The 114,481-nt window shown below is 60.7% G+C and carries 102 protein-coding genes, 3 pseudogenes and 1 riboswitch (1 of these 106 cut by a window edge); of the genes and pseudogenes, 48 read left to right on the top strand and 57 right to left on the bottom strand.

The window, feature by feature from the left end:
- The 4 genes and pseudogenes from AC2YI2_RS17055 to AC2YI2_RS17040 all read right to left on the bottom strand — a co-directional run.
- On the bottom strand, position 1 holds a 1-nt sliver of the coding sequence (locus AC2YI2_RS17055) for a cadherin domain-containing protein (RefSeq protein WP_487387688.1). It extends 7,823 nt beyond the left edge of the window; just 1 of its 7,824 coding nucleotides falls inside the window; the start codon is cut by the window's left edge — 1 of its three bases falls inside, at position 1; the stop codon falls past the left edge of the window.
- Between the two features lie 143 nt (positions 2-144).
- Positions 145-1,098, bottom strand: coding sequence for a calcium-binding protein (locus tag AC2YI2_RS17050; protein WP_487387687.1), 954 nt, complete (start codon positions 1,096-1,098; stop codon positions 145-147).
- Positions 1,095-1,271, bottom strand: a complete 177-nt coding sequence (locus AC2YI2_RS17045; RefSeq protein WP_487387686.1) for a hypothetical protein — start codon at positions 1,269-1,271, stop codon at positions 1,095-1,097. The genes AC2YI2_RS17050 and AC2YI2_RS17045 overlap by 4 nt, the downstream gene beginning before the upstream one ends.
- Positions 1,272-1,748: 477 nt before the next feature.
- Positions 1,749-1,838, bottom strand: a pseudogene (locus tag AC2YI2_RS17040) (IS6 family transposase); the annotation flags it as partial.
- Between the two features lie 202 nt (positions 1,839-2,040).
- On the opposite strand from AC2YI2_RS17040, the gene AC2YI2_RS17035 reads away from it, so the two are divergent.
- The 7 genes from AC2YI2_RS17035 to AC2YI2_RS17005 all read left to right on the top strand — a co-directional run bounded on the left by AC2YI2_RS17035 (position 2,041) and on the right by AC2YI2_RS17005 (position 7,707).
- Positions 2,041-2,322 (top strand): hypothetical protein, encoded by a 282-nt coding sequence (locus AC2YI2_RS17035; protein ID WP_487387685.1) that lies wholly within the window; start codon positions 2,041-2,043, stop codon positions 2,320-2,322.
- Between the two features lie 66 nt (positions 2,323-2,388).
- Positions 2,389-3,282, top strand: coding sequence for a hypothetical protein (locus AC2YI2_RS17030; RefSeq protein WP_487387684.1), 894 nt, complete (start codon positions 2,389-2,391; stop codon positions 3,280-3,282).
- Entirely contained in the window at positions 3,269-3,550 is a 282-nt protein-coding gene (locus AC2YI2_RS17025) for a PqqD family protein (protein ID WP_487387683.1), read from the top strand. Before AC2YI2_RS17030 ends, AC2YI2_RS17025 begins: the two co-directional genes overlap by 14 nt.
- A gap of 106 nt (positions 3,551-3,656) precedes the next feature.
- On the top strand, positions 3,657-3,821 hold the full coding sequence (locus AC2YI2_RS17020; protein WP_487387682.1) for a hypothetical protein: 165 nt from the start codon (positions 3,657-3,659) through the stop codon (positions 3,819-3,821).
- Positions 3,822-4,284: 463 nt separating this feature from the next.
- Entirely contained in the window at positions 4,285-5,886 is a 1,602-nt protein-coding gene (locus tag AC2YI2_RS17015) for a sensor histidine kinase (RefSeq protein WP_487387681.1), read from the top strand.
- 114 nt (positions 5,887-6,000) lie between these two features.
- On the top strand, positions 6,001-6,675 hold the full coding sequence (locus AC2YI2_RS17010) for a response regulator transcription factor (protein ID WP_487387680.1): 675 nt from the start codon (positions 6,001-6,003) through the stop codon (positions 6,673-6,675).
- A gap of 504 nt (positions 6,676-7,179) precedes the next feature.
- Positions 7,180-7,707: an RNA polymerase sigma factor gene (locus tag AC2YI2_RS17005; protein ID WP_487387854.1), complete on the top strand. Its 528-nt coding sequence runs from the start codon at positions 7,180-7,182 to the stop codon at positions 7,705-7,707.
- Positions 7,708-7,972: 265 nt separating this feature from the next.
- Here the strand turns inward: AC2YI2_RS17005 and AC2YI2_RS17000 are convergent, their stop codons facing one another.
- On the bottom strand, positions 7,973-8,992 hold the full coding sequence (locus tag AC2YI2_RS17000; protein ID WP_487387679.1) for a LacI family DNA-binding transcriptional regulator: 1,020 nt from the start codon (positions 8,990-8,992) through the stop codon (positions 7,973-7,975).
- 187 nt (positions 8,993-9,179) lie between these two features.
- Between AC2YI2_RS17000 and AC2YI2_RS16995 the strand changes: the two genes are divergently transcribed.
- Genes AC2YI2_RS16995 through AC2YI2_RS16975 form a run of 5 tightly spaced genes read left to right on the top strand, consistent with a single transcriptional unit; the run spans position 9,180 to position 13,854 of the window.
- Positions 9,180-10,223: an ABC transporter substrate-binding protein gene (locus AC2YI2_RS16995; protein WP_487387678.1), complete on the top strand. Its 1,044-nt coding sequence runs from the start codon at positions 9,180-9,182 to the stop codon at positions 10,221-10,223.
- Positions 10,224-10,240: 17 nt separating this feature from the next.
- Complete coding sequence (locus AC2YI2_RS16990; RefSeq protein ID WP_487387677.1) at positions 10,241-11,290, top strand: ABC transporter ATP-binding protein; 1,050 nt, start codon at positions 10,241-10,243, stop codon at positions 11,288-11,290.
- A complete protein-coding gene (locus AC2YI2_RS16985; protein WP_487387676.1) occupies positions 11,287-12,156 on the top strand; it encodes an ABC transporter permease in 870 nt (289 codons plus the stop codon). Before AC2YI2_RS16990 ends, AC2YI2_RS16985 begins: the two co-directional genes overlap by 4 nt.
- Positions 12,149-12,949 carry an ABC transporter permease gene (locus AC2YI2_RS16980; RefSeq protein WP_487387675.1) on the top strand — a complete coding sequence of 267 codons (801 nt, stop codon included), beginning with the start codon at positions 12,149-12,151 and terminating at the stop codon, positions 12,947-12,949. The genes AC2YI2_RS16985 and AC2YI2_RS16980 overlap by 8 nt, the downstream gene beginning before the upstream one ends.
- An 8-nt stretch (positions 12,950-12,957) precedes the next feature.
- Positions 12,958-13,854 carry a phosphorylase family protein gene (locus tag AC2YI2_RS16975; RefSeq protein WP_487387674.1) on the top strand — a complete coding sequence of 299 codons (897 nt, stop codon included), beginning with the start codon at positions 12,958-12,960 and terminating at the stop codon, positions 13,852-13,854.
- A 459-nt stretch (positions 13,855-14,313) separates the two neighbouring features.
- Here the strand turns inward: AC2YI2_RS16975 and AC2YI2_RS16970 are convergent, their stop codons facing one another.
- Both AC2YI2_RS16970 and AC2YI2_RS16965 read right to left on the bottom strand, forming a co-directional pair.
- Positions 14,314-15,237: an NADP-dependent oxidoreductase gene (locus AC2YI2_RS16970; protein WP_487387673.1), complete on the bottom strand. Its 924-nt coding sequence runs from the start codon at positions 15,235-15,237 to the stop codon at positions 14,314-14,316.
- The gene (locus AC2YI2_RS16965; protein WP_487387672.1) at positions 15,234-15,701 is read right to left on the bottom strand and encodes an ester cyclase; all 468 of its coding nucleotides are present in this window, start codon (positions 15,699-15,701) and stop codon (positions 15,234-15,236) included. Before AC2YI2_RS16965 ends, AC2YI2_RS16970 begins: the two co-directional genes overlap by 4 nt.
- A gap of 97 nt (positions 15,702-15,798) precedes the next feature.
- On the opposite strand from AC2YI2_RS16965, the gene AC2YI2_RS16960 reads away from it, so the two are divergent.
- Positions 15,799-16,725, top strand: coding sequence for a LysR family transcriptional regulator (locus AC2YI2_RS16960; RefSeq protein WP_487387671.1), 927 nt, complete (start codon positions 15,799-15,801; stop codon positions 16,723-16,725).
- Between the two features lie 148 nt (positions 16,726-16,873).
- On the opposite strand, the gene AC2YI2_RS16955 is transcribed toward AC2YI2_RS16960, so the two are convergent.
- The 4 genes from AC2YI2_RS16955 to AC2YI2_RS16940 form a co-directional block, all read right to left on the bottom strand.
- The gene (locus AC2YI2_RS16955) at positions 16,874-17,317 is read right to left on the bottom strand and encodes a hypothetical protein (protein WP_487387670.1); all 444 of its coding nucleotides are present in this window, start codon (positions 17,315-17,317) and stop codon (positions 16,874-16,876) included.
- A gap of 360 nt (positions 17,318-17,677) precedes the next feature.
- The gene (locus AC2YI2_RS16950) at positions 17,678-20,875 is read right to left on the bottom strand and encodes an efflux RND transporter permease subunit (protein WP_487387669.1); all 3,198 of its coding nucleotides are present in this window, start codon (positions 20,873-20,875) and stop codon (positions 17,678-17,680) included.
- Positions 20,876-21,006: 131 nt separating this feature from the next.
- Positions 21,007-22,194, bottom strand: a complete 1,188-nt coding sequence (locus tag AC2YI2_RS16945; protein ID WP_487387668.1) for an efflux RND transporter periplasmic adaptor subunit — start codon at positions 22,192-22,194, stop codon at positions 21,007-21,009.
- 60 nt (positions 22,195-22,254) lie between these two features.
- On the bottom strand, positions 22,255-23,052 hold the full coding sequence (locus AC2YI2_RS16940; RefSeq protein ID WP_487387667.1) for an alpha/beta hydrolase fold domain-containing protein: 798 nt from the start codon (positions 23,050-23,052) through the stop codon (positions 22,255-22,257).
- Between the two features lie 167 nt (positions 23,053-23,219).
- Here AC2YI2_RS16940 and AC2YI2_RS16935 point away from each other — a divergent pair, with 167 nt between their 5' ends.
- Positions 23,220-24,131, top strand: a complete 912-nt coding sequence (locus tag AC2YI2_RS16935; RefSeq protein ID WP_487387666.1) for a LysR family transcriptional regulator — start codon at positions 23,220-23,222, stop codon at positions 24,129-24,131.
- Positions 24,132-24,178: 47 nt separating this feature from the next.
- On the opposite strand, the pseudogene AC2YI2_RS16930 reads toward AC2YI2_RS16935, so the two are convergent.
- The 9 genes and pseudogenes from AC2YI2_RS16930 to AC2YI2_RS16890 form a co-directional block, all read right to left on the bottom strand.
- Positions 24,179-24,417: pseudogene (locus tag AC2YI2_RS16930) on the bottom strand (hypothetical protein); the annotation flags it as partial.
- Between the two features lie 42 nt (positions 24,418-24,459).
- On the bottom strand, positions 24,460-27,108 hold the full coding sequence (gene ligD, locus AC2YI2_RS16925) for a DNA ligase D (RefSeq protein WP_487387665.1): 2,649 nt from the start codon (positions 27,106-27,108) through the stop codon (positions 24,460-24,462).
- Positions 27,109-27,387: 279 nt separating this feature from the next.
- Positions 27,388-28,161 (bottom strand): cyclase family protein, encoded by a 774-nt coding sequence (locus tag AC2YI2_RS16920; RefSeq protein WP_487387664.1) that lies wholly within the window; start codon positions 28,159-28,161, stop codon positions 27,388-27,390.
- A gap of 30 nt (positions 28,162-28,191) precedes the next feature.
- On the bottom strand, positions 28,192-29,169 hold the full coding sequence (locus AC2YI2_RS16915; protein ID WP_487387663.1) for a fumarylacetoacetate hydrolase family protein: 978 nt from the start codon (positions 29,167-29,169) through the stop codon (positions 28,192-28,194).
- A gap of 10 nt (positions 29,170-29,179) precedes the next feature.
- The gene (locus AC2YI2_RS16910; RefSeq protein ID WP_487387662.1) at positions 29,180-30,322 is read right to left on the bottom strand and encodes an MFS transporter; all 1,143 of its coding nucleotides are present in this window, start codon (positions 30,320-30,322) and stop codon (positions 29,180-29,182) included.
- A gap of 59 nt (positions 30,323-30,381) precedes the next feature.
- The gene (locus AC2YI2_RS16905) at positions 30,382-31,509 is read right to left on the bottom strand and encodes an FAD-dependent oxidoreductase (protein WP_487387661.1); all 1,128 of its coding nucleotides are present in this window, start codon (positions 31,507-31,509) and stop codon (positions 30,382-30,384) included.
- A gap of 24 nt (positions 31,510-31,533) precedes the next feature.
- Positions 31,534-31,896, bottom strand: a complete 363-nt coding sequence (locus AC2YI2_RS16900; RefSeq protein WP_487387660.1) for a Rieske (2Fe-2S) protein — start codon at positions 31,894-31,896, stop codon at positions 31,534-31,536.
- Positions 31,896-32,849: a VOC family protein gene (locus AC2YI2_RS16895; RefSeq protein ID WP_487387659.1), complete on the bottom strand. Its 954-nt coding sequence runs from the start codon at positions 32,847-32,849 to the stop codon at positions 31,896-31,898. Before AC2YI2_RS16895 ends, AC2YI2_RS16900 begins: the two co-directional genes overlap by 1 nt.
- Positions 32,846-34,030, bottom strand: a complete 1,185-nt coding sequence (locus tag AC2YI2_RS16890; RefSeq protein WP_487387658.1) for an alpha/beta hydrolase family protein — start codon at positions 34,028-34,030, stop codon at positions 32,846-32,848. Before AC2YI2_RS16890 ends, AC2YI2_RS16895 begins: the two co-directional genes overlap by 4 nt.
- Before the next feature lie 166 nt (positions 34,031-34,196).
- Between AC2YI2_RS16890 and AC2YI2_RS16885 the strand changes: the two genes are divergently transcribed.
- Positions 34,197-35,159, top strand: a complete 963-nt coding sequence (locus AC2YI2_RS16885) for a LysR substrate-binding domain-containing protein (RefSeq protein WP_487387657.1) — start codon at positions 34,197-34,199, stop codon at positions 35,157-35,159.
- 126 nt (positions 35,160-35,285) lie between these two features.
- Here the strand turns inward: AC2YI2_RS16885 and AC2YI2_RS16880 are convergent, their stop codons facing one another.
- From AC2YI2_RS16880 to AC2YI2_RS16860, 5 genes are all read right to left on the bottom strand, one after another.
- Complete coding sequence (locus AC2YI2_RS16880; protein ID WP_487387656.1) at positions 35,286-35,891, bottom strand: biliverdin-producing heme oxygenase; 606 nt, start codon at positions 35,889-35,891, stop codon at positions 35,286-35,288.
- Between the two features lie 34 nt (positions 35,892-35,925).
- On the bottom strand, positions 35,926-36,291 hold the full coding sequence (locus AC2YI2_RS16875) for a response regulator (RefSeq protein WP_487387655.1): 366 nt from the start codon (positions 36,289-36,291) through the stop codon (positions 35,926-35,928).
- A 49-nt stretch (positions 36,292-36,340) separates the two neighbouring features.
- On the bottom strand, positions 36,341-38,929 hold the full coding sequence (locus AC2YI2_RS16870; protein ID WP_487387654.1) for an HWE histidine kinase domain-containing protein: 2,589 nt from the start codon (positions 38,927-38,929) through the stop codon (positions 36,341-36,343).
- A 227-nt stretch (positions 38,930-39,156) separates the two neighbouring features.
- Complete coding sequence (locus AC2YI2_RS16865; protein WP_487387653.1) at positions 39,157-40,296, bottom strand: sugar ABC transporter substrate-binding protein; 1,140 nt, start codon at positions 40,294-40,296, stop codon at positions 39,157-39,159.
- A gap of 59 nt (positions 40,297-40,355) precedes the next feature.
- Positions 40,356-41,714 (bottom strand): sensor histidine kinase, encoded by a 1,359-nt coding sequence (locus tag AC2YI2_RS16860; RefSeq protein ID WP_487387652.1) that lies wholly within the window; start codon positions 41,712-41,714, stop codon positions 40,356-40,358.
- A 562-nt stretch (positions 41,715-42,276) separates the two neighbouring features.
- Here AC2YI2_RS16860 and AC2YI2_RS16855 point away from each other — a divergent pair.
- A complete protein-coding gene (locus AC2YI2_RS16855; protein ID WP_487387853.1) occupies positions 42,277-43,137 on the top strand; it encodes a transglutaminase-like domain-containing protein in 861 nt (286 codons plus the stop codon).
- A 327-nt stretch (positions 43,138-43,464) separates the two neighbouring features.
- Here the strand turns inward: AC2YI2_RS16855 and AC2YI2_RS16850 are convergent, their stop codons facing one another.
- Positions 43,465-43,755 (bottom strand): hypothetical protein, encoded by a 291-nt coding sequence (locus tag AC2YI2_RS16850; protein WP_487387651.1) that lies wholly within the window; start codon positions 43,753-43,755, stop codon positions 43,465-43,467.
- Between the two features lie 83 nt (positions 43,756-43,838).
- Positions 43,839-44,111, bottom strand: a complete 273-nt coding sequence (locus AC2YI2_RS16845) for an usg protein (protein ID WP_487387650.1) — start codon at positions 44,109-44,111, stop codon at positions 43,839-43,841.
- A gap of 279 nt (positions 44,112-44,390) precedes the next feature.
- Between AC2YI2_RS16845 and groES the strand changes: the two genes are divergently transcribed.
- From groES to AC2YI2_RS16825, 4 genes are all read left to right on the top strand, one after another.
- Positions 44,391-44,705, top strand: a complete 315-nt coding sequence (gene groES / locus AC2YI2_RS16840; RefSeq protein WP_487387649.1) for a co-chaperone GroES — start codon at positions 44,391-44,393, stop codon at positions 44,703-44,705.
- A gap of 45 nt (positions 44,706-44,750) precedes the next feature.
- Entirely contained in the window at positions 44,751-46,379 is a 1,629-nt protein-coding gene (groL, locus tag AC2YI2_RS16835) for a chaperonin GroEL (RefSeq protein ID WP_487387648.1), read from the top strand.
- A gap of 118 nt (positions 46,380-46,497) precedes the next feature.
- Positions 46,498-46,968 carry an Hsp20 family protein gene (locus tag AC2YI2_RS16830; protein ID WP_487387647.1) on the top strand — a complete coding sequence of 157 codons (471 nt, stop codon included), beginning with the start codon at positions 46,498-46,500 and terminating at the stop codon, positions 46,966-46,968.
- Positions 46,969-47,063: 95 nt separating this feature from the next.
- Positions 47,064-47,303, top strand: coding sequence for a hypothetical protein (locus AC2YI2_RS16825; protein WP_487387646.1), 240 nt, complete (start codon positions 47,064-47,066; stop codon positions 47,301-47,303).
- 26 nt (positions 47,304-47,329) lie between these two features.
- Here AC2YI2_RS16825 and kduD read toward each other — a convergent pair whose 3' ends face one another.
- The 8 genes from kduD to bglB form a co-directional block, all read right to left on the bottom strand.
- The gene (gene kduD / locus AC2YI2_RS16820; protein ID WP_487387645.1) at positions 47,330-48,127 is read right to left on the bottom strand and encodes a 2-dehydro-3-deoxy-D-gluconate 5-dehydrogenase KduD; all 798 of its coding nucleotides are present in this window, start codon (positions 48,125-48,127) and stop codon (positions 47,330-47,332) included.
- A complete protein-coding gene (locus tag AC2YI2_RS16815) occupies positions 48,072-49,154 on the bottom strand; it encodes an ABC transporter ATP-binding protein (protein ID WP_487387644.1) in 1,083 nt (360 codons plus the stop codon). Before AC2YI2_RS16815 ends, kduD begins: the two co-directional genes overlap by 56 nt.
- Before the next feature lie 11 nt (positions 49,155-49,165).
- Complete coding sequence (locus AC2YI2_RS16810; RefSeq protein ID WP_487387643.1) at positions 49,166-50,218, bottom strand: carbohydrate ABC transporter permease; 1,053 nt, start codon at positions 50,216-50,218, stop codon at positions 49,166-49,168.
- Complete coding sequence (locus AC2YI2_RS16805) at positions 50,215-51,246, bottom strand: carbohydrate ABC transporter permease (RefSeq protein WP_487387642.1); 1,032 nt, start codon at positions 51,244-51,246, stop codon at positions 50,215-50,217. Before AC2YI2_RS16805 ends, AC2YI2_RS16810 begins: the two co-directional genes overlap by 4 nt.
- Before the next feature lie 75 nt (positions 51,247-51,321).
- Entirely contained in the window at positions 51,322-52,593 is a 1,272-nt protein-coding gene (locus tag AC2YI2_RS16800) for an ABC transporter substrate-binding protein (RefSeq protein WP_487387641.1), read from the bottom strand.
- 79 nt (positions 52,594-52,672) lie between these two features.
- Positions 52,673-55,153, bottom strand: a complete 2,481-nt coding sequence (locus AC2YI2_RS16795; protein WP_487387640.1) for a hypothetical protein — start codon at positions 55,151-55,153, stop codon at positions 52,673-52,675.
- Positions 55,150-55,986, bottom strand: coding sequence for a 5-dehydro-4-deoxy-D-glucuronate isomerase (gene kduI / locus AC2YI2_RS16790; RefSeq protein WP_487387639.1), 837 nt, complete (start codon positions 55,984-55,986; stop codon positions 55,150-55,152). The genes AC2YI2_RS16795 and kduI overlap by 4 nt, the downstream gene beginning before the upstream one ends.
- The gene (gene bglB / locus AC2YI2_RS16785; RefSeq protein ID WP_487387638.1) at positions 55,983-57,083 is read right to left on the bottom strand and encodes a beta-galactosidase BglB; all 1,101 of its coding nucleotides are present in this window, start codon (positions 57,081-57,083) and stop codon (positions 55,983-55,985) included. Before bglB ends, kduI begins: the two co-directional genes overlap by 4 nt.
- A gap of 105 nt (positions 57,084-57,188) precedes the next feature.
- Between bglB and AC2YI2_RS16780 the strand changes: the two genes are divergently transcribed.
- Positions 57,189-58,271 carry a LacI family DNA-binding transcriptional regulator gene (locus tag AC2YI2_RS16780; protein ID WP_487387852.1) on the top strand — a complete coding sequence of 361 codons (1,083 nt, stop codon included), beginning with the start codon at positions 57,189-57,191 and terminating at the stop codon, positions 58,269-58,271.
- Positions 58,272-58,306: 35 nt separating this feature from the next.
- Here AC2YI2_RS16780 and smoA read toward each other — a convergent pair whose 3' ends face one another.
- Positions 58,307-58,822: an NADH-dependent FMN reductase SmoA gene (gene smoA / locus AC2YI2_RS16775; protein WP_487387851.1), complete on the bottom strand. Its 516-nt coding sequence runs from the start codon at positions 58,820-58,822 to the stop codon at positions 58,307-58,309.
- Between the two features lie 11 nt (positions 58,823-58,833).
- The gene (locus AC2YI2_RS16770) at positions 58,834-59,991 is read right to left on the bottom strand and encodes an LLM class flavin-dependent oxidoreductase (protein WP_487387637.1); all 1,158 of its coding nucleotides are present in this window, start codon (positions 59,989-59,991) and stop codon (positions 58,834-58,836) included.
- Between the two features lie 98 nt (positions 59,992-60,089).
- Here AC2YI2_RS16770 and AC2YI2_RS16765 point away from each other — a divergent pair, with 98 nt between their 5' ends.
- From AC2YI2_RS16765 to ku (AC2YI2_RS16755), 3 genes are all read left to right on the top strand, one after another.
- Complete coding sequence (locus AC2YI2_RS16765) at positions 60,090-60,803, top strand: GntR family transcriptional regulator (protein ID WP_487387636.1); 714 nt, start codon at positions 60,090-60,092, stop codon at positions 60,801-60,803.
- A 13-nt stretch (positions 60,804-60,816) separates the two neighbouring features.
- The gene (locus AC2YI2_RS16760) at positions 60,817-61,998 is read left to right on the top strand and encodes a Gfo/Idh/MocA family protein (RefSeq protein WP_487387635.1); all 1,182 of its coding nucleotides are present in this window, start codon (positions 60,817-60,819) and stop codon (positions 61,996-61,998) included.
- A gap of 281 nt (positions 61,999-62,279) precedes the next feature.
- Positions 62,280-63,074: a non-homologous end joining protein Ku gene (ku, locus tag AC2YI2_RS16755; RefSeq protein WP_487387634.1), complete on the top strand. Its 795-nt coding sequence runs from the start codon at positions 62,280-62,282 to the stop codon at positions 63,072-63,074.
- Positions 63,075-63,077: 3 nt separating this feature from the next.
- Here the strand turns inward: ku (AC2YI2_RS16755) and AC2YI2_RS16750 are convergent, their stop codons facing one another.
- The gene (locus tag AC2YI2_RS16750; RefSeq protein ID WP_487387633.1) at positions 63,078-63,218 is read right to left on the bottom strand and encodes a hypothetical protein; all 141 of its coding nucleotides are present in this window, start codon (positions 63,216-63,218) and stop codon (positions 63,078-63,080) included.
- A gap of 3 nt (positions 63,219-63,221) precedes the next feature.
- Positions 63,222-64,067, bottom strand: a complete 846-nt coding sequence (ku, locus tag AC2YI2_RS16745; protein ID WP_487387632.1) for a non-homologous end joining protein Ku — start codon at positions 64,065-64,067, stop codon at positions 63,222-63,224.
- A gap of 296 nt (positions 64,068-64,363) precedes the next feature.
- On the opposite strand from ku (AC2YI2_RS16745), the gene AC2YI2_RS16740 reads away from it, so the two are divergent.
- The 7 genes from AC2YI2_RS16740 (at position 64,364) to AC2YI2_RS16710 (ending at position 71,855) form a co-directional block, all read left to right on the top strand.
- Complete coding sequence (locus AC2YI2_RS16740) at positions 64,364-65,107, top strand: FadR/GntR family transcriptional regulator (protein WP_487387631.1); 744 nt, start codon at positions 64,364-64,366, stop codon at positions 65,105-65,107.
- A 40-nt stretch (positions 65,108-65,147) separates the two neighbouring features.
- A complete protein-coding gene (locus tag AC2YI2_RS16735; protein WP_487387630.1) occupies positions 65,148-66,122 on the top strand; it encodes a sialic acid TRAP transporter substrate-binding protein SiaP in 975 nt (324 codons plus the stop codon).
- Positions 66,123-66,188: 66 nt separating this feature from the next.
- Complete coding sequence (locus tag AC2YI2_RS16730) at positions 66,189-66,761, top strand: TRAP transporter small permease (protein WP_487387629.1); 573 nt, start codon at positions 66,189-66,191, stop codon at positions 66,759-66,761.
- A 3-nt stretch (positions 66,762-66,764) separates the two neighbouring features.
- A complete protein-coding gene (locus tag AC2YI2_RS16725) occupies positions 66,765-68,171 on the top strand; it encodes a TRAP transporter large permease (protein WP_487387628.1) in 1,407 nt (468 codons plus the stop codon).
- 14 nt (positions 68,172-68,185) lie between these two features.
- Positions 68,186-69,229: an L-idonate 5-dehydrogenase gene (locus AC2YI2_RS16720; RefSeq protein ID WP_487387627.1), complete on the top strand. Its 1,044-nt coding sequence runs from the start codon at positions 68,186-68,188 to the stop codon at positions 69,227-69,229.
- A gap of 9 nt (positions 69,230-69,238) precedes the next feature.
- Positions 69,239-70,435, top strand: a complete 1,197-nt coding sequence (gene uxuA, locus AC2YI2_RS16715; RefSeq protein ID WP_487387626.1) for a mannonate dehydratase — start codon at positions 69,239-69,241, stop codon at positions 70,433-70,435.
- 1 nt (position 70,436) lies between these two features.
- On the top strand, positions 70,437-71,855 hold the full coding sequence (locus AC2YI2_RS16710) for a mannitol dehydrogenase family protein (RefSeq protein WP_487387625.1): 1,419 nt from the start codon (positions 70,437-70,439) through the stop codon (positions 71,853-71,855).
- A 360-nt stretch (positions 71,856-72,215) separates the two neighbouring features.
- On the opposite strand, the gene AC2YI2_RS16705 is transcribed toward AC2YI2_RS16710, so the two are convergent.
- Positions 72,216-73,469, bottom strand: a complete 1,254-nt coding sequence (locus AC2YI2_RS16705) for a type II toxin-antitoxin system HipA family toxin (protein WP_487387850.1) — start codon at positions 73,467-73,469, stop codon at positions 72,216-72,218.
- Positions 73,462-73,791, bottom strand: coding sequence for a helix-turn-helix domain-containing protein (locus AC2YI2_RS16700; RefSeq protein WP_487387624.1), 330 nt, complete (start codon positions 73,789-73,791; stop codon positions 73,462-73,464). The genes AC2YI2_RS16705 and AC2YI2_RS16700 overlap by 8 nt, the downstream gene beginning before the upstream one ends.
- Before the next feature lie 132 nt (positions 73,792-73,923).
- On the opposite strand from AC2YI2_RS16700, the gene AC2YI2_RS16695 reads away from it, so the two are divergent.
- The 3 genes from AC2YI2_RS16695 to AC2YI2_RS16685 all read left to right on the top strand — a co-directional run bounded on the left by AC2YI2_RS16695 (position 73,924) and on the right by AC2YI2_RS16685 (position 77,194).
- Positions 73,924-74,364, top strand: a complete 441-nt coding sequence (locus AC2YI2_RS16695; protein ID WP_487387849.1) for a DUF302 domain-containing protein — start codon at positions 73,924-73,926, stop codon at positions 74,362-74,364.
- 343 nt (positions 74,365-74,707) lie between these two features.
- Positions 74,708-76,477, top strand: a complete 1,770-nt coding sequence (locus AC2YI2_RS16690) for an SLC13 family permease (protein ID WP_487387623.1) — start codon at positions 74,708-74,710, stop codon at positions 76,475-76,477.
- A gap of 12 nt (positions 76,478-76,489) precedes the next feature.
- Positions 76,490-77,194 (top strand): DUF2270 domain-containing protein, encoded by a 705-nt coding sequence (locus tag AC2YI2_RS16685; RefSeq protein WP_487387622.1) that lies wholly within the window; start codon positions 76,490-76,492, stop codon positions 77,192-77,194.
- Between the two features lie 217 nt (positions 77,195-77,411).
- On the opposite strand, the gene AC2YI2_RS16680 is transcribed toward AC2YI2_RS16685, so the two are convergent.
- From AC2YI2_RS16680 to AC2YI2_RS16665, 4 genes are all read right to left on the bottom strand, one after another.
- A complete protein-coding gene (locus AC2YI2_RS16680; protein ID WP_487387621.1) occupies positions 77,412-77,693 on the bottom strand; it encodes a hypothetical protein in 282 nt (93 codons plus the stop codon).
- A 256-nt stretch (positions 77,694-77,949) separates the two neighbouring features.
- Positions 77,950-83,400 (bottom strand): trifunctional serine/threonine-protein kinase/ATP-binding protein/sensor histidine kinase, encoded by a 5,451-nt coding sequence (locus AC2YI2_RS16675; protein ID WP_487387620.1) that lies wholly within the window; start codon positions 83,398-83,400, stop codon positions 77,950-77,952.
- A gap of 767 nt (positions 83,401-84,167) precedes the next feature.
- Complete coding sequence (locus AC2YI2_RS16670; RefSeq protein WP_487387619.1) at positions 84,168-84,413, bottom strand: LuxR C-terminal-related transcriptional regulator; 246 nt, start codon at positions 84,411-84,413, stop codon at positions 84,168-84,170.
- A 163-nt stretch (positions 84,414-84,576) separates the two neighbouring features.
- Positions 84,577-85,215: a response regulator transcription factor gene (locus AC2YI2_RS16665; protein ID WP_487387618.1), complete on the bottom strand. Its 639-nt coding sequence runs from the start codon at positions 85,213-85,215 to the stop codon at positions 84,577-84,579.
- 272 nt (positions 85,216-85,487) lie between these two features.
- Between AC2YI2_RS16665 and AC2YI2_RS16660 the strand changes: the two genes are divergently transcribed.
- Positions 85,488-85,784: an aconitase family protein gene (locus AC2YI2_RS16660; RefSeq protein WP_487387848.1), complete on the top strand. Its 297-nt coding sequence runs from the start codon at positions 85,488-85,490 to the stop codon at positions 85,782-85,784.
- A gap of 62 nt (positions 85,785-85,846) precedes the next feature.
- Here AC2YI2_RS16660 and AC2YI2_RS16655 read toward each other — a convergent pair whose 3' ends face one another.
- Positions 85,847-86,845: a LacI family DNA-binding transcriptional regulator gene (locus AC2YI2_RS16655; protein WP_487387847.1), complete on the bottom strand. Its 999-nt coding sequence runs from the start codon at positions 86,843-86,845 to the stop codon at positions 85,847-85,849.
- Between the two features lie 187 nt (positions 86,846-87,032).
- Between AC2YI2_RS16655 and AC2YI2_RS16650 the strand changes: the two genes are divergently transcribed.
- The 9 genes from AC2YI2_RS16650 (at position 87,033) to AC2YI2_RS16610 (ending at position 98,457) form a co-directional block, all read left to right on the top strand.
- Entirely contained in the window at positions 87,033-88,061 is a 1,029-nt protein-coding gene (locus AC2YI2_RS16650) for an ABC transporter substrate-binding protein (protein WP_487387617.1), read from the top strand.
- Between the two features lie 68 nt (positions 88,062-88,129).
- Complete coding sequence (locus AC2YI2_RS16645; protein ID WP_487387616.1) at positions 88,130-90,358, top strand: ABC transporter permease; 2,229 nt, start codon at positions 88,130-88,132, stop codon at positions 90,356-90,358.
- Positions 90,355-91,416, top strand: a complete 1,062-nt coding sequence (locus tag AC2YI2_RS16640) for an ABC transporter ATP-binding protein (protein WP_487387615.1) — start codon at positions 90,355-90,357, stop codon at positions 91,414-91,416. Before AC2YI2_RS16645 ends, AC2YI2_RS16640 begins: the two co-directional genes overlap by 4 nt.
- A gap of 21 nt (positions 91,417-91,437) precedes the next feature.
- Positions 91,438-92,238: an inositol monophosphatase family protein gene (locus tag AC2YI2_RS16635; protein WP_487387614.1), complete on the top strand. Its 801-nt coding sequence runs from the start codon at positions 91,438-91,440 to the stop codon at positions 92,236-92,238.
- 771 nt (positions 92,239-93,009) lie between these two features.
- Positions 93,010-94,389, top strand: coding sequence for a two-component system sensor histidine kinase MctS (mctS, locus tag AC2YI2_RS16630; protein ID WP_487387613.1), 1,380 nt, complete (start codon positions 93,010-93,012; stop codon positions 94,387-94,389).
- Entirely contained in the window at positions 94,386-95,018 is a 633-nt protein-coding gene (gene mctR / locus AC2YI2_RS16625) for a two-component system response regulator MctR (RefSeq protein WP_487387612.1), read from the top strand. Before mctS ends, mctR begins: the two co-directional genes overlap by 4 nt.
- A gap of 130 nt (positions 95,019-95,148) precedes the next feature.
- Complete coding sequence (locus tag AC2YI2_RS16620; RefSeq protein WP_487387611.1) at positions 95,149-95,697, top strand: TRAP transporter small permease subunit; 549 nt, start codon at positions 95,149-95,151, stop codon at positions 95,695-95,697.
- 15 nt (positions 95,698-95,712) lie between these two features.
- Positions 95,713-97,263: a TRAP transporter large permease gene (locus AC2YI2_RS16615; RefSeq protein ID WP_487387610.1), complete on the top strand. Its 1,551-nt coding sequence runs from the start codon at positions 95,713-95,715 to the stop codon at positions 97,261-97,263.
- Between the two features lie 78 nt (positions 97,264-97,341).
- On the top strand, positions 97,342-98,457 hold the full coding sequence (locus AC2YI2_RS16610) for a TRAP transporter substrate-binding protein (protein WP_487387609.1): 1,116 nt from the start codon (positions 97,342-97,344) through the stop codon (positions 98,455-98,457).
- 356 nt (positions 98,458-98,813) lie between these two features.
- On the opposite strand, the gene thiD is transcribed toward AC2YI2_RS16610, so the two are convergent.
- The 7 genes from thiD to AC2YI2_RS16575 form a co-directional block, all read right to left on the bottom strand.
- A complete protein-coding gene (gene thiD, locus AC2YI2_RS16605; protein ID WP_487387608.1) occupies positions 98,814-99,602 on the bottom strand; it encodes a bifunctional hydroxymethylpyrimidine kinase/phosphomethylpyrimidine kinase in 789 nt (262 codons plus the stop codon).
- Positions 99,599-100,204 carry a thiamine phosphate synthase gene (locus tag AC2YI2_RS16600; RefSeq protein ID WP_487387607.1) on the bottom strand — a complete coding sequence of 202 codons (606 nt, stop codon included), beginning with the start codon at positions 100,202-100,204 and terminating at the stop codon, positions 99,599-99,601. The genes thiD and AC2YI2_RS16600 overlap by 4 nt, the downstream gene beginning before the upstream one ends.
- Positions 100,201-100,974: a thiazole synthase gene (locus AC2YI2_RS16595; RefSeq protein WP_487387606.1), complete on the bottom strand. Its 774-nt coding sequence runs from the start codon at positions 100,972-100,974 to the stop codon at positions 100,201-100,203. The genes AC2YI2_RS16600 and AC2YI2_RS16595 overlap by 4 nt, the downstream gene beginning before the upstream one ends.
- Position 100,975: 1 nt before the next feature.
- Positions 100,976-101,173: a sulfur carrier protein ThiS gene (gene thiS, locus AC2YI2_RS16590; RefSeq protein WP_487387605.1), complete on the bottom strand. Its 198-nt coding sequence runs from the start codon at positions 101,171-101,173 to the stop codon at positions 100,976-100,978.
- Positions 101,170-102,162 (bottom strand): glycine oxidase ThiO, encoded by a 993-nt coding sequence (gene thiO, locus AC2YI2_RS16585; protein ID WP_487387604.1) that lies wholly within the window; start codon positions 102,160-102,162, stop codon positions 101,170-101,172. Before thiO ends, thiS begins: the two co-directional genes overlap by 4 nt.
- 1 nt (position 102,163) lies before the next feature.
- The gene (thiC, locus tag AC2YI2_RS16580) at positions 102,164-103,972 is read right to left on the bottom strand and encodes a phosphomethylpyrimidine synthase ThiC (protein WP_487387603.1); all 1,809 of its coding nucleotides are present in this window, start codon (positions 103,970-103,972) and stop codon (positions 102,164-102,166) included.
- Between the two features lie 93 nt (positions 103,973-104,065).
- Positions 104,066-104,186, bottom strand: a riboswitch (TPP riboswitch).
- Positions 104,187-104,572: 386 nt separating this feature from the next.
- Positions 104,573-105,358 carry an alpha/beta fold hydrolase gene (locus AC2YI2_RS16575; protein WP_487387602.1) on the bottom strand — a complete coding sequence of 262 codons (786 nt, stop codon included), beginning with the start codon at positions 105,356-105,358 and terminating at the stop codon, positions 104,573-104,575.
- A gap of 144 nt (positions 105,359-105,502) precedes the next feature.
- Between AC2YI2_RS16575 and AC2YI2_RS16570 the strand changes: the two genes are divergently transcribed.
- Complete coding sequence (locus tag AC2YI2_RS16570; RefSeq protein WP_487387601.1) at positions 105,503-105,973, top strand: MarR family winged helix-turn-helix transcriptional regulator; 471 nt, start codon at positions 105,503-105,505, stop codon at positions 105,971-105,973.
- A 41-nt stretch (positions 105,974-106,014) separates the two neighbouring features.
- Here the strand turns inward: AC2YI2_RS16570 and AC2YI2_RS16565 are convergent, their stop codons facing one another.
- Both AC2YI2_RS16565 and AC2YI2_RS16560 read right to left on the bottom strand, forming a co-directional pair.
- The gene (locus AC2YI2_RS16565; RefSeq protein ID WP_487387600.1) at positions 106,015-108,399 is read right to left on the bottom strand and encodes a 1-deoxy-D-xylulose-5-phosphate synthase N-terminal domain-containing protein; all 2,385 of its coding nucleotides are present in this window, start codon (positions 108,397-108,399) and stop codon (positions 106,015-106,017) included.
- Between the two features lie 71 nt (positions 108,400-108,470).
- Positions 108,471-109,490 carry a 1-aminocyclopropane-1-carboxylate deaminase gene (locus tag AC2YI2_RS16560; protein WP_487387599.1) on the bottom strand — a complete coding sequence of 340 codons (1,020 nt, stop codon included), beginning with the start codon at positions 109,488-109,490 and terminating at the stop codon, positions 108,471-108,473.
- Positions 109,491-109,633: 143 nt separating this feature from the next.
- Here AC2YI2_RS16560 and AC2YI2_RS16555 point away from each other — a divergent pair, with 143 nt between their 5' ends.
- Both AC2YI2_RS16555 and AC2YI2_RS16550 read left to right on the top strand, forming a co-directional pair.
- Complete coding sequence (locus tag AC2YI2_RS16555; RefSeq protein WP_487387598.1) at positions 109,634-110,110, top strand: Lrp/AsnC family transcriptional regulator; 477 nt, start codon at positions 109,634-109,636, stop codon at positions 110,108-110,110.
- A 153-nt stretch (positions 110,111-110,263) separates the two neighbouring features.
- Positions 110,264-110,435 (top strand): annotated as a pseudogene (locus tag AC2YI2_RS16550) (IS6 family transposase); the annotation flags it as partial.
- A 14-nt stretch (positions 110,436-110,449) separates the two neighbouring features.
- Here the strand turns inward: AC2YI2_RS16550 and AC2YI2_RS16545 are convergent.
- Together AC2YI2_RS16545 and AC2YI2_RS16540 are read right to left on the bottom strand one after the other, a co-directional pair.
- Positions 110,450-111,703 carry an ATP-binding protein gene (locus AC2YI2_RS16545; protein WP_487387597.1) on the bottom strand — a complete coding sequence of 418 codons (1,254 nt, stop codon included), beginning with the start codon at positions 111,701-111,703 and terminating at the stop codon, positions 110,450-110,452.
- Positions 111,704-112,866: 1,163 nt separating this feature from the next.
- Complete coding sequence (locus AC2YI2_RS16540) at positions 112,867-113,088, bottom strand: hypothetical protein (protein ID WP_487387596.1); 222 nt, start codon at positions 113,086-113,088, stop codon at positions 112,867-112,869.
- A gap of 451 nt (positions 113,089-113,539) precedes the next feature.
- Here AC2YI2_RS16540 and AC2YI2_RS16535 point away from each other — a divergent pair, with 451 nt between their 5' ends.
- A complete protein-coding gene (locus AC2YI2_RS16535; RefSeq protein ID WP_487387595.1) occupies positions 113,540-113,941 on the top strand; it encodes a DUF1236 domain-containing protein in 402 nt (133 codons plus the stop codon).
- Positions 113,942-114,481: the final 540 nt, after the last annotated feature.

Genomic DNA, 114,481 nt, shown 5'->3' with positions numbered 1-114,481 from the left:
TGGGGGACACTCTCCTGGACTTGTGGCCGCGAGCAGTTCAGAACTAGCGGTCGGTCGTATGACCAAATTATTGAATGCAGTCGAAAGCGCTTGCTGCAGCGTTCCGCCCGGACGGTTCGTCCGGGCGGGCTCGATGGTGTTAAGTTAGACGAGATCAGCTTCGACCACGGTGCCGACCGCGATACTGAACTCGTTGTCGTTTTGGTCGCGACCATAGAGCCTGCCGTCATCGTAGAAGACGTCGCCGGCAACCTGGACATCGTCGGTCCAAACGAAGTCCCATCCAAGGTCGATCAAGTCCGTGCCGCTGACGAAATCGGTGATCGTGTCAAAGGTTGCGACGAGGCTATCTGTCGCCGAAGCGAACGCGAACGTGTCGGCATCGTCCCCACCGGTCAGGCTGTCGGTGCCTGCGCCGCCGGCCACGAGGTCCGTGCCCTTGCCGGCGTCGATCGAGTCGTTGCCGGCCTCGCCGAGAACGGTATCGTTGCCGTCGCCGCCGGAGATCGTGTCCGTTCCGCCGCCGCCGGCCAGGGTATCGTTGCCGGCATTGCCGTTGAGCGTGTCGGCCTGGCTGCCGGCCTGGTAGCCGTCATTGCCGCTGTTGCCCTGGAAGACGACCGATTGCGAGGCGAGATAGTTTTCAAGAAAGGACTCGTCACCGTTCATCAGGTTGTAGAGCACCTGATGGGTGTTGTCGGTCGCTGTCGTGCCGGTAATAGCCAGGCTGGTGATTGTGAAAGCTGCCGTGCCGATCGACATGGCACCGCTGGTGATCCCCGGCGTGGTCGTGCTGACCCCGTTGACATTGTCGCCGAAGGCGAGCGTGTCGATCGAGCCGGACAGAACGTTTGTGCCCAGGTTGTAGGTCATGTTGCCGCCGGCGATGAAACCGTTGCCATCGTCGATGATCGTGTCGGCGTCACTGTCATCGGTCGTAGCCAAGCCGTATTGCGAGGCGTTGGTGAATGAATTGTAGAAGTAACCGAAGCGGCCGGTCATCGGGTTGAAGTTGTCGTTGACCGTGTCGAGATAGTTGGTCGCGCCGTAGTTGATGTTGGCGCCGGCGGTGGAATTGACCGATATGGTAACCGTCATAACAATATCTCCTTGGGTTCATGGCGGCCGCACCCCCGGTTGAGGGTCGGACACAAGGAGAACAGGCGCGGTTTGGTCATTGAGGCAGTGGCGATGAAGGGGATCGCTTCATGTTCGAAGTCGTTGCCCATGATCCCGGTCGTCGTGGTGTTGGAATTGATGGCGACAGCCATTGCTGCATTCCTTCCGATGCGCCAGTCGCGCAGGAGTTGAAAGATCTTCTTCGAATGACCGGTCAGGGGCTTGACCGGAGGCGGCTGCCCGATCTCCCGAGATCAAGCAGTCCGACAGCACGCGCGATTCCGCGGCGCACCCAGATCCGATGGCGTTCCGAATTTCATGTCGACCTCTTAGGAAATATGCTCAAAACAAACTTCGTCCGCCATCGCTGGGACGTCGGTCAATTCTTCCGATTTAAGATGGCTTAATGAGAGGTCGGAACTTTGTGGGTCTAACCGCCCACACACGATCCGCTCAACGGCTGTCGATGCACGTTTAGATATCATGACTTTTAGAGTCAAGTATGGCGGGTGTATTTTTGTGCCAGTCACTTCATCGTATAATTGACGCGGCGCCGTAAGGCTAAATTGGGCTTTTCGTGGAGGTAGGCTAGACCTGCATCCCTCCCGTGAAAGCAGTGCATTTTACGCCTCGATCATTGGCGCGTAGGTTAAGACCCAGCGATTGATTGTGCTGTGGTCGACCTCGAAGCCGCACTTGCGGAACATCTCTTCCAAGTCGCCTAGAAGGACCGACTAACGGGAATAATTCCCTTGCGGTGGAATAAATCCGCACTCCCTTCGTTTTTCCACTCCGAAGCAGCATGGAAGCCACGACCATGTAGGTTTCGATGCCGCTTTCCTCACAGGCCGGCCGTCATGCCGGCTCCACACGACCACGAGGCGACGTCCTGTCGCTGCAATCGAATGGAAGGACGAGAAGATGACTGACAAGAAGAATCCGGACGGCACCCCTCCCGAGCGCGAGGAAATTTCGCTCGCGCGCCGCTCGGCCCTGCTGAAACTCGGGTTGGCGACCGTCGCAGTCTATGCGGCGCCGGCATTGCTGACGCTGAGCGAGGCCGAGGCCGGAGATCGCAGCAGCGGGCGCTCCGGCAGGAGTGGCCGGCGTTCCGGACGACGCTCGGGCCGCAGAACGGGACGGCGCACAGGGCGCCGGAGCCGCAGAACCCGGCGTTCGCGGCGCAGCCGTCGTAGCTCGTAGCGAAGAGACAAGGCCGATCGCGGCCGGAATTTCCGGCCGCGATCTTCCGTATTTGCAGGTGAGGCGATGACGACACATCGATTCGAGATTTATGGTGAGCCCGTCGATTTTGTCGATTGCCGCGAAGTGGCAGAGGGTTTCGCGTCCATTCTGCGCGGATGGGCGGTGCGCGAGGTTCCGCATGATCCCTCGCGACCGGCCTATGTCACCTTTCGCCGCGAGGGCGGCATCTATGACTGGAACACGCCCTGGCTCAAGGAACCGAATAGGCGCGAACATCATCCGAGTCGCAATGTCATGGAGGCGGTCTGCGATTTCCATTATGAGTTCATCGACTGGTATGCCGATCGCAACCCCACGCATTTTTGCGTTCACATGGCGGCGGTCGAATTCGCCGGCCGAGCCGTGCTTTTTCCCGCGATCCAGAAGACTGGCAAGAGCACTCTTGCACTCCACTGCGCCGAACGCGGCCATCGCCTTCTCGGCGACGATGTCGTCGCCGTGGACGGCGACATGTCCGAAGCGATCGCGCTCGGGCTATTGCCGCGCATGCGGCTGCCGCTGCATCCGTCTTTCAAACTTGAATTCGTCGATTTCACAAACCGCCATGCCGGACTTTCAGACAAGCGCTGGCAATATGTTTCGCTCCGCGAGGAAGAGATTCTGCCCTACGGCCATCGGCTGTCGATTTCTGGTGTTGTCATCCTCGACAGACGGAAGGACGTGAGGGCGGTGATGACCCGGGCTGCGCCGAGCGCGGCGCTCAAGGCGCTGATCGACCGGAACTTCGGTGTACTCGAGGATCCGGGTCGCATATTTGATTGCTTCCATGCGCTGGTGCGGCGGGCGGATTGCCATGTCCTGACCTATTCGGACCCGTACGAGGCAGCAACATTGCTCGGGCAGGCTTTCGGCGCTACCCGAGCTGAAGAGAGGACAATTGGACATGCGTTCGCCTAGAGGCCGGTTCGCCCGCTCCCGTCCCGTTCGAGAGGAGCAGATCGACGAGATACTCTTCCTCATAGATCAGGACGGAAAGGCTATCCATGCGCTGACATCGGTGGGCGCGGGCATCTGGTCGCTTCTCCGAGAGCCGGTCTCGATCGCGGAGACCAAACACATATTGAAACAGGCATTTCCGACGGTTCCACCGCGCAGAGTGGCCCGCGATGTCGAGGACATATTCGCCGAATTCGAGGAATACGGATTGATCCGCCACGCGCGCTAACAGTCATGGTCGGCATGGGCCGCGGAATGGGCGTCTGGCGCGTGAGCATAAAGGGGAAAGCGGCACGATGCAAAAGACGACGGTAAGATTCAGCGACGAAGAACTCATGGCCTATGTCGACGGAGAGGTCGGCGAGGAAAACAGGCGGGCGATCAAAGCCGCGGCGGCGGCCAATCCGGAGATAGCAAAAACGATTGGCATATTCGCGCAAACGAGAGCGATGGCACGGGCCGCATTCGCGTCCCTTCTGCAGGACGCGCCCCGCACCTAGTCACATCGGCTATCAGGCTTTGCAGCCGTCGTCGTAGCCGCGGCCTGCTTAGGGTACCTCTCGGAAGCCGGCGCCCGCATCGTCATCTCCGCCGGCGAAGAGCGCGTGCTGTTGAGCGGAAGTCGGACCAGCAAATACGAGACACGAACGACTCTTCCGGTGGCCGCCGAAAGGGCGGTTGAGGACAGGGAGGCTGTGCAGGCCGCAGTTCTCACCAAATTCTAACCTGATTCTCTCCCATCCTTAATTGCCGATCCGCTATTCTTAAGCGCATCATGGTACGATTACAGTTCGCCGATCCGCGGTTGCCCAGCACGTTTGCACGACGCCGTGGCAATGTGACTGAGGCACACGAAATTCATGCATCCGACCGGTTCGGGTTCTCAACACAAATTGGACATCGATGAGCATCAGGTCTCGCATCCTCCTCTTTCACCTTATCGTCATCGGATCAGTCCTGGTCATGGCGGCCATCGTCTATGTCACCATTCGCTCGACGACGCACTATATGGAGCGGGTTCAATGGGCCAACAACCAGCTGGAAGCCGTTACCGCGCTTACCGTCAACGCCAACCGCTATTCCGAGCAGATCGCGGAGTTCCTGCTGATCGGCGAACCGGAACGGGCCGACTATGACAGTGCTCGTGCCGAACTTGAGGCAGGCTTCGACAGACTCGAGAAACTGACCAGGGAAGAGGCCGAGTTCCTTGACGGCAGCAGCGCACAGGAGGACGGCGGAGACGAAATCTTTCGTGTCATGAGGATGCGAACGCTCTACGGGGAAATCAACAAGGCGACGACCACAGCCATAAACTTGCGCAGCCAAGGACGTCAGGAGGAAGCCATCAACGTCTTTCGTCGCGACATCGAAAACCGCTTTGATGCCGAGTTCGAAAACATCCTGGAGGCGGCAAGACGCGATGAAGCGGAGGAGGTGGCGCGCGCGGAGCTGCAGGCAGAAGAATTGTGGTGGCGTCTGACCTGGCTGACAGCGGCGCTGGCGCTGGCGGCCGTGGCCCTATGCTTTGTCGCTGCATACCTTCTGGCGCGGTCGCTGCTGCGCCCGATCGGTCTCCTGACCAAAGGCGCCGAGGCGATTGGCCGGGGCGAACTCGATCACCGGATTGTCTTTGAAAGCCGCGACGAACTCGGCGCCCTCGCCCAGCGCTTCAACACCATGGCCGCCAATCAGGAAGATCAACGCAATCGGCTGCTTGACGCGCAGACCGATCTCGAGCGGCAAGTCGATGCGCGTACGGAGGAACTTGCGACGGCGAACCAAAGACTGACAGATCTCGATCAGCAACGTGTCCAGTTCCTGGCCGACATCAGTCATGAACTTCGCACGCCCTTGACGGCGCTTCGCGGCGAAGCGGAGATTCCGCTGCGCCACGGTTCAAAGCCCGAGGCAATCTATCGCGATGCGCTCGAACGGATCGTCACTCTCAGCCTCGAGATGGGCCGGCTCGTAGACGATCTGGTTTTTCTTTCCCGTTCGGAAACGGACACAATTCGTTTCGAACCACGCCGCGCGGATCTCGTCACCATCATCGCAGATGCCGTCCACGAGGGTGAAATCCTTGCACGCGCCAAAGGCACCTCGGTCAAGGCGGATTGCCGTTCCGAACCGGTATGGATCAATGCCGACCCCCAAAGGCTCAAACAGGCGCTCCTGATTATTCTGGACAACGCCATCAAATATTCGCCACCCGGCCAATCCGTAACCGTACGCATGGCTGCTGCCGACGGACAGGCCGAAATCACAGTGCGCGACAGCGGAATGGGCATTCCGCCCGAGGAAGTCCCAATGGTGTTCGATCGCTTTTACCGCGGCCACAACTCGAAGGCGTCCCGACAGCTAGGCAGCGGGCTCGGCTTGGCGATCGCGAAATGGCTCGTGGAGAAGCACCGGGGCGCGATCGCGCTGACCAGCGAGGTCGGCTCCTTTACCGAGGTCCAGATTCGCATTCCCTGTGCCGAGCCAGGCCGGCCACAGGGCGTCGCTGAAGTCAATGACAATACGGCCCCGAAAAGGACAGCGCGGAAGACGATCAAAACCCATTAGGCAGTTGCGCCGCATCCGGCACTTGGAGGTCCATTGACAATAGCCCGCTACCTATACTGCGTTGAACAGTTCCCCGACTCCCGTGTCCGGACCAGGGGAGGGAGATAGTTCCTCATGTCGAAAATCTTACTGGTGGAGGATGACGAACGAATCGTAGGCTTCATCAAGCGCGGGCTGGAAGCCGAAGGTTATGTGGTTGACCTGGCAAACAGCGGTGAGGACGCGCTGGCGATGGTGCGGGAGATTCCTTATGCGCTGATCATTCTCGATCGAATGCTTCCGGGCATTGACGGCATCGAGGTGTGCCGAGTCCTGCAACGCGAGCGGCATGAGAATCTCATCCTCATGCTCACGGCCAAAGGCAGTCTCCAGGATAAGGTTGAGGGGCTGAAGGGCGGCGCCGACGACTATCTGACCAAGCCATTCGCCTTCGACGAATTGATCGCCCGCATGGAGGCTCTGCTACGTCGCCGCCCGAGCGCGGCTGCGGATCCCGTGCTGAAGGTTGGCGATCTGGCCCTCGATCCGGTCAGCAAGAAGGTCTGGCGCCGCGAGCGCGAGATTGCCCTGACGGCCAAGGAGTTCAAGCTTCTCGCCTATCTGATGTCGCACCCGGATGCTGTCATAAGCAGAGCCCGATTGCTCAACAATGTCTGGGACCTGAGCTTCGATCCGGAGACCAAGGTCGTCGATGTCTATATTCGCTACCTCCGTCGCAAGATCGACAGTGAGACGGAAAAGCCGCTCATCAAGACGGTGCGAGGCTTCGGCTATGTGATCTCGGCGTGAAGCGCTTATGTCGGGGCTCCTCGAAACTGATTGGCACCCTTTCCGGAGACCAAGCGGCGGCTGGCGTCAGACACGCTTGATGCGGCTCGCGAGATGGCGGCGAAGGAAGCACAAATCGCTTGTCTTAAGGTGCACGGATCGGAACGTCTGATGCGAATTGACAACAGCCCGCGCCGACAATTCGCGAACAACCTGGTGAGAAACCCGCGTGGGGAAGGTGCCGTTCTTACCAGACTGTAATCTGGCGCTTGCCGAAATCTAATTCTGGCCTCGCCCAAATGTAGCCATGCTCCCACGAGGCTTTCTCCAGCCTTGGTCATACTGGCGTTGACGATCACAACAGCCAGAGTTCGACAAGATGCGAGATCAGGACTTCTTCAAACGCTCGAGCGGCGCTACCACTGCCAAGCTCACTCGTAGCCGAGCCCCAATTCAAGCGATCTGGACAATCCTCCGAGGCGTGCAGCTTCCGGGAGTTGAATGATGCAGCTTCAATTGACCCAAATGCGGGCGGAAACCGCAGGTTTTGCCCTGCCCGTCGAGGCAGATCATATCAGCGACCTGCTTGTCAGCTTCATTCCGAACCTGCGACGCTTTGCAATTTCACTCTGCCGATCCCGCGACCTGGCCGACGATCTCGTTCAGATGGCTTGCGAGCGTGCGCTTGCCAATGCCGACCGCTTCACGGCCGGAACGCGATTCGATGCCTGGATGTTGCGCATAGTGCGCAATCTTTGGATCGATCACCTCAGAAAGCGGAAGGCGGCGGGTTGGGAGGAAGACATCGACCAACGCGGGGACAATGGCGGGGCTTCTGGCGAACGAGATGCCGAAGCGCGCCTCAGCCTAGCTGATGTCGTCCGGGCAATCGCAGATTTGCCACAGGACCATCGAGAAGTCATCCTCCTCGTCTGTGTCGAGGACCTTTCTTACAAGGAGGCGGCTGACACTTTGGCTGTCCCAATTGGCACGATAATGAGCCGGCTAGCTCGCGCGAGAAAACATCTCGCCAAGGCAACTGGGATCGAGTAGCCATCTGCCAACCCAGCTTCTCCGAACGTTATCTCGCGGCAATGGCTTCGATTTCGGCCAGCAACGCGGGCGAGGCAAGCGCCTTGACGTCGACGAGCGTGGTGGCCGGCGGCGGCGAGACCAGCGGCGCCCGGCTTTCGCAAAACCCTCGAAAGCGTGAAGGCAGGGTGGATCTCTGCTCGCCACGTCCTCTCGCCAGCTTCGTAACACGCCCTTCGGATGGTTCGTGGCGGCCCCGTCTTCAATTGAGAAGAGACATTGGCGGTCATTCGCCTCGGACTACGGACATTTCGCCCGCGAATATTTTCTGCTTTAGCGGCGCTTCCGGATGCTCGATCTGGTGAACGAGACCCTCGACCAAGGCGCGGCCGACGCTGACCATATCCACCGAATGGGCCACGAGCGGCGTCGAGAGATAACGTGCAATACGGGTGTTGTCGCGCGTCGCGATGCTGAAGTCGCGGCCGGGCGCGAGCCCGTGCTTACGCAGGGCGCTAAGCGCTCCCAGCAGCCCCAATTCGTTGGCGCAGACGAGCCCATTTGGTGGCTCGGCGCTGTCGAGCAGCCGCCCGATCCATCGCTCGCTGGCCTCGATGGTAAAATCCTCTTGCCCAACCAGGTCGGGATCGAAGGTTAGCCCGTGATCTTCGATCGCGGCACGATAGCCCGCCAGCCGCATGGCGCTGTACTGATCCTCCCGAGTCAGCAACTGCAGCGCGACGCGGCGGCATCCGCGCTCGAATAGAAGCGAGGTCGCTTCATAGGCGATACGTTCATTGTCGATGTCGACATAGGCGTAGTCTCGGTCGAGATTGCTGCGCCCGAATGCGATGAACGGAACGCCTCGCTCAAGCAAATAGGGAATTCGGGGGTCATCCGCCAGCATACGCGTAATGACGACACCGTCAGCAGCGCCGGAATGGAGAACCATGTCGAGGTTCTCCTGAGGGCTTTCCTCAGGAGTGGTGGAAAACACCGTAAGGCTATAGCCGAGTTCCCTCGCCGCCAGGGTCATCCCCTCCATGAGGGGAAGCTTGGCGATGTCAGAGAGATAGTCCCTCGTCTCCATGGGCAGGATCGCCGTCAGGTTGCGCGTCAAGCCAGTGCGCAATGCCCGTCCATGCAGGTTGGGTACATACCCCGCCGCGTCCGCTACCGCTTTTACGCGCCTGATCGTGTCGGGATGGACTTCCGGCCCATCCTTGAGCGCACGTGACACCGTAGTCACGGAGAGACCGAGCTCGTCTGCAAGCCGCCGGAGGTTCGGCCTTCCCTTTGCCGTCATGTCGCCTCTGATCTTTCCGATTTCCTTCCTTGTAGGTCGGCAGGTCCATCCTGGCAAGGAAAGCATCGACTGACGAACAAAACGCTTGACGATTTGTCGTTTAAGCGCAATCGTAACGTTACGATTTAACAGAATGAGGCGATAACGCCCAAAATCGTCATTCAGAGGTGAACAAGGAGATAGGCCAATGATGCAGTTTTTTCGCTATTCCGTCGGCGTGATCGCGTTTGTCGCCGCGATGCCCGCGCTTGCTCAGGACGTGACCATCACCACGGCTGGCGGCGACTATGGCGACGCCATCAAGAAGGCAATGTGGGAGCCTGCGGCAGCAGAGCTGAAATATTCTATCCGGGAGGAGTCCCAGAGCGATAGCTTTGCCGCGCTGAAGATGCAGGTCACATCCGGCGCGGTAACCACAGACATCATCCATCTCGGTTCCCCGGAGGGAGCGCAGGCCGCCGAGCAAGGCTTGCTGGAACCGCTCGACTACACGATCATCGACCCCAAATCGCTGCCGCCGGGGGCCGAGTCCAAATATTGCTATCCCTTCACTTCCTACGGCACTGTGATGGCCTGGAATACCAAGGCGATTGGTACCAATCCTCCGGCCAACTGGGCGGAATTCTGGAATGTCGAGAAATTTCCTGGCAAGCGCGCGCTTCGTGCCAATGCGCAGGACCTTATCGAAATCGCGCTTCTTTCCGAAGGTGTGGCGCCGGCCGACATCTACAAGCAGCTCAGCGCCCCTGGCGGTCTCGACCGCGCCATCGCGCGGCTTGAGACGCTTAAGCCCAGCATAGCTGTCTGGTGGACATCAGGCGCGCAGTCTGCCCAGATCCTGAAAGACGGGGAGGCCGATCTGGTCGTCACCTGGAACGGTCGTGCGGAAAGCGTGAAAGCCGATGGCGGGCCGGCGGATTTCAAGTTCCAGGGCTCAGTCATCGGAACCGATTGTCTCGCGGTGCCCAAGGGTGCGGCAAATCGCGAAGCGGCGATGAAGCTGATCGCGGCGATGACAAAGCCGGAACGCGAAGCCAAACTGACCGACTTTATCACTTACGGCCCCGTCAATCCGAAGGCTTACGAACTCAATCTCATCTCCGCTGACAAGATGGAGTTGCTCGCCACGGCGCCGGGCAATGTCGATGGGTCTGTCTTCTCCAATGCCGAATGGTGGGTGAAGAATGGCGAGGCAGCCCAGCGCGCGTTCGACGAGATGATGAGCCGCTGAGCCCGATAGGTGCGACAATGACGGGCACCTCGCTCTCGATCTCCATCGCAGGCCTCCGGAAGTCCTACGGACGCTATGTTGCTCTCGACGATGTCGAGCTTGATGTTGCAGCCGGAGAATTCCTCACATTGCTGGGCCCCTCGGGGTCCGGCAAGACGACACTGCTGATGGCGCTCGCGGGTTTCGTGCGGCCGGAATCGGGCGTGCTCACGGTCGGTGGGCAGGACATGACCCGCCTGCCGCCGAACCGACGGAACATCGGGGTCGTCTTCCAGAACTACGCTCTGTTTCCGCATATGAGCGTCTCAGGGAACGTTGAATACCCTCTGAGACTGCGTGGCATACCCAAAGCACAGGCCCGGGAGAGAGCGGAGGCAGCACTTGCAAGGGTCAAGCTCTCCGGCTTCGGAATGCGCGACATCGCCGCGCTCTCCGGCGGCCAGCGCCAGCGCGTTGCCCTGGCGCGCGCCATCGTCTTCGAACCACGCGTGATGCTGATGGACGAACCCCTTTCGGCGCTCGACAAGAACCTGCGCGAGCACATGCAGTTCGAGATCCGCAAATTGCATGACGACCTCGGCGTCACCACCATCTACGTAACGCACGACCAGCGCGAAGCGCTCACCATGTCCGACCGTATCGCGGTGATGGACGCCGGGCGCATCCAGCAGATCGGCGCGCCCCAGGACGTCTACCGTCGACCAAGAAACCGCTTCGTCGCGGAGTTCATGGGGGAAGCCAACATCGCCCCGGCCGGCAATTTCCAGGGACCGGGCGCAGCAGCCCTGCCACGCGAGCGCCTCGCGATGATCCGTGCTGAAAATTTCGCGCTCGATCCCGCTGGGCTCGGCGATGACCGGGTCGAGGTGATCGGCCACCTCGTCTCGAAAGCGTTCCGAGGCGAGAACTGGCTCCTTAACCTTGAGACCACCGCCGGAGATCAGTTCATGTTGAGCCTGTCGGCGAACCGAGCTGCCGCCTGCGCCGAGCTCAAGATCGGGGCTGAGCTTCGCGCCTATGCGGAATTCGGTCATGTTCACCTATTGGAGGGGGCGCGCGTTCCATGAACGACCCCGCTCTCGCCCGCGAACAAAGACGAGAACGCTTCTTCTTTCTCGGCCTCGCCGCACCGGCGATCGTCATAGTCGGCGTGTCGGCCATGGCGCCGGTGCTTTGGATCCTCAGCCAGTCGTTCCTGACCCTGACCGGCGAGGCGACGCTCGGAAACTATGAGAAGATATTGTCGAGCCGCCTAACCTGGTCCTCCCTCGGCGTCACCCTGTCGCTGTCGCTATCCACCCTTGTCATATGCATGGTTTTGGGCGTTCCGCTCTCGCTCGCGCTCGCCAGCGCCAATCGACGCGTCGCAAACCGAGCGCTGATCCTGATCATGCTGCCGCTGTGGACCTCGATCCTTGTGCGAACCTACGGATGGCTCGTGCTGCTGCGGCGGGACGGCATGATCAATGCAACGCTGACATCGCTCGGCGTGATCGATCAACCCTTGCCGCTCGTCTACAATTTCACCGGCACGCTGATCGGCATGGTGCACTACATGCTGCCGCTCTTCGTATTGCCGCTCTATGCCGCGATGCGCGACATCGATGGCAATGTCGTCCGCGCCGCGGCAAGCCTGGGCGCGGGCTTCTGGCGCTGCGTGGCGACGGTTATCCTGCCCCTCTCGTCCGGCGGCCTTACGTCGGGCTCCATGATCGTCTTCATCTACACGCTCGGCTTCTTCATCACACCCGCAGTGCTCGGCGGCGGCAAGGTCAATCCCATCGCAATCCGCATCGAGCGGACGTTGTCGACATTCCAGGACTGGGGAAGTGCCAGTGCTCTTGGCGTGCTGCTTCTATTGCTTGTTCTCATCGCCGGCTGCCTGTTCGTCGCGGTCCGCCGGCTGGCCCGCGAGAGGATGCATCATGCTTGACGCCTATCACGACAGCCGGCTTTCACGCGCGCTGCTCTGGACCGTCGCCAGCCTGGTGCTGCTGTTTCTCATGCTGCCGACGCTGATCGTCGTGCCGCTGTCCTTTTCCGCGTCCGATCTGCTCGAGTTTCCGCCGAAGCAATGGTCGCTGCGTTGGTACGAGACCTTCTTCACCTCGGCCGCATGGATGGGGGCCCTGAAGACCAGCCTCATGCTCGGTGCGCTCACCGCCGCAATCGCCGTGCCCGTTGCGTTCCTGGCCTCGATCGCCATCAACCGGCTGGGCTCTCCGCTCGCTGGAGGCGTGTATGGCTTCCTGCTCACTCCCTCGGTAACACCCGGCATTCTGCTCGCCATCGGCTTGTTCATCGTCCTGGCAAAACTCGGCCTGATCGCGTCCTTCGCCGGCGTGCTTGCCGGACATGTGACGCTCGCCATTCCGGTGGCAGTTGTGGTCTTGCAGCCCGCCGTAAACCGGTTCGACTGGCAGCAGGCACAGGCGGCGCGAAGCCTGGGCGCCGGCTGGCCGAGAGTGATCGGCGGGATCATTGCGCCGCAGCTCGCCCTGAGCCTCGTCGCCGCGGGCTTGATGGCCTTCCTCACCTCCCTCGACGAAGCGGTGATCTCCATCTTCATCGCAAATGGACCGAACACGACATTGCCAAAGCTGATGTTCATCTCGCTGCGAGATCAAATCGATCCGACCATCGCCGCGATTTCGACGCTGTGGACGGTCTTCGTCGGGGTCGTCATTTTGGTCCTCAATGCGCGTTCCAACGACGCCTCAAAGTGAATGTGACTATGACCGACAAACAGATATCCGCTTCCATCCCCTCCGTCACAACCGCTGTGATCACCGGGTCGGCCAATTGGGGCCTCGCCTTTCCGGAGGATGTCGGCATGGCCGGCGTCCGCGTGCTGGCGCGCGACCTCGCCTTCGACACACCCTATGGCATGACTGAGAACTGGAAGCTCCTTGAGTTCGACGCCTCGCTGACGGCGGAGGGGCGCACGAAGCAGGTCCTCTGCATGTATTCGCATGGCAATCCGCGCGACCACATCGATCATTCCTGCCACCGGCGCGCTTTCTGGGTCCTCCAGCAGGCTGGCGTGCGCCAGGTCCTGGCCTGCTCGACGATGGGCGCGGTCAACAAGGCCATCCAGCCCGGCGACATGGTGATCAATGCCGACATTATCGAACTCACCCAGACACCCTATTCACTGCTTGAGGGCCGGCAGCGGTTCGACTGCTCCGGAAAGCAGCTCGTTTGCCAGCGCTGCGCCGGGCTGCTGGCGCAAACCGCCCGTCGGCACTGGCCGGCCTCGCGCCGCATCCACGGCGTGGAGCAAGGCCTCGTTGCCGCCCACGCCTATGGACCGCGACTGACCAGCCCGGCCGAAGCCATGGCGTTCCGCTCGATGGGCGCCGACGTGATCAATCATTCGATCGCGCCCGAGGCGACGCTGTCGCGCGAGATCGGCGCCTGTTTTGCGCCGCTTGCCTTCGTCACGGCTGGTTTCAACGACTATATGGACCGCAATCGTGGCCAGCTTCTGCAGGACGACGTATTACCGAGCCTGTCGATGATCGCCTCGCGCATTGCGCTTGAGACCATCGCCCACCTTCCGGAAAAAGAAGACTGCGCGTGCCATGGGCTCAAGTCGCTCCAGCCCGAGGAGCGCTACGCTCGTTTCTGAGGCAACGGCCCGCGGCATGTCTGCGCCGCCTGGCGAGGAACTGATTCCAATCGCCTTTGACGCCGTTGATGTCGACCAACATCGCTCTGATCGGTAATTTGGAACGCGCGATCGGCGCCCCACGACTGGTTCACTTGTGGCCGGCCCAGGTTTGATTTCTCTGCGACTCTTAGGCCCAACTCGGTCCCGTGATTGTATGGTGGCGTCATCGGGGCTACCGCTCGGATCGAGCGCATCAGCGTTCTCGATGGTGCGCTCAACCAGTTTCATGGCGTAATGGCCAAAACATCCAAGGGCCGTGTCGCCCGAAATGCATGAGGCGGCACGCGACCGCTCCCGTCTTGCATTAAGTTCCGACAGCAAACGGCGGCGGTCTCTGCAATAGAGCCCAATCACCCATTTCGTAGGCGAGCTAGATGCAGAACGACGCCGCCGCGGTATGCAGCGACGTCTCGGTGACTAATCGAATGTGACGATGATCTTGCCGTGAGCGCGACCCGATGCCTGATGCTCGAAGGCGTCAGTAAAGTTGGGTAACGACACTACCCGATCGACGAGAACCTTCACAGAATTCGCGTCAATTGCTTCGACGATCTTCTCAAGCCGGCTTCCGTTGGACGCATGGAAAACAAAGGTTGCCGCGATGTTATGCGCCCTCGCGAGCGCTTCGTCCGGTGGCGCGGAGGTAGATAGAAGATATCCGCCCGCGCGCAGGACGTTGAACGATCGCTGCTGGGTTTCGCCGCCGATCGTGTCGAGCACCACATCGACATCAGACAGCTTGTCGGAAAAGTTCTCCGACCGATAATCGATGACCTGATCCGCACCAAGTCGGCGGGCGATTTCAATCCCCTGCCCCGATGCTGTCGCAATTGCGCGTGCGCCGACGGAACGGGCAAACTGGATCGCAAAACTACCGACGCCGCCGGCACCAGCATGCACCAAGACGCTTTGACCGCGTTTCAGGTTCGCGACTTCGAACAGTGCCTGCCACGCAGTTCCCGCCGTCGTCGAAATGCCTGCTGCTTCTTCGAGCGATACCGTTCTCGGCACGCTGACCAAATAGTCATCTCTGACGACCGCGTATTCGGCAAACGCGCCGCCGCTTGTCGGGTCGAGGCGCGCCAGAACCTCGTCGCCTTTGTGCCAACGGGTGACGTCGCTTCCGGTGTGTTCGACGGTACCAGCAAGGTCAGTCCCCAAGGTGTAGGGAAAGGTTAGTGGGAAGAACGCATGCATTAACCCACGCTGCAGCTTTACATCGAGCGGATTGAGGCTTGCCGCCCTAACACGCACGAGAACCTCGCCCGGACCGACATCTGGCGTCTGTACATCTTCGACGGCCGGCGCAGCATGATAATTGCCAATGCGGAAGGTTTTCATTGGGCTGCCTTCCCGACTTGGACCGGCCATGCGCCGACCTGGAGCAGCCAGCCAAACCAGTCTTCTAAGTGCCAAGTATGCGTAAGTCTGCCGTTGTCAATGTGGTGGAATTCATGGATGGGCATCTGAAATGATCTGCCTGTTGGAGCGATGCCGAACCATTCGCCGGTATGGGTTCCAGTAATGACAGCGCGTACGGCGGCGCGACCTGGCGCGCCGATGATCTCCAGGATCTGGATTCCGAGGTCGGGAAAGGCCGCGGCAAATTGCCGAATGAGGGGCTTCATGCCATCGCGACCCGGCTGCTGGTGCGGCGCAAGAGGAATATCCTGCCAGTCGGTCGTTACGGCTTCGTCGAGAAGGTCCGGGTTCCCGTCGCTGAAGGCCCGGTACAGCATCTCCACGGCGCGCTGCTCTTCCGGCGTAAGGCCGAATACCGTCGGTTTGTTTTCAGTGGTTTCCATAGTGTGCTTCCGTTACTGAGAATGTGACGTACGGAAGATGTATCTGACGGCTCACCATGCTTGAAATCGATATGCATTATGTGCAAACATCAATGCCGTGGATTTACATGGCATTGATCTGAACCTGCTCGTCGCTTTCGACGCTCTGATGGCCGAGCGAAGCGTTACGCGTGCCGGCACCCGGATCGGCCGGACACAACCTGCTATGAGCGCCGCGCTCTCGAGACTGCGGAATCTCTTGAAGGACGAGTTGTTCATTCGCAGCCCGAACGGGCTCCAGCCGACACCGCGCGCGCTCGATCTGGCCGAGCCGCTCGGTCATGCTCTTGCCGAGATTCAGCGCACACTTGAATTCACCCAAGGTTTCGACCCATCGACCGCGGCCGTGAGCTTTTCCCTGGGGCTATCCGACCACCCGACCTTCGTCCTGCTGCCGCATCTTCTCGCGGTGCTGCGCGAAAAGGCGCCGGGGATCACGTTACGCATCCGTGATTTCACGGCGCGGGACGACGCCATCAGCATGCTCGATTCGGGAGAAGTCGATCTAGCCATTGGCGTGCCGCCTTCGCCAACGGGCAGAATTCTCAACCGACCACTTTTCCAGGAGAGATTCGTCTGCATCCTTCGCAAGGGGCATCCCGCAGCTGAGGCGCCGCTGGATCTCGACAATTTCCTCGGCCTTTCCCACCTGCTGGTCTCGCCGGAGAACGACCGATTTGGAATTGTCGACGTGGCACTGGCGAAGGAAGGGCTGAAGCGGCGCCTCGCCCTGACCCTCCCGCAAATGTATGCGGCACCCGTCTTGATAGCTCGTTCCGATATGATCGCTACCCTGATGGAGGGCGTTGTTCTCGCGTCTGGACACGCGCACGAACTCTCCATCCTGCCCCCGCCGCTCGACCTGGAGCCAGTCCAGTTCGTTCTGTCGTGGCATCGACGGAACGATGTTCATCCCGCCCAGCGATGGTTCAGGGACTGCGTCGCATCCCTCGCAACGGCATTGCCTGCCGTTGGCGACCGGTGATAAACTCATCCCCACGGCCATTCGGCCGTGGAAGCATTTCGTCCCGCCGCGCCAACCGGCGATCTGACCGGCAACTTGTCCGCTGGAATTCTCGCCGTCGCGAGTTGGAGCGTTTCCTGGAGGTATCGCTTCTGTTGGCGGACACAGGCTATTTCATGGTGATGGTGAGGTCGTCTACACCGAACGTGAGCATTAGTCCGTTGCGCTCGACCGACAGCTCCAGATAGACGCCGTTGGAATTCTTCAGCCACATCTTGCCGCGACTGGTTTTACCAACAACAAAACCAGTTCTCGTCGCGGTGTATCGACCCGCGAACTGGCGCCTGGATTTAAGATTGTAGACCTTGCCAGTGGCTTTGATCGAAGCAAAGCCGGTCCCGCCGAACCCAAGGCCAGCGATTTTGAATGGATAGTCGCGGCCGCCAATGTGCAGGACGCCTTTTCCCGTTCCGATGGTCAAATAGTAACCGGCCTGGCGCTGAACGATATCGACGGTTCCGCTGGGACGGAGCTTTGTTTCAGCGGCCTCCGACCACGTCGGCGCGATTAAGAAAGCAAGGACTGCAAGGGCAAATTTGGGGAAATGAGGCATAAAGCCCTCCGTGGGACAATTCAAACGGACGGCCTCCCAGCCATCGCAGCAAACTATATTCAATCACGGTCTTTGTCTAGAAATGTGCAGCTCGCAGCTTAATGAACGCTATGCTCTGATCACGCCCACCCAAGTTGCCGTAAACCCCTAATTAATTGGAACTGGTTGAATTTATGCGAATCTATCCGCTGACGCACACTTGGGGCAACAGTGCGGAAGCGGACTCCCTCGACAGCGAAGCGGAAGAGCTTGCTCATCCAACCCTCACGACGGATTGCAACTGCAACCGTCGTGAGGACAATGTCAACCAACTGCAATCGATGCAGCTCTCGCCCTCGATCAATCTGGCGTGTGACGTCACTATTCGGCCGGCATGCCGATCAGTTCGCCTGCACTTGCCGGCTCCGCCGCCTTGTGCTGCACCAGCGGGCGATTGCCTGCAAGCTTGCGGATCAGCACGTAGAAGACAGGCGTCATGAAGATGCCGAAGAAGGTGACGCCAATCATGCCGGCGAACACTGCGACCCCCATCGCCGCGCGCATTTCCGCACCCGCGCCGGTCGAGATCACCAGTGGGATGACGCCCATGATGAAGGCAAGCGACGTCATCAGGATCGGGCGCAGGCGCAGCCGGCTCGATTCGATGGCCGCCTGAACCGGCGTCCTGCCTTCGAATTCGAGTTCACGGGCGAATTCCACGATCAGGATCGCGTTCTTCGCCGACAGCCCGACAAGCACGATCAGCCCAATCTGGGTGAAGATGTTGTTGTCTCCACCGATAAACCAGACGCCCGTCAAGGCGGCCAGCACACCCATCGGCACGATCATGATGATTGCCAGCGGCAAAGTGAGGCTTTCATACTGGGCAGCTAGCACGAGATAGACCAGCAGCAGCGCCAGCGGAAAGACAAGCAGGCCCGAACTTCCGGCAAGGATCTGCTGATAGGTCAGATCCGTCCATTCGAAGCCGATGCCCGTTGGCAGGACTTCGGCTGCAATCTTCTCGATCGCGGCCTGGGCCTGTCCCGAAGAGAAGCCGGGAGCCGGGCCGCCATTGATGTCGGCGGCCAGGAAGCCGTTATAGCGGTTGGTGCGCTCCGGCCCGGTCATGGCCTCTACCTTCAGCAGCGCCGACAGCGGGATCATCTGGCCCGAAGCCGAGCGGACCTTGAGCTGGCCGATATCATCCGCATTGGCACGGAACTCCGCGTCAGCCTGTGCGCGGACGCTGTAGGTACGGCCGAAGGCATTGAAGTCGTTGACATAGAGCGAGCCGAGATAGATCTGCAGCGTCTCGAACACGTCGGTGACGGAGACACCCAGTTGCTCGGCCTTGGCGCGATCGAGATCCGCATAAAGCTGCGGCACGTTGATCTGGTAGCTGGAGAAGAGCCCCGCGAGTTCCGGCGTCTGATAGGCCTTGGCGAGAAACGCCTTGGTTGCTTCGTCGAGCGCCTGATAGCCGAGACCGGCACGATCCTCGAGCTGCAGCTTGAAGCCGCCGGTCGTGCCGAGACCCTGGACCGGCGGCGGCGGGAACATGGCGATGAAGGCATCCTGCACCGCGCCGAACTTCTGGTTCAGTTTCATGGCGATCGCACCGGCCGACAGATCGGGCGTCTTGCGCTCGTCGAAATCCTTCAGCGTCACGAAGACGATGCCGGCATTGGACGAGTTGGTGAAGCCATTGATCGACAGGCCTGGGAAGGCGATCGTGTGTTCGACACCGGGTTCGGCAAGCGCGATGTCGCTCATGCGCTTGATGACATCTTCGGTTCTATCCAGCGTCGCCGCATCCGGCAGCTGGGCGAAGCCGATCAGATACTGCTTGTCCTGCGCCGGCACGAAACCGCCCGGCACGGCGTTGAACATCGCATAGGTGCCACCTGCCAGCGCGAGATAGATGACCATGACGATGCTTTTGCGCGACAGCAGGCCGCCCACGCTTCTGCCATAGGCGTTGGAGCTGGCGCCGAAGGCCCGGTTGAAGCCACGGAAGAACCAGCCGAACACGAAATCCATGCCGCGGGTCAACCAGTCCTTCGGCGCGTCGTGACCCTTGAGCAGCAGAGCTGCAAGGGCCGGGGACAGCGTCAGCGAGTTGATCGCCGAGATGACAGTCGAGATCGCGATCGTCAGCGCGAACTGGCGATAGAACTGGCCGGACAGACCTGTGATGAAGGCCAGCGGCACGAACACCGCGACCAGGACCAGTGCGATGGCCACGATCGGGCCGGACACTTCCTTCATCGCCCGATAGGTTGCCTGTCGCGGCGACAAGCCGTTCTCGATATTGCGCTCGACATTTTCGACCACAACAATCGCGTCATCGACGACGATGCCGATCGCCAGCACCAGCCCGAACAGGCTCAGCGCATTGATCGAGAAGCCGAAGGCGTACATCACACCGAATGTACCGATGATCGAGACCGGCACTGCAATCAGCGGAATGATCGATGCGCGCCATGTCTGCAGGAACAGGATGACCACCAGGACAACCAGTGCGACAGCTTCGAGCAGCGTATCCACGACCTTCTCGATCGAGGTGCGGACGAATTTTGTCGTGTCGTAGACGATCTCGTATTTCACACCTTCAGGCATGGCGATCTGCAGCTCGTTCATGGTCTTGACGACCTCGTCCGAGATGGTGATCGCGTTGGAACCCGGTGCCTGGAATACGGGAATCGCGACGGCGGCCTTGCCGTCGAGCAGCGAACGCAGCGAATAGTCGGCAGCACCCAGCTCGACACGGGCGACGTCACGCAGCCGGGTGATCGCGCCATTGGCGCCGCTCTTGACGATGATGTTGCCGAATTCCTCCGGCGTCGTCAGGCGACCCTGGGCGCTGACATTGAGTTGCACGTCCACACCCGCCAGACTCGGCGATGCACCGATCACGCCGGCCGCGGCCTGCACGTTCTGCTGGCGGATAGCATTGGTGATGTCGCTCGCGGCAAGGCCGTGCTCCGCGGCCTTCTGCGGATCGATCCAGACGCGCATCGAATAGTCGCCCGAGCCGAAGATCTGCACCTGGCCGACGCCCTGGATGCGCGCCAGCCGGTCCTTGATGTTGAGGACACCGTAGTTACGCAGATAGGTGATGTCGTAGCGATTGTCGGGCGAGGTCAGGTTCACGACCATCATCAGGTCGGGCGAACTCTTGACCGTGGTCACGCCGATATTCTTGACCTCTTCCGGCAGGCGCGGCTCGGCCTGCGAAACGCGGTTCTGAACGAGCTGCTGCGCCTGGTCGGGATCGGTGCCGAGCTTGAAGGTGACGGTCAGCGTCATCACGCCGTCCGACGTCGCTTGGCTCGACATATACAGCATGTCCTCGACGCCGTTGATCTGCTCCTCGAGCGGTGTGGCGACGGTTTCGGCGATCACCTTCGGGTTGGCGCCGGGATAGACGGCGCGCACGACGATCGATGGCGGAACGACATCGGGATATTCGGAAATCGGCAGGGATCGCATGCCGATGAGGCCGGCGACCACGATGAGGACCGATAGCACCCCGGCAAAGACCGGGCGGTCGACAAAGAATCTGGAAATATTCATTTCAAGGCCCTCTTCGGCATGAAAATGGATGCAGGAACCTCTTCGGCGGTTCGGATGCCGCCGGCGGTTCAGGTCAGGTCGAGTGTGGAAGCCCCCTCCCCTGGAGGGAAAGGAGGGGGCTTATGCGTCGCCTATTGTGCGACTGCGACTTTCGCTTCCAGCTCAGGGGCCACGATCGCGCCGGGGCGGATGCGCTGCAGGCCGTTGACGACAATCCTGTCGCCGGCCTTCAGGCCGCTTTCGACCACGCGCTGTCCCTCAGCCATGCCACCGAGCTGGATCGGCCGGTAGACGACCTTGTTTTCGGCGTCGACCACGAACACGAACTTCTTGTCCTGATCGGTGCCGATCGCGCGCTCGCTGACGAGGATCTTCGGTTCCGCCTTCGGCTGGCCCATGCGGACCTTGACGAACTGGCCGGGGATCAGCTTGCCGCCCGGATTGTCGAACACGGCGCGAACACTGATCGTGCCGCTTGCGGCGTCCACCTGATTGTCGATCAGCTGCAACTTGCCCCTCGTCGGCGTGTCGCTATCGGCCAAAGTGCCGATCTCGACAGGAATCTGCTCGATTGCGGGTGAGGCGCCGGACACGGACGGCAGTTCCGCCAGCGCCTTGGTGACAATTTCCTCGCTGGCGTTGAAGCTCGCATAGATCGGATCGACGCTCATCAGCGTCGTTAGCGCCAGCGATGTCGACCCGGCCGCAACAAGGTTGCCGACGGTGATTTCGACTTTGCCGACACGACCGGCCACAGGGGCACGGACCTCAGTATATCCGAGTTCGAGATTGACGGTCTGCAACGCGGCCTGAGCGGTCATCATGCCCGCTTCGGCCTCTGTGACGGCATTCTGTCGCTGGTCCATGTCACTTTGGGAAATCGCTTTGCTTTCCGAAAGCTTCCGGGCCCTTTCGAACTGCAATCGTGCAAGATCCAGCTTGGCCCTGGCAGATGCGACCTGGCCTTGCGCCTGGGCAACAGCGGCCTGATAGGGTGCCGGATCGATGGTGAACAGCAGGTCGCCCGCCTTCACCAGTGCGCCCTCGCGGAAATTGACGGACTGAATGGCCCCATCGACCCGCGAGCGGATTTCCACCCGGTCGACGGCTTCAAGACGCCCTGAAAACTCTTCCCAGGTGGTGATGTCCCTCGCTTCGACCATGGCTACGGTCACCGGTATCGCCGGCGCCTGTACCGGCGCAGCGGCCACGGCGACCGTGCTCATCGGCAGGTCCAGAAACAGGGCTGCGGTTCCAAAGGACGCAGCAATTCCCAGGCCGGCGCCCACAAGGGCCCAGCGCTTGCTTTTCGATGTCATTTGTTACTCTCCTTGCGTCCCCAAACGGGCGCGCATGATCAGTCTGGTTTTCAATCCAAATCAGTGTTGGCCGATATCGGCGATGAAGCCTGCAAACTCCTTGCGAACGCTGTCTTGCCACGTCGCGGCGTCATCGGTTCTCCCGCCGTAAATCGAGGGCCAGCCTGTCCCGGCGGGAAGGACATGTTGGCGAACTTTGTTTCCGGCCTGCGCGAGTCGCTCAGCATAGCCGGTCGCTTCATCGCGCAGGGGATCGTCATTTGCTGTCAGCAGCAAGGTCGGAGCGACACCCGCCATGCGCGAGCAAAGACAGGGCGCCGCATAGGGGTGACAGACGCCGGCGCTCAGATACTGGCTCCAGCCCTCCGCCCAGCGCGCGCGCATGCCGATCGCATCTGCCTCGCGCATCGAAGCCGAGCCCATGAACGCATCCACCAGCGGCGACAGCAGCACCTGGCCGTCGAGCTCCTTGGCGAAATGATCCCTCGCCTTCAGCGCCACGGCGGCGGCAACGTTGCCGCCGGCTTCTATGCCGCCGACCAGCAGCAGCGACTTGCGATCACCTAGGCCTGCACGCTTCTTGGCAAGATAGGAAAAGATCGAAAATCCGACCTCCAGCGGCTTTGGAAAGGCTGGTCCGAGCGGTGCGATATAGTCAGGAACGACGACGATGGCGCCGATACCGGCAAGGCACTCCGCCACCGGGCATTCCCGCGGCCCCATGTCGAGAAATGCGCCGCCACCGAAGAAAAGAACGATCGGCGGGCCCTTGGCATAATCGGCACCCTGATAGACCCGCGCCGACACGGGGCCAACGGCCACCTTGTCCAGCGTCATGTCTTTCACGTCGACGGGCATCGTCCTGATTTCCATCATGTCGGATTAGCGCAAGCGTCGATCGGAGACCACTTGCAATTTCTGAATATAAGGTATTGTTATTCGACACACGGAACAAGATGACAAAATGCGATTACACTATTCGAGATTTCGAACAATATCGCATCGCAGCACAGGAGATGGCACCATTGGACCAGCTATCCGCTATGCGTGCGTTTATCCGCGTCGTGGAAACGGGCAATTTTACACGGGCATCGGACGCACTTCATATGCCAAAGGCAACCGTGACCAATCTCATCCAGGGGCTGGAAGCACATCTTCAGACCCGACTGCTCAATCGGACGACGCGGCGGGTGGTGGTGACCACCGATGGCGCCTTGTACTACGAGCGCGCCACCCGCATTGTGGCGGAAGTCGACGAACTTGATGGCAGCCTTTCGAATTCGACCAGCAGTCCCAACGGCCGGCTACGGGTGGAGATGGCCGGCGCCTTCGCGGACTGGATCGTTATCCCTGCACTGTGCGACTTCTACAAGAAATACCCCGACATCCGCATCGACCTTGGCGTCGGCGACCGCACGGTCGATTACCTCGCCGAGAATGTCGACTGCGCACTTCGCGGCGGCTCATCCGGTGACCAATCGCTGATCGCCAGACGGGTTTCCGAAATGGGAATGATCACCTGCGCCGCACCTCTCTACATCGAAAAATTCGGGGTGCCGGATTCACTCGCTGCGCTCGAGACGGACCACTATTGCGTCAACTATTTCCAGGCCCAGACCAACAGGACACTGCCGTTCGAATTCCGAAAAGGCGGAGAGACCGTTGCAGTGACAGGTCGCTACATGATTTCGGTCAATGATGCGAGAAGTTACCTGACCGCCGCACAAGCCGGTCTCGGCATTGCCCGGCTTCCCCATTTCCTCATTCCTGACGACCTGAAGACGGGCAGGCTCGTTCAGGTCTTACCCGAATGGGACATCGAGCCGACCCCGCTTTACATCGTCTACCCATCGAACCGGCACCTCAGCAATAAGGTGCGTGTTTTCGTCGACTGGCTGGTCAAGCTTCTGGCGGCGTGGCGTCTAAATCGGACTTGAGGCCGCGTGCGTCAAGGATGTGCGGTGGGCCGCGACCCCGCAACATGGAGATAGGAGAACAGGCTTTCGCGACGCGCCCTGCCAACTTCGTGGAAACGAACGCCAGGCGCAATGGGATTCTGGCTGGACCGATGGCAACCAGGCGCCGTTCGCCGAAGCAAAACAGCAGTGCATCGGCCCGCATGTCCGGCGTGAAGTATCGCGAAACCGCACGACCTTCATCCGGTCGTGCGGCGGGTCGATCGTTGCCCCCGCATGGCGAGGCGAGGCGGATTTGTCGTTCGATTCTTCGTCCATGGGACCTAACCTGGGGCATGCCCTAAGCCGCTCACGCCGCCCGTTTCGATTTCCCGAGACGCTTGATCGCCTGTTCGAGGGGTCGCTGACCATCACAATAGTCCTGCCATGCCGACGTTTTCGCAAGCAGCGCAGGGACCGTGCGGACCGTAAATCTCCTTGGGTCGAGGTCGGACTTTACCTGCGTCCATGTCAACGGCATCGACACGGTGGCGCCGGGCCGCGCTCGGGGCGAAAGCGGTGCAACCGCCGTCGCCATGCGATCATTGCGCAAATAGTCGAGGAAGATGCGGCCCTCACGCTGACTCTTGGCCATCTTTATCAGGTAGAGGTCAGGATTGTCGCGGGCCATCTGTTCGCAGACATCATGGGCAAAGCCCTTTGCGATGTCCCAGCCAAGTCTCTTGCCCTTCGGAACGGCTAGCGGCGTCACCACATGCAGCCCTTTCCCGCCAGTCGTTTTGCAGAAGCTGACGAGTCCCAGTTCTTCCAGCCGGTCGCGGATTTCGCGGGCGGCTTCGACGACAGTCGAGAAGTCGACATCAGGTCCAGGATCGAGATCGAACACCAGGCGGCCGGGTACTTCCGGCTGATTGGGCTCGCAGTTCCAGGGATGCAGCTCGACGCCGCCGATCTGTGCGATGGCGGCCAAACCTTCGACGCGATCGATCTGCAGGTACGGCTTCTTGTCGCCAAAGACCGTGACCAATTCCAGCAGGTTCGATGTCCCCGGCATGGCATGACGCTGGAAGAACTGCTCTGCGCCAATGCCGTCCGGCGTGCGAATGATGGAGCAGGGTCGTCCCTTGATATGTTCGATCAGCCAGGATCCGACGGCCTCATGGTAGCGTGCCAGGTCGACCTTGGTCACCGGCTCTCCGTCACCGGCATCCGGCCAGAGCGGCTTGTCGGGGCTGGAGATCATCACACCCATTACTTCCGCCTTCCCGCCCTTGCGGAAACGCTTTGGCGCGGGTGTCGACGTCCCGGGATCGGGCACCTCAGTTTTCGACGGTGGCGCCGGCTTCTCTGCCTCGACCTCAGCCGCCGGCTTATCTTGCCGCAGGCCTTTGAACGCAGCCTGCCGCACCTGGCCATCGGCCGTCCAACCGGCAAACTCAATCTCGGCGACGAGCTCGGGCTTCAGCCAGACGATATCGGGACTCTTCTTCGGCGCCCCAATCCCTGTGAACGGCGACTTGGACGTTTCCATTTCCTGCAGCTTGGGCAGCAGCGTCTCGACGGTCTTGGCGCCATAACCCGTGCCGACGCGCCCAACATAGACAAAGTGGTCGCCGCGATGGACGCCGACGAGCAATGATCGGAACTTGCCATTAGCTTTGGCATAGGCGCCGATGACCACTTCATGCCCCGCCCGGCATTTCGACTTGGCCCAGGTTTCCGTGCGACCCGATTGATAGGGAGCGTCGCCCTGCTTGGAGACAATCCCTTCCAGCGACAAACGACAGGCAGATCTCAGTACGGCGTCACCACCGGTTTCGAAATGCTCGACGAAGCGTAGACGCGGATCTTCGCCGGCATCCGACAAGAACTTCGCCAGGCGTTCCTTGCGTTCTGTGAGCGGCAGTTCGCGCAGATCTTCGTCGCCCGCAAAGAGGAGGTCAAAGGCGAAGTAGACGAGGTCGTCCGTCATTGCCTCTGACAGTGCCGCCTGCAGCGCGGCAAAATCCGGGGCGCCGTTTTCGTCGAGGGCGCAGATTTCTCCATCGATGATGGCGTTGGGGAGAGCCGCAGCCGACGTGGCGATGGCGGGATACTTGGCCGTCCAATCCAGGCCCTTGCGGGTTTTCAAGGTCACCTCGCCATCTTCAATACGCATCTGGATGCGATAGCCATCGAACTTGATCTCATGGATCCAGCCTTCGGCCGACGGCGGGCGCGCCAGCGTTGCGCAGAGCTGCGGCGCAATGAAATCCGGCATGGCGGATTTCATCCGCTTGGTCGCCGGCGGCCTTTTCGTGGTCTTCACGCCCGCTTTGCGCTCCTCAGCCGCAAGACCGTGATTGCTGTCCCAGACGGCATCTGCCTCGACGTCGCCATTCTGCATCATGAACGGCTTTGGCTTCCTGCCTTTTCCGGATGCGATCGCCTCCATCGTCCGGCCCGAAGCCACCGACGTATCGTTTTCCTCGATGACGGCTGCTCCGTTGCCCTCAATGGAGAAGTCGTCGCGATGCTTGATCAGCAGCCAGTTGGTCCGTTTGCCGCCGTCACGGTCATGGCGCATGCGCACGAGGACGAAACTGCCGTGGAGCCGCTTGCCTTCCAGCGTGAACTTGAAATCACCCTTGGCGAGCGCTTCTTCCGGCGTCCTGTTTCCCTCCGGCTCCCAGTAGCCGCGATCCCACAGCATGACCGTGCCGCCGCCATATTGACCATTTGGGATGGTGCCTTCGAAATCGCCATAGTCGAGCGGGTGATCTTCAACTTCGACTGCCAGCCGCTTGTCGTGCGGATCGAGAGAAGGCCCTTTGGTCACGGCCCAAGACTTGAAGACACCGTCGAGTTCGAGCCGAAGGTCATAGTGCAGCCGGGTAGCATCGTGCTTCTGGATCACAAACCGCCGACGGTTCGACGATTTCACCTGAGCTTCGCCACTCGGTTCGCCCGTTTTCTTGAAATCACGCTTGGCACGGTACGTCGCAAGACTATCGACCATGAACTCCCGGCTCCCTCCTGCTTGTTGGTGTCACAGGATGAGAACGCCTCGGCGGGCCAGTAGTTTCACCGTCTACACAGACGGTGCAATTGGATCGTCTATATCGCCACGGACGTTGATCTGTTCTTTCTTGTTTCGGGTGACGCATCTCGAAGAGAAAGCCGAATCCGCAACATTTTCGCTTAAGCCGCCATGAACGATATGAGCATCATTCCGAGTGTGAAAATCTTGGCCGGTGGGCTCCACGCGTCGTGTCCGCAACGTGGCGACACGCCCATTTTAGCTCCCATGTATGATGGCAATTGCGCGGCACCAACCTGCCGAGCCACCCTTTATCTTCACCGGCAGACAGGACACCGTAAAGCCGGTCGGCGGCAGCTCATCGAGGCGGGTAAGCTTTTCCAGATGCAAGAAGACGCCTTCGCGGCCGGCCTTATGGCCCTCCCATATCAAGCCGGCATCGCCGGACTCGGCGTAGCGCCGCACGGTGAAGGTGAACGGAGCATCCCAGGACCAGGCATCGGTGCCGGTAATGTGGACGCCCTGGTCCAGAAGCCAATGCGTCGCCTCACGGCCGACGCCACAGCCGCGGCCGACGAAATCCGGGCGGCCATAGGCCGCGCCGGCAGCCGTGTTGACCAGCACGATATCGAAGGGCTTCAACGTGTAACCGATGCGGTCGAGCGCCGCGCGGATATCGGCGGCGGTGGCGACATACCCGTCGGCGAAGTGCCGGAGGTCGAGCTTGACGCCGGGCCGGATGCACCAGTCGAGCGGAACCTCCTCTATCGTCCAGGCACGCTCGCCATTGTTCATGGTCGAGGCGAAATGCCAGGGGGCATCGAGATGCGTGCCACAATGCGCCGATAGCTCCATGCGCTCGACCGCCCAGCCTTCGGCATCAGGCAGTTCGGCGATATCGAGGCCGGGGAAGAAGCGCAGCATTTCCGCCGCTCCCTGGGCATGATCTGAATAGGTGATCCTGGGTCCTAGGCCCGGCGGATCCGCCGCAACATCGTTCTCGATCGCCACGGAAAGGTCGATGATGTTCATGCCTTCGGTCCTCGTTGGATTCGGCGGCGTTCAGGCATGCACCACCTGCTGGTCGATTGCGCCGAAAGGGGTTGTGCCATCAGGCAAGCGGGCTTCCATCGAGACCCGGTCACCCCATGTCAGGAAGGGCGTCTGCGGCTCGCCTCTATCGAGAAGCTCGATGACGCGGATTTCTGAGATACAAGACGAACCGGCTGCACGGGCAGCATTGGAGACGGTGCCGGAGCCGATGAGGGTACCGGCAGAGAGACGCCGTGTGCGGGCGCAATGGGCGATGATGTCGGCGAAGGAGAAATGCATCTCGCCGCCATCAGCGTGGCCAACCTCACGGCCATTGATGGCGACATGGAGTGGGAGACCGACGCGGCCGTCTTTCCAATGTGGGCCGAGTTCGTCCGGTGTGATCGCTAAGGGCGCAAAGGATGTCGACGGCTTGGCCTGTACCCAGCCGAAACCCCGACGCATTTCGCCGGGCCCAAGCGCTCGCAGCGACCAGTCGTTGATCTGGACGAGGAGCCGGATGTGATCGAGGGCGTCGGGCGGGGGCGTGCCCATCGGCACGTCGCCGAGCACGATGCCGAACTCGCCTTCCATGTCGATCATGAGGTCGTCATCCGGAAACTCGACATCCTCGCGGCCGCCACGGAGATCATCGCTGGCACCCTGGTAGACAAGCGGGATGGTCTCGAAATCCGGGATGGGCGGGGTACCGAAGGCCCTGTCCATCAGCCGCCCGTGATTAAGGAAAGCCGAACTGTCGAGCCATTGCGGCGCCCGCGGCAGCGGCGCCATGCAGCGCTGCGGATCGAAGGGCGTGGCAAGGGGCTCGGAGCCCGCATTGAGCCGATCGGACGAATCCTGCAATGCCGGCGCTGCTGCGTCCCAGCCCTCGAGTGCCGCTCTCATCGTGGCGGCGATGCCGACCGCGGGCACGGCCAGGCGCAGGTCCCGCGACACGATCCAGAGCTGTCCGTCACGGCTGCCGTCGCGGTAGGTGGCGAGTTTCATCGATGCGTCCTCAGGTCGCTGCCGGCCGTGTCTGTCCAGCGCGGACACGGGAAAAGGCCAGGATCGCGAAGAGATCGACGACGATCGCCGCTATGCCGAGCGTCGCGTAGCCCGATGTGACGACCAGCGTGCCGCCGAGGATGGGGCCGAGGGCGGCACCCGTCATCAGCATGGCCGGTGTGGCCGCCACCGACCGGCCGGTCGGATCGAGGCGCGACAGCAGGCCGAAGGCGAAGGTGTGGGTGAAGATCATGATCGAGACGAAGACCGCGCTCGCCGCCGCATAGGGTGCGAAGCTCGTGGTCATGGTGATCGCGAGTGCCACGAGGACCTGCACCACCGGTCCGGCCAGAATGACCGACGTGGCGGGGATGCGCTTTTCCAACAGCGCTGCCGCCGGCGCGGGGATCAGCGCGATGAAGCCGGTCGCGATCAGGACACCGGTAACGGCGGCCAGGCCGAAGCCGCGATCCATGCCGATACGCTCGACGAAACTGAACACCATCGACTGGACCAGCGCCATGGCACTGACCCCGACGATACCGTACCAGACGCTGCGCGGCATGGGACCGAAGACCTGGTTCATCGACCTGTCGGCGGCGCGGTAATCGGGAAAGGCAAGAACCGCAGCCACGGCGCCGACCGCCATGGTAATCGCGAAGATGCGGAACAGCGCCGCACCGCCCAGTTGGTCGACAATCGGCGGCGTGGCGCCGAGTATGACGATGCCGAAGACGCCGAGGCACAGGCCGGCAATGGCGAACAGCCGGTGCGGATTGGCAGAGCGACCGATATTGCCATGGGTCGCGCTCAGCGCCGCTCCGACCGAAAGGCCTGCCACGACATGAAGCACGGCGATCGGAAGATAGGCCGTCAGCAGAGAGACGCCGAAGAAGGCGAGCCCCGCGAGGGCGAAGCCCGCCACCGCAATCGCCCGCACCGGCAACCGGTTGAAGCGAGGAGCGAGCACAACGCTCGAAAGGACGCCGCTGATCAGGAACAGGGTGGCGAGCCCGCCCGCCTGTTGCGAATCGAAGCCATATTTCGACACCAGTGTGCCGACCCAGACCGGCAGCGCCACGAGATCGATCATGCCGGCGCAATGGCCGATCATCAAAGCCGCGATGCCAGGCAGACTGCTTTTCCCACTCATTGCTCTTCCTCCCGAAAGTATTGACGGTGCGGCCTCCCCGGCGGCCGGCCCGTTGCCCGTCAGATCGGCTGGGCGATCCGCATCGCCGTTGCCCGCATCAGTTCCGCATGTTCGCGCTTGTCGCCATCGGCGATCTCGATCTCGCCGAGTCGCAGGGAGTTCTCGACAACCATGCGACAGCGATCCCAGCGGCGTTCTTCAAAGCCGGCGAGTCCGGCGGCAAGATCCGGGGATTGCGTGATTTCCTCGGCCAGCACAATCGCATCTTCCATGCCGATACAGGCGCCGGCGGCGAGATGCGGCGTCGTCGCATGGGCAGCGTCGCCGATCAGCGCGACGCGTCCGCGGCTCCATGGACGTGGCAGGAGCAGCGCCTCGAGCGGGCGATGAACGATCGACGCCGCCGCCGTGATCTGCGGCCGAATGCGCTCCATCAGCGGAAACTGGAACGGCGCCATCAGTTCAAGGAGACGACCGGGCAAATCCGCCTCGGAAAAGCGCTGCTTGGCCGGCTGATCCTCCGTCAGGAAGAGATACATTTCGGTGTCGGAAACCGGATTGAAGCCGAGCTTCACCTTGGGTCCGACAAACATCGTGACACAATCGACATCCGGATCGCGCGGCAGGACCGCGCGCCAGACACTCTGGCCGGCATATTTCGGCTGGGGCGCATCGGGAAACAGGGACTGCCGGACCTTGGAGAACAGCCCGTCCGCACCCACGACGAGATCGGCGCCGATGACGTCACCATTGGTGAGCGTGACCTCGACGGCGTCATCGTTCTCTTCTATTCGGGCAAAACTCTCGCCGAGGCGGACGTTGACGCCGAGCGCCCTGACCCGCTCGCTCAGAATACGCGCCAGCACCGGGCGCATGATCGCACCGGCACCGGGCAGATCGGGCCCCGCAACGCGCGGCGTCGGGATCTCGGCGATCTGGACGCCATGGGCGAGATGGATCTTGCCGCCATCGCCGGCAAAGCCTTCCTTCAAGAAGCTTTCCATGATGCCGAGGCTCTTGAAGACGCGGAAAATCGCGCCGTTGAGGCTGATGCCGGCGCCATAGGAGCGCCATTCCGGATCGATCTCGACCAGATCGACCGCGATGCCCCGGCGGGCGAATTCGATGGCCGCCGCCATGCCCGAAAATCCGCCGCCGATCACTGCGACCCGCTTGAGCGCTGCCATATCCATTCTCCTCCCGCCCGTCCGTCAGAGACGGGCCCAAACCGTTCCGTCCTCGTCTTCCCGGATATCCACTGCCGTCAGTGACTGACCGAGACAGGGGCCGAGGATGCAATTGCCCGTCTCGATGTCGAAAAGGGCATTGTGCGAATGGCAGCACAGATGGGCGCCGTCACCGCTGAGATAGGCGTTGGTGCGCCAGGCCATCGGCGTGCCGCCGTAGTGTGGACAGGCATCCAGATAGGCGCGAAGCACGCCACCACGGCGGATGAGGATGACCTTCGGCCCACCCCTGTCGCCGGTCCCGAATCCCTTCGCTTCGCCGTCGGCCACCGATGCCGCGGAGCCGAGCGCCGCCCATGCCTCGGTCAAGGCCAGCGCCGCCGACATCAGGGTTTGCCGCCGGCACCCGGAGGCGGCCCGCCGCCTGGCGCCCACTTCTCGCGATACTGGAAAAGAAACAGCTGCGACGCTTCCGGGCCCATTGGCGCTTCGCGCGCCACCCAGTTGTCGTCATGCTTGTCCATGTCGGCATCATATTCGAAATGACAACCGAGCGGGCTGTTGAAATACCAGAACCAGTTCGAGCCGAATTTGTGGCGGCCAGGTCCCCAGAAGGACTGGTAGCCTGCGCGCACGAAGCGGGTTCCGGCCAACATCAGTTCGGTCGGGCCGGCCATATGGAAGGCGAGATGCTCGCAGCCCTTCATATATTCCGGTGTGCGGATGAAGAACAGCGTGTGATGATCGTCATTGGCCTTGGGGCGGTAGAATGGACCGGCACCCTTGAGCTCATCGGTAATGACGAAGCCGAGACGGTTGCAGTAGAAACTGGTGCCGACATCGATGTCGGGAACGAAAAGCACGACATGCGACAGCGAGCGCGGCAAGGCCGGCATCTCCTCCCACACGCCGATCTCGTTGGGCTTGCGCTGTGCGGGAGCGCCGGGCGCATTGATCTTTTCCGCAGGCATGTCGAGCCTGCGGCGGATTGTCAGTTGGAACTTGAGCGCAAACCCAAAGTCGTCATGGCTCTCGATCGTGCCGTCGGCGAGGCGTTGGACCTTGCGATCCCGCGATAGTTCGTCGGCTATCTGATGGAGTGTCTCCTGGTCGGCGACACCGTAGACCTGCTGCCTCAGCATCGTGGATGTCGGCAAGGCGTCCGGCAATTGGGGGTCGGACTTGTGGCGGACAATGATACCGGTGCCGTCAAGCGCTTCGAAGCGACCGCCGGCATCGCTGACCTCCACAGGCTTGAGGCCGAATGTTGTCAGGTAATCCGTGCAAGCCTTGACGTCATCGACGCCGAAGACAAGGTAATCCGGGCCGACGATATTCATGCTGATGACCTCTGGCTGGGCTGATATTGCGTATGGCCGCCGAGCACTTCGGCGACCCAGTCGGCGATGTAGGCGCCGGCATTGGCGGAATTGTCGAAACTGGAATGCTGGACGCCGCCGGTTCTGGCATCGAAGATCTTCAGCTCGCGGCGCGGGCTGTTCACGAGCTGGTCGTAGGTCGCCTGCGCCCAGTGCAGCGGGATCTGGCTGTCCTTCTCGCCATGGGTGACGAGGAACGGCACGCGGATGCGGTCGAGAATGCCGTCAAGATGGACGTTCTCGGCGATAGCCATGAAATCATCCATGTCGCGGGCACCCCATACCCAGCGGACATGTTCCCAATAATGCGGTACGGGAAAGCTGCCTTCACGGGCAAGACGCTTCTTCTGGACGTCGCGCCAGTCGTGATTGGCGCCCCAGGCAACGCCGCAGGCAAAGCGCGGCTCGAAGGCGACGGCGCGCGGACAGTAATAGCCGCCGAGCGAGACGCCCTCCATGCCGATCCGCTTTGGATCGATCTCGGGCCAAGTCTCCAACCAGTCGACGATGCGGGACGCCCAATGTTCGCTTTCGTAGCGCGCCGTCAGTTCCTCGAGGCGAAGAGCCTCGCCCGTGCCGGGCTGATCGACGATCAGTGACGCAACACCGCGTTCGGCGAGCCATTTCGGCAGGCCGACCAGGAACTTCATCTCCTTGGTGCTGTCGAGACCGTTGACCTGCACCAGGATCGGCGCGGGGCCCGCGACGCCCTCTGCCGGAACATAAAGCGCCGAGAGATGCGTGCCCTCATAGGGAATCTCGACATGCCGGCAACTCGAGCCCGTCAGTGCCAGCCCCTTTTCAAAGCTTTCCAGGAAGCGGCGATAGATAGCCATCCGGCCTTCCGATCCATGGGCCTGCAAACGTTCGGCGGTGAGCAGATAGTTCGCCGCGCGGAGCAGCTTGTCGCCGGCGGAAATCGACCGGCCTCGAGCCTCATCGTCCTCGGCCAATCCGATCAGCTTGTCGGCCATGGTGACCCAGGTCTTGCGGAAAGCAACCGTGCCCGCCGCATCCGGTGCCTTGGCGGCTTCCTGCAGCGGCGCACACATCTCCTCGATTTCACCAATGCGCGCGCCCATTTCGATCGAAAGGTCGACCGACAGGTTCCAGACATAGTTGGTTGGAAAATACTTGAACAATTCGCCTCCTCGCGGGCGCCGCGCCGAGGGGCACAGCGATCCTGTCCGTGACCCTCTGGCCACGGCCTCCTTCAGGGTGAAGATCTAGCGAATGTGGAGGCGTTCACAAAATTGCTTGTTTTAATGCCATGTATTAATAGTGTGAATACCAATTGGGGAAGCGGCCATGAGGTTTCGAAATCTCGATCTGAATCTGCTGGCGGCGCTGGACGTCTTGCTGCGGCTGCGGAATGTGAGCCGGGCGGCAGACGAGATGTTCATCACTCAGTCCGCGATGAGCAATGCACTCGGCCGTCTTCGCGACTATTTCGACGATCCCCTTTTGATCCAGGTAGGGCGCGGAATGGAGCTTTCGCCTCTGGCCTCCTCGCTCGAACAGCCGTTGCGGGACATCATCGTTCGCATCGAGGCTGCGGTGCTGATCGCTCCGACATTCGATCCTGCGCATTCGACCCGCAGGGTCGCCATGATCGTGTCTGACTATTCGTTGCAGACCATCATCCCGCCGTTCCTCCGGCGCGTGGCGGCCGGTGCGCCGGGCGTCCACATCGATTTCAAGGCCCAGCAGAATTTTCCCCATCTCCTGCTGGAACGCGGAGAGGCGGACCTGCTGATCGCGCCTTCGATGCTCTGCTCGCCCAATCACCCGGTCGAAGCGCTGTTCGAAGACCCGATCTGTTGTGTGGTCGATGCGGCCGGCCCGTTCTCGCGGGGCGGGATGAGCCGGGCGGATTTTCTCGACGCAGGTCATGTCGTCATGGTGCCGCCAAGCGGCGGCGAGAGCTATGCCTATCGCGCCTGCCGGGAGGGTGGCATCGATTTCCGGATCGAAGTCTCGACCTTCTCCTTCTCGTCGATTCCGGCGCTGGTGGAAGGAACACCGCGCGTTGCTCTACTCCAGCGAAGCCTGGCCCAGCGCATGTCGCGCCTGGGCGGCATATCGATCATTGAAAGTCCGATCGACATTCCGCCGCTCGAGCAATCCGTGCAGTGGCACGATTACCGAACCCGCGATCCGGCTCTTGTTTGGTTGAGAGAACATTTGCATGCGTCCGCGCTTGACGTCGCATTCTCCGCGTCATCTAATTCATTGTATGCTGATGATTTCCCCGAAATTGACATGGAGTAGCCCGAGGGCATTTTGAATGCATCTTCATACCATTCAGAGCATCGCGATAGCGCTCTGACCTGAGATAGACGGTGGCGCGATCGTTGAACGCTATGGCCAAATGTTCTTTTGACAAGTCTCCAGAATTCATAAGATTAGGACACCCTTCGAACGCTGTTGAGTGCAGGTCTCCAGCGACATGGGAGGAGAAGGCTCAACTTCCCTGGTGAAAGCGTCGATGGCAGCTAGAAATGTTATGCGCGCCGCTTCAACCGCCTTGCCCGTGTCAGCCGGGTCGAGATCGCTCAGCAAACCGACAAGCGTAGTCCACGCTTCTCGCCTGGAGGTTTGGGCTGCAAGATGTCGAGCACCGAAGTCCGGGGAGTATCCTATGGCGGCGGCACGACGGGCGAGCAGGCGCGCACCGAGCGACGACCCTTCCAGCACATAGAGAACGCCGAGCAGACCAGCTCTGTCTTCTGGCATGTCGAAGATCACAGGAGAGTATGAGGTCCGGTGCCCGAGATCCATGAGATCGAGTTTGAGTTGAGGCAGGATCGTGCCTGGCCGCCAGCGACCGAAACCATCAGAGAAGTCGACCCTGCCGAGCCCACATTCGACCCCCTCACGGAAGGCGGCAATGCCTCGGAGATAGCGCATATAGGAATCAGCGTCGAAAAACTCTCCAATGATGGAGTCGAGTTTTTCATGCTCCCCTTTGGTCAAGTTCCTTAATGCAATCCTGCCGTCCAAGTCTCATAGATCTCCGTATTGGCTGCCGCGACTCCTAGCTGCTCAACAAATCGCGCATTGATGACACCAGATGGTTGGGCGAATAAGGCTTTGAGAAAAACATGCTCCCGTCCGGAAGATCCGTGATCTCGACGACGCGATGGCCCGACACGACAATTATCTTTACCGGAGGCCACCGATTTCGCACCGCTTCGGCGAGCTTCAGTCCGTCCATCGAGCCTGGCATATCTATGTCTGTAATGATCAGCTTGATAGCCAGGTTTTGCTCGAGCACCGAGATTGCTTCATCAGCGTCTTCCGCCTCGAATACGTGAAAGCCTTGATCGGAAAGCTGATCCGCGATGTCCATCCGCAGTAGCGGCTCATCCTCGACGACCAGGATCTGTATGGCTGTTATCATTCAGGGTACTCAAATGTGACCTTCTAGCTCCACAATGCCGGACGCGCGTTTAAGGTCCCGAGAAATTCAATATTCGCTCGTGCTTTGCGCCCGGCTGCCACAGCGCTTGCGAAAGCTGCCTCGAAAGGCTGTCGTGGGACACAGGTTTTCTGACCACGGGAATGTCCGAGAACATTCCTGGGATGGCGACGCTGTCGCGATAGCCGGTTGCAAAGACATATGGAATGCCGCGCTCCTGCAGGGCAAATGCAATCGGCTCCGAGGTTTCCGCGCCGAGGTTGAGATCAAGCACCGCGCAGTCCGGTTTCGTCTGCGAAAGCCGACTCAATGCCATATCGACGGTGGGAGCGGTTACAACTTCGGCCGCGCCGAGGCTGCGGAGCAGTTCCTCGGTGTCCATCGCAATCAACGCCTGGTCTTCCACCAGAAGCACCATCAGCCCGGCCAACGGTTGTTCGATCAACTCGGCTTCCTTTTCATCGATGGTCCGCTCCGCGAGTGCGCGAAGGTGTTCGGCCGGTACGAGAAAGTCCGCTCTCAGGCCTTCGGCTGCAAAGTCCATCTCCACCTTGCCGCCGAGATCGTGGTGAAGCGTTCGTTCGATAAGGGTCGTACCAAATCCGTAGCGCGTCGGCGTCACCACTGGAGGGCCGCCGCTCTCTCGCCAGTTGATCACGCAATCGCCATTGTCGGCCAGCATCCAATTCACGTCGAGGCGTCCACTCGGTGACGACAGGCTGCCGTATTTCGCGGCGTTGGTCATCATTTCGTGGAGCAAGAGGGCAAAGACGCCGAAGGCCCGCTCCGACAGCCCAACGGCCGGGCCGGAGATGGTGAAGCGATCGGGAACATTGTTGAACCGGTGCATACCGGCTTCGGCTTCGAGCAGCGAACGCAGCTCGCCGCCATCCTTTCCTGCGAAGGACTGATCGTGAGCATACGAGAGCGCCCGCAAGCGGCCCTCGAAGGAACTCGCATACTCGTCCACGCTCGACGCGTTGGCGCCGGTCTGGACCGCGATTGATTTGACCAGCGCGAGAATATTCTTGACGCGATGGTTGAGTTCGGCATTCAGCAGTGCGCGCTCATTGTCGGTCCGGACCCGCATTTCCTCGGTGGCGTTGTTATGGCTGATCAGCACGTCGCGGACATAATTGCGAATGGCCTCTGCGATAACGAGATCGGCATCCGTCCATGGCAAGGACTGATTACGGACATCGTCGCGCCAGGTCTCGAAACTGCCGCGCGGTGAAAGCCTTGCGCCGGCTGGGGTGATGGCCTCGTTCTTCACTGGTTCGCCGGCCCAGCTCATCTCGTAGGCCTCCTCGCTGCGGAAGAAGCACAGATAGTCATCGGCAACGGGAGAGACAGGAATGGCCAGCATGCCCGCCACACGTTGACCATATGCATCGGAATTCGCAGCCAGCGCCTTCAGATTCTGGGTGCCCCAAATCTTGCGGCCCGCATGTTTGGCGACGACTGACATTAGATGCTCCACATCCTCGTCGTCGGGTACGACACCGCTCGCCGTCCATTCACCATCGACCCACACGGCGGCGCCGTCGCAGGCGATGAGGCTAGAAAACGCACCGAGCTTCCGCTTGAGTGTGGTCTCGACAGGCTCGGCGCGGTCAATGGTCGAAATGATCGCATCGAGTTTTTTCCGCGTCGCGATCGAAGCCACTTTGGCCCTGCGGTTCTCGACCGCGGAGATATGCAACGATAGATACTGACCGAAAAGTTCCGCTGACATCCTAAGCGGAATGGAGAGCGTCCTGGGGGTATCGTGATGACATGCCACCAGGCCCCATAGTTCGCCATCGACCACGATAGAGATCGACATGGAGGCCGAGACGCCCATGTTTGTCAGATATTCGCAATGGATCGGCGACACACTGCGCAGATGCGCGTGGGACATGTCGACAGGGCGCTCGCCAGTTTTCAGCGCCGGCATGAGAGGGACGGGAACGAAGCTCGTATCCCCGATGACCCGCACCCAGTTCTCCACATAGAGCCGTCGTGCCTGGACAGGAATGTCGCCGGCAGGAAAATGATGTCCCAGAAATGATGTGAGGGATGCGTTCTTGGCTTCCGCGATCACGCGGCCCGCGCCGTTGTGGAGGAACCGATAGATCATCACCCTGTCATAGCCCAGCGTGGCACGAACCAGCCGGGCCACCGACTTGCTGAGCGGCTCAATATCCGCCTCCCTATCGATTCTCCGTACGAGGGACTGGGTCAGATGCAGGGCGACTTCGGTATCATCGAGCGCCGCGGCGTCCTCCAACTCGAGAAACAGCCAACCTTCGTACTCATGAACGAGGATGTCGCATGGTGGTCTGTTCCGACCGAGCTCGGCCCTTAAGATCACGCTTGTCTTCTGCCCTGTGGCAGCGACCGCCAGGGCATTGCGTACATTATGAGTCAGTTTGGAACCCAGGATGGTTTCCAGTGACTTGCCCAACATGTCGCTTGCGCGCAGATCGAGACGCTCCTCTATATTCGAGGATACATACGAAATCTCATATGTCTGGGAGTTGACGACAAGCATGGCGCCATGCGGCTGAATACTTCCAGGAATATGGATCGGCTCTCGGTCGCAATTCGTAAGGTCTATGCTCGCCTTGTCGTAACTCAATAATCTAGGCTCCTGGGTCCTGCTTTCAACTATTCCGCTATGCTTGAGACGACTTGCGGCCGCGCCGAACAAATCAAGCCCCATCTGCCGGGCAGAATTTCCCGCCTCCTAACGAATGAGACTTGAGAAGGTTTCCGCGCGGAACAACAAAACGAGGCAGCGACTGGAGGAGTGGATTGTGAACGAGCCGACAATTGTGCACGGCCCCCCAATGGGCCGGGCTTGCCCTATCGGTCTGACGCCCAGGGAAAGTTGAGGAACCGGTCGCGGGTGTCAAAGCAGATGTTTCCGTAGGCCATGAGGTATTCACGACGTTTGTCCGGGTCGGCAAATACGGCCGCAGGGTCCGCAATGTCGGCCTCATATTGCGCCAGATTGTCTGCCGTCAGCACCTTCGGCAGGATATTCATCGCCTGCGGAACGCTCTTTCCTTCGATCCAATCCGCCGCATAGTGGCCAAGCGCATAACCGAACACGGATGATGCAAGGCTGACGCTCACCTTGTAGGGGCTCTGGCTGTCCTTCAATTCCTTTACGGCATCGGGCTCACCGTCGATGCCACCGAGGAACTGACGGGGGGTCGCAAGGCCCGCCTCCCGCATCGCCTTCAATGCACCGATCACCACTGTGTCAGCCCCCAGGACGACATCGATCTTCGGATGCGCCAGGAGGATGAGTTTCATCGTCTGGTAGCCACCCTCGACATTGACCGGGCTCGGCGAAATATCGGCAACAACGGTCACGCCGGGCAGTTTTGCCAGCACGTCCCGCATTGCGGTGAAGCGCGGTGAGAGGAATTGCAGGCTGTCATGAGTGAGGAGCACGACATTTGCCTTGCCGTCCAGTTCATTGGTGATGTAGCTGGAGGCAGCGAGTGCCAGCCTTTCACCCGTCAGGTATTGTGGGGCATTGAGAATGGTCACGGCAGGTGGCGGAACCACGGTTCCGACATAGGCTCCCGACTCGATCGCACTTTGTAGTGAGGGCGCCAGACCGATGGCATCGACTGGAGCGGCGACCAGAGCCCCCACTCGATTTTGGACGGCTGCATCGACACCCGCCACCATCTTGGACGGATCGTCGCTGGCAAGATCGACGGAGAACTCCAGACGTCTGGTTTTCGCAGCCTGTTCAAGGCCGAACTTGACCCCCTGCATGAACTGGCGATCGTTATCTTGGAAAAAAACGAGCTGCCGGTTCAAGCCGACCGGAGAGTGACACACCGGTGCGTTGGGATCGAAAGCCGGAAGAAGGACGGGCTCGGTGATACCAGAAGGCAACTTTGTTTGTGCAGCAGAATGACTCGCATCGATCTGAGGCACGAGCGACAGTGAAGCAATTATGGCCGTTCGGATTATGATGTGCACCGCAGTCCTCCACGATGAACCTATGCAACAATTGCTCTTTCAGGCCTAGCGGTTTCTACTTACGGTGCCGTGAGCGGAAATGAAAAGCGGGCTGAGGTGCCAGGGGATCCTGCAACATACTCAATTGTCGCATTCATGCTGGCCGCCATCGCCCTGACCACCTTGGTGCCCACGCCCGTGCCCTGCACCTTTGCTTCCTCGCTGCGGCCAACGCCATCGTCCTCCACGCGAAGAACGGCGAAACCGCCGCCATTGCTGGTTAGGATCACCCGGATTTCACCGGGTTGGTCGGGATAGGCATATTTGAAGGCATTCATCACCCACTCGGTGACGACGACACCAAGATTGATGCTTGCATCGGTCTTGAGCCTGAGCGGCTCGAACTCATATTTCAGCGAGATGCCTGCTGCGGAATCGACGGTCGTCTTGAACTGTTCGAGCAGGCCGGCAAGATATTCGTCGAGCGCCACCTCCTGGACATTGCCGTCGTCATAGAGGCGCTTGTGAACCATGGCGATCGCCTGAACGCGGGCACGGGCCTCTTCCAGCGCCGATTTGGCCGCGTTGCTTTGCAGCGACCTCAACTGGATGCCGATCAGGGAGACGACCAGGGTAAGGCTGTTGGCAACCCGATGATTGACCTCTGTCAGCAAGGTCTGGGCGCGATCGCGCGCATCTCGCATCAACTCGTTCGCCCGCCCGAGTTCCGCCGTCCGCGTCGCCACGCGTTGCTCTAGCCGGTCATTGGCCGAAGCCAGGTCGCTCCGTGTCTTGTTGAGTTCCTGCGTATAGCGAACGATGGTGAAGATCGCGAGTAGTGCGGTCGCAAGAATGACTATGCCGCCGATCACCGATATCAGCCGCAGAAGCAGCGCGTTTTCGGTCTGCTCCTTGACCAATTCAGCGAGACGATGGTCCGCAGCCAGCACGATCCCCGTTGTGAACAGGTTCACCTCGTCCATCAGCAGCTTGCCTCGATTGGTCCGGACGAAGGCAAGGGTGGCAGCTTCGTCGCGCCGCTGCTTGAGCCGGATCGACTGCTCCATCTCGGCGATTTTGTCCGAAACGGTGGACACGAGCCGTTCGATGGCGGGCTTCAATTCCGGATATGCGGCGAGGTTCGGACGCAGGTCGTTAACGGCGTTCTGGGCTCGTGTCTTCGCCAGATCGTAGGGAGCCAGATATATCTCGTTGCCGGTGTAAAGATAGCCTCGCTGGCTGGACTCCGCGGTTTGAAGCGCCGCTTTCAAATCGACGGCGATCGCCTTAGCGTCACGCGCTTCCAGCACTTCGCGCGAATAGAGGCGAGCACGTTCGCCCAGCCAAATGTTGGTCGCAACGATTGCCAACAGCGCTAGGAAGCCAATGGCGAGCAGGGCAAGAGTTGAACTGACGAATTGGCGGCTGCTGATGGGCATGCAGACCTAATGACAGATATAGCTCCAGCTGACGAGTCGGATCGCCTGCTGATCAACGTCGTGAACTGTACCAAAGTGCATTACCCGCGGCACGATGGAAGTTGGACGGGTCATTCCTGCTACTTCGCCAACGAGAGAAACTCGCTTCAGGCCTTCGAAAACTTGTTGTCTGCACAGCAGTCGACACAAAAATCCGAAGAGTTAGGAGGCTCGTCGATTTTTGGAACCAAAGTGGCTGCATCGGCGTCTCAGCGTCGGAAACCTGCGCACAGGGACGACGATGCCAACTATTACCAGCACTGAAGAACAAGTTCTCAGCTCTCTCAACACTTTCGAAGCGAGACGCCACCAGACCGATGCCGCCTTCCGGTCCATCACCGAGCTTGAGGTGGAGGCTCGGCGGAAGAAGACCGAGCGCCTCCGGGCTGAGCGGATACAGTTGTCCCAGTACGCGCGATAATCGCCGGCGGCAATCGCCGCCGGATTGAATTTCCCGCCTGAACCCGTTGCCGTCATGATGTCGGCAGCGGGTTTCGCACGTTATCGAGAGACGTCCATGACCATTCGCTACAAACTCGGCTGCGACCTGTCCTATGAGGTCAAGAGCCCGACTACCTTCATCTTCAACTTCGAGGTCGCCCATCTAATGCGGCACATCAACCTCATCGAGCAACTGACGATCACACCCGACAGCCCGCGGCGGGCCTATATCGTGCCCGACATCCGCAACAGGTATGTCAGCATCAACGCCCAGCCCGGTCCGTTGAACGTGAACTATAAGGCGGAAGTAACGCTTGATGTCTTCCGCGCGGATCCCCGGACGATCGAGGAGATGCCACTCGCCAAGATCCCGCTCGACATCATGCCCTTCCTGCTGCCGTCGCGCTTCGTTCCTTCCGACCGTCTCGCGGCTTTCGCCGAGCGCGAGTTCGGCCACTTGCCCAGGGGCCATCAGCGCGTCACAGCGATCTGCAACTGGATCTACGACAATCTCGAATATCGTCGCGGCTCCTCCAACGAACAGACGACCGCAACTGAGAGCCTGCTGCTACGAGCAGGCGTTTGCCGCGACTTCTCCCATCTGGGCATTGCCTTCTGCAGGGCACTCGACATCCCGGCCCGGTTTGTCAGTTGCTATGCCTATGGTCTCGAACCGCGGGATTTCCACGCCGTCTTCGAATGCTTCCTGTCGGGCCGCTGGTGGCTGTTCGATGCGACGAGACAGGCCAATCTCGACGGGCTCGTTCGCATCGGCGTCGGCCGCGACGCCGCGGAAATTGCCTTCGCCTCGCCGTTTGGCGAAATGGAAGCAGGTCCGGTCAAGATCACCATTGAACATGCAGATGGATCGCCGGAACTGCCGGGCAGGACCATCGATGCAATCTCGACCGAAGAATCCGCTCCGAACGCAGGTGCCAACTGATCTTGGCCACTCTGCTTGGTGCAGTATCAGTTGGTCGCTGAAAGAGGAGGTTCGTTTCCGTAAAGGTCGAACCATGGACGAAGGCTGGGCGGACTATCCCATTCTTACGTTCGGCGAGGTTCCAGACATTCAAGTTGAGCTGCTCGATCATCCCGGAACACCGTTCCTTGGCGTCGGTGAAGCATCACAGAACCGACCCCCGCAGCTCTATCCAACTCAATCCACGATGCTTACGACCGCCGCTTGCAGGCCTTGCCTTTTATCCAACCCGGGACCCAGTGAAACGCGGGCTCATTCGCCACTTGCCGCGTCCGAGTGGAGGCTTTTCTATTTGGAAGAGTGGGAAGCAGCCGTTAGGCGCGCAATCACCGACTTCGCATGCCGAGCTTCGATGCCGATCGCACGCAGGATCGCGCCAATGACTGCGTTGCGATCGAGAGAGGATAGCGAAAGAGGCCACGACGCCCGTCCGCGTACTGGCGGATCACCATCGCCTTTGAAATTGCCTTGCCCTTCGAACGCGGCTTCGCGGGCACTTCTCCATATCTTGGTGACATCGAGGATGTCCTTCCGCTCCTCAACGCTCAGATTGCCAATCTTGTCGACACTCTCTTCCATCCACTCAGGTTCGACATGGAGACGCCGTGTTCGAAAGCCCCGACTGGCAGAGAACCATGAAAACGTGATGGCGAGTACAGGGGTCAGTGCAAGTTGAACTCGCCTGACACCTTGCGCCACTCGTTCGGGCCGATAAGGCGACGGTGGGTGTACCTCACGGAATAAAGAGGTCCGTCAAGCTTCTCTTCCCAGAATTCCAGGAATTTGCGCATCTCAGGGAAATCCGGCGCAAGATCGTAGTCCTGCCAGACATAGGTCTGGAGGACGGATTCGAAATCGGGGATACGGTAGAGAATGTGCGCCGTGGTGATGCCATAGCCTGCGAGCTGTAGCTCGAAATCGGACTTGTCCTGCATGCGTCGGTCTCCGTTTCACTCGTTGTAAAGTTGCCGGGATCGGCGCTTTCCGTCAACAAAAAAACATTAAGCGACGGCTCGTATTATCGTTCTTTATCAGGATGTTAGCAGCAAAGTTTGGCGAGTGCTAATTTTTTCCCGCAGGCCTCTTGAAAACGAAAAATGGCAAAACCAGATTTTTGCTGCCGGACGCTGAAGCAGGTCCGGCACCCCGTTCCGGACTGGTCGTCCGGTTCGGACGAGGGGAGTTTCAACATCTTGTTTGTCCAGGAGGAAAACATGAAGTTCCGACCGCTACACGACCGCGTCGTCGTCCGCCGGATCGAGTCCGACGAGAAGACCAAGGGCGGCATCATCATTCCCGACACCGCCAAGGAAAAGCCGCAGGAAGGCGAAGTCGTCGCCGTCGGCCCCGGCACCCGCGATGAACAGGGCCAGGTCGTGGCGCTTGACGTCAAGACGGGGGATCGCGTCCTGTTCGGCAAATGGTCCGGCACCGAAATCAAGGTCGACGGCGAAGACCTGCTGATCATGAAGGAGAGCGACATTCTCGGCGTGATCGAGCTGCAGGCGGAAGCCCGCAAGGCCGCTTGATTATCCACAACCAGTCATAACCTGCTGCCTATGAAGGAGTGAACCATGGCTGCAAAAGAAGTCAAATTTCACACGGACGCCCGCGAGAAGATGCTACGCGGCGTCGATATTCTCGCCAATGCGGTGAAGGTGACGCTAGGGCCGAAGGGCCGCAACGTCGTCATCGACAAATCGTTCGGCGCGCCGCGCATCACCAAGGACGGTGTCTCTGTCGCCAAGGAAATCGAACTCGAAGACAAGTTCGAGAATATGGGTGCGCAGATGCTGCGCGAGGTCGCCTCGAAGACCAACGATCTTGCTGGAGACGGCACCACGACGGCGACCGTTCTCGCCCAGGCGATCGTCAAGGAAGGAGCCAAGGCGGTCGCGTCCGGGATGAACCCGATGGACCTCAAGCGCGGTATCGACATCGCTGTCGATGCCGTCGTCAAGGAGCTCAAGGCCAACGCGCGGAAAATTTCCAAGAACGAGGAGATCGCGCAGGTAGGGACCATCTCGGCCAATGGCGACGCGGAGATCGGCCGCTTCCTCGCCGAAGCCATGGAGAAAGTCGGCAACGAGGGCGTCATCACAGTCGAGGAAGCCAAGACTGCCGACACCGAGCTCGAAGTCGTCGAGGGTATGCAGTTCGACCGTGGTTATCTCAGCCCGTACTTCGTGACCAACCAGGACAAGATGCGGGTCGAACTCGAAGACCCCTATATCCTGATCCACGAGAAGAAGCTCGCCAACCTCCAGGCGATGCTGCCCGTTCTCGAGGCGGTTGTTCAGTCCGGCAAGCCACTCCTGATCATTGCCGAGGACGTCGAAGGCGAGGCGCTTGCCACGCTCGTGGTCAACAAGCTCCGCGGCGGCCTCAAGGTCGCGGCCGTCAAGGCTCCGGGCTTCGGCGACCGCCGCAAGGCCATGCTCGAAGATATTGCCATCCTGACCGGTGGCACCGTCATCTCCGAGGACCTCGGCATCAAGCTCGAGAACGTGACGCTGCAAATGCTGGGTCGGGCCAAGAAGGTCGCGATCGACAAGGACAACACCACTGTGATTGACGGAGCTGGCTCGAAGGCCGAGATCGAAGGACGCACGACGCAAATCCGCGCCCAGATCGAGGAGACGACCTCCGACTACGACCGTGAGAAGCTGCAGGAACGTCTTGCCAAGCTGGCGGGCGGCGTCGCGGTCATCCGCGTCGGCGGCTCCACCGAGGTCGAGGTCAAGGAGAAGAAGGATCGCGTCGACGATGCGCTGCATGCGACCCGTGCGGCAGTGGAGGAAGGCGTCCTGCCCGGCGGCGGCGTCGCGCTCCTTCGGGCTGTGAACGCGCTGGACAAGGTCGACACCGCCAACCCCGATCAGCGCGTTGGAGTCGACATCGTTCGTCGGGCGATCGAAGCGCCTGTCCGTCAAATCGCCGAAAACGCGGGTGCCGAGGGCTCCGTCATCGTCGGCAAGCTGCGCGAGAAGACCGCGTTCTCCTGGGGCTGGAACGCCCAGACCAACGAATTCGGCGATCTCTATGCACAGGGCGTGATCGACCCGGCGAAGGTCGTGCGCACCGCGCTTCAGGACGCCGCTTCCGTAGCAGGCCTGCTGGTGACGACCGAAGCGATGATCGCCGAGAAGCCAAAGAAGGACAAGACTCCGGCAATGCCCGCCGGCGCGGATATGGACTTCTAACATTCGAATCGGAGGCACGCTCTGCACGGGCGTGCCTCTGAAGAACCGTCGGCCGCCTTTTGAGGGACCGACATCATCGGGACGACGTCCCTTCCATGTTGCTTACGAGGATATGGCTATGAGAACTGAATTCGACTTCGCACCGCTCTACCGCTCGAGCATCGGCTTCGACCGGGTCTTCAATCTGCTTAGCAACCCCCAGCGCCTTCAGGCCGTGGACTCCTGGCCACCCTACGACATCGTCAAGAAGGGCGAGAACGATTACGCCATCTGCCTTGCCGTCGCTGGCTTCTCGATGGGTGATCTCGACGTGACGCAGGAGCGCAATGTGCTCGTCGTCAGAGGCGGCGCTACGCAGAAGCAGGAAGGCGAGTACCTTCACCGTGGCATCAGCGCTCTGTCGTTTGAGCGTCGGTTCGAACTAGCGGATCACGTCCATGTCGAAGGAGCGTCGCTTGCCAACGGCCTGCTGACGATCACGCTCAAGCGCGAAATCCCTGAACAGGCCAAGCCGCGCCGCATCGAGATCGGTAATGGCTGGGGCGAGACCGCGCCCCTGCAGATCGAAGCGGACAAACAGGCCGCCTGATCCTGACGACTATTCAGACCAACGTGCCGGGCATTCGCCCGGCACTCACTGATCCATCGAGTGACGATCCATGGATCAGTGAGATGAGAAAGGACATGGAAGAAACCAACGTCAACACCAAGGCCGCAGAGGGGATCATCGTATCGCACCTTCCGCACCCAACAGCCCATTTCGAGAAACCGAAAGACGTGCTCCGCGCGGCGCAACTTCCCGGACAGGAGAAGCGGGCGATCCTCGCCTCATTGGACCAAAAAAATGTGCCACGCCCAGACCAGGTAAGTGACACGGCAATTTCCGGAGCGGAATTTCTCACTCGATCGTCGAGAGGTCGTTAACCAGTGAAACTTGCGACACGCCGCAACTATCGCACGAGCCACCCGCCATCAACAGGCAGCACTGTTCCAGTCACATATCCGGAGCCGGGAGCGGCGAAGAAGAGCACTGTGGTTGCAAGATCTTCCGGCATGCCCCAGCGGCCCATCGGAATGCGAACGGAGATCTGTTTGTTGCGCTCGGTATCGTTGCGCAATGCCTCCGTATTGTCGGTTTCCATATAACCGGGCGCGATGGCGTTGACGGTGATGCCGTGCTGGGCGAGTTCATTCGCCATGGCCTTGGTAATGCCGGCAATACCATGTTTCGAGGCGGTGTAGGCCGGCACGCGAATGCCGCCCTGGAATGTCAGCATGGAAGCGACATTGATGATGCGGCCCTTTCGGCTCGTCGACACCATGTGGCGGGCCACCGCCTGCGACAGCAGGAACGCGGCCTTCAGGTTGACATCCATCACGCTGTCCCAGTCCTCCTCGGAGTGATCGAGAAGGTCGGCACGGCGGATGATGCCGGCATTGTTCACTAGAATGTCGACACCGCCGAGTTCCGCGACGATGCACTCAGTGACGACCGTCGCGTCGAACCGCTGGGAGAGGTCGATCTGAAGTTCGCAGAAGCGCCGACCGGTCTCCTGCACATCCTTCGCAGTTTCCGGCATGGGCGACGAGCCGATGGCGGCGATATCGGCGCCGGCACGGGCGAGCGCCAGTGCCATGCCGTGGCCGAGGCCGGTCCGGGCGCCGGTGACCAGCGCGACCTTGCCGGACAGATCAAACAGCGTGTTCAAGGCGCAATCCCTTATCGTCGAAGACGTGAAGCGGCGCATCCGCCAACGAGAGGCGGATCTCGGCACCGGGGCTGAAACTATGCTGTCCGGCCGCGACGACGAGCATTTTCTGCCCGGCGACATCGGTATGAATGACGGTTTCGGCCCCGAGCGCCTCCACGAGCCCGACCGTTGCCGGCAGGCTGGCGGGACCATCGCCGATCTTGATGTGCTGGGGCCTTGCGCCGATCGAAATTCGCATGCCCGGCGCGATGCCAGGCCCCATCGGAAGCTCCAGCTTGTGACCACCGGCGAGCGCTGCGACGGCGCCACCGCCACCGGTGCTTTCGATCGATGCTTCGAGAAAGTTCATATGCGGCGAGCCGATGAAGCCGGCGACGAAGCGGTTGGCGGGCTTGTTGTAGAGATCGAGCGGCGTGCCGACCTGCTCGATGCGGCCAGCGCGGAGCACGACGATGCGGTCGGCCAGTGTCATGGCCTCGACCTGGTCATGCGTGACATAGACCATGGTTGCGCCGAGCCGTGCGTGCAGCGCCGCAAGCTCGGCACGGGTCGAACCGCGCAATTCGGCATCGAGATTGGACAGCGGCTCGTCGAGCAGGAAGGCCACGGGCCGGCGGACGATCGCCCGGCCGATTGCCACACGCTGCCGTTGCCCGCCGGATAACTGACCGGGCCGCCGTTCGAGATAAGACTCGATTTCGAGCATGCGCGCAGCTTCGCCGATACGCTCTGCGATCTCTGCCCTCGGCATCTTCGTGTTCTCAAGCCCGAAGGCCAGGTTCTGGCGCACGCTCATATGCGGATAGAGCGCGTAGGACTGGAATACCATGGCGAGGCCTCGATCAGCCGCCGGCACGGTGTTCACGACCTTACCATCGATCGACAGTTCGCCGCCCGTTGGCCGATCCAGCCCGGCGATCATCCTGAGCAGGGTCGACTTGCCGCAACCGGACGGGCCGACGAAAACGACGAGCTCGCCGTCCCCAATCTCGAGATTGATGTCGTGGAGCACCTGGACGGCCCCATACGCCTTCTTCACATTGGCAAGCTTGATATGGCCCATGGCTCGAACCCCTATTTCAATCCCGCCCCGGCAATGCCGGTCGTGATGAAGCGTTGCAGGAAGATGAAGACCAGAACGACGGGGATCATCGTCACCACCGTCATGGCCAGAATGAAGTGCCACTGCACGTTCAGCTCGCCGGAATACATGCTCAGCCCGACTTGAAGCGTGTAAAGCTCCTTCCGCGACAGCACGATCAGCGGCCAGAGGAAGTCGTTCCAGCGCCAGACGACCGAGAAGATGGCGAGCACGGCAAGCGCCGGCGCCGTTAGCGGCAGCACGATGCGCCAGTAGATCTGCCATTCCGAGGCCTTGTCCATGCGGGCGGCATCGATCAATTCGTCGGGGATGGTCAGCATGTACTGGCGCAGGATGAAGACACCCGTCGGCGTGGCGACCGTGGGCAGGATCACGCCCCAGAGACTGTTGAAGAGCCCGAGCGTCGAGATGATCGAATAGAGCGGCACCATGATCACCGAGAGCGGCACCATAAGAGTCGCCAGGATGAGCAGCATTGCCAGCGAGCGGCCTCGGAACTCGTATTTGCTGAGTGCGAAGGCCGCCATCGAATTGACGATCAGCGTGATCAGCGTTGCGATGACTGTGACGAAGACCGAGTTCCAGAGATAGCGGACGAAGTCGAAATGGACGAACGGCTCGGTGTAGTTGTTGGTCGCGAAGGCCATGGTGCGGAGCGGCGTGCGGTCTTTGATATTGACCTTCACGATATCGCCAGGCGCCTTCGGATCGACCATCTGGGCGACCACGCCGATACGCCGCACCTCGGCGAGCACCGCGGTCGTGCCGTCGGGGAGCTTGGCCTCATAGAGGTCAAGCGGCTTGTCGTATCCTTCCACGGTCGTCTTCTGCGTCACATAGGGAAGGATGGTCGGCGGGAATTCCGCAAGCGCCGCCGGCGACTTGAAGGAAGAGCCGACCAGCCACACCGCCGGTCCGAACATGATGAACAGACCGCCGATCAGCCAGATCCAGGTGACGATATCGGTCCAGTGCCAGCCTTTGCCGCCCTTCCGGCGGAAGATGAATTGCGCGACGCGGCTCATGTCCGGCCTCCATTCTTGTCACCGGAGCGACCTATGCCAAGCTGGATAAGGGTCAGGATGATCAGCACCACGCCCATCAGGATCGAAGCCGCCGCCGCCAGGCCGGGATTGCGGAGCGCCGTGGCGAAACCCGTCTCATAGATATACTGCGTCAGGAAGAGCGTGCTGGTGCCTGGCCCGCCACCGGTCAGAACGTAGACTTCATCGAAGATCTGCACCGCCCGGATGAGCACGAGCACGAAGACGACGAGCAGGTTCGGCATGAGGAGCGGCATGGTGATGCGCCAGAAGGCGCGCGCCGGCCGCGTCCCATCCATCTCGGCCGCTTCGTAAAGATCCTTCGGAATAGCCTGTAGGCCCGCGAGCAGGATCAGGGTGTAGAAGCCCATATGCGCCCAGATCGACACGCCGACCGTGGCGGCGAAGGCCCAGTTGCGGTCGTTCAGCCAGACATAGGGGTCGAAGCCGAGCCCGTAGAGGCTAAAGTTCAGCAGGCCTTGGCGTTGCAGAATCCACTTCCAGATCAGGCCGACGACCACGGGCGACAGAAGAACCGGGAAGAAAAAGACGGCTCGCCAGAAGCTGCGCGCCGCGAGATCGCGGTTGAGAATCAGCGCCGTGACCAGCGAGACCAGCAGCATCAATATGACCTGGATCACCACGAACCAGCCCGTATTGCCGACTGCCGTCCAGAACGTGTCCTCGGCGCAGCTGTTGGGGTCGAGATAGTTCGCGCAGTCGAAGAGCCGCGCATATTGATTGGCGCCGACGAAGGTGCGGTCGCCGAGGAAGAGTGCGGGGCCGCCCGTCATCGAATAGGCGAAGTTGATGACGAAGGGCAGAAGGACGAAGACACCGAAGATCAGCATATTCGGGAGCAGGAAGAAGCCTGCCATTCCGCCAATGCCTGCGGTCTTCTGCAGCCAGCGCAGGGGCAAATCGAGCAGTCCCATCACGAATGAGACGGGGGCCATGGCGATCTCGCCCAATCCGCGGCGTGGCGGCAATGCTGCTTGTTCGGACTTCATTGCGAGCCCCTCCCCGAGCCGTTTGGTTTGCCGCCGCACAGATCATGCGGCGGCATGCGTTGGTCAGCCCAAACGTCAGGGCGCGGTGTCCTTGACCTTGGCGGCGATATCGGAGTCGATGCGCTGGAAGGCTTCGTCGAGCGAAAGCTCACCGGCCATGGCCTGGCTGACACGTGTCACGAGCGCGCCGTAGACCGTATCCGACCAGAACCAGCCCGGCAGCTTCTTGGCGATGTCGGAATTCTTGCCGGAAGCTTCGACGAAGACGTTGAGCGCCGCCTTGGCCTGCGCGTCGTCGGTCTTGAAGTCGATACCGCCCGCCGCGACGACACCCTTGTGAGCTGGCAGGAACAGGGTACGTTCGGTGAATTCCTTCACGATGTCCTGCCGGGCGAGGTACTCCATCACCTTGGCGACATCCTTGGGGTTCTTCGTGTACTTGATGGCGACGAGACCCGCACCGCCGGCAAGCGCCGTGCAGTTCGCCGAACCGCAGGGTGTGCCGACTGCGACCCAATCGAAATTGGTGCCGATCTTGGTGGAGAAGTTGGCGATCTGCCAGGAACCGGAATAGTAGAGCGCCACCTGGCCATTGATGAAATCGTCGGCCGCCGGGCGGTAGGTCGAACCCGCCGCCGAGACCCAGACGTCCTTGCTGAGCGTGCCGTCCTTCGACCAGTCGACGAGCTTGGTGATGAAGGTCTTGGTGCCTTCATCGATCGGGGCGGGTTTGCCATCGGAGCCGATGTAATTCCCGCCGTAAGAGAGGATCAGCGGCGTAATGCGGTGGCCGGAGCGGTCGATCGCCATCGGGAACGGGATCTGCTGGCTCGCCGCCACCTTCTTGACTGCCTCCGCCCACTGATCCCAGTTCGATCCCAGGGCCGGGACTGCCACCCCGGCCTGATCGAACAATGTCTTGTTGGCATAGCCCCCGGTCAGGGTCAGCTGGGTCATGAAACCGGGGATCATGTTGGACCCGTCAGGCCGCATCCAGTCGAGCTGGTCGCCGAAATTGGCTTCCCAATAGGCTGGGTCGGAAAGAAGTGGCCGAAGGTCGAGCCAATGATTGGCAAGCGACTTCAGGTTGGTCACACGGGCAATGTCGGGTCCGTTGCCGGCTTCGAGCTGCACCTGCAGCTGTTCCTTGACGACATTATAGGCCACATTGTCGATGCTGACCTTGATGTCGGGATTGTCCTTCATGAAGCGATCGATAAGGTCCTTGAGGACCTCGCCTTCGACGCCGTCGGAGTACCACATGATGCGAACATCGCCGGCAAGGGCTGCCGTTGACGTCATCAGTCCCACGGCGAGCGCCGCAAGTACGGTCTTCATCCTCTTCATTTCCGTTCTCCTCCTTGTTTGAGGCGATTGTGCCGCCCCCAATGTGACAATCGCGCCGGCTCCTCCCGACACGGCGCCATTACGTCGCTGCCAGCAGGGTAGCCTCCCCGCTCACCGTGAATTCCTTGGGCGATACGGTTCGCCCTTCCGCTTCGACCACGCCATCGGCGCGGAAGCGCACGTGTCCGTAGTCCGGATCCTGGACGATGAAATCGCCCTCACCCGCTTCCTCGATCGACAAGTCGACAAAGCGGCCGATCGCCTCATCGAGGTTTCCGACCTCCGACACCCGAACGATCCAGCGTGTCGCGCGGCCATATTGGCGCAGCTCGGCATGGGCGGACGGTCCGTCGGTCACCACTTCCAGCGGGTGGCTGCCGCGAATGAGCATGGCGCCATTTCCGCTACGCGCCGCCGCGAGGCTGCCCTCGACGCGGCTTTCCTCGAACTCCTGGGTTGGAAACCAGGCATGGGTGAAATCAGGCTGTTCCTCGAATGCGGAGAAATCGAGCACGGCGAGCCCGCGATATTGCTGGACGCGGGCGATCGTGCCGCAGCCGCCCCAGTAGGACGGGCGTCCATAGCCGAACTGGATCGTCTCGCCGGGATGGTTGATCCACACGGACGCTTCCGGGCGCTCGCCGATGCGTGCATGCAGGATGGTCTCCTGATAGCCCCATTCGTGCCAGCGGTAATGCGCGGCCGAACCCATGGCGAAATGCGCGCCCTTGTAATGATAGAGCGCAGCGAACCGGCTCTCGCCCTGGGCGAAGGTCCATTCCTGATGCTTCTCTCCGCGATGGTCGGCGATCGAGGCCAGGCTTTCGGGTATGGCGAGACCATGGTCACGCAGGCAGACGGCGAGCTGCGGCAGGGCATGGACCCTGCGGCCGTACCAGCCCTTACCCCAGAGCAGTCGCGCAATGCCTGACAGTTCGAGCGACCGGCCGGCGCAGAGCGTATGCTCGTAGGATCGTCCCTGAGCGGCGGTAATCATGCCGTGATGGGCCGAGCGCGCCACCACTTCGCAGAGCCTGACGATGCCCGCCTTGGCGCGTTCGGCTATGTCTGCATCCGGCGCGAGCGCGGCAAGGGCCGTCAGGCCCTTGAGGTCGATCGGGAAATAGGGAGCGGAATTGAATTCCGCCATTTCCCAACTCTCGAAATGGTCGAGCCAGGCGCGCACACGGGCAGCGCCGATGGCATTCTGATCCGCACCCTTTCGGCCCGATCGAACGAAGGTCTGATCCTGGAGCAGGTGGCCGGCGAGATAGGCCGAGGCGTGGAACAGCAGCGCGTGATTCTCGGAGAAATACCACTGAACGTCATTGCCGGGCTCATCCATCCAGTAGCGGTAATTGAGGATCGCGGCGTCGATGCGTGCCCGCGTCTTCTCGCCGATATCGTTGCCCCAGACCGTCCGCGACCAGATCAGCGGCACGAGCGAGAAGTCGGCGCAATCGTGGCAATCCTCGATCGAGGGCAGGATCTCCTCGATCATGGCATCGGTATCAGCGCCGGCGCGGCCGCTTGCGAGGCGGGCAAAGGCGCGCACGGTATCACGCTCGGAATGTTCCGAGACCTCGTCGAGCGTTTCCGAAATCCGCTTCGACAGCGAGGGGCTTGCTGTGCCCTGACGGACGGCGTGGCAAATCTCGACACCCAGCGAGCGGGCGACGACGAAGCCGCCGGAACTCAGCGCGATACGGAAATGCCGGAAATCGGCGGGCGCCTTCTCGGCCGGCCCGATCACCAGCTGGTCCTGGCCCGCAGCCAGCCTGAAGTCGAGATCGAACCGTTCACGCGACATGAAATCGCCTTCGACGGCGACATTGACTGACGTCTCGACCGGCACGGTGCTCGGCAGGACCAGCGTGATATCGCCATCGAAATAGTGCTGGCGATCGAAATACATGCGATCGAGCGCGGCTTCGAAGGCGTCCGCGACCGATGCCTCGACGGGAACCGGGACGGCGACCTGCGCGCTCGGGCCATCGAGATAGTCGAGCTGGAAGAAATAACGCGCGTCGCGTTCGGCGAGATCGTCGAAGAAGACAGTGATCTCGTTGAGGCCCGCGACCAGCGGCAGCTCGAACTCCTGCTTGGCCTCGAGGTTCCGGCTATAGGGCGCCGTCCAGCCGATCTCGCTGCCGTTGAGCCAGAGCACTGAACCGCCGCAGGTGCCGAGTTTCAGGCGCGCGGTCCCTGCAGTTTCAGCTTCGACATAAGTCCGCGACCAGGTCGCGAGCCGTGTCGGCCGGAACCAGAAGCCTGAGAGATCAAGTCGCGGCGAACCGAAGGGCAGCCACCAGCGTGCAGCGCTGAAGGAGCCTCGGACATCGGGCCGCTTGCCGCGATAGCGTTCGGCGAAGATGGTGCGGCAGGGATATTCGTGCGGGATGAAATTCTTGTGCTTGGTTAGAAAGAAGAAGGGATCCATCTCCCCCTTCATCGGCGCGTCAGGCGCGTCGAAGCGCTCCTCGGCAATCGTGCCGAGCTGCCAGTAGCGGATCGCGTCGCCCGCCTTCAACCCGCGTGTGAGGTAAGATTGACCGCTCATCGGAGATCCGCCACTGCTACGGGGGAAACGTCGTTGTATTCCTGGTTCTCGCCGGTCATGCCCCAGACGAAGGCGTAGGGGCCGGTGCCGGCGCCCATATGGATCGACCAGGCGGGTGACAGCACGCCATTGCCGTCGGCGACGATCAGGTGCCGTGTTTCGTCCGGCTGGCCCATCAGATGGACAACGCGATCCTCGGGCGCCATGTCGAAATAGCAATAGGCTTCCATCCGCCGCTCATGGATGTGCGGCGGCATGGTGTTCCAGATGCTGCCCTCGGCAAGATCGGTAATGCCCATCAGGAGCAGGCAGGACGGCGCGACTTCGGGATGGATGTACATCCTCAGCCGTCGCTTGTTGGAGCGCCTGGCATCGCCGAGGTCGACTGCCTTCGACTCCGCCTGTTTGATCAGGCGGTGGGGGATGCCGGTACCTGCCGGCACGGAATTCATGTAGAAACGCGCCGGCCGGTCGGCCGACAGGCTGGACAGGGTGATCTCGCGGGCGCCACGGCCGATATAGAGCACGTCACGGTTGGCCATGTCGAAGGTCGCACCATCGACGGTGACGGAGCCGGTGCCGCCGAGATTGGCGATGCCCATTTCGCGCGCCGACAAGAGATGCGCCGTGCCGATCTCTTCGCCGCTGCCGAAAGTTAGCGTCTTGCCAGTTGGCATCGCGCCGCCCAGGATCAGCCGATCGACATGGGTATAGGTGAAACGCAGTTCGCCACCGACGAACAGGTCCTCAACGAGGAAGGCGTCGCGCAGCTTCTGCGTATCGTAGGCCCTAATGTCATCAGGCGCGGCACCATAGAGGATCTTCATCGTCATGCCGCATTTCCTTCTGCTTCGACATGCTGCAGCGCCTCGGAAAGGCACAGGATCGCCAGCGCCTGCCCATAGCCGGTCGGCTGGATCGGAATGTCCCGGTAGAACTGCAGGTCATGGCCCATGCGCGTGCCATAGGACACGTTGAGCACGGTGCCGGCGTCGTCGATATTGTCCATCACTGCGCTCAGCGCCCGAAGGCCGGCATCGCGCCATGAGGGTGGGCCCAGACCCAGACGATAGCCTTTGAGCAGGCCGTAGCCGATGCCGGCGGTCGCCGAGATTTCCTCGTAGGAGGTCGGATCGTCGAGCAGCGTGCGCCAAGCACCTGATGGAGCCTGCAGCGGCAGAAGCGCGTCGACCTGCGCCTTCAGCACGCCGAGCAGAAAGTCCCGCACGGGCTTTGATATCTCTGCCAGGTCCAGCACGTCGAGGATGCCCGCCGTGATCCAGGCATTGCCGCGGGCCCAGCGGGCGCGGGCGAAATTGTGCCGGCCGTCGAAGGTCCATCCGTGGAACCAGAGGCCGGTCTCGGTATCGGCGAGATAGCGAGCGTGAACCAGGAATTGCAGCGACGCCTCGTCGACCAGTTCGCGCCGGCCGCTGGCCTGGCCGTAGGAGGCGAGGAACAGGGCGACCATGAAAAGCGTGTCGTCCCAGAGCTCGTTATCATTGACCTTGTCGGAGACATGATGCTCGAAGCCGCCTTCCGAGGTCCGGCCCATTTCCGTGATGACCCGGGTCGCCCAGGCGTCGAGCACCGGCTGCCAGCGCGGATCGCGCGTCTTCGCCCAGAGGATGGAAAGGCCAAGCATCGGCGCGGTCGTGTTGACATTGAGCTCCGGCAGACCCGCCCCGATGCGGGCGGCGTACCAGTTCTCGACAAGCACGCGAAGGTCCTCGCGGCCGGTGAATTGCCAGAGACGGATGATTCCGTAGAGCCCGACGCCCTGTGGCCATTCCCAACTGTCGAAGCTGATGTAATCGCCGGCGGTCCCGTCGAGGTTCGGCTCATGGAACCGGCCGTCATGTCGGAGACCCGTAAAGCCTTCGACCAACCGGCCCAGACCTGCGCGGATGTTACCGCCAGACTCCGCCATGACACTCCTCCATTCCCGCCGTTCCCGGCTCTCTCCTGCCGACCAAACATGCGATAGAAGATTTTCTTGCGCAATCTGAAAATTTTTTTCATGATGACGAATGGAATGGAGGGTCGGTCGGTGATTGCAAAGCCAGAGGCGGGCAAACGCGGCAAGAAATCGCGACGGGTGAGGCTGGAGGATATTGCGGAGGCTTGCGGCGTTTCGCTGAGCACCGTCTCGCGCGCCCTTGCCGGCGAGAAGGGCGTGCGCCCCGAGATCCGGCAGCAGGTTCTGGACGCCGCCAAGGATGCCAATTACACGATCCCGCGCGCGGTGGCTGGGCAGAAGGTCATCCTCGCCGCGTCCAGCGCGGCGATGATCGACTATGTCCGCAATCAGTTCACGCTCTATGTGCTCGAAGGGCTGCGGGATCGCGCCAAGGTGCTCGGCCTTGAGATCGTCACTAGACCGATCGCCGACAGAAACGAGGAAATCGTCGTGCTCGACGAGGCGCGCACCGATCCAGCGGTTGCGGGTCTGTTGTTCCTCACCGTCGATGATGAAGACATGCTTGCGGCAACCCGCGGTTTCGACAAATCGGTCGTGCTTCTCAACAGCGACGATCCCTTCATGCGGCTCTCTAGTGTCACGCCCTGCAACCGTTCGAGCGCCCGGCTCGCGGCCGATCACCTGCTCGGCCTCGGCCACGAGCGCATCCTTTTCCTGATGCGGCCCGGTCGCCGCACGATCGAGCGGCGTTATGAAGGCTGGCGTGACGCCCTGTTGCATGGCGGGCTGCAGGCTGATCCCGATCTTCTGGTTCCGGTCGACGACTGGCTGCCGGAACTCGCGACCCAGGCCATCATCACACGCATCAAGGAGCGAGGCCTCGATTTCACCGCGATCCTTGCAGCGGGCGACAGCCTTGCCGTCGGCGCGATGCGCGGCGTCCAGCAGATGGGATATGCCGTTCCCGACGACGTCTCCGTGATGGGCATGGACGACCTGCCGCAAGCGGCCTTCCTCAATCCCCCACTGACGACGATGCATATTCCGATGCGCGAGATAGGCTCGTCCGGCCTCGATCTGCTCTACGACAACCTCTCGGGCCTGCCTTTCCTGCCGCGGCGGGTGGAACTCGCCTGCCATCTGGTCGAGCGCGCCTCGACCGGGCCGGCCCGCACGAGGATGGCGCCCGGCAAATGACGGATCGGCGATCGCGGCCACCGCACTGAACATCGTCAGCCCGCCACGGCAAAGCGGCCGAATGTGCCCCTCGAGAAGCAGAGAGGCTCCCCTTCCCCTTGGGCCGCCCGCAACACGCGGCCAATGACGATCGTGTGGTCGCCGGCTTCGTGCAATGTGTAGCGTTGGCATTCGAACCGCGCGAGCGTGCCAGGTATGATCGGCACGCCGTCGTCGTTCTCCTCCCAGTCGAGCCCGTCGAAACCGCTGCCGCCGCGCGTGAAGCGGGCGCTCAGCAGGTGCTGGTCCGCACGGAGTACATGGATCGCATAGTGATCGGCCGCGGTGAACAGGCCGTGGCGAGCCGAATTTCGGGCCGCCGACCACAGGACCAACGGCGGATCGAGCGAGACCGAGGCGAAGCTGTTGACCGTCATGCCCGTCGGCCCGTCTGACGTCATGGCGCTGACCACGGTGACCCCTGTGGTGAAGGCGCCGAGCGCATGGCGGAAGACGCGCTGGTTTGCGGGATCGGGCGTGAAGACGTGTTCTTCCGGCGCGATATTGGACATGGCCAGGTGCGTCACCGTCTCTCTCCATTTCCGAGGGGTGTCACCGGCGTCTCCGAGGGCACGCGGCCATAGACATGCGGCAACGAACAGGTCTTGAGCTGAGGCAGAACCTTTGTTCCGAAATGCTCCGCCTCATCGAGGTGCGGATAGCCGGACAGAATGAAGGCGCGGATGCCCATCTTCCTGTAGGCCTCCAGTTCCGACAGGACCTGGTCGGTCGAGCCCACGAGTGCTGCGCCGCAGCCCGATCGCGCCCGGCCGATGCCCGTCCAGAGATGCGGCTCGACATAGCCGAACTGATCGGCGAGTTCGCGGGCTCGCGCCTGATGGGCGACGCCGAGCGAGATCGAGTCATGCGCCCGCTCCCGGATCAGCCGGCCATATTCGTCATCCAGCTTGGAGACGAGATGCTCGGCATAGTCACGCGCTTCCTTCTCGGTATCGCGGACGATCATGTGGACCCGCAGGCCATAATCGAGGACGCGGCCATGTGCCTCAGCCCGGGCGTGTATAGCTTTCATGCGCTCGGCCAGCACGTCCCTGGTCTCCGGCCACATCAGGTAGACGTCGCATTGGGCGCCGCAGAGTTCGAGCGCATCAGGCGAGTAGCCGCCGAAATACAGCAGCGGCCCGCCATTCTGCTGGTAGGGCTTCGCGGGTCCCGTCGGCACGCCCTCGAACTGGTAGACCTCGCCCTTGTGGTCGATCGTATCGCGCGTCCAGGCCTGGCGGAGGATCTCCACCACTTCATGGCTGCGCCGGTAGCGATAGGCGCTGTCGGCGACCTCGCCGGGGAAATCCGAGCTGATGACATTGAGCGTCAGTCGGCCCTTCAGCATGTGGTCGAGCGTGGCAACCGTGCGCGCCAGCATGATCGGCTGCATCTCGCCGCAGCGGATTGCGGCGAGGAAGTTGATCTTGTCGGTGATCGGCGCGCAGCCTGCGACGAAGCTCAGCGTATCCTGCCCGACCTGATAGGACGACGGGCATAGGATATTGCGGAAGCCGAGCGCCTCTGCCTTCCGGGCGATCGCAGAGCAATGCTCCCAGCTCGAACGCAGGCGGCCGTCGGGCACACCGAGGAATTGATAATCGTCCGAGCACAGCGCGGCGAACCACGAGACCTCAGCCGCATCGACGTCTTCCGAACGGACGGGCACCACGCTCATGGGCGCTTCCTCCAGCCAATGAATTTCTTCTTGCGTAACATCTCAAATGATGTAGATCAATAGTGTATCAATTTTTCCCAGCCGAGCCGATTTCTGCCTTGGAACCGACCTCCTCCGCCCCCGGCAGCCTGCCGATCTATCTCCAGGTCACCGAACTTATCGTCCGTGATATCGCGGCCGGCCGGTTGATCGACGGCGAAAAGCTGCCGCCGGAACGGGACATGGCGGTCGAGCTCGGCATCGCTGTCGGCACGCTGCGCAAGGCATTGGGGGAACTGCAGAATCGCGGCCTGCTGGAGCGCGTCCAGGGATCGGGCAATTACGTACGCGCGATCGCGGACCCGAAGAGTGTCTATGCCATGTTCCGGCTGGAACTGGTCGAGGGTGGCGGCCTGCCCACGGCCGAAGTCCTGTCGGTCGATCGCCTGCCGAAGCCGCCGGAACTGCCGGAATTCGGCCAATCCAGAGATGCTCACCGCATCCGCCGTCTCCGCCGTCTCAACGGCCGCCCCGCGGCAGTCGAGGAGATCTGGCTCGACGGAAGTTTCATCGATGTGCTGAACCGGGAAGCATTGTCCGAGAGCCTCTACCTCTTCTATCGCACCACGCTTTCGCTCTGGATCGTGCGCGCGGAGGATCAGGTGGGCCTCGACTATGTTCCCGACTGGGCGCCGGACATATTTGGCCAGCGGCCGGGTAGCCCGGCGCCGCATGTTCTGCGCGTCAGTTACGATCAGAATGGCAAGCGTGCCGAGGTCTCGCGCAGCTGGTTCGATTACACGGTCGCCCGCTATGTGGCACGCCTGAAATAGAAGGGATGAAAGCGTGAAAGCGAGTTACGGCATTATCGGTTGCGGCATGATGGGCCAGGAGCATCTCCGCAATATCGCGCTGCTTCCTGAAAGCCGGGTCACCGCGATCTTCGAGCCCGATCCCGGCATGCGCAAGGCGGCAAGTGAGGCCGTCCCCGACGCTATCATGGTAGACTCCATCGAGGCGCTGCTTGCCGTCGAGGATGTGAACTGCCTACTCATTGCCAGCCCCAACTACCTGCACCGGCAGCAGCTTGAGGCGATTGCGGCGATCCGCCCCCTCCCCGTCCTGGTCGAAAAGCCGCTGTTTACGGCGCCGGAGGATGCCCCGCGCATCTCCGCGCTCCGGGCCAGCTATCCCGCCCCGATCTGGGTCGCGATGGAATACCGCTACATGCCTCCGGTGGCCAAGCTGATAGCAGAGGCCGAGGCCGCGACCGGAGGCATCCGCATGCTCACCATCCAGGAGCACCGCTTTCCTTTCCTCGAAAAGATCGGCGACTGGAACCGGTTCAACCACAAGACCGGCGGCACGCTCGTCGAAAAGTGCTGCCACTTCTTCGATCTCATGCGGTTGATCCTGAAATCCGATCCGGTGCGCGTGATGGCGTCCGGCGGCCAGGCCGTGAACCATCTCGACGAGACGTATGACGGCGAGCGCTCTGATATCTGGGACCACGCTTATGTGATCGTCGACTTCGCCTCCGGCGCCCGTGCCATGCTGGAGCTCTGCATGTTCGCCGAGGGCGCGCGCTATCAGGAGGAAATCTCGGCTATCGGTCCGAAGGGCAAGATCGAGTGCCTAGTCCCGGGTCCAAGCCGGTTCTGGCCGGCGCATCTCGGCAAGGCTCCCACGGGACAGATCATTGTCTCGCCGCGGGATCCGAAGGGACCCCACGCCATAGAAATCCCGGTGGATCCGGCGCTGCTCGAAGCCGGTGATCACAATGGCTCCACCTTTTACCAGCACCAGAAATTCCAGCGCGCCATAGCCGGTCTGCAGCCGGTGGAGATCACGCTGGACGACGGTTGGTGGGCGGTCGCGATGGGGCTGGCAGCACAGCGCTCGGCAGTCACGGGCCAAGGGATCGCGTTCGAAAATGGCTCATCGCCCGTTTCGAATGATTACCTTGCGAAGTCCCAGCCAAATTTGACTGCACATTTGGAGGCAGCAGGTCAAAACCGTCATCCGTGATGACGTCCTGGCGACCGGAATAAACGCATGTATCTGCGCCAGCACGCCACGTCATCGTGTCGTCTACCTTGCCTCCATCGAGCGTGCCATTGCCAGCAGCGCCGCGATCGAGTCAGTTCCACCTCGGCCGGATGCCGTTTCGGCGCCCTCTCGCAACATAATCTTGTCATGCTGGTTCGACCCGCAGACGTGCGTGCCCAATGCAAAGGCTTCTCGCCCTTCATCGGTCGGGAACCCCGCGGATATGTGGGCCGTTTCAGGATATTGAAACGGAGTTCGCCATGGCGCCGCGCACTTTCTGGAAGGGCTATCTCAAACTGTCGCTCGTCACCTGCCCCGTGGCGATGATGCCGGCGACCAGCGAGGCGGAGAAGATCAGGTTCCATACGCTCAATCGCAAGAGTGGCAATCGCGTGGTCTCGCGCTATGTGGACAGTGTCACCCGCAAGCCGGTTGATGAGGCCGACGAGGTACGCGGCTACCAGCGCGGCGAGGATGACTATGTCATGCTCGAAGAGGATGAACTGGACGATGTCGCGCTCGAAAGCACGCGCACGATCGACATCGAGACATTCGTGCCCTCAGACGAGATCAGCTGGATCTGGTACGACAAGCCGCATTACCTGCTGCCCGACGACAAGGTCGGCGAGGAGGCTTTCGCCGTGATCCGCGAGGCGATGATGACAAACAAGGTGGTCGGCATTGCCCGGCTCGTGATGTATCGCCGCGAACGGGCCGTGCTGCTCGAACCGCGTGATCGCGGCATCATCCTCTGGACGCTCCGCTATGGTGACGAAGTACGCAACGCCGAGGACTATTTCACCGGCATCGGCAAGGAAAAGTCCGAGCCTGAACAACTCACGCTTATGAAGAAGTACATCAAGGCGCGGACGCGGAAATGGGACGCGTCGCTGGCCGAAGACCCGGTGCAGGAAAACCTGCTCCAGGTCATCGAATCCAAGAAGAAGAAGCGGCAGAGCCGCCCAGCCAAGGCCAAGGTGGAGGAGCCGCCAAGCAATGTCATCAACATCATGGATGCGTTGAAGGCCAGCCTTGCCAAGGGCCGCGAGAAGTAGCGGCTACTTTGACATCTTCGGCACCGGCTTTGCCGCCGCCGCCCGGAAATTTTCCCATGGATCTGCCTTCAGAGAACCCAGTCGTTGTGATGCATTGAGCATCGTGAAATAAGCACGCTTGGCGTGATAGGTATCGAGCGCCATGGCTTAACTCGCCTTCCGCATTGGGGCGGCGCGCTTGGCAGTCTTCCGGCTCGGCGTGCGCTCGGCCGGCTTACTGTCGTCGTTGGCACTGCGACGTAGGGCATCGAGCAAATCGGAGGGCTTGGTTTCCTTCAGAGGCTTGAGTTTGCGAATCTTGCGGCCCTCGGTCTTGGCCTTTACCAGTTCGGCGAGTGCTGCCTCATAGCGATCATCGAATGTTTCGGGATCAAAGTGGCCCTTCTTGGTCGCGATGATATGGCCGGCGAGATCGAGCATCTCCCTTTGGATCTTGAGCTTCGGAATGTCGTCGAAGGCTTCGCTGGCCGGACGGATCTCATAGTCATAAACGAGTGTATTGGCGACCAGTCCGCGACCGTGCGGACGGATCAGCAATGTTCGGTAGCGGCGGAAGAGGACAGTTCGCGCGACCGCTGCGACATTGCTCTTGGTGAGGCCTTCATGAATCAGCGCGAAGATTTCCGCCGACTGCTTGTCCGATGGTGCCAGGTAATAGGGTTTGTCAAAGAAAGTATCGTCGATATCCGTGCAGGCGACGAATTCTTCGATCTCCAGCATCTTGTCGGCCTCCGGCACGGCGCTTGCGACCTCGTCGGGTTCGAGCTCGACATAGCGGCCATCGCTGACCTCATATCCTTTGACCTGATCCTCGCGCTCCACCGGCTCGCCGGTATCGGAATCGACGAACTCCCGGTTCAGCCGGTTTCCCGTCTTGCGATTCAGCATGTGGAAGGAAATGCGTTCAGAGGTGGAGGCGGCTGTGTAGAGTGCCACTGCGCAACTGAGTTCGCCGAGCTTGAGATAGCCCTTCCAATTCGCCCTTGGCGCCACGACAACACTCCTCGGCCTGGGTTTCGATGGGACACGAGAAGAATGAATCTACCGCTGTGACGGTTCCGTCTTACTAGGCGCTTGCCCAGATTTCCGCTCCACCAGCACACGCGGCCATCTGCCCGGATCCCAACGATGGATCGTCGATGATGCGGCAATCGTGCAGCACTCTATTGCGAATGCTCAAACTAACTCGCGTCGCAAATCTGATTGACAAAATTCTTGGGACCAATACAACACGTCATATTGGTATGACCACTTGGCCACTTGGCCTATTCCTGAGGTCGGAAGAAAAGATGTTTGTCGCGGTGGAATCGCAGCGTCTCTATCGTCAGGTTGCAGACCAGATGCGCGGTCTCATTGAATGCGGCGAACTGGCGACTGGTTCCCGCCTGCCTGCTGAACGCGAACTTGCGCAAATGCTTGGCGTATCGCGCCCGACGATCCGTGAAGCGCTGATTGTGCTCGAGGTGGAGGGTTTCATCGATATCCGCATGGGCTCAGGCATCTACGTGACGGCGCGAAAGGCGCCATCGGCCGAGCTGCCGCCCGAGGATTTCGAAGGACCGTTCGAGCTATTGAGGGCGCGCGCTGTCGTGGAATGTGCCGTCGCCGAAGAGGCCGCCCGACTTGTCCGGCCCGACCACATTGCTCAGATGGATGAAAATCTCTCGAAGATGGCGCTCGCACTCGAGGACCGGCGGCAGGCTTTGGCGCTCGACCGCGATTTCCACGTCATCGTCTCGGGCATCATCGCCAACGCGACGCTCAATCGCTTCATCGGCAGCATCCACGACATGCGGATGACGCCTTATTTCGAGAAGCTAGCCAGCTATTTCGAGAATACCGACACCTGGCGGGCGGCGATGGAGGAGCATCGCGCCGTCCGCAACGCGATCGCCTCCGGCGACCCTGCCGCCGCGCGTGCGGCCATGAGGGCTCATCTTGAGCAATCCCAGATCCGCCTGTCGAAGAGCTTCGAAGAGGAGACCGTCGACGGCACCATACCCGCCGCGTGGAGGCGCGTCGGCAACATTTGACCCACAGGATTCCCTGGCGTCAACTTAGGAGGAGAAAGTTATGAAATTCGGATTGACCACGTTGCTCGGCGCGACGGCCCTTGCCTTGGCCTCAGCGTTGACCGCTCAGGCCCAGACCGTGCTGAAATGGGCGCATGTCTATGAGACGTCGGAACCCTTCCACACCGAATCGGTTTGGGCCGCAGAGGAGATCGGCAAGCGCACCGAAGGCCGCTACAAGATCGATGTCTTCCCCGCCTCGCAACTCGGCAAGGAAGCCGATCTAAACCAGGGCCTCAAGCTCGGCACGGTCGACATCATCATCTCGGGCTCGAGCTTTGCCGCGCGCGAATATGCGCCCATCGGCGTAACCTATTTCCCGTATATCTTCCGCGACCCCGCACATCTGATCACCTATACCAAGAGCGATGTCTTCAAGCGTCTTGCTCAAGGTTATGAAGAGGCATCGGGCAACCACATTACTGCGGTTACCTATTACGGCACACGCCATACGACATCCAATCGGCCAATCGCCAAATGCGCCGACATGCAGGGCCTGAAGATGCGTGTGCCCGATGTGCCTGCCTATCTTGCCATGCCGCGCGCCTGCGGTGCCAACACGACGCCGATCGCCTTTGCCGAGGTCTATCTGGCACTCCAGAACGGCACCGTCGAGGCGCAGGAAAACCCGCTCACCACGATCGAAGCCAAGAAGTTCTATGAAGTCCAGAAGCACATCGTGCTCACCGGCCATATCGTCGACCATCTCAACACGCTCATTTCCAAGACCCTGTGGTCGCAATTGTCAGACGCCGACAAGCAGATCTTCACCGAAGTGATGCAGCAGGCTGCCGAACGTGCCACCAAGATCATCGAGGAGCGTGAGCAGAAGCTGGTTGGCACCTTCAAGGACAAGGGCATCGATGTTGCCGAGGTCGACAAGTCCGATTTCGAAAAGACCGTCAACGAAACGGTCAAGCTTGAGGACTTCGGCTACGTGAAGGAAGACTGGGACGCCATCCGCGCCATCAAGTGACCTAGCCGTGCCGGGCGCTCTTCAACAGGCGCCCGGCCCTCTGCACTCCACTCGCCGGATGATCCCATGTCACAGGAAGTCCATACGCCGATCACGCCGGAGGAACTCGCGCATTCCTTCGAGGATGCTGCGCCAGCCGCAGACATATCCCACTACGCATTCGAGGACTGGGTGACGCTCGCCATCTTCTGGGTGATGACGGGCTGCGTCTTCCTGCAGTTCTTCACCCGCTACGCGCTCAACAATTCCTATGCGTGGACCGAGGAGATCGCCACCAACTGCCTCATCGGCGTGGTGTTTCTGGGCTCCGTCATGTGCGTGCGGCTGTCGCGGCACATTCAGGTCGACGTGCTCTACCATTACCTCCCTGACCGGCTCGCGCGCGGCATGGCCATCTTCGTCGATCTCGTCCGCATCATCTTCTTCGCCTATGCCTGCTGGCTGATGTGGCGCTATGTGGCGATCGTCGCTCATGAGCGCATGGTGACCGTCAACCTGCCGCGCAGCATCGTCTTCTACAGCGTCTTGGCCGGCTTCGTGCTGATGTTCTTCCGCTCCATCCAGGTCTTCATCGCCAACCAGCGCCGCGGCTATTCGGTGCTCGAGCGGCCGGAAGAATTCCAGAAAATCGAGGATTGATCCATGCTGCTGCTCGTCGGTTCCTTTCTCGCCCTGATGCTGGTGGGCGTGCCCGTTGCGATCTCGATGGCCTCAGCCTCGGTTCTCTATCTCGTCATCTACAATGTGGCCCCCGACATTATCGCCGCCCAGCGCATGATCGCCGGCGTCGAGAGCTTTCCGCTGCTCGCCGTGCCCTTCTTCATTCTCGCCGGCAATCTCATGAATTCGGCCGGCGTCACCGGCCGCATCTATTCCTTCGCCGTCGCGCTCGTCGGCTGGATGAAGGGCGGGCTCGCCCAGGTCAACATCATCGGCTCGGTGATCTTCTCGGGTATGTCAGGCACGGCGCTGGCCGATGCCGCCGGCATCGGCACGATCGAAATCAAAGCAATGAAGGATCATGGCTATCCCGTGGAAGTCGCCGTCGGCGTCACCGCCGCCTCCGCGACACTCGGCCCGATCTTCCCGCCATCATTGCCTTTCGTCATCTACGGCATGATGGCCAACGTCTCGATCGGCGCGCTCTTCATGGCCGGCATCGTGCCGGGCGTCATCATGACCGTACTGATGATGGTCACCGTCGCCATCTTCGCCTACAAGCGCGGCTGGGGCTCCGATACGCCCTTCGAGATGAAGCGGCTTCTGTCGGCCTCGATCGAAGTGGTCGTCGTCTTCTCGTTTCCAGTGCTGGTCTATGTGCTGATGGCCACCGGCCTGTCGATGAATATTTCAGTCGGGATCGCACTTGTCGCACTGCTCGCGCTGGACTGGTATTTCGACTTCTCCGCCGTCATGGCGCTGATGACGCCGATCATCCTTATCGGCGGCATGACGATGGGCTGGTTCACGCCGACAGAAGCCGCGGTCGCCGCAGTACTGTGGTCACTTTTCCTCGGACTGGTTCGCTATCGCACAATGACCATGTCCACACTCGCCCGCGCAACCTTCGACACGATCGAAACGACAGCTTCCGTGCTATTCATCGTGACGGCGGCATCCATCTTCGCATGGCTGCTCACCGTCAGCCAGGCAGCCCAGTTGCTCTCGGGTGCGATCCTGTCGATAACCGACAACAAGTGGGTGTTCCTGATCCTGGTGAACCTGCTGATGCTGTTCGTCGGATGCTTTCTCGACACGATCGCGGCCATCACCATCCTGGTGCCGATCCTGCTGCCGCTGGTCACCCAGTTCCAGATCGATCCCGTGCATTTCGGGCTGATCATGACGCTCAACTTGATGATCGGGCTCCTGCATCCGCCGCTCGGCATGGTGCTCTTCGTTCTATCGCGTATCGCCAAGCTCTCGGTGGAACGCACCACGATGGCTATCCTGCCCTGGCTCGTTCCGCTCTTCATCGCGCTCATCCTCATCACGTTCGTTCCGGCCGTCACCCTCTGGCTGCCGACGCAAGTGGGTCTGATCCGTTGACCGGGAAAATGACCATGCGCACGCGTCTCACCCGACTCTATGGGCAGCGCGATCTCCGGGTCGAGGCGGCAGATGTCGCCGAGCCCGGCGAAGGCGAGGTGCTGGTGAAGATGGCCGCCGGCGGCATCTGCGGCTCCGATCTCCACTACTACCAGGACGGCGGCTTCGGCCCTGTCAGGGTACGCGAGCCGATCATTCCGGGTCATGAAGCCTCCGGCCATATCGCGGCGCTGGGATCTGGTGTCAGCGGCCTCGCCCTCGGCGATCTTGTGGCAATCAATCCGAGCCAGCCCTGCGGCGCGTGCCGTTTCTGCCGCGAAGGTCTCGCGATTCATTGCCTCAACATGCAATTCCTGGGCAGCGCAATGCGGCTGCCTCATACGCAGGGCATGTTCCGCGACTGGCTCGTGGTTCCCGCAAAACTATGCCTCCCAGCCGGCAAGATGGTGAGCGCCGGCGAAGCTGCCTGCGCCGAACCGCTTGCCGTCTGCCTGCACGCCGTGTCGCGGGCAGACGGCATCAGCGGCAAGCAGGTCCTGGTGACCGGGGTTGGGCCGATTGGGGCGCTTGTCATCGCAGCCGCCCGCCATGCCGGCGCCGGCGTGATCGTGGCGACTGATCTCGCCGATGCCGCGCTTGAACGCGCGCTGGCCTGCGGCGCGACCCGCGCGATCAACGTCAGCCACGACGCCGAAGCGCTTGCCGCCTATGAAGCTGAGAAGGGTCAATTCGACGTGGTGTTCGAATGCTCGGCAGCCGAGCCGGCCCTCCGCAGCGCCATCGCCACGGTCAGGCCGCGCGGCACGATCGTTCAGGTCGGCGTGACCGGCGATATCACGCTTCCGCTCAACGCCCTGGTTGGCAAGGAGCTCCAACTCATCGGCACCCAGCGCTTCGACGGCGAATTCGCACAGGCGGTTGACCTGATCGCGTCCCGTACAATCGATGTCCGGCCGATCATCTCTCACACCTTGCCGATCGATCAGGCCGTCAGCGCCTTCGAACTGGCCAGCGACCGATCGACGGCGTGCAAGGTGCAGCTCAGCTTTCTCTCCTGAGGAATTCATATGCGACACACATGGCGTTGGTTCGGACCTGTGGACAAGGTGAATGTGCAAGACGCCGCCCAAGCGGGTGCGCATGGCATCGTCAGTGCCCTCCATCACATTCCGACGGGCGCCGTCTGGCCCAAGGAGGAGATCGCCAAACGGCAGGCGGAAGTCCGGGCGGGCGGACTCGAATGGGACGTCGTCGAAAGCGTCCCGGTCTCCGAGAACATCAAGACGCAGACTGGCCCATGGCGCGAACATATCGCCAACTGGCAGGAGACGCTGCGCCGCCTCTCTGCGGCCGACATCCGCACCGTCTGCTACAATTTCATGCCGGTGCTCGACTGGACCCGCACCGACCTGCGCTGGACCGCACGCCATGGCGCCAAAGCCATGCGCTTCGACCGCATCGACTTCGTCGCCTTCGACCTCTTCCTGCTCGTGCGACCCGACGCGGCGAAGGATTACGATGAAGAAACGCGCGATCGTGCCGCGAAGCGCTTTAGCGAAATGACTGACGAGCGTCGGCTTGGCCTGTCGCGCAATATCGGCGCCGGCCTGCCCGGCTCCGCCGATGGCTACAGCCTGCCGCAACTCAGGGAGCATCTCGCAACCTATGCCGGAATCGATCGGGAAAAGCTGCAGCGCCATCTTGTCGATTTTCTCGCCGAGGTGACGCCCGTCGCCGAACGTGCAGGCATCAACATCTGCGCCCATCCGGACGATCCGCCATGGGCGCTGCTCGGCCTGCCGCGGATCCTGTCCTCCGCGGAGGACTACGCGTTCATGCTGCGCGAGGTCGACAGCCCAGCCAATGGCGTGACCTTCTGCACCGGTTCGCTCGGCGCGCGCGCTGCAAACGACCTGCCGGCGATGGTCCGCCAGTTTGCTCCGCGCATCCACTTCATCCATCTGCGCAATGTGCGACGCGAGGAGGCCAGGACGCCGTGTTCATTTTACGAAGACGAGCATCTCGAGGGCGATACGGACATGGTGGCGGTCATCGCCGAAATTCTGAAGGAGGAGAAACGGCGCGACAATATGGGCCGGGCGGATCACCAGATCCCGATGCGTCCCGACCACGGCCAGGAAATCCTCGATGACCTCACCCGTGGCGCCCAGCCCGGCTATCCCGCAATCGGCCGCCTCAAAGGCCTGGCCGAACTTCGCGGAATCGAGCGTGCACTTTCGCACGCAGACTACGGGCTAACCTGACATGGAGCGCCTGTCCGCCTCGACGCGGCTTCCCGCCGTGGTCACCACGCCCGCCTACGATCGCGGCATGCTGAAGCCGGGCATTCTCCACATCGGCTTCGGCGCGTTTCACCGCGCGCACCAGGCCGTATTCACCGATCTCGCGCTTGCACAGGAATTCGGTGACTGGGGAATCATCAGCGCAAGTCTTCGCTCGATCGAACCCATCAGCGACCTCAAGGCGCAGGATCATCTCTTTTCGGTAACTGCCCGCAGTGCAGCGGGGGATGACGTGCGAGTCGTGGGATCGGTGATCGGCGGACTTACGGCAACGCAGGACGGAGCCGCGCTGCTCGATCTGCTGGCGGACCCGGCGATCCGCATCGTCTCGCTGACCGTTACCGAAAAGGCCTACGGTCTCGACCCGGCAACCGGCCGCCTCGACCGCCAGCATCCGGCCGTCGTGGCGGATATCTCCAAACCTACCGCCCCCATCGGCGTGATCGGTTTCATCGTCGAAGGTCTTGCGCGGCGGCGCGCAGCAGGGACCCCGCCCTTTACCGTGCTCTGCTGCGACAACCTGCCGACCAATGGCCGCGTCGTCCGCCGGCTGGTGCTGGAAATGGCCGAGGCGCGCGATTCCGCGCTTGCGGACTGGATCGCCGAGCGCAGCGCCTTCCCGTCCACGATGGTCGACCGTATCGTTCCGGCAGCCACGGAGGAGACACGCCGGCGCGCAGCAGCCCTGCTCGGCGCCGAGGACAGACTTGCGCTCGATACCGAACCTTTCATACAATGGGTAATCGAAGATCATTTCGTCTCCGGTCGCCCGGCATGGGAGGCTGCCGGCGCGCTTTTCGTCAAGGATGTCGAACCCTACGAGAAGATGAAGCTTCGCGTCTTGAACGGTGCCCATTCGATGGTCGCCTATCTTGGCCAACTGACCGACCTCGAATTTGTCCGCGACGTGATGGCAGTTCCCGATCATGCGGCGCGTGTGAGGCGGCACATGCAAGCAGCAGCGCGAACTCTCGACCCTGTGCCAGGCCTCGATCTCTCAGCTTACCAGGAACAACTACTGGAGCGTTTCTCCAATCCGACGATTGCCCACCGCACGCGCCAGATCGCCATGGACGGCAGCCAGAAACTGCCGCAACGAATCTTCTCAGCCGCGGTCGACGATCTTGCGGCCGGCCGCGATGGTGCCGCTTTCGCCGATGCCACCGCCCTTTGGATCAATTACGTCGGCCGCACCGCCGATATCGACGACCCGCGGGCCGACCAACTGAAACAGGCGGCAGCTCTGATGACAGCCGACGATCCGTCAGCCACCTTTTTCGCCCTGCCGGGGATTTTTCCAGCTGAACTGCGGGATAGTCGGACGTGGCGTGATCGGATCAATCGGTCGCACGATCTTTTTCACGCCATGCGGTTGGATTGAAATACCGGATCGCACGCATAGTCGCGGCGAGCGCGAGTTGCGACGTAGAGTTTTCGCTCGCACGTATGATCCGGAACACTGCGAGCCGTCTTCGGAGTCCCGGCTAGCCCGTTCCGCGGCATACATGGTGTAATCGCGGGCATGATGCTCCTCCGAATCCGATCATGATCTTGGAAGGCGGTTCAGCACGCTGGCGGCGATGTTCGTTTCGGTGGTCTGGCTTTCGATGTTCCTGGCGTGCAGCCGGTCGCCGATGACCGACTTCCAGCGCCCGTGCTGGTAGCGAAGATCCTGAACCGGGTTTGGGAAGCGGCATGAGCTGATTGGGGTGACGCCGGCTCTCTGATCCTGAGCCGGCGTCTATAGGGCGCAGGTGCTGAGTATCGGCGTCATCAATTTCACATGTGCATCGATGCGTTGGAGAACGTTATCTGGCAAGGCCGCGCGCTCTGGGAGGCTCCACCAGCACGCGTTGACTCGCTCGACAACTTCAGCCACTGCCTTGAGAACCGCGGGCTCGGGAAGTCTTGCGCGATTGGCGAAGATTTTCCAACGCTGCGCATTGAGCGCCTTGAAGGAGCGCTCGCCTCCCAGCGACAGGGCCATCGTGTCCGTGGGAATATAGGGAATGGTCGATAGGACATCATAGACCGGCGCGAGTTCGGGCGTTAAGCCGTTGCCGCGGTAGATCAAAGACCAGTTCTTCAAGTGCATATCGCCATTGCCGGTGATCGCAGCTAGCGCGAGGCGGCGCATGAATTCAAGTGCCGCCTTGGGCGAGATAGCTGCGCCGAGCGCGGACGCGATGTCGTGATATGCCGCGCCCTCGTATTTTCGTGATGGATAAATGCCAAAGACCTGAGCGAAATCCTCGATATGGATGCGCTCACCACCAGCGCCGCGATCGAAGCGCCTGACGAGGAGTACCTTCCCCTCCGACAGCGTGTTGAACTCCTCGGGCACTCCTTCAAAGTCGGACTTTTCGACAAGTTCCCGTTCTGGTACTTCCATGCCGATCGCAGCGGCGAGTGCCAAGTTGGCGTACTCATTCTCCGATACGCTTGGAAACACCATCGAGGGGAACTTGGCAATATACTGCCCATGCTCATCCCCCATCGGGAAGGTGAGTCCTCCACCCTTGCCGGTGTTCTTCATGACCGAGAGCTTCATCTGCACGCCTGCAAGCGAGAAGCGCGCTCTCGGCTTGTCTTTTGACCTATCCTCAATGCCCCACTTGGTCCCATCGCCCTGCACAACGCGGACGGCGCCCGGCAAGTCGGTACCGAGCGCGGCCAGGAGATCAAAGTCGTTACCGGGACGCACATTTCCTGCATGGTGTTTTTCCATCGCCTCGCGCAGCTTGTCCTCGGGAAGCAGATTGGCGAAGAAGGCGGGCAGGGTTCTGGCGAGAGGTTTGGGATCCTTACGCAACCCTCCTCCCGCTGACCGGAATGACAGGCTGAGGACTGGGAAACCGCCTGTCGCGCGATAGGAATCCTCGAAGTTGAACGCGTTGAAGTCGCCAGGCGTCCGGACGATCGTACCGACCTTTAGATCGTTCAACAAAACTTGAAGCGAGGTGATGGCCTTGGGAGACTGAAATATCTCAGCCATGATCGTCGTCGTCCGGCCGAGAGACAAAAGCTGGGAAGTCATCGCCGTCATTCGGCCGCAACAAAGCCTCAACCGCCGGAACAACCGCCTGCGGGATCAGCATCACCTCCATTCCAAGCGCACGGGCGATATTAATCAGCGTTGTTGTGCGCGCCGCCGCGACCCCTGTTTCGATATCACGGTACCGTGGCCGCGATATGCCAGCGAGGTCAGCGACCTGTTCCTGCGTCATGGCGGAGGCCAAGCGTGCAGTTTTCAGTACGTGTCCGATGTCCTTTAAGAATTCTGAGTCCAACCCCATGATGATATCTATACGTTTCATCTCTCGCTAATTGATACGGATAGATATCATTTCTAGGCCCGTCAACAGATGAATAACTGTTTTCGGATCATCCTACGGCAAGATGATATGTTTTCATATCAAGGAGCGATTTCCCGAGCGTTCACCCTACTGATGGCGGCCGCGTTCGGCGCGACCTCAGGCAGTGTCGCACTCGCCGGCAAGCGCAACGGTGTCGTCACGCTCAAGAGCCGCTATTCGGTCAGCGAGACGGTCAAGATGATCAAAGCCGACGTCGCCGAGAAGGGCATCATGCTGTTCGACGACATCGACCAGGCCAAGCTAGGCAATGCCGCCGGCAATACCGTCAGGCCTTCCCGCCTGATCCTGTTCGGCAACCCGGCGCTCGGCACCACCTTCATCACGGCCGACCCGGCCTCCGGCCTCGACTGGCCGGTGCGGGTGCTCGTCTACCAAGCGAAGGACGGTTCCGTGAACGTCGCCTATAATGACTTCGACTGGATCGCTCGACGCCACGGCATCGGCAACCGTAAGAAGGAGTTCAAGATGGCAACCGAGGTGATCGAGTCCGTCACGTCATCCGTGCGGAAATGAAATTGGCTGTGTTTGGGCGGCCTGTCGCTCAAACACGCCTGCCCTATTTGAGGGCCTCGTGATGCTATGCCATTTAGCCCTGGTATTTCCCAGGCAGAAACAATTCCTTCATTCAGCTCCGGGATTTGGCGCAGTTGAAGGGAATCCAACCGGAGGCCGCATGCCTACGCAATCGGGCTGGGCCAGATAATCGTCCAGCACAGTTCCAACGCTGGTTGGCAGCAATCTGCGTTCACACTTCGGCCAACTGATACCCCCCAAAAAGGAATTCAAAAGTAGCCGTCAGAGCTTTGCACCTTTGGCACGGCTTCCGCGTTCTAGACAGATAACCGGGAACCCCTCCATGCGCATTGACCAATGGCTCGCCGTTACGCTGATCGTATTGATGATGGCAGCCTTCATATGGGGCCGCTTCCGCTATGACCTTGTAGCGGTTGCAGCGCTGCTCGTCGCATTGGTCGCAGGCCTGGTGACGCCAAAGGCGGCATTCTCGGGTTTCGCAGATGACATTGTTATCATCGTGGGCAGCGCCCTGGTGATCAGTGGCGCGATTTCGCGCTCAGGTATCACCGATGTCGCACTCCGTGGTCTGAAGCCTGAACGGCGGGGACCACGAGCCCAGCTTCTTATCCTCGTAGCGGTTGTGGCGGTGCTGTCAGCGTTCGTCAAGAATATCGGCGCCTTGGCGATCATGATTCCTGTCGCCATGCAGATGGCCCGAGCGTCGAACGTGTCTCCGTCGATGTTCCTGATGCCGATGTCATTTGCTTCCTTGCTGGGTGGGCTGATGACGCAGATCGGCACCTCGCCGAATATCATCGTCTCACGCGTGCGCGAGGAGATCACCGGCGCGCCATTTACCATGTTCGACTACACGCCGGTTGGTGCCGCTCTCACCATCGTCGGCCTCCTGTTCCTCGTGTTCTGTTACAAGCTTCTTCCTGCGAGGAGCAGTGCCGACCGAGCGCTCCACGAAGCGGTGGCGATCAAGAACTATACGACGGAGGCGGTTGTTACCGAGCAAACGCTCGCCGCAGCAGGATCGGTCGGCGCACTGCAGAAATTCGGAAGTGGCAATGCGATGATCATTGCCATCATCGGGGAAGGCGGTAACAAGCGCGCACCCCTTCCAGATAATACACTGAAGCTAGGGGATGCTCTCCTGCTCGAAGGTGAGCAAGAAGCCCTCGACAAAATAGTGAGCCAGGGGAAGCTAAAGCTCAAGGCCCAAGGCGATGCCAAGCCTGCCAGTACGGCGGAGACCGGCGCGGTGGAAGCCATCGTTGGCGAGAACTCGCGGCTGATCGGAAATAGTGCCAAAGACCTCTATTTGCTTCACACCGCGGGCCTGACCGTTCTGGCTCTAAGCCGACGCGGCCAACGCTTCGTGGAGCGGCTCGGCGACATCAAAATTCGGAACGGCGATGTGCTGGTCCTTCAAGGACACCTGCAGCTGCTCCCGGACTTGTTGAGGGAATGGGATTGCTTGCCCCTCGTCCAGCGTGATGTCCGGCTTGGAAGCGTGCGAAACGGTCTGATCCCGATCCTTATTCTGGCTCTGGCGATGGCAGGTACCGCCTTCGGCGGCGTACCGGTGGCAGCTGCGTTCTTTGCCGCGGCATTTCTGATCGTCGCGACGGGTGCCATGCCATTGCGTGACGTCTACAGTTACCTTGATGCTCCCATCTTGATCATGCTCGCGGCCCTCATTCCAGTCAGTGATGCGTTGCGCACGACAGGAACGACCGATGTCATTGCTGGGCTGCTGTCCACCACAGCAGCTGTTCTGCCGCCGTACGGCGCCGTCGCCCTGATTTTGATTGCCGCAATGGCCGTCACGCCATTCCTGAACAACGCCGCGACTGTGCTGGTCATGGCGCCGATCGCCGCAACTTTCGCCGAAAAACTCGGCTTTGCGCCAGACGCCTTCCTAATGGCGGTCGCCATCGGTGCCGGATGTGACTTCCTCACGCCGATTGGCCACCAGTGCAACACCCTCGTTATGGGTCCTGGTGGTTATCGATTCGGAGATTACTGGCGCCTGGGCCTGCCGCTATCACTCCTTATTATCGTTGTGGCTGTCCCTATGCTTTTGTTGGTTTGGTCAGCGTGAAGGAGATGAGCCATGTCGGAACCCACCCCAATACCCGGCCCCGGCCTCCCGGACGCAACCTTGACCTCATCCGAATTCATAACGACGATGTCACATTTCCATCGCGCTGAGATCGCTCGCATGGCCGGTTGGCGCGATCGGCTCGACCGGACAACCAACTGGGCGCTTACGGTCGCGGCCGCCATGCTTTCGGTTTCGCTGTCAACGCCAAGTTCGCATCACGGCGTGCTGATATTCGCGATGCTGATTATTCTTGTTCTGCTCTGGATCGAGGCGCGTCGCTATCGGTTTTTTGATGTTTATCGTAGCCGCGTACGGCAGTTCGAGCGGCACTACTTTGCGCAAATCTTCTCACCTCAGCCGGACTTTGCTTCCAATTGGTTGCTTATTCTCGGCGAAACCCTCCGCTCACCAAAATTCCTCATCACGAGGCGTATCGCATTTGCTCGTCGATTGCAAAGGAACTACATCCATATCTTGCTGATACTGCTGCTTGCTTGGATTTTGAAAATCTCAACGCCCAATCTACAGGACGAGAGCTCTCATCGAGAATTCACGGCCTCGGTCCTCGAGGCAGTCAACAACGCTGCACTTGGTCCATTACCGGGGTATGTCGTTGTTGGCTTCGTCGCAACATTCTACGCGGTTCTAATCGCAGCGGCCGTGGCTACGAGGGACGAAGAAGGCGAACTAGCTATTGGGGACGTCCATGTCTAGCTGATTTCCTTTGTTACAAAATCGGGCTCGAAATCAAATGCAATGCCTCCCGCAAATTTGGAATTCAGGAAACGGTACTCGCGAATTTCCTGACTGCGATCAACGTTGGCGGCGGTTGAAGGGATACGAACCGTCGACCCCGCTATTCGGCTATCGGGCAGTTGATCGTACTTGACCGTAGCACGATTGGATTAGCGGGTCGGAGCAGTGGTGACTATTATCCGGCGCTCGTTAGGGTCTCAGGCCATTCGTCGATGGGCGTTCCTTCTTTTGAAGCCCAGGTCAGAACGCCACGAGGATGGCCACGTTGCGGATTGCCCAGAAAAGCTAAGCCGTCCCGGAACAGGGCATATTGATAGCTTCCCTCTTGCCTGCCACGCGCGAGCGTCCCGTCACCAAGGCCAAACCCAGCAGACTCGAGATCTGGCAGCCGAACCGTATTGGGCATGGCGTCCGGCTCGCATCGGATCAATTCTGCGAGCCTGTCGAAGAAGGCCATGCCGGCGCCTTCCTCGATTGCGAAACAGCCGAGATGTGGCCATCTGCCCGATCTCGGCCTCAGTGACCAACGTGGCATATGGCGCCACTGGCGTTCATTGTCGAAAATTCCGGCCACCAACTATTCAAAGGGTCAAGCCACCAGAGCGATGAAGCCGGGATAAGGTCCGGGAGGTCATCGGTAGGCGTATGCCGGACCGCCAAATGTTCATGTTGCGTGGCACCGATACTTACGGCGAGCTTCAAAGGGCTGAAGTCTAGACGTGCAGTGGCACTGTGAATTGAAATACGGCTCCGTGAGGTCTATTCATGCCGGCCCAAAGCCGACCGCTGTGTGACTCGATAATCGACCGACAGATGGCCAGGCCCATTCCGAGACCCTCGGCTTTCGTGGTGTAAAATGGCTCGAACGCTTTTTCCGCGGCCTGCCAGTCCAGGCCGATGCCGACGTCCCTGACGGCGAACACCGCCTCGGATCCTTCAAGCCGGGACAAAACCGTCAGTTCGCGCGGTCGGTCCGTCACAGCCGCCATGGCGTCGATGCCATTCATCATCAGGTTGAGGATCACCTGCTGCAACTGCACATGGTCGCCAATCACCAATGGCAGATCGTTTGCCAGCTCGGTCCTTAGGATGATCAGCTGGCGGCGCAACTCACCTTGCAGAAGAGTGGTTGAGTCTTTGACCAGCCCATTCAGATCCACGCGACCGGTGGTAGTGGGTGTCTTCTTGAGAAGTGCACGCACCTTCCCGATCACCTCGCCGGCCCGGTGTCCATCCCGCACGATGCGCTCCAACGCCTCGCGTGCCTCGTCGAGGTCGGGCGGCTTACCGGCGAGCCAGTGTAGAGCCGCATCGGCGTTGGTGACAATGGCTGCTAGAGGCTGGTTGACTTCGTGGGCGACCGACGAAGTCAAGGCCCCAATCGTCGTCACGCGCGTGATATGCGCGAGCTCCGCCTGCGCCTTTTGCAGCGCCTCCTCCGCCCGCTTGCGCTCGGTCATATCAAGCACGAAGGTGACACCTTCGTCCTCGTTCCCCTCGAAATTCGCTCCGCCGATCAGTACGGGCACGCGGCTGCCGTCCTTCCGAATATATTCCTTCTCGAAGGGCGGCAGGAGGCCGGTCTCCTTCAGCTCAGGGACCCTTTGCCTCGTGTCCCGGTCAAGCCAGTCCGCGGGCGTCAGATCGGTCCAGCGGATACGGCCTGAGACGAGATCCTGGCGATCGTAGCCGATCATGCGGAGGAATGCGTCGTTGGCGTCCAGAATCTGGCCGTCGAGACCAAAAATGAAGATCCCAATGATATTGGCATCAACCAGGCGCCGAATTCTGGCTTCACGTCCGGCGAGATCTTCGTAGAGCCGGGTGTTCTCCAGCGCAGTGGCGGCTTGAGAGGCGAGCAGTTTCAGCACCGCGATCCGGGCCGGGGTGAAGACGCGCGGCGCCAGATTGTTCTCGAGATAAAGCAGCGCGATCAGCCGGCCCTGCTTGACGAGTGGCAGACCGAGCACCGACCGGGGCCTGAAGTCGCGAAAATATTCGTCGAACCAGGCATTCTCGGTGCAGGCGTCGTCCAGGATAACGGCTTCACTTGTCCGCGCGACGAAATTGACGATCGCCTCGGGCACGGGGACGCTTCCGGCAGGAGGGCGCAGACGCATGGTGACATCCCTGGCGGTGGTCTCGGCCACCGCCTCGACCTTGAGCTCCCCGTTGTGTGCAACGAGCAGCACCCCCCGTCCCGCGCCGGCATGCTTGAGCGCAGTGCGCATCAGCGTGTCGATCAGTTTTTCGAGTACGATCTCGCCCGACACGGCTTCGGAAATCTTTATCACGGTCGCGAGGTCGAGTTGCTCGACCGAGGCTCCGATCGTGCTCCTTGGAGCGGGAGCGTGTTCTTCCGCCCTTAGGTGGGGATAGAGTTCATCGAGTTGCCGAACCTTGCCGTCCGCACCCCAGCGCAGATAGCAATTACGCGCGTTGCTGAGATAGAGACGGCTGAAATCTTCCAGGCCTCTTTCCGAATAGGAGTGGGCGGCGAGTTCATATGCGAGGGCTTCATGATGAATGAAGCCATTGTCTCGCGCCGAGCGGATAGCTTGTTCGTAAAGCCGCTCGGCGTCGATTTCGCGGCCTTCAATACGCGCCATCTCGGCGCCGACCAGCGCGGCACGGTTCTCGAAGTTATCCGAGCAATTCTCCGCATAGATCAGAAGCTGCCGGTAGTGGGCGGCGAGAGCCTCGACATGCCGCTCCCGTTGGTCAGCCGTGGCCGAGTTGCAGCACGCGGCGCGCGCCAGGGCGCCGAAGAAATGGTGCTCTGGCGTTTCCTCGAAATGCGCCACCGATGTCCATGGTAGCCGCTGCGCCCGCAATGATGCTTCGACGGCTGCCTCATAGTCGCCCGCGAAGAACCGTGCCTGGAGCTTTCTGACGCAGTAGCCGCTTTCCGCAAGAATCAGGTTCGGATCCTCCGAGAGGCGGCGTTCCATCTCAAGTTCATCAAATTCATCGTCGTCGAAGGAGCCGAACTTCCGAGTCAACCCGCGCAACGTCCGGACGAGGCCGAGCTGCGCGCTGACGAGATCCATGACGAACTGGAACCGCACATTCCGCGCAAATGCGAGGCCTATCTCCGCCTGGCGCTGCACTTCAACAAGCGGATCTCCCGCCGCCAACAGGTTTGAATTCAAACTGGCGTAGCTATATCCTGCAAAGGCGAGATCGCCGCTCTGGTTGGCAATTTCAAGCGCGCGCCGCAAGATGTCACGGCCGGTTCGAATATGTCGCGTCCATGGTATGACGTGGGCTCCGAAGTCTTTCAAAGTCCTGGCGTGGAAGCGCTTCAGGTCGTGCTTTTCGACCAGTTGGCAGCCGAGCTGACCGAACCGGAAGCCGGCCTCATAGTCGCCGAAGCGCGGCCCGGCAATATAGCCAAGCGACACATAATGGTAGCATGAGCCGTCGCTGTTGCCGCGCTCGAGGCTCATGTTCACAGCTAGGCATATTGCCATGCATGCCAGATTAGCGTCGGTATGCCATTCTGCACCAACGAGCCGGGTGAGGATGTCCAGCGTCGGGTCGCTCATCAATGGCAGATCGATGAGCTCCTCGATCGTACGGTTCCCGAGTTGCGACCAGATCCGGTCGTATTCCCGCTGCACCGCCTCGTCGGGCGGATGCGGCGACCAGTCGATGCCGAGATGCTGCCTGAGATAATCGAGACCGACGTCTGCGGAGCGGCTGGTCTGGCCGAGCGCAGCATAGAGATCGATGCGCAGGCAGGCGACGATGGCCTTATCGTCGGTGCATGCAGCATGATTGCAAAGCTGTGCCAACCGCGCCTCTGCGTCCGCCAGCGCGCCAATGAGAAACTCGCATTCGGCCCGGTTCAGCTCAAGTGCGAAGGCCAGTTGATGCAGGCGCTCCCAGGCATCTTCCGGCAGCAGTGTCGCGCCGGCGACAAAGTAGTTGAGCGCCGAGGCGTATGCCGTCGAGGCCTTGGCGCGCTTGCCGGCCAGCAGATTGAACTCGGCCAGTTGCTCGCGCTCCCCAGTTGAGGTGATCAGTGCGGCTCCGCGATTGAGCTGGCTGACAATCTCGAAAACATGTTCGTCAATCAGCTCGGGCGCAGTATTCGCCGCAAGCAGTCTTCCTATGCGTAGGTGCAACTCTCCCCGCCGCGCCTCCGGAATCATGGAGTAGGCGGCTTCTTGAACGCGGTCGTGGGCAAACCGGTAGGCGCCAGCCAGACGCTCGAGCAGTTCAAGAGCGACGGCAGGCGATAGGGCCGCGTGGCCCTGCTTCTCTGAGGTCCCGAGGACGATTGAAAGCACGGCGGTATCTGCGATGTTTCCAAGACAGGCGAACTGCTGCAGCGCCGCCAACGTTCCGGGCGGCAGGCGCGTGAGCTTGCCGACCATCAGGTCAACGACGTTGTCGGTGTATCCCTTTGCGTGAATGCGACCTAGATCCCACGACCAGCATGCCGCGTGATGATCGAAGGTGAGCAATCGTTCGTCGGCGAGCGAAGACATGAATTGAATGGCGAAGAAGGGATTGCCGCCCGTCTTGCCGTGCACCAGTTGTGCCAGCGGCGTAGCGCGCTCGGGCTCGCTGTGGAGCGCATCCGCGACCAACGCCTGGAGATGCTCTGGGCCGAGAGGGGCAAGCTTGATCTCCGTGACCTTGCCGCCAGCGGCCTCGATCGCGTCGACCTTGAGCCTGAGCGAATGGGCGGCGGTGACTTCGTTGTCCCGGTAGGCACCGATCAGCATGAGGTGTTGGATATCCGAATGGGTCATCAGATCCACCAGCAGATCGAGCGTAGCCGCGTCGAGCCACTGGAGATCGTCGAGGAACAGCGCCAACGGATGCTCGGGCCGCGCAAAGACGCTTATGAACTGCCGGAACACCAGCTGGAACCGCCGTTGCGCATCTTGTGGCGGAAGTTGATCCACTGGCGGCTGATCGCCAATGATTAGCTTGAGCTCGGGGACGAGGTCCACCACGAGTTGTCCGTTGGGGGCGAGCGTCTTGCTCAGTTCCTCGCGCCACGGTGCCAGATCGACCTCGCTCTTCGCGAGGAGCGCCTTGAGCAGGCCCTGAAATGCCTGCGCGATGGTCGCGTAAGGGATGTCGCGCTTGTACTGGTCGAACTTGCCGGACGCGAACAGCCCGCGCGGTGGCACCAGGACGCTGTGGAGTTCATTGACCACCGCCGACTTTCCGATGCCGGAATAGCCGGAGACCAGCACCAGTTCCGGCGCCCCGCCCGACACAACACGGTCGAAGGACGTCACCAGGGTTTCGACCTCGCGCTCCCGTCCATAGAGTTTTTCGGGAATTTGCAGCCGGTCCGGGCTGTCATGTTCGCCGAGCGGGAATGCATCAATGCGGCGCTCCCCTTTCCATTGACTGAGACAGCGGCCAAGATCGCGCTCGACGCCGCAGGCCGTCTGGTATCGGTCCTCAGCCGTCTTGGCGAGCAGCTTCGTGACGATCGCCGAAACCGCCGGCGCCACACCCGCCACCTGCTCGTGCGGCGGCATCGGCTGCCGTGCAATGTGGCAGTGGACCAGTTCCATCGGGTCAGCAGCGGTGAAGGGCAAGTTCCCGGTCAGCATTTCATAGAGGGTCACGCCCAGTGCATATAGGTCGCTGCGGGAATCGATCGAGCGGTTCATGCGCCCGGTCTGCTCCGGGGCCATATAGGCTAGCGTTCCAGCGACCACTTCGGGTGGCTCGGGCGCCTGCCGTTCTCGAGAGAGGCGCGAAGCTATGCCGAAGCCGGTGAGCCGCACGTCGCTCGCGTCTTTTACGAGGATGTTGGCCGGCTTGATGTCCTTGTGAATCAGGCCGCGCTGGTGGGTCTTGCCGAGGGCAGCAGCGATACCGATCGCGACCCGCAAAAAATGTTCCGTTTCCATGGGGGTTCCGAGATGCCGGGCCAGCGGTTCGCCGCCCGGATCTTCAAGCACCAGCATGGTCCGTCCGCCCTCGCGCACCAATTCCAACGGTCGCACCGCCCATGCGCTATCCAGCTCATTCTTCAGGCCATATTCATGGTCGAGGCGCTCTAGGCTCGAAGGCGATGGGTGGTCCTGGGCCGGAAGCACGACCAGTGCTGGGTTCCATTTGCCGTCGGGGCCACGGCGCCTTTCGCGGTGAAATACGCGATCACCATCCTGCCAAAGGACCTCCAAGCTAATATCTCCACCAACACTGAGTAACGAAGAAGCTCTTGCCCGCCCAGTTATAAACTTGTCTTGGTGGAGCTGCCGCCGATGTTCCGGAGTTCCGCCCGATCAATAGTGGCGAACACGCCTCCGATAAGCCTCATCCGCTCCCTGAGCTTCTACCACACCCTGACCGAGCGTCCCAGCGTGGGCGCAGCACCTTCGGTTCCTGGGTGTATCATGCTGACAGATGGCCGCCCGGCGCGGCTGGACGGTCAGGCGGATACGGGACCCGCGGAGCTTCGGATGGAAGAGGGGCCGAAGCGTGTCGGTAGCGGAGGGGTAAATCGCTACTTTGCCTAGTTTTGGCAACGAGTAGACACTAGCGACAGAAGAGATGAACGAGAACTATACACTGGTTTCCCCCTGCTATACCTTCGGTTAATGACATTGCGACAATGGCGAACTTGCTGCCCAGCCGTGACACGTACGCGGACCGACCATTTGGATATGATTGTTGGCTTTTTGAACCGGGCCCCGTTGGCTCCGGGCGATATCGCATGCGGATAGTTCTTGCGAGGCTCGGCTTTTCACCAGCCCGATAGAGCATCAGATGACAAAAGAAAGAGCCCTCCGAGTGAGAAGCGCCGGAGGGCCATTGTCTTGTTGGGTGCCGCAGCAAGTTCGCCGCCATCGAACATTCGCGACGTAACGGCCGGGAGGAGGACCTCGACGTCAACGCCAAAAAGGCGCCTGCGGCACCCGGACCGGAATCGGCCCTGCGAGGAAAACCTCTATACCTCGATTCCGATTACGCCTTGGCTGACAGCGATGGTGACCGCATGTAGCCTGTTCTTCGCGCCCAGCTTCCGCACGGCACAGAAGAGCAATGTTTCCATCTCTCTTTCGCTGACGCTGAGGCGCGTAGCAATTTCCCGGGCACGGTAGCCGTTGGCCGCCAGTATCAGGCCCACCAGTTCAATCCGTGTGAGGGAGAAGTCCTCGATATCAGCAGTCTGCTTAACTCCGCTCTGACTCACGACTTCTCCATATCGCTTGGAGACCTCCCGCGGTGAGAGGCTCAGGTGGGCCGCTCGGGACGATACAGCCTTAAAGATAGAAGGAGTTCACCTGATGAGCTATTGGCCACAGGGAAGGATGCATTATCAAAAAGGAAGGGGTGACCTATACGCGCCGCCAAGATTACGAGTGCGCTTGCGGCTTTCGCGGGACAAGTTTTAGCTTTTCCGCCATGAGCGCGAGTTCAGGCAGGGATGCAGCGGACATCTTGTGCATGACCTGGCCGCGGTGGACCTTCACGGTGATCTCGCTCACGCCCAACTCGAAGGCGATTTGTTTGTTAAGTCGTCCGCTCACCACCAGAGCCATCACTTCACGCTCTCGCGGCGTCAGGCTCTCGAAACGCGTACGCAGGGACGCCCGGGCCTTTTCGTTCTCGAGCCATACGCGATCACGCGCGAGGCCCACATTAATGGCGTCCAGTAGGTCCTGATCCCGAAACGGTTTCGGCAGGAACTCGATCGCCCCCCCTTTCATCGCCTGGACGGACATTGGAATGTCACCATGTCCGGTGATGAAGATGATCGGGAGTTGAATATTCGCCGACGACAATTCGCGCTGGAAATCAAGTCCGCTTCGCCCCGGAAGTCGAACATCGAGCACAAGGCAGGTTGGCCCCTCCGGGCGTGTTGGTATCGGGAATTCGTCAAGCGAAGCAAGGAGTTTCACGTTAAAGCCGACGGATCGCAGCAGGCTGCCAAGCGCCTCGCGGACCGCAGGATCATCATCAATAACGATAATGATCGGTGGCTCCTCGGTCATAGGATTAGTCCTGTACAGGCACTACGTTGACAGAGACGTGTGCGGCCACCTACGTGAGACTCGCGGGAAATCTCACAAGCAGAGCTTCGCCCACCTGGCGACAAGAATACTCTTATCCAAGCCCGATCAATGTTCGACACGAAGCGTCCTCCAACTCCAGAATGCGCCGGAATCAACACTGCGGCAAGTGCTAACGCACTTACAGCGGCTACTTCCCAATCGATGCCGAGACGATGGAATATCTCAAGGCCACGGGTCGTTGAACCACGGACATTCAGTTCGTCGAACACTATGCCAAGCGCGTTGGCTTGTGGTTCGAACCTGCCACCGAGCTTCGATACACGTCAGTCGTCGAGATCGAACGCGGGGATATAGAACCAAGTTTGGGGGGACCAACCCATCCGCAGAATCGCGTGGCCATCAGCCAGACGAAGTCGGCGATGTCGCCACTGATCGCTCGCCACGGCTCGGGTGCCGCGGGAGCGGCCAATCAGCCCAACGACCTGGCTGTCGCCATCGTCGCGATCACATATTGGTCGTGGGCGCCTGCCGTAGGGGGCCATCCCTAAGCGCACATGGAAGGGGGTTGCGGAGGCAGTATGCGGCCATACTGAAGGCTTCGTAGTTCTGACTAGCCGCCTCGGATCGAAGTCCGCCACTTTAGCTCGGCATGAAGTCCTAGTCGCTCCTCGCCAGGACCCTCCTTCAAAAGCCACGCAACCGCAGCGGATGCGATTTCGTTGACAGGCTGAGCAAAGGTCGTCAGATCGTACGATGCCCACGAAGCCTGCTCGATATCGTCAAAGCCGGCGACACAGAGCTGGTCAGGAATCGAAATCGAGAACTGCCGCCGGGCAGCATCCATAAAGCCGCATGCGATCAGGTCCGTCGCGCAAAATACGGCATCGGGGCGATCCGGCAGCGTCAGCAACCTTTGAGCAAGCACACGACCCGCCTCGTAGCCGGTATGGCCGTAACGCGCGACGGTAACCTCCAATCCCATATCCTTTGCCGCTGAAAGGAAGCCGATCTCCCGCGCCATCAGGCTCGGAGTACCAGCCTCGGAGTTGGCAAAGCCAAGCCGGCGGCAGCCGGCGCGGATGAAGGCCGTAACAATGCGGCGCGCGGCATCCGCGTCGTCGAGGTTGATGCGAAGCGGACCTTCCTGGTCGTCATCGCGGTTGATCAGCACCAACCGCTGGCCGCTATTGAGGCAAAGCTGGGCAATGCGTTTGTCGGGAAGTCCCGAAAGAATGATCGAGGCGTCTGCGCGGTAACGGATCGCTTGTCGGAGTGCCAGATCGACACTGCCATCGGATAGATCGGTGTTGATGAGCATGGCGACCTTGCCCGACAGCTGCAATTGTTGCGTGATCGCTCGTATCAGGACCGAGCGATACGGCGTGCTGATTTCGGATACGATGAGGCAGACGATGCCGCTCTCGTTGCGCATCAGGCCGCGCGCGAGATGATTGACGTGATAACCAAGCGCGTCGGCCGCTTCCAGTACTTTTCGCCGCGTATCCGGAGATACGCTCGCCCCAGGGGTAAAGGTTCGCGAAACGGCCGAACGGGAGACGCCTGCTCGCTCCGCCACTTCCTGTGCGCTGACGAAAACCTTCCCCATGATGCTCCGCATGATCGAACTGTTGCATGGACATTTGCACAGATGTGCAATGATGTGCAACGGCCATGAACACGCAATTGCATCTTATGACGAACAAAGCGATTGACACACAGTTTTCTCTCATGTCACTTTTGCACACGCTTGCAAAGGCGAACGGCGGAGGAGACGCCGGGTCATCGAGGAGGATAGGATGAATTCGAAAAGCTGGATCGTGGCCGGGCTGGCCGCAGGTGCTTCACTCTTTGCCTATTCGGCACAGGCCGCGGGCGATCTCAATCTGATCTGCTCGGCCGACGTGGTCATCTGCGAGCAAATGACCAACAGTTTCCAGCAAGAGCACGATATCAAGGTCAATATGGTGCGCCTGTCATCGGGTGAGACCTATGCAAAGATCCGTGCCGAAGCGCGCAACCCGAAGACCGACATCTGGTGGGCCGGCACCGGCGACCCGCATCTGCAAGCGGCGGGCGAGAACCTGACGCAGGAATACAAGTCGCCCATGCTCGGCGAACTCAATGACTGGGCCGTGAAGCAGGCCGAAAGCTCCGGCTACAAGACGGTGGGCGTCTATGCCGGCGCGCTGGGTTGGGGTTTCAACACAGACATCTTCAAGCAGAAGAACCTGAAGGAACCGAAGTGCTGGGCCGACCTGCTCGATGCGTCCTTCAAGGGCGAGATCCAGATCGCCAATCCGAACTCCTCAGGCACGGCTTATACGGCGCTCGCCACGCTCGTGCAGATCATGGGCGAGGACCAGGCGTTCGATTATCTCAAGAAGCTGAATGCCAATGTCTCGCAATATACCAAGTCCGGCTCGGCGCCGGTCAAGGCGGCCGCCCGCGGCGAGACGGCGCTGGGCATCGTCTTCATGCATGACGCCGTCGCGCAGAAGGTGGAGGGCTTCCCCGTCACGGTCGGCGCGCCCTGCGAGGGCACCGGCTACGAGATCGGTTCGATGTCGATCATCAAGGGTGCGAAGAACCTCGAGAATGCCAAGATCTGGTACGACTGGGCGCTCAAGGCGGACGTGCAGTCGCATATGAAAGATGCCAAGTCCTTCCAGCTGCCTTCGAACAAGAATGCCGAGATTCCGAGGGAATCACCGAGATTCGAGGACATCAAGCTGATCGACTACGACTTCAAGACCTATGGCGATCCCGAAAAGCGCAAGGCTCTGCTTGGGCGCTGGGATACGGAAGTGGGTGCCAACGCCAACTGACGTTCGACTTTCACGCCGGGTCGCGCCATTCCCCGCGGCCCGGCATTTTCGATTGATCGAGGTTGGACATGGACAATAGCAGACGCCGGCTGACAATCGTGCTCGCGCTCGGCATTGCCGCCTTCCTCGTCCTGCCGTGGTACCGCATCGATGGCGGCTTCTTCAGCCTTGGCTGGATCGGTGGCTTTCCCGCCGATGCATCGAGCGCGTCCGGCATTCTCCAGATCGTCTCCCACGGCCGCTGGTGGCTGGGGGTTGCAGCATTGCTGATGCTGGCAGGCATGGGCGTGCGCTACATCGACGACCACCACCGCCGCGGCACGTTGCTCGCCTGGATTGGTGGCGCCGGAGTCATCTTTCTCGCACTCCAAGGGCTGGCGATCGGCTTTTCGGGCTGGACATGGACGATCACGGAAAGCCTTCTTGGAACGCTTTCCGATGGCCAGTCGCCCATGGGCGCAGGCGCGGTGGTTGCTGCGCTCACCTTTGTTCTCGTCTTCGCCTTCGGTCTGGCCGACCGCGGCGCGCTGCGGGGCGACGCCTTCATCGTCGCCTCGATCGCCATTCTGGTCTTCCTCGTGGTGATCTTTGTCTTTTATCCGATCGGCAGCATGTTCATCGGCGCCTTCCAGGATTTCGATGGCTCCTTCAATGCGAAAGGGTTCGCCAAGAACATCGTCGACCCGTCGATCTGGAGCCTCGACTGTGTCGTGGGCGGCGCCAGATGCGGCGTTGCATGGCGCACCCTCTTTCTGGCGATCATGGCGGCCACCGGCTCGACGCTTATGGGCCTCGCCTTCGCGCTGGTGGCCACCCGCACGCGATTTCCGTTCAAGAAGGGGATGCGGCTGCTCACGGTGCTGCCGATCATTACCCCGCCCTTCGTCGTCGGCCTGGCGCTCATCCTGCTTTTCGGCCGTTCGGGCGTTGTCACCCAAACGCTCTCCTCCGTCTTCGGCATCGAGCCGGGCCGCTGGCTCTATGGTCTCACCGGCATCTGGATTGCACAGATTCTGTCCTTCACGCCCATATCATTCCTCGTGCTGATCGGTGTCGTCGAAGGCGTCAGCCCGTCGATGGAGGAGGCATCGCAGACGCTACGCGCCGACCGCTGGCGCACCTTCTGGCATGTCTCGCTGCCGCTCATGAAGCCCGGTATCGCCAATGCTTTCCTGATTGGTTTTATCGAGAGCATGGCGGACTTCGGCAATCCTATGGTCCTGGGCGGCAGCCACGGCGTGCTATCGACCGACATCTTCTTTGCAGTCGTCGGCTCGCAGAACGATCCGACGCGCGCCGCCGTGCTCGCCATGATCCTGCTGGTCTTCACGCTCTCGGCCTTCCTCGCCCAGCGTTTCTGGCTGTCGGGCAAGAACTTCGCGACCGTCACCGGCAAGGGCGATTCCGGCCAGCATGCGGCACTGCCGAAGTCCGTCTCCATCGCCGTCCATGCGATGGTGATCCCCTGGATGATCTTCACCCTCGTCATCTATTGCATGATCCTGTTCGGCGGCTTCGTGAAGACCTGGGGTCTCGACAATTCGTTGACTCTTGCCCACTACATCAAGGCCTTCTCGGTAAGCCTTGGAGACAACGGCATTGCCTGGACGGGGGTGGCCTGGAACTCGTTCTGGACGACGATGGAGATCGCGCTGATTTCAGCCCCGCTCACGGCTGTCGTCGGCCTGCTCACCGCCTATTTGATTGTCAGGCAGAAATTCGCTGGACGCGAACTCTTCGAGTTTGCTCTGATGATGAGCTTTGCCATTCCCGGCACTGTCATCGGCATCAGCTACATCATGGCCTTCAACCTACCGCCGCTGGAAATGACCGGCTCAGCGCTCATCCTCGTCGCCTGTTTCGTCTTCCGCAACATGCCGGTCGGCGTGCGTAGCGGCGTGGCGGCCATGAGCCAGCTCGACAAGAGCCTTGACGAGGCCTCCCTGACATTGAGAGCCGACAGCTTCCGCACCATCCGCAAGGTGGTACTGCCACTGCTGCGACCGGCGATCACTGCAGCGCTCGTCTATTCCTTCGTCCGCGCCATCACCTCGATCAGCGCCGTCATCTTCCTCGTCAGCGCCGAATACAACATGGCGACCTCTTATATCGTCGGCCTGGTCGAGAATGGCGAATACGGCGTCGCCATCGCCTATTCCTCGACGCTGATCTTCGTGATGATCGCGATCATTGCGGGCTTCCAGTATCTCATCGGCGAGCGGCGTCTGCGACGCGAAACCCGCGTGGCGGGGGCGCGCAATCGTCTGCCCATTTCCCTTCAGGAGAAAACCGGATGATCAGTTCCAAGGCCGGCTCGGTTACCTTCGAGAACGTCCGCAAGAACTTCGGGTCCTTCACGGCGATCCCGGATCTATCGCTCACGATCAATCCAGGTGAGCTCGTGACCCTGCTCGGCCCCTCGGGGTGTGGCAAGACGACGACGCTGCGCATGCTGGCGGGTCTGGAACATCCCACCGCGGGCCGCATCCTGATCGGCGGCAAGGACGTCACCATGCTTCCGGCCAACGAACGCAACGTCTCGATGGTCTTCCAGTCCTATGCGCTCTTCCCGCATATGAATGCGCTTGACAATGTCGCCTATGGCCTCGAATCCTCGGGCTTGAAGAAGAAAGAAGCACGCGAGCGTGCGGAGGAGGTCATGTCGCTCGTCGGTCTCGGCGGCTTCGGCCAACGGCTGCCTGCCGAACTGTCTGGCGGCCAGCAGCAGCGTGTTGCCGTTGCCCGGGCGCTGGCGCTCGAGCCGCAGGTGTTGCTGCTCGACGAGCCGCTTTCCAATCTTGATGCACGCCTGCGCCGCCGCGTCCGGACGGAAATTCGAGAATTGCAGCAGCGCCTCGGTTTCACGGCCGTCTATGTGACCCACGACCAGGACGAGGCGCTGGCCGTGTCCGACCGCGTCGTGATCATGAAGGACGGCGAGATCGCCCAGGCCGGAACGCCGCGCGAGCTCTACGACATGCCGGCCTCCGCCTTCATCGCCGACTTCATGGGCGAGGCGAACGTCGTCGATTGCGAGGTGCTGTCGTTCGACGGTGATCGCGCCCTCATCCGTGTGGCGGGGCTCGAGCATCGCGTTCCGGCCCGCGGCGGCCAGACGGGACCGGCGAAGCTTGCGGTCCGACCCAATGCCATCACGCTCGATGCTGCCGAGGACGCGCCGCTTTCGGGCACCATCACCCATTCCGCCTATCTCGGCGATCACGTCGAATACGAAGTGGCGACAGGATCCGGCACGCTGTTCGTCGTCGACCCTGCCGTTGATCGATCGCTGGCAACGTCGTCCCGCGTTGCCATCGGTTTCCGGGATCGCGGCATCGCACTCATCTCCGCCTGATTTCAAAGGATAAGTTTTCCAATGACCAATCCTGTTTCACCTGAGATCGACAGCCGCTTCGCGCTCGCCCGAGCCATGGCGGACGAGGCCGGCGCTTTGGCGCTGGATTATTTCAATCGCCGCGAAACGCTTGTCATCGAACAGAAGCGCGATCCGCAGGACGTTGTCTCGATCGCGGATCGCGACGTCGAGAACCTGATCCGCCAGCGTGTGGTAGAGAATTTTCCCGACGACGGTTTTCTGGGCGAGGAGTTCGGACTGCAGGCGGGCACGTCGGGTCTGACCTGGGTGGTAGATCCGATCGATGGCACCAGCCCGTTCGTCAACGGCATGCCGAACTGGTGCGTCTCGATCGCCCTGCTAAAGGACGAGGTGCCGGTCATCGGCGTCATCGCCGCGCCATGCCATCAGGAGGTCTATGCCGCGGCAGAAGGCAAGGGCGCGACGCTCAACGGCAAACAGCTTAAGCTCGATGGGAGCCGCAACATCCGAAATGCGGTTACGGGCATCGGGGCCAACAACCATGTGACTCCTCAGGTCGTGGCGAAAATGGTCGAGGATCTGCTCACCGCCGGCGGCAACTTCATCCGCAATGGCTCGGGCGCGCTGATGCTCGCATATGTCGCGGCCGGGCGGCTGGTCGGCTATTACGAGCCCTATATGCATTCGTGGGATTGCCTGGCTGGCTACTGCCTCGTAAAGGAGGCTGGTGGCTGGCACCACCAGTTTCCAACGGCAGGCGATCGCCTTACGTGCGGTGCTCCGGTTCTCGCAACTGCGCCCGGTGCCAAGGATGACCTTCGCCGTATCGCGGGTCTCTGACAATTCAAGACAACGAACAATCCACGCATAGAGAGTTCAGACGGAATGTCGCCCGCCTCTTCATAACGCTCCCAGCCGACGGCGCGTCGTTTAGCAACGAACGAAGCAGCAATTTCCTGCGGTCTTCTATCGCCAGAGCGAGGAGGCCGATGGCGATGAGATGTCGTCGTGACTGCGGCGCACCTGCGGGCGGGATCCTGCCATGCGGTTGGCCGACGGAAAGCAAGGGGCCTCACCAGGTTGCCGAGCAAGAGGGGGCTTATATTAGAGGGGAATGTCTACAAACAGCCGATCGATTGATTATCTATGCCAAGCAGACCCGCGAGCGCCGCGTCGCCTAACATGGTCGAGTTCTATGCCGTCAAGGCCGAAAAGGTCGTCAAGAATTACAAAGTTCACGGCCAGCGGCAGCGCCGAGAGGTTTCCTTGGTGGAAGTCCAGAGCCTGGTCGAGGAGCCAGAGCTGCGTCGCTTGATTGTGAATCTTGGCGCCAAACTCTCCGACAGAGTACGGCAAAAAAGGAAATGCAACACGAGTTCGTTCGCGGTTAGGCAAAGACTTTGTTGGAAAGCACAAAGGAGGCTTGGGCGGCGGGGCGTTGATTATCGATGGACGAAAGCGATTGCAAGCTACCAGTCGTGCCCCAAAACGCATGGCCGGCCACGGGGGTACATGCTAACCTTACCGGAATTCACGATCGATGAGTGGTGCGCTTGAACTGACCCCTCGAGCGGTCGCGTCATCTAGTGGCCCGGGAGCTGGAGGATAGACGTGCATCTTCGCCATCAGATCGTGGCGCTCGCCATCGTTCCATTGATTATCGCGATCCTCACAATTACCGCCTTCATCACCTGGCAATCGACCACGCTTGTGCAGAGCAGCATCGACACGTTCGAAAAGAACATGTTGAAGGCAAAGGAAACCGAACTGCTCAACCTCACCAATCTTGCTCTTTCCGCCATCAACGAGGTTTATGCGAAGGCAGCCCCGGAGGACGAAGCGGCCAAAGCGCAGGTCAAGGCGATCCTCAAGGCCCTAGACTACGGCCAGGATGGGTATTTCTTCGTCTATGACTATGACGGAAACAACCTCGTCCACCCGCGCCAGGCCTTCCGCCCGGGGCGCAACTGGCTGAAACTCGTCGATTCCAATGGCGACCAGGTCATCGTCAATCTGATCGCCAAAGCGAAGGAAGGCGGCGGCCTTCATCAATACAAATGGGAAAAGCCCTCCTCCGGCAAACTTGCCGACAAGCTTTCCTTCGCCGCGGGGCTCGACAAATGGAAATGGATGATCGGGACGGGCGTCTATCTCGATGACGTATTCGCCCAGACCGCCGCGGCCAAGGCAGATCTGCGCGAGAATATCCGCATGACTTTCCTGATCGTGACGCTAATAGCCGTGCCCGCCGTGCTTCTTGTGTTCGCAACCTGCATGCTGATCACGTTGCGCGAGCGGCGCATGGCCGATGGTAAGCTCAAGCAGCTCGCCCAGCGCATCATCAACACGCAGGAAGAGGAGCGTGCGCGGCTCGCCCGCGAACTCCACGATGGCATTTCGCAAAATCTCGTTGGCGTGCGCTATGCTATCGATCTCGCAAGCCGGCAGGTAAGGAGCGGCAGCGACGGCGCCTCGAATGCGATCGACGTCGGCATCGAGGCTCTGAACGGCGCCATCAAGGAAGTCCGGCGGCTTTCCCACGAGTTGAGACCGCGCGTTCTGGACGATCTCGGGCTGACGGCCGCGCTGGAGGCACTCGGCCACAACTTCACCGAACGCACGGGAATAGAAGTGGATTTCGAGGCTGCCTGGAAGGACCGACTGAAGCCCGAGGCGAGCACCGCGCTCTACCGGGTGACCCAGGAGGCACTCAACAACGTCGAACGGCACGCAGGCGCGAGCCGGGTGGAGATCAGAATTCAGAGCGTGAACGACCGCGTGAGAATGACGATCTCCGACAACGGCAACGGTTTCGAGGAGAATTCTGTGGCGGCGGGCCGTGGAGGGCTCGGCCTGCGCAACATGCAGGAGCGCGTGGCGCATTTCGGTGGATTGCTGCTGGTCAAATCGGGGCCCGAGGGCACGCGGCTGACCGCGATGCTGCCCAAGTCCGCCAATCGCGTGCGGGAAAGCCGGCAAGAGGCAGCATGAGCGACACGATACCTATCAAGATCCTGCTCATCGATAACCATCCTCTGGTGCTCGATGGCCTGAAGGCGCTGCTCGAAACCTACAGCCATATCGACGTGACCGGCACGGCTGGGCTTGCCCGCACCGGGCTGGAAATCGCCCTTCGCGACCGGCCCGACGTCGTGCTGATGGATATCAACATGCCGCATGTAAACGGGATCGACGCGATCGAACTCTTCAAGGAAAAGCTGCCCGGCATCCGCATCCTGATGCTCTCCATGCATGACAGCCGCGAATACATCTCGAGATCGATCCTGCGGGGTGCTTGGGGCTACATTCTCAAGGATGTCGCGACCGATGAGATCGTTGCAGCGATCGAATCCGTGGCGGGCGGCAAGACCTACTTTTCAACGGGAGTCTCCGATGTTCTCATGGAGCGCAACCCCGACGGGGATGGGACGCCACTGACTTCACGGGAAAAGGAAGTGCTGCGCCTGCTCGCCGCAGGAAAGAGCAACCGGGACATCGGCGAGAGCCTGGGCATTTCTGCCGCCACGGTGGAAACCCATCGCAAGCACCTCAAGAAGAAGCTCGGCATCACCACCACGGCAGGCCTGACCCGCTACGTCATCGAGAGCGGATTGGCCTGACGGTCTACCCACTTCTGGGTATACTATTGAATTTACTTAATATTCCACCTTGCTCCGGCGATGGGCTCACCTTACCCATTGCGCCGGCGGCTGGCTGCACCACGCAGCAGGCCATCGGGAGGAATGTATCATGTCGGGATTGTTGTCGCTGTCTCGCGTCATCGACGCGATGAACAGTTTCCTGGGCAAGGCGGTGTCATGGCTGATTCTGGCGGACGTGCTGATCAGCGCGATCAACGCCATCACCCGCAAACTGTTCGATCTTAGTTCAAACGCATGGCTGGAGGCACAGTGGTATCTGTTCTCCGCCGTCTTCCTGATCGCGGCCGCCTATACGCTGCTCAACAACGAGCATGTGAAGGTCGACCTCGTCTATGGTCACCTGTCGCGCCGCACGCAATTGTGGATCGAGACGCTCGGGACAGTCCTTTTCCTCCTGCCCTTCTGCCTGATTACGATCTACCTATCCGTGCCGGTCCTCATCGCGAAGTTCATGAGCGGAGAAGTCTCCAACAATACGGGGGGCCTTGTGCTCTGGCCGGTCTGGGCCCTGATCCCGATCGGCTTCAGCCTGCTGGCCCTGCAGGGGCTTTCCGAGCTCATCAAGCGCATAGCCATACTTCGCGGCGATACCCCGGATGCGATCGCTCTTGCCGACGCCGAAGCAAACACCCTCTAATCAGGATCTCAATTCATGTTCGCATTCTTCGCGGAAAATCTCGCGCCGATCATGTTCCTGTCGCTGATCGTGGTGCTGCTCATCGGTTATCCGGTGGCCTTCGCGCTCGCCTTCGTGGGCTTCGTCTTCGGCTTCATCGGCATTGAAATGGGTCTTCTGCCCGCAAGCCTGTTCGGGGCGATTCCCGACCGAATATTTGGGCAGATGTCGAACGAGACACTGCTCGCCATCCCCTTCTTCACCTTCATGGGCCTGATCCTCGAGCGAAGCGGAATGGCGGAGGATCTTCTTGACACGATCGGCCAGCTCTTCGGCCCGGTGCGCGGCGGTCTCGCATTCGCTGTGATCTTCGTCGGCGCCATATTGGCCGCCACCACGGGCGTCGTCGCAGCCTCCGTCATTTCGATGGGGCTGATCTCGCTGCCGATCATGCTGCGCTACGGCTATGACCGCCGTGTCGCAGCCGGCACGATCGCGGCCTCGGGCACGCTGGCCCAGATCATTCCGCCGAGCCTGGTGCTGATCATCTTGGCCGACCAGCTCGGCCGTTCCGTCGGCGATATGTACAAAGGCGCGCTGGTTCCTGGCCTCATGCTCGTCGCCGTCTACGCTGGTTATATCATCATCACGTCCATGCTGCAGCCGGCCAGCGTACCGGCGCTGCCGGTCGCGGCGCGCTCGCTCCGCGGGCTGAAACTGGTGCGCAAGGTGTCGACCTCGCTCATTCCGCCGCTCGCATTGATCTTCCTCGTGCTCGGCACGATCTTCATCGGGGTCGCCACGCCGACGGAGGGCGGGGCCATGGGCGCGGTCGGCGCGCTGATGCTTGCCGCCCTCAACCGCCGCCTCGATCTGACGATGCTGCGCTCGGCACTCTATGCGACAGCCAAGCTCTCGTCCTTCGTGATCTTCATCCTGCTGGGCGCCCGCGTGTTCTCCCTGACTTTCTACGGTGTGAACGGACATGTCTGGGTCGAGCATCTCATGACCTCGATCCCCGGCGGCGAAATCGGCTTCCTGATCGTTGCCAACCTGCTCGTCTTCCTCCTGGCCTTCTTTCTCGATTACTTCGAACTGGCCTTCATCATCATCCCGCTGCTCGCACCGGTCGCGGAAAGCCTGGGCATCGATCTCATCTGGTTCGGCGTCATGCTTGCGATCAACATGCAGACGAGCTTCATGCATCCGCCCTTCGGCTTCTCGCTCTTTTATCTCCGTTCCGTGGCACCCTCGCGCGCCTATAGGGACAAGATGACGGGCGAGACCATCCAGCCCGTGACATCAGGCCAGATCTACATGGGCGCACTGCCGTTCCTCGCCATCCAGCTCGCCATGGTCGCGGTGGTGATCTCCTTCCCCGGCCTCGTGACCCATTACAAGTCCGACCAGGCCGTCGTGAACCCTTCCGAGATCCAACTCAACGTGCCGATGCCGGGCGATGACGGAGACAATCCTTTCGGAACACCGAGCGAGCCCTTCAACACGGACGGTAGCTTGGCGAAACCGGACTCATCGGCGATGGACTTCGGCTCACCGACTCCGGATTTCGGTGTGCCGCAAAAATAGACCCACGGAACGTGCATGCCGCCGCCTGCGCCGATGCGCGGTCGGCACCCAAACCATCCAAACCGAGGAGGACCACGGATGACCAATATTCTCAACCGCCGCAATTTCCTGTCGAAAGGCGTTGTCGCGGGCGTCGCGACTGCAGCCAGCGCAACGCTTGCCGCCCCCGCGATCGCCCAGGAACTGCCCAAGCTTCGCTGGCGCCTGACCTCCGGCTTCCCGAACAATCTCGATACGATCTATGGCGGCGCGGTGGTGATGGCCAACGCGCTGTCGAAGATCACCGAAGGCAAATTCGAGATCCAAGTGTTCCAGGCGGGCGAACTCGTGCCGGGACCGCAGGCGCTCGACGCGGTCAACGCCAACACCGTCGAGATCGCGCATACCTGCGGCTATTATTTCACCGGCAAGGATCCGACATTCGCCATCGGCTCGACCATTCCGTTCGGCCTGAACGCCCGCCAGCAGAACGCCTGGCTCTATCACGGCGGCGGCAACGAACTCTATAACGCCTTCCTGGCCGATTATGGTGTGGTCGGCATTCCCGGCGGCGCCACTGGTGCCCAGATGGGCGGCTGGTTCCGCGACGATATCAGGAACCTCGCCGATCTCAAGGGCGTCAAGATGCGGATCGCCGGCATTGCAGGGCAGGTGATGTCGCGGCTCGGCGTCGTGCCGCAGCAGCTACCGGGCGGCGACATCTACCCTGCTCTCGAGCGCGGCACAATCGATGCCGCCGAATGGATCGGGCCATACGACGACGAACGCCTGGGTTTCTACCAGATCGCCCCGAACTACTACTACCCGGCCTATTGGGAAGGCGGCCTGACGGTTCATTTCTTCATCAACAAGACGCAGTACGAGACGCTTCCGGAGGCCTACAAGGTTGCGCTGGACACGGCTTGCAAGGCGGCAAACCTCAACATGCAAGCCATGTACGACGTAAAGAACACCTCGGCGATCCGTTCGCTGGTGGGCAAGGGCGTCAAGCTGCGGCCGATGCCGCGTGATATCATGGATGCAGCCTACAAAGCGGCGTTCGAACTCTACGCAGAATATGGCGAGGAGCACCCGGCCTGGGCAAAGATCTATCCAGAATGGAAGAAATTTCGCGACGAGTCCTTCCAGTGGTTCCGGGTGGCCGAATACAGCTACGACAGCTACAACTACGCGGCTCAGGCGGCCGGCAACTAGCTGCTGGTTCCAAAAATCGGCTCCAGGTTTCACGGCCTGGAGCGCCTTCACGTATGAGGCCCGCAATGTTCTGCCGTTTCGGCCCCAGCGATCATCGTCATTTAGCCGGCCTGACCAACATTATCCGGCGAGCACCTCCAACTCGAAAGGAGATAGCTGTGCAAGGCTACAAATTCTACCAACGCCTCGACAGTGGCTGTGGCCGCTGAATCTGAACAACACGCATCCAGATGACGAATACAGTTCCTTCTGCGTGGTCGTGCGGTGTCGGTGCTACCGTCGCCCAGATTTGGCCAGCGGTTCCACTTGAGCGGGTCGCGGTTCCACACCGTCAAATCATGGCCCGCCGCCGACAGTCAGCTCTCGACAGGAGCGGGCTCCAGATTCGATAACCGACCGCCCTCCGCATCGAACTTCTCGTCCACGAAAGCCTTCGCCCGGATAACGGCTGCCTGGATCTCGTACCCTAGAGCCAGATGAGCCGCGATAGCGCTCGACAGCATGCAGCCCGTCCCCCGCAGGGAGGCATCGCGCCTCAGAGATGCAAAATGCCGTTGCGGCTCCCTGCTAGCGAACAGCGTGTCGATCGATCTTGGTCCTCCGGCATGCCCGCCCTTCACCAATACTTTCGCCGGACCCTTGTCGAGCAACCAGGCGACCTGGCCGGCAATCTCGATATCGGAGCGAGCTGTGCCAGCGCCCGTGAGAATGCCGAGTTCCGGAAGATTCGGCGTCACCAACGACGATACCCGCAATAGCCTTCGCCGCAGACTTTCGATGCCCGCATCCGAAAGCAGCCGGGCGCCCGATGTACTGGCGATTACGGGATCCAGAACGACGGGAATGGTTTCGTATTCGGCCAATGCACCCGCAACAGCCGCCACAATCTCGGCTGTTGCCAGCATCCCGATCTTGATGGCCGCGATCGGATTCGCGTCTAACGCCGCCCGCATCTGGGCAGCGACCAAAGCAGCGGGCATGGCTTCCACCGCGATGACCGCCGCATTTGTTTGCGCCGTCACGGCCGTCAGTGCCAGTGAAGCGCGGACGCCGAAATGGGACAGCGTGGCGATGTCCCGCGCAATGCCGGCACCACCGGAGGAATCCGAGCCGGCAACGACAAGCACGTACGGCGGGCTTCTCATCGCCATCGTTCCGTGAATTCGATCCATGCCCGGGTTCTCTCTTCGGGATCGGCGTTCTGCGTGATGTCGGTGACCACGGCCGCGCTGTCGGCGCCCACGTCGAACACACCTTGCAGCCTTTCGATGTTCAGCCCGCCGATCGCGACGAGTGGCCGCGGCGCGACGTGTCTTTTCCACGTTGCGAGCCGCTCCAGCCCATGGGGCGCCCATTTCATCTGCTTGAGGGTGGTTGGATAAACGGGGCCGAGTGCGACATAGTCTGGACCGGCGGCGAGTGCGGTCTCGAGTTCGGCATCGTCATGCGTCGAAACGCCGAGCTTCAGGCCGGCCGCGCGGATGGCCTTCACATCGGCATCCGCGAGATCCTCCTGTCCAAGGTGGACGAAATCGCAACCCTCCTCGATGGCAAGCTGCCAGTAGTCGTTGATGATCAACTGGCAGCCATGCGGGGCGCATATGGCCCGCGCCTTGCGGATCTCGGCACGCAGGATTGCGTCGGGCCTATCCTTGATCCGCAATTGCACCAACCGGACACCCACGGGCACCAACCTCTCGATCCAACCGGCACTGTCGACGATCAGGTAGAAGGGATCGAGTTTCATGCGAACACCGCCTTGCCAATAACAGGGGTTGACGGAACCGCCATGTCCCGCGGTTCGAGCGGTCCCGCGCGATAAGCATTGTGGCCCGCTTCGATGGCTTGCGCGAAAGCCGCAGCCATCAGGACCGGATTATTCGCTCCCGCAACCGCAGTGTTGAGAAGGACTGCATCGTAGCCGATCTCCATCACCTGGGTGGCATGCGACGGGCGGCCGATGCCCGCATCGACGATTAGCGGCACATCAGGGAAGTGAGCACGCAGGGATCTCAGAGCCATCATGTTGACCGGTCCTATCGCCGAGCCGATCGGCGCGCACCACGGCATCAGCACTTCGCAGCCCGCCTCCAGCAGGCGTTCAGCGACGGTGAGATCATCGGTTGTATAGGGGAACACCTTGAAGCCTTCGCCGCAAAGAATTCTCGCCGCCTCCACCAGCCCGAAGACATCAGGTTGCAGCGTGTCATGATGCCCGATCACTTCGAGCTTGATCCAATCAGTGCCGAAAAGCTCGCGCGCCATTTTCGCCGTCAGCACGGCCTCGGACACCGAATGGCACCCCGCCGTGTTCGGCAGCACACGCACACCGAGCGTGCGGATCATTTCGAAGAAGGTTCCTCCCGCCTTGCCGCCGGCGGCTTCACGCCGGAGGGAAACGGTAACGATCTCTGTTCCGGAGCGCCGCACCGCCTCTTCGAGGGTCGCCGGGCTTGGATATCGTGCCGTGCCGAGAAGCAGTCGCGAGCCTGTTTCGGCTCCATAAAAAAGAGCCATCTCACCCTCCCTGAAGCGGTGTCAGAACTTCGATCCGGTCGCCCTCATAGAGGTGGTGGGCGGCGCGATCCTCGCGATGGACCAGTTCCCCGTTCACGGCGGTGGCCAACCATCCACCCTCGTATTCCAGAAGGGTCAGGACATCGGTCAGCGTCGCGGCCTCGAGGTGTTGATCTTCCCCGTTGACGATCAGTCTCATGGCGTTGCTCCCATTCTCGCTTGTCTCATCCTCGCCTCCGTCAGCCTCTCGCCTACCCGTCGGGCCATGGAGGGCGCCAGCAGAAAGCCATGACGATAGAACCCGTTCACATGCAGCACGCGTCCCACCTGGAGCACGCGCGGAAAATTGTCCGGAAATGCGGGCCGCACGCCAGCCCCAGTCTCAAGCACAGTCGCTTCGCCGAAAGCGGGATGAAGCGCATAGGCCGCATTCAGAAGCTCCAAGAGGGAGCGCGCCGTTGGCGGCCGATCCGTTTCGCTCTCGATCATCGTGGCGCCGACCATGAACCGGCCGCGCTCGCGTGGAACGACGTAGATCGGGTGGCGCGGATGGAGCAGCCGGACGGGCCGGGAGAGCACAACCTCGTCGGTTTCGAGATAGAGCATCTCGCCGCGGACGCCGCGCAGCCGTTCCAGCCTGCCGATCGCGGCAGCACCGGTGCAATCGATCACATGATCGAAGTCGCCGGGCGGAGCGTTGTGTCCCGCGCCGAAGTGAAACCTGACACCACGTGACTGCAGCGAACTCTGAAGCGCCCGCAAAGCACGCCGCGGATCGAGATGCGCTTCGCCATGAAAGAAAAGGCCCCTGCGGAAGCGCCCTGAGAGCGCAGGCTCCAGCTCGGCTAGGCCTCCTTCATCCAGCCATTGATATTCCGATGTGAGGGACGCGAAACGGGCAAGTTCGCTCATGTCACGAGACTGGGCGACGACCAGCGTTCCCCTCCGCACCACCTCACCTGCCGCTGCCGCTTCCCACCAGTCGGCCGCCATCCTGCCTTCATCGAGCACCCGCGAATCCGCGCTCTCGCGCTCGCACCACGGCGCGAGCATGCCGGCGGCCAGCCATGAAGCGCCGGCGCCGATTGCCGGCGCTGTTTCCGCGACATCCACTGCAAAACCCTGGGAAACGAACTCATGCGCCACGGCAAGGCCGGCAACGCCGGCCCCCTTTATCAGCGCGCGCATGTCACTCTCCCACTGGCATGTAGAGATCGCCGCCGGCACGATATTTCGCGGCCATCGCTTCGAGTCCCTCCTTCTGTGCTTCGGCGCGAATGTCGTGCGAGATGCGCATGGAGCAAAATTTCGGGCCGCACATCGAGCAGAAATGCGCCACCTTGTGTGCTTCCTTCGGCAGCGTCTCGTCGTGGAAGGCGCGTGCGGTGTCCGGGTCGAGCGAGAGATTGAACTGGTCCTCCCAACGGAACTCGAACCGCGCCCGTGACAATGCGTCGTCGCGAAGCTTTGCAGCCGGATGACCCTTGGCGAGATCGGCGGCATGCGCCGCGATCTTGTAGGTGATGACGCCGGTCTTGACGTCGTTGCGATCGGGCAGGCCGAGATGTTCCTTCGGGGTGACGTAGCAGAGCATCGCCGTGCCGAACCAGCCGATCATTGCCGCACCGATGCCGGAGGTGATGTGATCGTAGCCCGGCGCGATATCGGTCGTCAGCGGCCCGAGTGTATAGAAGGGTGCCTCGCCGCAGATAGCGAGCTGCTTGTCCATGTTTTCCTTGATCTTGTGCATCGGCACATGGCCGGGGCCTTCGATCATCACCTGGCAATCCTTCGCCCAGGCGATCCGGGTGAGTTCACCGAGTGTTTCGAGTTCGGCGAATTGCGCCGCATCGTTGGCATCGGCGATAGAGCCCGGCCGCAGCCCGTCACCGAGCGAGAAGGACACGTCATAGGCTCGGCAGATGTCGCAAATCTCTTCGAAGTGCTCGTAGAGGAAGCTCTCGCGGTGATGATGTAGGCACCACTTGGCCATGATCGAACCGCCGCGCGAGACGATACCGGTGACGCGATTGACGGTCAGCGGGATGTAGTGAAGCCGGACGCCGGCATGGATTGTGAAATAGTCGACGCCCTGCTCGGCTTGCTCGATCAGCGTGTCGCGATAGACCTCCCAAGTGAGATCCTCCGCGATGCTGCCGACCTTTTCCAGCGCCTGGTAGAGCGGCACGGTGCCAACCGGAACCGGCGAATTGCGGATGATCCAGTCGCGGATGTTGTGGATGTTGCGGCCGGTGGAGAGATCCATGATGGTGTCGGCACCCCAGCGGATCGCCCAGACCATCTTGTCGACCTCTTCGGCCATAGACGAGGTGACGGCGGAATTACCGATATTGGCGTTGATCTTGACCAGGAAATTGCGCCCGATGATCATCGGCTCGCTCTCGGGATGATTGATGTTGGCAGGAATGATCGCCCGGCCACGCGCGACCTCCTCGCGCACGAATTCGGGTGTCACGAAATCGGGAATCGCGGCGCCGAAGCTCTCTCCATCGCGGACGATCTGCTCTCTGATGGCCTTGCGGCCGAGATTTTCCCGGATGGCAACGAATTCCATTTCCGGCGTGATGATCCCGGCCCGGGCGTAGGCCAGCTGTGTCACTGGCCTGCCGTCCAGGGCCTTGAAGGGACGATTGTGCACCGGAAATTCCGGTGTGAGGCGATCACCCGAAACGAAGCCGTTGTCTTCCGGCCTGACCGCGCGCGCCTCACAGAACCCCACGTCTCCACGGGCCGCGATCCATGCCTCGCGCAGTCGTGGCAGGCCGGCTTCGATGGCCACGACATGGGCAGAATCGGTATAGGGCCCGGACGAATCGTAGAGTGTCACTGGCGGCTCACCCGATGTCGGATGAAGTGCGATCTCGCGCATCGGCACCTGAAGGCCAGGGTGGATCTTGCCTCCAACAAACACCTTCCTCGCCGCGGGAAGCGGGCCTGTGGTGACTGTGGGGGATTTGAAGTTTTCGGCAATGTTCATCGTGAGGCTCCAAAGTTTTCGCATTGGAGACCCAGTCATCAAGCCGGAATGATGGAAGAACGCCGATACGGATTCATGGTGAGAATCTGCGTGTCGTCAGCGCTTGCACCGTCCCTACGCCAGTATGAACTGGATCAGGTTCAACGGGTCACTGCGCTTGCGAAATCGCTCAGCAGAATCTCAGCCCCTTGTCGGGACACCCCTGGTGAATGGATCAAATCTATTTCGCAAAGAGGCGCCCGGTCAAGGGCGAACTGCTCCTGTGCTTGATTTCAAGTCTCCCTCCACACTGAGGAGATTCGAACGGTAGACACCGCAATTTACGCCAGCCCGGAGCTAACCTGCCCAAGAAGCAAGAGCGGAACTATTTCCGCTCTCGAGTTAAGGAACGCGCAGTTTGATTGATGAGGCTGAACCACGGTTCGCGTCAGAGAGGAGACCATACTCCCGCCGGAAAATGCTTAATGGCTCAATATGTCTTGCTGGTCCAACGGCGTCCCTTCTGGCGATGCGTTGGGGTATCGGATACAGCGACCTGACCAGGCGTCGTGACACTGGCAGGCGGCTTTTGCGCCGCCTGCTTTGCATTCGGACGAAGTATCACCGGGCGGCTTGCTGCGTGCTCTTCGCGGCCTTGTCAATGACGTCAGCGATGACCTTCGGCTGAGTCATGAACAGTGCGTGGCTGGCATCAACCTCCGTGACCTTTGCGCCAATGCGCTTGGCCATATCCTGGAGCATCCGCTGGTCGAAAGCCTTGTCCTGGCGAGCGATAACGGCCCAGCTCGGCTTGGTGCGCCAAGCGGCATTCTCGAGCTTGACGCCGAAGGCCGACAAATTGATCGGCACCTGCGAGTCGCGCAGGAAAGCGGCGTCTTCATCGGTCGTGTCGGCGGCAAAGCCGGCCTTGAACGTGTCCGCCTTGATGAAGCCGAAACCATCGGCTGTCGGTTCGATCACGAATTCCGGCGGTGTCGTGTAGCCTTCATACTGCTGCGCGGTGGTCTCGCCGGCGTCCGGTGACAGGGCGGAGACATAGACCAAGCCGGCTACCTTTGGGTCAACGCCCGCCTCAGTGATCATGACGCCGCCCCAGGAATGACCGACGAGAATGGTCGGGCCGTCCTGACGTTCGATCGCTCGCTTCGTGGCGGCGACATCGTCGGCCAATGAGGTCAGCGGATTCTGGACAATGGTAACCTTGTAGCCACGCTGAGTGAGATTGTCATAGACGCCGCGCCAGCCGGATCCATCGGCGAAAGCGCCATGGACGAGAACGACATTCCTGACAATCTGGCTGTCGGGGATCTTTTCAGCGGATTGGGCGGATGTGGCGGCAGCGATGCCGATTGCCGCCGTGGCGGCGATGATGGTGCTGGTCTTCATTTGCTCTCTCCTTGCTTTATGCGACAAATGTTATCGCGATAATTATCGTCTATCGATTGCCTTCACGCCTGTCAACCATAATTGTTATCGCGATATATCTTTTCACGAAAACGTTAGCTATATGTTGGGCCAAAGGAGACTTCCATGGCCCGACAGAAATCAAACGACCCCGTGCCGCTCGACAACCAAGTGTGCTACGCCATCTATTCCGCAGGCATGGCGATCCAGAGGCTTTACAAGCCCTGGCTCGACGAGCTCGGCCTGACATATCCGCAGTATCTCGTGCTCAATGTGCTCTGGAAGGAGGACGAACAGACCGTGGGTCACATCGGCGAGAAACTCGCCCTTGAATCGAGCACCCTGACGCCCTTGCTCAAACGGCTGGAAGGCGCCGGCCTCCTGCGCCGCACGCGCAATCCGGAGAACGAACGTCAGGTGGTCGTGGCGCTGACCGACCAGGGCCGCGCGCTGAGATCGAGAGCCGGCTGCCTGGGCGATGCGCTCCTGAAAACGTCCGGGCACACGTCGGGTCAACTCGGCGATCTCAACCGCCAGGTCAGGCAATTGCGTGACGGCATTTATGAAAAGCTGGGCAGTTGGACTGCACCATCTTGATCCGAGGTGCCAGGCTCGGCGTCGATTGTGCCTTTGACGTGTCATGGGAAGAGCAAAACCTCGTACGCTGCGGCCCGCTTGCCTGATGTGAGCGCCATCACCGAGGCGGCAATGGAATTCCGGTCGATCCGGAAATGCCGGTAAAGGTCTCCGATCGTCCCCGTCTGTCCGAAATGCTCGACGCCATGCGGGATGGTCCGATGGCCCGCCACGGCCCCGAGCCAGGAGAGCGTCGCGGGGTGTCCGTCGATCACGGTGACCACCGCGCAATGGTCGGGCAACGGATCGAGGAGGCTTTCGACATGGCTTTTGGCGCGGGCATTGCCACGGGCGCGTTCGCGCTGCGCCGCCGTCCAGCCGGCATTGAGCCGGTCGGCCGAGGTGACGGCGAGCACGCCGATATCACGCCTGTGCTCGCCGATCATGCCGGCCGCGGCAATGGCCTCGTCGGCCACCGCACCCTGATAGGCGATGACGACCGAGCAGTTCGGCCCGGGCTTTCTGAGCCAGTAGGCGCCGTCGATGGCGCCCTGCCGAAAGTCGTCGTCGACCCGCTTCAACGGTTGTTCCAGCGGCTTGGTGGTGAGCCTGAGATAGACCGAACCGCCGGTCTCATCGCGCAACCATGTCCGCTCGTCTGGATCGTTGTCGCCGTCGCGCTGGAGATAGTCGAAGGCCCATTCCATAATGACGCCGAGCTCATCCGCGAAAGCTGGCTCGAAGGCCGCCAGTCCATCCTGGCTCATGCCGATCAGCGGGGTGCCGATGGACTGATGCGCGCCGCCCTCCGGCGCGAGCGTCACGCCCGAAGGTGTGCCGACGATCATGAAACGGGCGTCCTGATAGCAGGCATAGTTCAGCGCATCGAGACCTCGGCAGACGAAGGGATCATAGACCGTGCCGATGGGAATCAGCCGCTTGCCGAACAGCGAATGGCTGAGCCCGGCAGCACCTAGCAGCAGGAAGAGGTTCATCTCGGCAATGCCGAGCTCGACATGCTGGCCCTCGGGTGTGAATTCCCACTTCGCTGTCGAGGCAATGCGGTGCTCGATGAAGGCGTCGGCGGCCGGCTTGCGCGCGAAAAGTTTGCGGCGGTTCACCCACGCCCCCAGGCTGGTCGTGCCAGTGACATCGGGTGATGTCGTCATGATGCGTTCGACGAGTGTTGACCCGCCCTTGGCGAAATCGTCGAGAATCTTGCCGAAGGCGAACTGCGTCGAGATTTCCCTGCTGGAGTCGAGTTCGATCCGCGGCACGTCCAGCCGATGGTCGCAATAGCGCCTTTCGCCTTCCGCGAAGAACGGCACCGAAGCGAGAAACATCTTGAGTGCGGCGCGATCGGGCACGCCGGCGAAAGGCTCCCATTCCTCGCCTGGCGCGATGCCCATGAAGGCCTGCCAGTCGGCGAATTGCTTTGATGTCATCAGCCCGCCGTGATTATCCTTGTGTCCGGCGATAGGCGTGTTCCAGCCTTTGATCGTATAAGCGAGGAAACAGGTTGGACAGTCATGGTCGATGGCGGCGAAGATCTCGGCCATGGTCGCCACGCAGTTGCCGCCGAGATTCTCCATCAGGGCCGAAAGTTCGGCATCGCTTCGTCGATCGATGAGAGCGGTGACATCGCCCTGGTCGCCGAGATCGTCGAGCAGCCGCTTGCGCCAGACCGCGCCGCCCATGAAGGTCAGTGCCGAATAGTCCTGGTTGGAGCAGCGGTCGATCCATTCGCGCAGCTTGCCGCCGCCCGGCTCCTCGAAGGCCGCGCGCTGCAGAACTCCATATTTGACCCGGACCACGTCCCAGCCGAACGTCTCGAAAATCTTCTCGACACGTTCGAACAGGCCGTCGCGGACGATGCCGTCGAGCGACTGGCGATTATAGTCGATGATCCACCAGCAATTCCTGAGATCATTCTTCCAGCCTTCTTGCAGCACCTCGTAGACATTGCCCTCGTCGAGTTCGGCGTCACCCACGAGCGCGATCATGCGGCCGAGTCTGCCCTGCCCCCAGGCCTTGGCACGGACGAAGTCCTGGACGATCGAGGCGAGCGCCGTGATCGCGACGCCGAGGCCCACCGAACCGGTCGAAAAGTCGACGTCATCGATGTCCTTGGTCCGGCTGGGATAGCTCTGCGCCCCACCAAGTGCGCGAAAATTCTCGAGCTTCTCCCGCGTCTGCCTGCCCATCAGATACTGGATCGCATGGAACACCGGCGAGGCATGCGGCTTGACCGCCACGCGATCTTCCGGCCGCAAGGCCGAGAAATAGAGCGCCGTCATGATCGAAACCATGGAGGCCGAACTCGCCTGATGTCCTCCGGTTTTGATGTTGTCGACCTTCGGTCGAATGTGGTTTGCATAGTGGATCATCCAGTGGGAGAGCCACAGAAGGCGCTGTTCGATGGTCCTGAGAGGCGTCGTGTCGCTCATGGTCATTGTCCGTTGCGGATCGGCGGCGGGAAGGCAATGGGTCCGGATCGGCGCTTGCTCGGGCAGCCGGCTCAGCCGTCCTTATAGTAATAACTGTAACCATTGAGCGCCGGAGCGCCGCCTAGATGGGCGTAGAGCACCCTGGAGCCCTCGGGGAAGAAGCCCTTGCGCGTGAGGTCGATCATCCCCTGCATGGATTTACCCTCATAGACGGGATCAGTGATCATCGCCTCGGTACGTGCGGCCAGACGGATCGCCTCGTTGGTGTCTTCCGAGGGCACGCCATAGGCGGGATAGGCATAATCCGGGTTGATGACGATCTCGCTTTCCCGGACCGCGCGGCCGAGCCCGACAAGTTCCGAGGTCGCATCTACGATGTTGCGCACCTGGTCCCGCGTCTGCTGGAGCATACCCGACGCGTCGATTCCGATTACCCGTTCGGCCCGATCTTGCGCCGCAAAGCCGACAACCATGCCGCCCTGGGTCGAGCCCGTGACGACGCAGACGATGATGTAGTCGAAGGTGAAGCCGAGTTCCTTCTCCTGCGCCGTGACTTCTTCCGCAAAGCCGACATAGCCGAGCGCGCCATATTTATGCACCGATGCGCCTGCCGGGATCGCGTAGGGTTTGCCGCCTGCATACTTTACCGACTGGATCGCATCTTCCCAGCTCTGGCGGATGCCGATATCGAAGCCGTCATCGACCAGCCGGCTGTCGGCACCCATGAGTCGGGTCATCAGGATATTGCCGACACGATCGTAGACAGCATCGTAATGCGGCACCCACTTTTCCTGGATCACCACGCATTTCATGCCGATCTTGGCAGCCGTCGCCGCCACCATGCGGGTATGGTTCGATTGCACGCCGCCGATCGACACCAGTGTGTCGGCCCCAGAGGCGATGGCGTCCGGCACGATGTATTCGAGTTTCCTCAGCTTGTTGCCGCCCATGGCGAGGCCGGAATTGCAGTCCTCGCGCTTGGCGTAGATCTCGACCTTGCCGCCCAGCGCCGCGGTCAGCCGCGGTAGGTGCTCGATCGGCGTCGGGCCGAAGGTGAGAGGATAGCGTTCAAACTTTTCCAGAAGTGACATCGATCATGGCCCCCGTGCCGATTTTCTTGCCGAAGGCTAATGGAATTCTTGTGAAAGGTGCTCTCTAATTTTGTTGCGAAATTTCCTCTGGGGAGATAGATTTTCGAAGTCTAAATTCAATTCTTCAATCTATCTGGCCAAAAATGAAAGATTCTTCCACTGAGGATTTCGACCGTATCGACCTCAAGATCCTGCGCGCCCTGCAATCGGAGGGCCGGCTCAGCAATGCCGACCTCGCAGAGCGGGTCAATGTCAGCGCCGCAACCTGCCATAGGCGCACTCAGCGGCTATTCGACGAAGGTTACATCAGCGGCGTGCGTGCAGAAGTCGCGCCGGCGGCCGTCGGTCTCGGCGCGCTCGTCATGGTCGGCGTGGTGCTCGATCGCTCGACGCCGGAGAGTTTTGGGGCCTTCGAGGGCGCGGTTATGGAGATGAAGGAAGTGCTGGACTGCAATCTTGTCGCAGGCGACTTCGACTATCTCCTGAAAATCCGCGTCCGCGACATGGCCGACTTCAACAAGCTGCACGGCCAGAAGCTCATCGCCCTGCCCGGTGTGCGGCAGACCCGGACTTTCTTCGTGATGAAGGAGGTCAAGGAGAATGCGCGACTACCTTTCTAGGCGACGTTAGGAGCCCTTACTGAAGCGTCTGGTGGTTCCATTTTAGCACGGTGAATGGCGCGGAATTGGCAACCCACCTATTTCGCAGTTCCAGCAGTTGATAGAATACGAAGGGCAGAAATAGCCGGAGCACGGGAGTAAGGTTGACCCCCAAGCACTCATCAGCCAATTCGGCGGCGAGAGCGGATCCGAAGCACTTCAGTCAAGGCGCGGTCTACAAAGCTCCGTTCCCATCCATGCTGCGATTGTCAACCTGTTCCACATCCCACGCCACGACATCTCTTCCAACAACCATCGCGAATTGCGCGCAGACGCTCGCGCATGGGCGATGCCCACAGCTTACATGGTCCATAGGAGAGATAGCGGTGCGGCTTGGAGCTTTTCTCCAAACGGTGTCACGCGGTCATGGTCATGCAGGACCAGTCCACGCACGAAGCGTTCGCCGACGGCGTCCTGCAACTGGCGTAGCCCTCGAAAATCGTCGGACTTCACTGTTGCGGATGCTTTGACCTCGATTCCAACGATCCGGCCACGCCGATCTTCGATCACGACATCGACTTCATCGCGGTCCTTCGTCCGGTAGTGCGAGAAGGATAAGCGCCGGTCTGACCAGGATTCCAGCTTCAGTAGCTCTGACACGACGAAGCTTTCGAGCAGTGGGCCAAATCGGGTCTTGCTATCTCGAAGCGCATTCGCTTCGTCTTCCCGCAAGGCGGCGAGCAATCCCGTGTCGAGGAAGTGGAGTTTCGGCGTCTTGACCAGCCGGTTCAAACGGTTGTTCGACCACGGCACGAGTGTCCGGATAAGATAGAGGCGCTCGAGAATGGCCACATATTTCTGGGCGGTGATGCTCGACAATCCGAGTGCAGCGCCGAAGCTGCTGTGATTGACCATTTGTCCGGCGTGCTCCGCAAGAACATCGAGCAATCGTGGAAGCCGATCCAGTTGATCGATGCTTGCGATATCGCGCACATCGCGATCGAGGATCAAATTCACGTAATCTTGCAGCCACGCAGTCCGCCGGCCGTGCGTCGTCCGGCGCAGAACTTCTGGATACCCGCCGCGTAGCACTGTCAGCATCAGGTCGTCGCCAACAACGGTATCCTCTGCGACATAAGGCTCTTCTCCGGCAAACAACCGATCCAGCAGACGACCCGGGGTGGACCGGATTTCCGATTGTGCAAACGGCAATAAGGGGACGACTGCCAAGCGACCCGCAAGCGAGTCGGCAATCGCCGGAATTGTCGCCAGATTGGCGGAACCCGTGAGCAGGAACCGCCCCGGCTCGTCATCGCGATCGACGCTTTCCTTGATCGCCAACATCAATTCGGGCGCCCGCTGTACCTCATCGATTACGGCCCGCTTAATGCCCCGGATAAAGCCGATTGGGTCAGTCCTCGCTGCATTGAGCGAACCGACGTCGTCCAGGGTAATATAGGGACGGTCGGAACCAGAGAACTGGCGCGCAAGGGTCGTCTTTCCGGCTTGTCGCGGTCCGGCAATCAGGACGACACGGGTGTCGGCAAGCGCCGTCTCAACGATAGGCCGGGCCTTGCGATCAATTAATGTCTTCAGAAGGGGAGTGTCGATCATCGACTATCTTTAACCGAACTCTCGGCCAATTTAAAGTATGATCGCGTCTGATTTTAAATCACGTTCTGGCTAACCGGTATAGCGTGGGGACGGCGTCATCTGCGCGGTTTTCCATGCTGCGAGCTGCCTTAATGCCGTATAATTTTCGCGCTCCGCATCTTCGCCAGCACGATACCAGTTGATCAGGGTTTGGACGACGAACGATGCGCAGATCGTGAATCCGTGAGCCTTTGGGCTGTCCCTCCAGCCGGAACCCGACTTGCCGAGATAGTTGCCAGAACACGCGATGCACGTATTGATGCAGCAATCTGCCGCCCTGCTCGGCGACGAAGAAATAGGGGCTGCGTGGCGTACCAAGGTGTGGGTCGCGCCGGGCGGCATAGTCCGACAGCACAGCGACTGTCGCGGCATGCATGTGTTTCGGCGCGGCTTTTGACCCACTACCGGCGCCGAACGTGGACCCCGTCCGATGCGGAATTAGTGATAGCGGCACAACGCGCTAGAGAGCGCGGGCCGGGGTCAATCTTCCGAGGCGAAAGGGTTAAAGTCCAGCGCCTATTCACACCTCGCGCAGGATAGTCTTATAGACCCGCTGCAGCATTTCCAATTCGTTAGGCTCCAAAGTCATGTTCCAGCGGAACAAGGCTATTCCCCCTCTGTGAGCTCGTCTGTAGTTTTGCAGACTTGGGCTCGTAACGCCCGCGCAAGCTCGCCATAAATCAAGGCCGAGTAAACATAACCCGGCTGTTAGCCGGGCAATAGACGCCAATATCCCTCTAGAGGGAACTTTCAAGCGCTTCAGTCGTTTACGATCCGATCGACAAAGGAGAGAGCCGTGAATCAGATCATTTGGATTGTAGGCGCCGTCGTAATCGTACTGGCGATTTTAGGGTTTTTTGGCCTTCGTTGAGGCTTCCCCGTGAATGCGAATGATGCGTACGTCATCTAAAGCCATTAGCCGCCGGATTCCCGGCGGCTTTCTTCTTAAAAGGCCAAAGGTGCTCTAACCCCGGTTCATTGGCCAAGCGCCTGAAGCAGCAGCGTGGCGTAGCAAGTCGTGCTAATCAGCGCGAAGATATAGGCGGCGTAACTATCAACCTCATCCATCGACAAATCTCTTTTGGGTGGCGTGCCTGCCACCGGGTTACGGGCACGCTTGAGGGTTAGTCTACGTTGATCGAACCCTTGATCGTGACGTCCGGATCATTGTCTTCCCGGATGATGACCTTCTTCTTCTTGATGATCAGGTCGGGGTCCTGCTTCTCTTTGATCACGATGCTGTTGGTGGGTTCCGGATCGGTCTGACGGATGATCACGTCGTCGGCGAAGGCAAACGACGCAGACGCGAGAGCTCCAGCGCATGCCATGATGACTGTCTTCTTCATTATCATTCTCCTTGGTTGGTCTCGGTAATGGGAAACGAACGCAAGGTTCTAGGAAATGTTCCGCACCTAAAAACTGGAAGCAGAATCCTTGGCATCTCAACCGGAGGTCCCTGCTAAATTATGACACGCCAGTTCAAGATATTGAATTAACACCAAAATCAGGAAAATTGCGGAACCCTTTGAGTCGGCGGGACTTGTTTGACCAAACAGAGGATGACCTGATGAACGCCGACAACCACACTCCCAATCTGCGGGCCCTGGCGCTCACTGTAACTCTTCTCTGCGCAATCACAGCGACCCTACTTGTGACCCAGGTGAGCCTGAGCTCTTCGGCAGACATGGCCGGCTATGGGATCGACGCGCCCACTACACAGTGGGCCCAGGGTTATGGCCGATAACAAGCCCTCCTTTACATGCCATGGCACTATCACCCACCGAAAAGGACTTAGAGATGAAGAAGATACTTTTAGCAGCGACGTGTATCGCCGTTTCGGCCGTTTCGCTCCCGGTTTACGCCGATGATGACGCTGCCATCGTGACAGGCGCAGGGGGAGCCGTAACAGGTGCTATCGTCGGCGGCCCCGTGGGAGCGGTCATCGGTGGAGCTTTGGGCATGATCGCCGGAGCCTCACTCAACCCGCCGCCGAAGGAAGTGGTCACATATATCGAGGAACGCCCCGCGCCCGCTCAAAAGTATGTCGTCAAGGAAACGATTGTCGTTGGAAACACCCTGCCGGATGACGTGGTGCTGGAAACAGTGCCCGATAACGACGCCTACGCCTACACGGTCATTAACGACCGCCGAGTCATCGTTCAGCGGGATAACCGCGCGATTGTGAAGATCATCGAGTAATCAGGATATGGGCGCTCCGCATGCTGCGCGCTCTGAAATGGTTGGCGAAGATGGGGAGGCTTTCGGGCCTCCCCATCATTCTGAAGGAGTATTGATATCAGCGCATCTCTACCCAGAAAGCAGACAGGGAGCCTAGCGTTGGCAGCCAACGAATGGGGAGAATTGAGATGGAATGTTGGTCCGGTCAAACGAGAAGCCGAGCGGTCGAACTCGGCATAATACTGCATCTCTGCCCGCAAAGTCGCGATTTGGCGTCCGGACCCTTGGTAGGCGACCGTGTCATCTTACAAATCGCTGTTGACGAGCTGGCTGGAACAATAGCCAGCGCCGACGACGCTTCGTTATCCCTTGAATTAGATCAAGGCCATACGCTCGAACTGGCGCCCGTACCAGCCGGACATCCGGCACACGGCGAATTTGCCTCGCCAGGAAACCCTACTACCGTCTGGCGGATTTCAGCGATTCAATGAAGCCGCTCGCGGCTGGATGGGCTGCTTGGTGAGGTCAAAGGTGTCTGCGCGGTCATGTCCGGGAAACGAC

It is taken from the genome of Rhizobium sp. SRI_017, assembly GCF_057586295.1.
Note: the sequence above shows the minus strand (reverse complement) of the source record. Positions and strands in the feature narration are given on the sequence as shown.

What these genes read in the sequence shown, in the direction of transcription:
- AC2YI2_RS16620 (WP_487387611.1), top strand. Translation starts at nt 95,149, where the DNA reads ATGTCGGGATTGTTGTCGCTGTCTCGCGTCATCGACGCGATGAACAGT.
- AC2YI2_RS16970 (WP_487387673.1), bottom strand. Translation starts at nt 15,237, where the DNA reads ATGAAAACCTTCCGCATTGGCAATTATCATGCTGCGCCGGCCGTCGAA.
- AC2YI2_RS16735 (WP_487387630.1), top strand. Translation starts at nt 65,148, where the DNA reads ATGAAATTCGGATTGACCACGTTGCTCGGCGCGACGGCCCTTGCCTTG.
- groES (WP_487387649.1), top strand. Translation starts at nt 44,391, where the DNA reads ATGAAGTTCCGACCGCTACACGACCGCGTCGTCGTCCGCCGGATCGAG.
- AC2YI2_RS16830 (WP_487387647.1), top strand. Translation starts at nt 46,498, where the DNA reads ATGAGAACTGAATTCGACTTCGCACCGCTCTACCGCTCGAGCATCGGC.
- AC2YI2_RS16915 (WP_487387663.1), bottom strand. Translation starts at nt 29,169, where the DNA reads ATGAAACTCGCCACCTACCGCGACGGCAGCCGTGACGGACAGCTCTGG.
- AC2YI2_RS16885 (WP_487387657.1), top strand. Translation starts at nt 34,197, where the DNA reads ATGAGGTTTCGAAATCTCGATCTGAATCTGCTGGCGGCGCTGGACGTC.
- AC2YI2_RS16900 (WP_487387660.1), bottom strand. Translation starts at nt 31,896, where the DNA reads ATGTCGGCGGCGCTGGCCTTGACCGAGGCATGGGCGGCGCTCGGCTCC.
- AC2YI2_RS16850 (WP_487387651.1), bottom strand. Translation starts at nt 43,755, where the DNA reads ATGGAAGAGAGTGTCGACAAGATTGGCAATCTGAGCGTTGAGGAGCGG.
- AC2YI2_RS16635 (WP_487387614.1), top strand. Translation starts at nt 91,438, where the DNA reads ATGACCAATCCTGTTTCACCTGAGATCGACAGCCGCTTCGCGCTCGCC.
- AC2YI2_RS16730 (WP_487387629.1), top strand. Translation starts at nt 66,189, where the DNA reads ATGTCACAGGAAGTCCATACGCCGATCACGCCGGAGGAACTCGCGCAT.
- AC2YI2_RS16560 (WP_487387599.1), bottom strand. Translation starts at nt 109,490, where the DNA reads ATGTCACTTCTGGAAAAGTTTGAACGCTATCCTCTCACCTTCGGCCCG.
- AC2YI2_RS17015 (WP_487387681.1), top strand. Translation starts at nt 4,285, where the DNA reads ATGGCGGCCATCGTCTATGTCACCATTCGCTCGACGACGCACTATATG.
- AC2YI2_RS16615 (WP_487387610.1), top strand. Translation starts at nt 95,713, where the DNA reads ATGTTCGCATTCTTCGCGGAAAATCTCGCGCCGATCATGTTCCTGTCG.
- AC2YI2_RS16990 (WP_487387677.1), top strand. Translation starts at nt 10,241, where the DNA reads ATGACGGGCACCTCGCTCTCGATCTCCATCGCAGGCCTCCGGAAGTCC.
- ku (WP_487387634.1), top strand. Translation starts at nt 62,280, where the DNA reads ATGGCGCCGCGCACTTTCTGGAAGGGCTATCTCAAACTGTCGCTCGTC.
- AC2YI2_RS16910 (WP_487387662.1), bottom strand. Translation starts at nt 30,322, where the DNA reads ATGAGTGGGAAAAGCAGTCTGCCTGGCATCGCGGCTTTGATGATCGGC.
- AC2YI2_RS16665 (WP_487387618.1), bottom strand. Translation starts at nt 85,215, where the DNA reads ATGACCGAGGAGCCACCGATCATTATCGTTATTGATGATGATCCTGCG.
- AC2YI2_RS16905 (WP_487387661.1), bottom strand. Translation starts at nt 31,509, where the DNA reads ATGGCAGCGCTCAAGCGGGTCGCAGTGATCGGCGGCGGATTTTCGGGC.
- thiD (WP_487387608.1), bottom strand. Translation starts at nt 99,602, where the DNA reads ATGAGAAGCCCGCCGTACGTGCTTGTCGTTGCCGGCTCGGATTCCTCC.
- AC2YI2_RS17010 (WP_487387680.1), top strand. Translation starts at nt 6,001, where the DNA reads ATGTCGAAAATCTTACTGGTGGAGGATGACGAACGAATCGTAGGCTTC.
- AC2YI2_RS16555 (WP_487387598.1), top strand. Translation starts at nt 109,634, where the DNA reads ATGAAAGATTCTTCCACTGAGGATTTCGACCGTATCGACCTCAAGATC.
- AC2YI2_RS17005 (WP_487387854.1), top strand. Translation starts at nt 7,180, where the DNA reads ATGCGGGCGGAAACCGCAGGTTTTGCCCTGCCCGTCGAGGCAGATCAT.
- bglB (WP_487387638.1), bottom strand. Translation starts at nt 57,083, where the DNA reads ATGGCGGAGTCTGGCGGTAACATCCGCGCAGGTCTGGGCCGGTTGGTC.
- AC2YI2_RS16845 (WP_487387650.1), bottom strand. Translation starts at nt 44,111, where the DNA reads ATGCAGGACAAGTCCGATTTCGAGCTACAGCTCGCAGGCTATGGCATC.
- AC2YI2_RS16610 (WP_487387609.1), top strand. Translation starts at nt 97,342, where the DNA reads ATGACCAATATTCTCAACCGCCGCAATTTCCTGTCGAAAGGCGTTGTC.
- AC2YI2_RS16980 (WP_487387675.1), top strand. Translation starts at nt 12,149, where the DNA reads ATGCTTGACGCCTATCACGACAGCCGGCTTTCACGCGCGCTGCTCTGG.
- AC2YI2_RS16795 (WP_487387640.1), bottom strand. Translation starts at nt 55,153, where the DNA reads ATGAGCGGTCAATCTTACCTCACACGCGGGTTGAAGGCGGGCGACGCG.
- AC2YI2_RS16740 (WP_487387631.1), top strand. Translation starts at nt 64,364, where the DNA reads ATGTTTGTCGCGGTGGAATCGCAGCGTCTCTATCGTCAGGTTGCAGAC.
- AC2YI2_RS17045 (WP_487387686.1), bottom strand. Translation starts at nt 1,271, where the DNA reads ATGGCTGTCGCCATCAATTCCAACACCACGACGACCGGGATCATGGGC.
- AC2YI2_RS16750 (WP_487387633.1), bottom strand. Translation starts at nt 63,218, where the DNA reads ATGGCGCTCGATACCTATCACGCCAAGCGTGCTTATTTCACGATGCTC.
- AC2YI2_RS16810 (WP_487387643.1), bottom strand. Translation starts at nt 50,218, where the DNA reads ATGAGCCGCGTCGCGCAATTCATCTTCCGCCGGAAGGGCGGCAAAGGC.
- AC2YI2_RS16600 (WP_487387607.1), bottom strand. Translation starts at nt 100,204, where the DNA reads ATGAAACTCGATCCCTTCTACCTGATCGTCGACAGTGCCGGTTGGATC.
- AC2YI2_RS16640 (WP_487387615.1), top strand. Translation starts at nt 90,355, where the DNA reads ATGATCAGTTCCAAGGCCGGCTCGGTTACCTTCGAGAACGTCCGCAAG.
- thiO (WP_487387604.1), bottom strand. Translation starts at nt 102,162, where the DNA reads ATGCGCGCGCTGATAAAGGGGGCCGGCGTTGCCGGCCTTGCCGTGGCG.
- AC2YI2_RS17030 (WP_487387684.1), top strand. Translation starts at nt 2,389, where the DNA reads ATGACGACACATCGATTCGAGATTTATGGTGAGCCCGTCGATTTTGTC.
- AC2YI2_RS16710 (WP_487387625.1), top strand. Translation starts at nt 70,437, where the DNA reads ATGGAGCGCCTGTCCGCCTCGACGCGGCTTCCCGCCGTGGTCACCACG.
- thiC (WP_487387603.1), bottom strand. Translation starts at nt 103,972, where the DNA reads ATGAACATTGCCGAAAACTTCAAATCCCCCACAGTCACCACAGGCCCG.
- AC2YI2_RS16725 (WP_487387628.1), top strand. Translation starts at nt 66,765, where the DNA reads ATGCTGCTGCTCGTCGGTTCCTTTCTCGCCCTGATGCTGGTGGGCGTG.
- AC2YI2_RS16685 (WP_487387622.1), top strand. Translation starts at nt 76,490, where the DNA reads ATGTCGGAACCCACCCCAATACCCGGCCCCGGCCTCCCGGACGCAACC.
- AC2YI2_RS16955 (WP_487387670.1), bottom strand. Translation starts at nt 17,317, where the DNA reads ATGCCTCATTTCCCCAAATTTGCCCTTGCAGTCCTTGCTTTCTTAATC.
- AC2YI2_RS17000 (WP_487387679.1), bottom strand. Translation starts at nt 8,992, where the DNA reads ATGACGGCAAAGGGAAGGCCGAACCTCCGGCGGCTTGCAGACGAGCTC.
- groL (WP_487387648.1), top strand. Translation starts at nt 44,751, where the DNA reads ATGGCTGCAAAAGAAGTCAAATTTCACACGGACGCCCGCGAGAAGATG.
- AC2YI2_RS16920 (WP_487387664.1), bottom strand. Translation starts at nt 28,161, where the DNA reads ATGAACATCATCGACCTTTCCGTGGCGATCGAGAACGATGTTGCGGCG.
- AC2YI2_RS16860 (WP_487387652.1), bottom strand. Translation starts at nt 41,714, where the DNA reads ATGCCCATCAGCAGCCGCCAATTCGTCAGTTCAACTCTTGCCCTGCTC.
- AC2YI2_RS16895 (WP_487387659.1), bottom strand. Translation starts at nt 32,849, where the DNA reads ATGAATATCGTCGGCCCGGATTACCTTGTCTTCGGCGTCGATGACGTC.
- AC2YI2_RS16565 (WP_487387600.1), bottom strand. Translation starts at nt 108,399, where the DNA reads ATGAGCGACACGACGCCTCTCAGGACCATCGAACAGCGCCTTCTGTGG.
- AC2YI2_RS16995 (WP_487387678.1), top strand. Translation starts at nt 9,180, where the DNA reads ATGATGCAGTTTTTTCGCTATTCCGTCGGCGTGATCGCGTTTGTCGCC.
- AC2YI2_RS16540 (WP_487387596.1), bottom strand. Translation starts at nt 113,088, where the DNA reads ATGAAGAAGACAGTCATCATGGCATGCGCTGGAGCTCTCGCGTCTGCG.
- AC2YI2_RS16700 (WP_487387624.1), bottom strand. Translation starts at nt 73,791, where the DNA reads ATGAAACGTATAGATATCATCATGGGGTTGGACTCAGAATTCTTAAAG.
- AC2YI2_RS16705 (WP_487387850.1), bottom strand. Translation starts at nt 73,469, where the DNA reads ATGGCTGAGATATTTCAGTCTCCCAAGGCCATCACCTCGCTTCAAGTT.
- thiS (WP_487387605.1), bottom strand. Translation starts at nt 101,173, where the DNA reads ATGAGACTGATCGTCAACGGGGAAGATCAACACCTCGAGGCCGCGACG.
- AC2YI2_RS17050 (WP_487387687.1), bottom strand. Translation starts at nt 1,098, where the DNA reads ATGACGGTTACCATATCGGTCAATTCCACCGCCGGCGCCAACATCAAC.
- ligD (WP_487387665.1), bottom strand. Translation starts at nt 27,108, where the DNA reads ATGGTCGATAGTCTTGCGACGTACCGTGCCAAGCGTGATTTCAAGAAA.
- AC2YI2_RS16940 (WP_487387667.1), bottom strand. Translation starts at nt 23,052, where the DNA reads ATGCCCGTCGACGTGAAAGACATGACGCTGGACAAGGTGGCCGTTGGC.
- AC2YI2_RS16570 (WP_487387601.1), top strand. Translation starts at nt 105,503, where the DNA reads ATGGCCCGACAGAAATCAAACGACCCCGTGCCGCTCGACAACCAAGTG.
- smoA (WP_487387851.1), bottom strand. Translation starts at nt 58,822, where the DNA reads ATGTCCAATATCGCGCCGGAAGAACACGTCTTCACGCCCGATCCCGCA.
- AC2YI2_RS16950 (WP_487387669.1), bottom strand. Translation starts at nt 20,875, where the DNA reads ATGAATATTTCCAGATTCTTTGTCGACCGCCCGGTCTTTGCCGGGGTG.
- AC2YI2_RS16575 (WP_487387602.1), bottom strand. Translation starts at nt 105,358, where the DNA reads ATGAAGACCAGCACCATCATCGCCGCCACGGCGGCAATCGGCATCGCT.
- AC2YI2_RS17035 (WP_487387685.1), top strand. Translation starts at nt 2,041, where the DNA reads ATGACTGACAAGAAGAATCCGGACGGCACCCCTCCCGAGCGCGAGGAA.
- kduI (WP_487387639.1), bottom strand. Translation starts at nt 55,986, where the DNA reads ATGACGATGAAGATCCTCTATGGTGCCGCGCCTGATGACATTAGGGCC.
- AC2YI2_RS16945 (WP_487387668.1), bottom strand. Translation starts at nt 22,194, where the DNA reads ATGACATCGAAAAGCAAGCGCTGGGCCCTTGTGGGCGCCGGCCTGGGA.
- AC2YI2_RS16875 (WP_487387655.1), bottom strand. Translation starts at nt 36,291, where the DNA reads ATGATAACAGCCATACAGATCCTGGTCGTCGAGGATGAGCCGCTACTG.
- AC2YI2_RS16645 (WP_487387616.1), top strand. Translation starts at nt 88,130, where the DNA reads ATGGACAATAGCAGACGCCGGCTGACAATCGTGCTCGCGCTCGGCATT.
- AC2YI2_RS16535 (WP_487387595.1), top strand. Translation starts at nt 113,540, where the DNA reads ATGAAGAAGATACTTTTAGCAGCGACGTGTATCGCCGTTTCGGCCGTT.
- AC2YI2_RS17025 (WP_487387683.1), top strand. Translation starts at nt 3,269, where the DNA reads ATGCGTTCGCCTAGAGGCCGGTTCGCCCGCTCCCGTCCCGTTCGAGAG.
- mctR (WP_487387612.1), top strand. Translation starts at nt 94,386, where the DNA reads ATGAGCGACACGATACCTATCAAGATCCTGCTCATCGATAACCATCCT.
- AC2YI2_RS16825 (WP_487387646.1), top strand. Translation starts at nt 47,064, where the DNA reads ATGGAAGAAACCAACGTCAACACCAAGGCCGCAGAGGGGATCATCGTA.
- AC2YI2_RS16680 (WP_487387621.1), bottom strand. Translation starts at nt 77,693, where the DNA reads ATGGCCTTCTTCGACAGGCTCGCAGAATTGATCCGATGCGAGCCGGAC.
- AC2YI2_RS16780 (WP_487387852.1), top strand. Translation starts at nt 57,189, where the DNA reads ATGGAGGGTCGGTCGGTGATTGCAAAGCCAGAGGCGGGCAAACGCGGC.
- AC2YI2_RS16815 (WP_487387644.1), bottom strand. Translation starts at nt 49,154, where the DNA reads ATGGGCCATATCAAGCTTGCCAATGTGAAGAAGGCGTATGGGGCCGTC.
- AC2YI2_RS16695 (WP_487387849.1), top strand. Translation starts at nt 73,924, where the DNA reads ATGGCGGCCGCGTTCGGCGCGACCTCAGGCAGTGTCGCACTCGCCGGC.
- AC2YI2_RS16650 (WP_487387617.1), top strand. Translation starts at nt 87,033, where the DNA reads ATGAATTCGAAAAGCTGGATCGTGGCCGGGCTGGCCGCAGGTGCTTCA.
- AC2YI2_RS16975 (WP_487387674.1), top strand. Translation starts at nt 12,958, where the DNA reads ATGACCGACAAACAGATATCCGCTTCCATCCCCTCCGTCACAACCGCT.
- uxuA (WP_487387626.1), top strand. Translation starts at nt 69,239, where the DNA reads ATGCGACACACATGGCGTTGGTTCGGACCTGTGGACAAGGTGAATGTG.
- AC2YI2_RS16965 (WP_487387672.1), bottom strand. Translation starts at nt 15,701, where the DNA reads ATGGAAACCACTGAAAACAAACCGACGGTATTCGGCCTTACGCCGGAA.
- AC2YI2_RS16720 (WP_487387627.1), top strand. Translation starts at nt 68,186, where the DNA reads ATGCGCACGCGTCTCACCCGACTCTATGGGCAGCGCGATCTCCGGGTC.
- kduD (WP_487387645.1), bottom strand. Translation starts at nt 48,127, where the DNA reads ATGCGCCGCTTCACGTCTTCGACGATAAGGGATTGCGCCTTGAACACG.
- AC2YI2_RS16690 (WP_487387623.1), top strand. Translation starts at nt 74,708, where the DNA reads ATGCGCATTGACCAATGGCTCGCCGTTACGCTGATCGTATTGATGATG.
- AC2YI2_RS16545 (WP_487387597.1), bottom strand. Translation starts at nt 111,703, where the DNA reads ATGATCGACACTCCCCTTCTGAAGACATTAATTGATCGCAAGGCCCGG.
- AC2YI2_RS16770 (WP_487387637.1), bottom strand. Translation starts at nt 59,991, where the DNA reads ATGAGCGTGGTGCCCGTCCGTTCGGAAGACGTCGATGCGGCTGAGGTC.
- AC2YI2_RS16805 (WP_487387642.1), bottom strand. Translation starts at nt 51,246, where the DNA reads ATGAAGTCCGAACAAGCAGCATTGCCGCCACGCCGCGGATTGGGCGAG.
- AC2YI2_RS16985 (WP_487387676.1), top strand. Translation starts at nt 11,287, where the DNA reads ATGAACGACCCCGCTCTCGCCCGCGAACAAAGACGAGAACGCTTCTTC.
- AC2YI2_RS17020 (WP_487387682.1), top strand. Translation starts at nt 3,657, where the DNA reads ATGGCCTATGTCGACGGAGAGGTCGGCGAGGAAAACAGGCGGGCGATC.
- AC2YI2_RS16800 (WP_487387641.1), bottom strand. Translation starts at nt 52,593, where the DNA reads ATGAAGAGGATGAAGACCGTACTTGCGGCGCTCGCCGTGGGACTGATG.
- AC2YI2_RS16595 (WP_487387606.1), bottom strand. Translation starts at nt 100,974, where the DNA reads ATGGCTCTTTTTTATGGAGCCGAAACAGGCTCGCGACTGCTTCTCGGC.